The 115,343-nt window shown below is 40.8% G+C and carries 78 protein-coding genes (1 of these 78 running past the window's edge); 22 read left to right on the top strand and 56 right to left on the bottom strand.

Annotated features, from left to right (window positions below; genetic code table 11):
• The 5 genes from J4N25_RS18240 to J4N25_RS18220 form a co-directional block, all read right to left on the bottom strand.
• A protein-coding gene (locus J4N25_RS18240) for a glycoside hydrolase family 125 protein (protein WP_207423237.1) crosses the window boundary here: on the bottom strand, positions 1-1,145 show its 5' portion. Its footprint begins 277 nt before the window's first position; 1,145 of the gene's 1,422 nt are visible here — the first part of the coding sequence; it begins with the start codon at positions 1,143-1,145; its stop codon lies beyond the left edge, outside the window.
• Between the two features lie 288 nt (positions 1,146-1,433).
• Positions 1,434-2,714 (bottom strand): L-fucose:H+ symporter permease, encoded by a 1,281-nt coding sequence (gene fucP / locus J4N25_RS18235; RefSeq protein ID WP_207423236.1) that lies wholly within the window; start codon positions 2,712-2,714, stop codon positions 1,434-1,436.
• Positions 2,715-2,914: 200 nt separating this feature from the next.
• Positions 2,915-3,640: a 3-keto-disaccharide hydrolase gene (locus J4N25_RS18230; protein WP_207423235.1), complete on the bottom strand. Its 726-nt coding sequence runs from the start codon at positions 3,638-3,640 to the stop codon at positions 2,915-2,917.
• Positions 3,641-3,783: 143 nt separating this feature from the next.
• Positions 3,784-4,773, bottom strand: coding sequence for a hypothetical protein (locus J4N25_RS18225; protein WP_207423234.1), 990 nt, complete (start codon positions 4,771-4,773; stop codon positions 3,784-3,786).
• Between the two features lie 105 nt (positions 4,774-4,878).
• Positions 4,879-7,905: a PAS domain-containing protein gene (locus tag J4N25_RS18220; RefSeq protein WP_207423233.1), complete on the bottom strand. Its 3,027-nt coding sequence runs from the start codon at positions 7,903-7,905 to the stop codon at positions 4,879-4,881.
• Between the two features lie 193 nt (positions 7,906-8,098).
• Between J4N25_RS18220 and J4N25_RS18215 the strand changes: the two genes are divergently transcribed.
• The gene (locus J4N25_RS18215; RefSeq protein WP_207423232.1) at positions 8,099-8,458 is read left to right on the top strand and encodes a response regulator; all 360 of its coding nucleotides are present in this window, start codon (positions 8,099-8,101) and stop codon (positions 8,456-8,458) included.
• Between the two features lie 52 nt (positions 8,459-8,510).
• On the opposite strand, the gene J4N25_RS18210 is transcribed toward J4N25_RS18215, so the two are convergent.
• Positions 8,511-8,900, bottom strand: a complete 390-nt coding sequence (locus tag J4N25_RS18210) for a response regulator (protein WP_207423231.1) — start codon at positions 8,898-8,900, stop codon at positions 8,511-8,513.
• 202 nt (positions 8,901-9,102) lie between these two features.
• Here J4N25_RS18210 and J4N25_RS18205 point away from each other — a divergent pair, with 202 nt between their 5' ends.
• From J4N25_RS18205 to J4N25_RS18195, 3 genes are all read left to right on the top strand, one after another.
• Complete coding sequence (locus J4N25_RS18205; RefSeq protein ID WP_207423230.1) at positions 9,103-9,534, top strand: response regulator; 432 nt, start codon at positions 9,103-9,105, stop codon at positions 9,532-9,534.
• 99 nt (positions 9,535-9,633) lie between these two features.
• On the top strand, positions 9,634-10,929 hold the full coding sequence (locus J4N25_RS18200) for an alginate export family protein (protein WP_207423229.1): 1,296 nt from the start codon (positions 9,634-9,636) through the stop codon (positions 10,927-10,929).
• 152 nt (positions 10,930-11,081) lie between these two features.
• On the top strand, positions 11,082-11,945 hold the full coding sequence (locus J4N25_RS18195) for a DUF808 domain-containing protein (RefSeq protein WP_207423228.1): 864 nt from the start codon (positions 11,082-11,084) through the stop codon (positions 11,943-11,945).
• A gap of 63 nt (positions 11,946-12,008) precedes the next feature.
• Here J4N25_RS18195 and J4N25_RS18190 read toward each other — a convergent pair whose 3' ends face one another.
• The 6 genes from J4N25_RS18190 to J4N25_RS18165 all read right to left on the bottom strand — a co-directional run bounded on the left by J4N25_RS18190 (position 12,009) and on the right by J4N25_RS18165 (position 18,173).
• Positions 12,009-12,212 carry a winged helix DNA-binding protein gene (locus J4N25_RS18190; protein WP_207423227.1) on the bottom strand — a complete coding sequence of 68 codons (204 nt, stop codon included), beginning with the start codon at positions 12,210-12,212 and terminating at the stop codon, positions 12,009-12,011.
• Between the two features lie 213 nt (positions 12,213-12,425).
• Positions 12,426-12,908 (bottom strand): glutathione peroxidase, encoded by a 483-nt coding sequence (locus J4N25_RS18185; RefSeq protein ID WP_207423226.1) that lies wholly within the window; start codon positions 12,906-12,908, stop codon positions 12,426-12,428.
• Positions 12,909-13,068: 160 nt separating this feature from the next.
• Positions 13,069-14,055: a bile acid:sodium symporter family protein gene (locus J4N25_RS18180; protein WP_369410871.1), complete on the bottom strand. Its 987-nt coding sequence runs from the start codon at positions 14,053-14,055 to the stop codon at positions 13,069-13,071.
• Between the two features lie 81 nt (positions 14,056-14,136).
• Positions 14,137-14,985: an endonuclease/exonuclease/phosphatase family protein gene (locus J4N25_RS18175; protein WP_207423225.1), complete on the bottom strand. Its 849-nt coding sequence runs from the start codon at positions 14,983-14,985 to the stop codon at positions 14,137-14,139.
• 119 nt (positions 14,986-15,104) lie between these two features.
• Positions 15,105-17,081: a glycoside hydrolase family 97 protein gene (locus J4N25_RS18170; RefSeq protein ID WP_207423224.1), complete on the bottom strand. Its 1,977-nt coding sequence runs from the start codon at positions 17,079-17,081 to the stop codon at positions 15,105-15,107.
• A gap of 36 nt (positions 17,082-17,117) precedes the next feature.
• Positions 17,118-18,173, bottom strand: a complete 1,056-nt coding sequence (locus tag J4N25_RS18165; RefSeq protein WP_207423223.1) for a glycoside hydrolase family 43 protein — start codon at positions 18,171-18,173, stop codon at positions 17,118-17,120.
• Between the two features lie 138 nt (positions 18,174-18,311).
• Between J4N25_RS18165 and J4N25_RS18160 the strand changes: the two genes are divergently transcribed.
• Positions 18,312-19,514 (top strand): MFS transporter, encoded by a 1,203-nt coding sequence (locus J4N25_RS18160; protein WP_207423222.1) that lies wholly within the window; start codon positions 18,312-18,314, stop codon positions 19,512-19,514.
• 104 nt (positions 19,515-19,618) lie between these two features.
• Positions 19,619-20,734, top strand: coding sequence for an acyltransferase family protein (locus tag J4N25_RS18155; RefSeq protein ID WP_207423221.1), 1,116 nt, complete (start codon positions 19,619-19,621; stop codon positions 20,732-20,734).
• A gap of 141 nt (positions 20,735-20,875) precedes the next feature.
• On the opposite strand, the gene J4N25_RS18150 is transcribed toward J4N25_RS18155, so the two are convergent.
• Positions 20,876-23,266 carry a PAS domain S-box protein gene (locus J4N25_RS18150; protein WP_207423220.1) on the bottom strand — a complete coding sequence of 797 codons (2,391 nt, stop codon included), beginning with the start codon at positions 23,264-23,266 and terminating at the stop codon, positions 20,876-20,878.
• An 89-nt stretch (positions 23,267-23,355) separates the two neighbouring features.
• Complete coding sequence (locus J4N25_RS18145) at positions 23,356-23,526, bottom strand: hypothetical protein (RefSeq protein ID WP_207423219.1); 171 nt, start codon at positions 23,524-23,526, stop codon at positions 23,356-23,358.
• 479 nt (positions 23,527-24,005) lie between these two features.
• On the opposite strand from J4N25_RS18145, the gene J4N25_RS18140 reads away from it, so the two are divergent.
• A complete protein-coding gene (locus J4N25_RS18140) occupies positions 24,006-24,257 on the top strand; it encodes a hypothetical protein (protein WP_207423218.1) in 252 nt (83 codons plus the stop codon).
• 365 nt (positions 24,258-24,622) lie between these two features.
• Here J4N25_RS18140 and J4N25_RS18135 read toward each other — a convergent pair whose 3' ends face one another.
• From J4N25_RS18135 to J4N25_RS18125, 3 genes are all read right to left on the bottom strand, one after another.
• Entirely contained in the window at positions 24,623-24,829 is a 207-nt protein-coding gene (locus J4N25_RS18135; protein WP_207423217.1) for a hypothetical protein, read from the bottom strand.
• A gap of 107 nt (positions 24,830-24,936) precedes the next feature.
• Positions 24,937-26,661 (bottom strand): sensor histidine kinase, encoded by a 1,725-nt coding sequence (locus J4N25_RS18130; RefSeq protein WP_207423216.1) that lies wholly within the window; start codon positions 26,659-26,661, stop codon positions 24,937-24,939.
• A 130-nt stretch (positions 26,662-26,791) separates the two neighbouring features.
• Positions 26,792-28,123 (bottom strand): sigma-54-dependent transcriptional regulator, encoded by a 1,332-nt coding sequence (locus J4N25_RS18125; protein ID WP_207423215.1) that lies wholly within the window; start codon positions 28,121-28,123, stop codon positions 26,792-26,794.
• A 144-nt stretch (positions 28,124-28,267) separates the two neighbouring features.
• On the opposite strand from J4N25_RS18125, the gene J4N25_RS18120 reads away from it, so the two are divergent.
• Positions 28,268-29,068: a polysaccharide deacetylase family protein gene (locus J4N25_RS18120; protein ID WP_207423214.1), complete on the top strand. Its 801-nt coding sequence runs from the start codon at positions 28,268-28,270 to the stop codon at positions 29,066-29,068.
• A gap of 87 nt (positions 29,069-29,155) precedes the next feature.
• On the opposite strand, the gene J4N25_RS18115 is transcribed toward J4N25_RS18120, so the two are convergent.
• From J4N25_RS18115 to J4N25_RS18060, 12 genes are all read right to left on the bottom strand, one after another.
• Entirely contained in the window at positions 29,156-29,554 is a 399-nt protein-coding gene (locus J4N25_RS18115; RefSeq protein WP_242695937.1) for an SRPBCC family protein, read from the bottom strand.
• A gap of 9 nt (positions 29,555-29,563) precedes the next feature.
• The gene (locus tag J4N25_RS18110) at positions 29,564-30,382 is read right to left on the bottom strand and encodes an MBL fold metallo-hydrolase (protein WP_207423213.1); all 819 of its coding nucleotides are present in this window, start codon (positions 30,380-30,382) and stop codon (positions 29,564-29,566) included.
• A gap of 62 nt (positions 30,383-30,444) precedes the next feature.
• Complete coding sequence (locus J4N25_RS18105) at positions 30,445-32,310, bottom strand: glycoside hydrolase family 35 protein (RefSeq protein WP_207423212.1); 1,866 nt, start codon at positions 32,308-32,310, stop codon at positions 30,445-30,447.
• A 23-nt stretch (positions 32,311-32,333) separates the two neighbouring features.
• A complete protein-coding gene (locus J4N25_RS18100; protein ID WP_207423211.1) occupies positions 32,334-34,745 on the bottom strand; it encodes a glycoside hydrolase family 2 TIM barrel-domain containing protein in 2,412 nt (803 codons plus the stop codon).
• A gap of 20 nt (positions 34,746-34,765) precedes the next feature.
• The gene (locus tag J4N25_RS18095; RefSeq protein ID WP_207423210.1) at positions 34,766-36,325 is read right to left on the bottom strand and encodes a glycoside hydrolase family 30 protein; all 1,560 of its coding nucleotides are present in this window, start codon (positions 36,323-36,325) and stop codon (positions 34,766-34,768) included.
• Between the two features lie 113 nt (positions 36,326-36,438).
• Positions 36,439-38,136, bottom strand: a complete 1,698-nt coding sequence (locus J4N25_RS18090) for a RagB/SusD family nutrient uptake outer membrane protein (protein WP_207423209.1) — start codon at positions 38,134-38,136, stop codon at positions 36,439-36,441.
• A 5-nt stretch (positions 38,137-38,141) separates the two neighbouring features.
• On the bottom strand, positions 38,142-41,222 hold the full coding sequence (locus J4N25_RS18085) for a SusC/RagA family TonB-linked outer membrane protein (RefSeq protein WP_207423208.1): 3,081 nt from the start codon (positions 41,220-41,222) through the stop codon (positions 38,142-38,144).
• 373 nt (positions 41,223-41,595) lie between these two features.
• Positions 41,596-45,735, bottom strand: a complete 4,140-nt coding sequence (locus J4N25_RS18080; protein WP_207423207.1) for a two-component regulator propeller domain-containing protein — start codon at positions 45,733-45,735, stop codon at positions 41,596-41,598.
• Between the two features lie 61 nt (positions 45,736-45,796).
• Positions 45,797-46,738 (bottom strand): NAD-dependent epimerase/dehydratase family protein, encoded by a 942-nt coding sequence (locus J4N25_RS18075; RefSeq protein ID WP_207423206.1) that lies wholly within the window; start codon positions 46,736-46,738, stop codon positions 45,797-45,799.
• 217 nt (positions 46,739-46,955) lie between these two features.
• Positions 46,956-49,241 carry a GH92 family glycosyl hydrolase gene (locus J4N25_RS18070; RefSeq protein ID WP_207423205.1) on the bottom strand — a complete coding sequence of 762 codons (2,286 nt, stop codon included), beginning with the start codon at positions 49,239-49,241 and terminating at the stop codon, positions 46,956-46,958.
• A 1-nt stretch (position 49,242) separates the two neighbouring features.
• On the bottom strand, positions 49,243-50,715 hold the full coding sequence (locus J4N25_RS18065) for a glycoside hydrolase family 28 protein (RefSeq protein WP_207423204.1): 1,473 nt from the start codon (positions 50,713-50,715) through the stop codon (positions 49,243-49,245).
• Positions 50,716-50,717: 2 nt separating this feature from the next.
• Positions 50,718-53,006, bottom strand: coding sequence for a GH92 family glycosyl hydrolase (locus J4N25_RS18060; RefSeq protein WP_369410870.1), 2,289 nt, complete (start codon positions 53,004-53,006; stop codon positions 50,718-50,720).
• A gap of 315 nt (positions 53,007-53,321) precedes the next feature.
• On the opposite strand from J4N25_RS18060, the gene J4N25_RS18055 reads away from it, so the two are divergent.
• Entirely contained in the window at positions 53,322-54,173 is an 852-nt protein-coding gene (locus J4N25_RS18055; protein WP_207423202.1) for a hypothetical protein, read from the top strand.
• Positions 54,174-54,244: 71 nt separating this feature from the next.
• On the opposite strand, the gene nagB is transcribed toward J4N25_RS18055, so the two are convergent.
• From nagB to J4N25_RS18010, 9 genes are all read right to left on the bottom strand, one after another.
• Positions 54,245-56,164 (bottom strand): glucosamine-6-phosphate deaminase, encoded by a 1,920-nt coding sequence (gene nagB, locus J4N25_RS18050; protein WP_207423201.1) that lies wholly within the window; start codon positions 56,162-56,164, stop codon positions 54,245-54,247.
• Between the two features lie 12 nt (positions 56,165-56,176).
• A complete protein-coding gene (locus tag J4N25_RS18045; protein WP_207423200.1) occupies positions 56,177-59,395 on the bottom strand; it encodes a glycoside hydrolase family 2 TIM barrel-domain containing protein in 3,219 nt (1,072 codons plus the stop codon).
• 75 nt (positions 59,396-59,470) lie between these two features.
• Positions 59,471-61,612: an alpha-N-acetylglucosaminidase gene (locus J4N25_RS18040; protein WP_242695936.1), complete on the bottom strand. Its 2,142-nt coding sequence runs from the start codon at positions 61,610-61,612 to the stop codon at positions 59,471-59,473.
• Positions 61,613-61,691: 79 nt separating this feature from the next.
• Complete coding sequence (locus J4N25_RS18035; RefSeq protein ID WP_207423198.1) at positions 61,692-63,320, bottom strand: sodium/sugar symporter; 1,629 nt, start codon at positions 63,318-63,320, stop codon at positions 61,692-61,694.
• A gap of 44 nt (positions 63,321-63,364) precedes the next feature.
• Positions 63,365-64,612: an acyltransferase family protein gene (locus tag J4N25_RS18030; protein WP_207423197.1), complete on the bottom strand. Its 1,248-nt coding sequence runs from the start codon at positions 64,610-64,612 to the stop codon at positions 63,365-63,367.
• A 27-nt stretch (positions 64,613-64,639) separates the two neighbouring features.
• Positions 64,640-65,629 (bottom strand): purple acid phosphatase family protein, encoded by a 990-nt coding sequence (locus J4N25_RS18025; RefSeq protein ID WP_207423196.1) that lies wholly within the window; start codon positions 65,627-65,629, stop codon positions 64,640-64,642.
• A gap of 73 nt (positions 65,630-65,702) precedes the next feature.
• Entirely contained in the window at positions 65,703-67,376 is a 1,674-nt protein-coding gene (locus J4N25_RS18020; protein ID WP_207423195.1) for a RagB/SusD family nutrient uptake outer membrane protein, read from the bottom strand.
• Positions 67,377-67,394: 18 nt separating this feature from the next.
• Positions 67,395-70,439, bottom strand: coding sequence for a SusC/RagA family TonB-linked outer membrane protein (locus tag J4N25_RS18015; RefSeq protein ID WP_242695935.1), 3,045 nt, complete (start codon positions 70,437-70,439; stop codon positions 67,395-67,397).
• Positions 70,440-70,482: 43 nt separating this feature from the next.
• On the bottom strand, positions 70,483-71,373 hold the full coding sequence (locus J4N25_RS18010; RefSeq protein ID WP_207423194.1) for an inositol oxygenase family protein: 891 nt from the start codon (positions 71,371-71,373) through the stop codon (positions 70,483-70,485).
• 141 nt (positions 71,374-71,514) lie between these two features.
• On the opposite strand from J4N25_RS18010, the gene J4N25_RS18005 reads away from it, so the two are divergent.
• Both J4N25_RS18005 and J4N25_RS18000 read left to right on the top strand, forming a co-directional pair.
• A complete protein-coding gene (locus J4N25_RS18005) occupies positions 71,515-72,525 on the top strand; it encodes a LacI family DNA-binding transcriptional regulator (RefSeq protein ID WP_207423193.1) in 1,011 nt (336 codons plus the stop codon).
• Positions 72,526-73,227: 702 nt separating this feature from the next.
• Positions 73,228-73,656 (top strand): BLUF domain-containing protein, encoded by a 429-nt coding sequence (locus tag J4N25_RS18000; RefSeq protein ID WP_207423192.1) that lies wholly within the window; start codon positions 73,228-73,230, stop codon positions 73,654-73,656.
• 25 nt (positions 73,657-73,681) lie between these two features.
• Here the strand turns inward: J4N25_RS18000 and J4N25_RS17995 are convergent, their stop codons facing one another.
• Positions 73,682-73,921 (bottom strand): 4a-hydroxytetrahydrobiopterin dehydratase, encoded by a 240-nt coding sequence (locus tag J4N25_RS17995; protein WP_207423191.1) that lies wholly within the window; start codon positions 73,919-73,921, stop codon positions 73,682-73,684.
• Positions 73,893-74,267, bottom strand: a complete 375-nt coding sequence (locus J4N25_RS17990) for an MmcQ/YjbR family DNA-binding protein (protein ID WP_207423190.1) — start codon at positions 74,265-74,267, stop codon at positions 73,893-73,895. Before J4N25_RS17990 ends, J4N25_RS17995 begins: the two co-directional genes overlap by 29 nt.
• 115 nt (positions 74,268-74,382) lie before the next feature.
• Here J4N25_RS17990 and J4N25_RS17985 point away from each other — a divergent pair, with 115 nt between their 5' ends.
• Together J4N25_RS17985 and J4N25_RS17980 are read left to right on the top strand one after the other, a co-directional pair.
• Entirely contained in the window at positions 74,383-75,915 is a 1,533-nt protein-coding gene (locus J4N25_RS17985) for a sensor histidine kinase (protein WP_207423189.1), read from the top strand.
• A gap of 85 nt (positions 75,916-76,000) precedes the next feature.
• The gene (locus tag J4N25_RS17980; RefSeq protein WP_207423188.1) at positions 76,001-76,792 is read left to right on the top strand and encodes an N-acetylmuramoyl-L-alanine amidase family protein; all 792 of its coding nucleotides are present in this window, start codon (positions 76,001-76,003) and stop codon (positions 76,790-76,792) included.
• Between the two features lie 344 nt (positions 76,793-77,136).
• Here the strand turns inward: J4N25_RS17980 and J4N25_RS17975 are convergent, their stop codons facing one another.
• The 12 genes from J4N25_RS17975 to J4N25_RS17920 all read right to left on the bottom strand — a co-directional run bounded on the left by J4N25_RS17975 (position 77,137) and on the right by J4N25_RS17920 (position 89,184).
• Positions 77,137-77,421, bottom strand: coding sequence for a Bor family protein (locus J4N25_RS17975; RefSeq protein ID WP_242695934.1), 285 nt, complete (start codon positions 77,419-77,421; stop codon positions 77,137-77,139).
• A gap of 103 nt (positions 77,422-77,524) precedes the next feature.
• A complete protein-coding gene (locus J4N25_RS17970) occupies positions 77,525-78,409 on the bottom strand; it encodes an AraC family transcriptional regulator (protein ID WP_207423186.1) in 885 nt (294 codons plus the stop codon).
• 133 nt (positions 78,410-78,542) lie between these two features.
• A complete protein-coding gene (locus tag J4N25_RS17965; protein WP_207423185.1) occupies positions 78,543-80,990 on the bottom strand; it encodes a glycoside hydrolase family 95 protein in 2,448 nt (815 codons plus the stop codon).
• Positions 80,991-81,648: 658 nt separating this feature from the next.
• Positions 81,649-81,966, bottom strand: coding sequence for a YtxH domain-containing protein (locus tag J4N25_RS17960; protein WP_207423184.1), 318 nt, complete (start codon positions 81,964-81,966; stop codon positions 81,649-81,651).
• Positions 81,967-82,155: 189 nt separating this feature from the next.
• Entirely contained in the window at positions 82,156-82,530 is a 375-nt protein-coding gene (locus J4N25_RS17955; RefSeq protein ID WP_369410873.1) for a response regulator, read from the bottom strand.
• 74 nt (positions 82,531-82,604) lie between these two features.
• Positions 82,605-82,946 carry a hypothetical protein gene (locus J4N25_RS17950; protein ID WP_207423182.1) on the bottom strand — a complete coding sequence of 114 codons (342 nt, stop codon included), beginning with the start codon at positions 82,944-82,946 and terminating at the stop codon, positions 82,605-82,607.
• 112 nt (positions 82,947-83,058) lie between these two features.
• Positions 83,059-83,694, bottom strand: a complete 636-nt coding sequence (locus J4N25_RS17945; protein ID WP_207423181.1) for a LuxR C-terminal-related transcriptional regulator — start codon at positions 83,692-83,694, stop codon at positions 83,059-83,061.
• Between the two features lie 337 nt (positions 83,695-84,031).
• On the bottom strand, positions 84,032-85,654 hold the full coding sequence (locus tag J4N25_RS17940) for a S41 family peptidase (protein WP_207423180.1): 1,623 nt from the start codon (positions 85,652-85,654) through the stop codon (positions 84,032-84,034).
• Positions 85,655-85,835: 181 nt separating this feature from the next.
• Positions 85,836-87,437: a S41 family peptidase gene (locus J4N25_RS17935; RefSeq protein WP_207423179.1), complete on the bottom strand. Its 1,602-nt coding sequence runs from the start codon at positions 87,435-87,437 to the stop codon at positions 85,836-85,838.
• A gap of 32 nt (positions 87,438-87,469) precedes the next feature.
• Positions 87,470-88,081, bottom strand: a complete 612-nt coding sequence (locus tag J4N25_RS17930) for an HAD family hydrolase (RefSeq protein WP_207423178.1) — start codon at positions 88,079-88,081, stop codon at positions 87,470-87,472.
• A complete protein-coding gene (locus tag J4N25_RS17925) occupies positions 88,081-88,524 on the bottom strand; it encodes an ATP-grasp domain-containing protein (protein WP_207423177.1) in 444 nt (147 codons plus the stop codon). Before J4N25_RS17925 ends, J4N25_RS17930 begins: the two co-directional genes overlap by 1 nt.
• Before the next feature lie 3 nt (positions 88,525-88,527).
• Positions 88,528-89,184 (bottom strand): ABC transporter ATP-binding protein, encoded by a 657-nt coding sequence (locus J4N25_RS17920; protein ID WP_207423505.1) that lies wholly within the window; start codon positions 89,182-89,184, stop codon positions 88,528-88,530.
• A gap of 175 nt (positions 89,185-89,359) precedes the next feature.
• Between J4N25_RS17920 and sucC the strand changes: the two genes are divergently transcribed.
• The 8 genes from sucC to J4N25_RS17880 all read left to right on the top strand — a co-directional run bounded on the left by sucC (position 89,360) and on the right by J4N25_RS17880 (position 103,675).
• Positions 89,360-90,553, top strand: coding sequence for an ADP-forming succinate--CoA ligase subunit beta (sucC, locus tag J4N25_RS17915; protein ID WP_207423176.1), 1,194 nt, complete (start codon positions 89,360-89,362; stop codon positions 90,551-90,553).
• 153 nt (positions 90,554-90,706) lie between these two features.
• Positions 90,707-91,285: an RNA polymerase sigma-70 factor gene (locus J4N25_RS17910; RefSeq protein WP_207423175.1), complete on the top strand. Its 579-nt coding sequence runs from the start codon at positions 90,707-90,709 to the stop codon at positions 91,283-91,285.
• Positions 91,286-91,364: 79 nt separating this feature from the next.
• Positions 91,365-92,378 (top strand): FecR family protein, encoded by a 1,014-nt coding sequence (locus tag J4N25_RS17905; protein WP_207423174.1) that lies wholly within the window; start codon positions 91,365-91,367, stop codon positions 92,376-92,378.
• A gap of 185 nt (positions 92,379-92,563) precedes the next feature.
• Entirely contained in the window at positions 92,564-96,061 is a 3,498-nt protein-coding gene (locus tag J4N25_RS17900; protein WP_242695933.1) for a SusC/RagA family TonB-linked outer membrane protein, read from the top strand.
• A gap of 13 nt (positions 96,062-96,074) precedes the next feature.
• Positions 96,075-97,640: a SusD/RagB family nutrient-binding outer membrane lipoprotein gene (locus J4N25_RS17895; protein ID WP_207423173.1), complete on the top strand. Its 1,566-nt coding sequence runs from the start codon at positions 96,075-96,077 to the stop codon at positions 97,638-97,640.
• An 84-nt stretch (positions 97,641-97,724) separates the two neighbouring features.
• Positions 97,725-99,293 carry a DUF5689 domain-containing protein gene (locus tag J4N25_RS17890; RefSeq protein WP_207423172.1) on the top strand — a complete coding sequence of 523 codons (1,569 nt, stop codon included), beginning with the start codon at positions 97,725-97,727 and terminating at the stop codon, positions 99,291-99,293.
• Positions 99,294-99,685: 392 nt separating this feature from the next.
• The gene (locus J4N25_RS17885) at positions 99,686-102,142 is read left to right on the top strand and encodes a bifunctional YncE family protein/alkaline phosphatase family protein (protein WP_207423171.1); all 2,457 of its coding nucleotides are present in this window, start codon (positions 99,686-99,688) and stop codon (positions 102,140-102,142) included.
• A 33-nt stretch (positions 102,143-102,175) separates the two neighbouring features.
• A complete protein-coding gene (locus J4N25_RS17880) occupies positions 102,176-103,675 on the top strand; it encodes a calcineurin-like phosphoesterase C-terminal domain-containing protein (protein ID WP_207423170.1) in 1,500 nt (499 codons plus the stop codon).
• Between the two features lie 98 nt (positions 103,676-103,773).
• Here J4N25_RS17880 and J4N25_RS17875 read toward each other — a convergent pair whose 3' ends face one another.
• The 4 genes from J4N25_RS17875 to J4N25_RS17860 all read right to left on the bottom strand — a co-directional run bounded on the left by J4N25_RS17875 (position 103,774) and on the right by J4N25_RS17860 (position 108,851).
• A complete protein-coding gene (locus J4N25_RS17875; RefSeq protein WP_207423169.1) occupies positions 103,774-105,888 on the bottom strand; it encodes a glycoside hydrolase family 97 protein in 2,115 nt (704 codons plus the stop codon).
• A gap of 515 nt (positions 105,889-106,403) precedes the next feature.
• The gene (locus J4N25_RS17870) at positions 106,404-106,910 is read right to left on the bottom strand and encodes a DinB family protein (protein WP_242695932.1); all 507 of its coding nucleotides are present in this window, start codon (positions 106,908-106,910) and stop codon (positions 106,404-106,406) included.
• A gap of 255 nt (positions 106,911-107,165) precedes the next feature.
• Complete coding sequence (locus J4N25_RS17865; protein WP_207423168.1) at positions 107,166-108,278, bottom strand: acyltransferase family protein; 1,113 nt, start codon at positions 108,276-108,278, stop codon at positions 107,166-107,168.
• 114 nt (positions 108,279-108,392) lie between these two features.
• On the bottom strand, positions 108,393-108,851 hold the full coding sequence (locus J4N25_RS17860) for a Rossmann-fold NAD(P)-binding domain-containing protein (protein WP_207423167.1): 459 nt from the start codon (positions 108,849-108,851) through the stop codon (positions 108,393-108,395).
• Between the two features lie 216 nt (positions 108,852-109,067).
• On the opposite strand from J4N25_RS17860, the gene J4N25_RS17855 reads away from it, so the two are divergent.
• Positions 109,068-115,343, top strand: a 6,276-nt coding sequence (locus J4N25_RS17855; protein ID WP_207423166.1) for a beta strand repeat-containing protein, incomplete at its 3' end; no start/stop codon positions are given.

Below are 115,343 nucleotides of genomic sequence, written 5' to 3'. Positions count from 1 at the left end.
CCTTTAAAGAAAAATGGATTATATTCAGACAATACAAACTTTCGTGTATTTACGTAGATAGGATCGCTTTTGGATACTGAACCGAGATAAGGCATTGCCAGAAGGCTCGGAACATTAGCATCATCCATTAAATTATAACTTCCCAAACCATTTACTTCGTAAGCGTAAATCTTACCATAAACCTTGTGCTCAACTGTTGCATGTTCCTTCAAAGCCTCCTCAACCTCACTGGCAAGAGCATTTAGCTGGTTTGACGTTTCTTTGTCCTTGACAATAGAACCCATCATTTCTGCCGCCTGCCTTAAACTAACAACGGCGAAGAAGTTAGAGGGTATTAAGAAGGAATAGACTGTAGCATCGTCGCTTGGACGGAAAGCAGAACAAATAAGCCCAACAGGCTTAACCGGATAACCAAAGCCATTCATTGGTACCCCATCCGTTGCCCATGCCGTTTTACGCTGGAAGGAATAAGGACCATCGTTCTCTTTCCTCTGTTGCTCTCTGAATGTTTGCAGCGTTAGCTTTATTGCTTTCTGCCAGCTTTCATCGAAGGGAGCAACATCACCAGTTTGCTTCCAGTAGTGGTATGCTAAACGAATTGGGTAACACAGAGAATCGATCTCCCATTTACGTTCATGAATACCTGGTTGCATCTTTGTAATATCATCCTTCCATTCCCCTTGTTTCGCTTCATCATTATAAAAAGCATTTGCATAAGGGTCATTCAGGATGCATTTACTTTGCCTGTTAATCACCCCAGCAACCATGTTCTTCAGAGCTTTGTCTTTATCCATAAAGGGCAGGTAAGGAAATACCTGAGCTGAGCTATCTCTTAACCACATGGCATCAATATCACCTGTGATAACATAAGTGTCGGGCCGGTTGCTTTTCAGCGAATAGGTTACGGTAGTATCTAAAGTGTTCGGAAAACAATTTTCAAATAGCCATCCAAGTTCTGGATGCTTAACTTCCTTTTTAAACTTTGCAATTGCCGCTTCGATAGCCTTGCTGCTAAAGTTTCTGTTGGGAAGGGGAACTCGCACTACCGGAAAGTCCGCCGGTGCTGTAGCGAATGCGAAATTTGTACTTAAAAAATAGGCTGTTCCCAAAACGCCCGTATTTTTTAGAAACTCTCTTCTTTTCATATAAATATCTTTTGTTGTGTTTTGAAATCCAATAAGATCAAGAAAGCAGGATCTGAAGATTCCTGAGTGATTTATAATTTGATAACTGCGACTAAAAATCTATTCAGAAGGATCTTAAGCATCTGTTGAGCGAGGAAAACCTCCCTAAAATGATTTAGCACTAGCATTAAATTTTTTTTGTGATTTTTCTATTAACTACTCCTGCTAAGGTAGTTAATACCTCAGAGGAGTAATCAGTGGAGTATTTTCTCAAATAAGATCCGAAAATTTGCCTTAACAGAAATCTTTCTAATGCTTTACTTTATAGAACTTCCATCCGAACAGGAAGATTACAAAATAACAGATAATTGGAAGATAATAAGAGTGAGCAACCCCTATATTGTCAGCTAGCTTACCCATGAAGAATGGGAATAAGGCTCCTCCAACTACTCCCATAGACAGGAACGAGGAAGCTTGCTGTGTGTGGTGTCCCAGGTTCTTTAATCCCAAACTGAAAATGGTTGGGAACATAATACTGAAAAAGAAGTTAAGAGCTAGTAATGCAATGAAAGATGGCCAGCCCAAGCCTTGTGCCACAATAATACACATCAGGATGTTTCCAGCCGCAAAAGCAGCAAGTAAGGTATGAGGCTTTATAACTCGCATAAGGAAGGTTCCGATAAAACGGCCTGAAAGCATCATTGCCATGAATAACATCATGTATTTCGCTGCTTTCGCCTCAGGAAAGCCCATAACTTCCTCCCCATAATTGATAAAAAACGCCCAGGTTCCTGCTTGTGCAGCGACATTGAAGAATTGTGCCGCCACAGCCCAAGCGAAGTGAGTGTGTTGAAATAGTTTCTTACCAGGGGCTGCGTCTACATTGACCGCCTCCTCATCCGCTACTACTTCCGCATGTGGATCTGTAAGTGCCGGAACCTTAACAAAAGCAAAGCCAACTGCTATCGCTGATATCACACTACCTATAATTATATAAAGCATTTTGACTGAACCTAGATCCGTACTCCCCGGAACATGATTTTTAAAGAGAAAATAGGAACCAATGGCCGGACCTATAATAGCACCTAAAGCATTGAATGACTGGGCGAAATTAATACGCTGGTCACTTGTACGCTGATCTCCTAAAGCAGCAACAAACGGATGCGCAACAGTTTCCAGTGTAGATAAACCACATCCTAAGATGAATAAGGCAACACCAAAGAAAGGGAAAGATGCGGTATTAGCAGCCGGGACAAAAAGAAACGATCCTAAAGCAAACAGAGACAAGCCCAACAAAACGCCATTCTTATATCCAAATCTTTTCATAAATAAGCCTGCGGGTATACCCATAACAAAATAAGCCCCAAAGATTGCAAACTGCACGAAGGCAGATTGAGACCGGCTCAGGCTTAAAGTATTTTGAAAATGTTTATTTAAAACATCTCCCATTGTTATGGCCACTCCCCAGCATAAGAACAATGAAGTAACAAATACTAAAATTGTTAAAAATCTCTTTTCGGTGAATTGAGCTTTGTCAGTTGCTGTGCCTACCTTATTTTGTAAGGTTCTTTCTGTTTCTGTTAGTTGCATTTTCTAATTATTGGGTTTATAACTGATTCTGGCAAAAAATATATTAAGCAAAAATAGGAATGTAAAACGTTTTAGCAAGGGAAACTTTAATTTTCTGTGATCATAAAGATGGCTTATTTTAAACCCCTTTAGAAAAGCAAATTCCCGACGCAAATATTCACGACCCAAGGCGCTTTAGTGATATTGACAATATTTCTGGTTTAAAGCTTCTTAATTGTAACGTTTCGATACCAAACATCATCTCCGTGATCCTGCAAAGCGATCTTTCCTGTTTTGAATGTGCCAAAGCCAGGCATTGAAGCAAACTTACTTCCGGCAATCATGCTTTTCCAGCTTTCATCCCATAAAGTAGTTGCGACCACTTTCGACCCGTTTAAATAAAATTCCAGCTTTCCTTGCTTACTAATAATTTCAGACTCATTCCATTGCCCTGCGGGCTTTACTGTTTCCTTTGCAGAAGGCACAAGATCGTAAAGATCTCCGGCGCGATGTTTATGAATTTTTGCATCAGGATGCCCTTCATTATCCAGTACCTGCATCTCGAGCCCTGTATTGAAAGTGTTCGGATAGCTACTGGGATCCTCATTCACGTAAAAAATGATTCCACTATTACCTTTTGGGGCTATTTTCCATTCCAGCTTTAAGTGAAAGTCTTTATACTCCTCGTTAGTCACCAGGTCCCCTCCTATTGCACCTGAATTTTTACTTGCTGCATCCAAATGAAGAACCCCATCCTCGGCTTTCCATGCACTTCCGGCTTCAGATCGTCCATAGGAATGCCACCCCTTGGTGGTTTTTCCATCAAATAAAGTGATCCACTTATCTTTTTTTTCAATATCAGTCAATTGAATTCGGGTATTTAATTTACTGTAATGTGTAGGTTGAGAAGTTGCTAATGTCAAAAAGGAGAATATCAGTGCTTTCATAAAAGTTAGTTCGCTACTAATATAAAGAAAATGAGAACCTCGGCGCTCTCATTTTTTAGTTCTTTTGTATCAAAATCCCTGGAAGGATTAATTGAATTTAATTTGACAGCGAAATAACTTGCAGGCTTTACAATTAATAGCGTTTAAATTTTAACGAAGGTCAATCCTGGGTGGTTCTTCCTTTCCAACATGATCCATTTACTAAGTTCCTTTAATGCGAGAATTTTCGATGCGGTGTATGGATATCTCGCACGAACTTCTGCCGAGCTCATAGAGGTATGCTGTAGGTGCATCATACCCATTTCCAATCCCTTATTAGGATCCGTTAGCAATTTCTCGAATTTCTTTTCGTCGAATTTTTTTTTCAATCTCTCCTCCAAACAAGTCAAAGCCTCATCTAACATTTCACTTGCAACATCCTCATTACTATAAGAACCAACCGCAAAAGGATCAGAGAACAAAACTTCCTTTCCAGTCTTCAGGAAATAAAATGTGTAATAGGCAGGTTGAGGAGCGTACAGGCAATTGAACGGCCCACTATTTATGACTGGTTTCGAGGGTGCAGCTTTAGGAATTATTTTAGTCTTCCTGGAAGCTTGTCGATTAGCAGGTGCTTTCCAGGTCAAAGCCACTTTCGCAGCTGGCTTTACAGGAAGCTGGACAGAAGCTGGCTTTGAAGAAATCGTAGCCTGAATACTTTTATTTGGCAAGTTTTTACTTTGACCCGTAGTTCTCAAATTTCGCTCTGTTTCTGCGTTCATACTACTCAGCGCGGGAACTCTTTGCGAAAAGTTATTTTCATCGGCCGAATATTTCAAAATGAACTTAACGGCTTTTGCCTGACGCTCATTTTTTACCGGTACTATTACCTTCTGATTTGGTTTGAGCTCCCTCAAGGAACGGCCTCCGTTAACCGAATTGTAATATACAGGTTGACCGCTGCTATTATAAATTGTTACATACTTACCCCCGGGAGCCGGATTGCCCGCCTTATCCGCAAGATAGGTTACTATCCCACCTTTCAGGTACAATTCCGAATTTACATAATGACTTATGGAAGCCGTTGTTATTTTTTGCTGTGAAAAACTAAGCAGGCTGAACATTATCAGCACCTTAGTCAGAAGAACCCTCATTATACTCTTAGTTTCGTTTTCCCAAATCCCTGCCTTCCGGTTATTTGTCCGGTTGCTATTGTATTAACCTAAAAAAAAGAATTGAGTTTTATAATTGTTGTTTTGCTAAAACTTATCCTCAATTCCATTCAACCACTGATTCGCTTCCTCTAAATTATCAAAGAACCGGGTAATTATTCCATCCTTTTTAACCTCGACGCTTTTATCGGCCGACATTTTACTAAAAGAACTTGGCGAATAGACCCAGGCGAAATAACGCAAACCAGCTGCTTCCATCATTGGAAACCATTCTTTGCCAACCCATTCCGCAGCTTCCGACCAGGTACCCCGCACGTGGGTATTATCATTTAGTACTTTATTCACCTTATGATTTTTTAGTATCCGAAGCATTCTTAGACAACCAGCTTGCACACTATCATAGTCCTGAAAACCAGTCCAATCAACATCAACTCTTGTTCCCACCTGATTATAAACTATGGTAATGGAACCGTCGCTGTAATACCGGTCATCATTTGACACGACGATCTCTGCTTTTAGTTCCTCAATTGGCAGCCGGAAATAGAAGATAGTTCCTATGCCGGGTTCACTCTCTATCCAGAAAGAGCCATTATGCCTCTTAAGTATTTCTGATGAAATGAATAAGCCCAGGCCAAGTCCTTCAAAACGCATTGCCGTGTTGTCGACGCGGTAAAATCGATCGAATAATTTATCAAGATGGGATTCGTCTATTCCTATACCAAAATCTTGTATAGAAACCACAATACTATTCCCTTCAATCCTACTGTTAACTATAACTTCGGTTGCCTCTGGGGAATACTTTATCGCATTATTCAGGAAGTTATTGATCACTTGCTCCAGACGCAGCTTATCGCCAGTAAAATTTACAGCCTCGGAATAGCGAAAAAGTATTTGATGTTTCTCGCTATTTAATTGAACACTTTCAACAGCATCTGCAAGCATGGCTGTGAAATCGAAAGGTTTCATGTCGTACTCCATCTTCCCGGCTGTAATTTTTGTAACATCAAGCAGATCATTGATGAGTTTTTCTAAACGGTATATATGATCAGCAGACTTGTTAATAAACACTTTCAATCTATCGGGCGCTTCCATGCGGCGCATAATTTGGTTGAATGCTTTAATGCTGGTTAAGGGAGTCTTCAATTCGTGGCTGGCAATTGAAAGGAACTCGTCTTTCTTTTGTTCGTTATTCTTTTGCAGCTGGATATTCGTATTTGTGCCCAACCATTGAACAACCCGGTCGTCCTGCAAGAAAGGTAATGCCCGGGCGATATGCCACACGTAGCTCCCATCTTTCATAAGTAAACGAAATTCTGTTTCATACTCATGCCCTTCAATAATAGCTGAATTCCAAGCTTTGAGACAAGAAGGAAGATCATCAGGATGAATAAATTTCTGCCATCCATGCCCAACTACTTCCTCAACATTGTATCCAAAATCGCCGGTTACAACTTCGTTCACATAATTAAGTGCTCCATCCGGACTTGCGGTCCACACCTGCTGAGGAATGGCATTAAGCATAAACCGAAATCGTTCTTCACTTTCTATCAATTTTTTTCTTGCTATCACCTGTTCTGTAACGTCATGACAAACTACCATAACGCCTGTTATGCTATTGTCCGGCTCCACGTATGGCTGATATACAAGGTTTAGAAAGCCTTCGATCTTTTCGTTGCCTTTATACACAAAATAGGGATGGTCATTCAAATAAAGGGACTCCCCGGTTAGGCGCACCTTGTCAATAATTGGACGAAAATGTATTTCCGCTTCAGGTATTACCTTAAAAAGGAACTCACCTTCGAGTTCTTCAGCGCTTCGGCCTATCAATTTGCCGTAATCATCGTTCACGATCGCTACTTCCATCTCCTCGCCCATTAACAATATAATTCCAACCTTAACATCACTTACAAGATTCCTGAAACGCTGTTCACTTTTTGTTAATCCATCAAGTATCTTCTTCAGTACCTCCTGTGTTTCATTAAGTTCTTCATTAGTGGCGGCCAGTTCATCATTTAGTGCTTGCTGCTCTTCAAAACTGTCTTTAAGTTGCTTTGTCCGCTCATCAATCCGCAGTTCCAGTTCAGCATTCAAGGTGTTAAGACTTTCCTGGGCAGCCTTGAGTTCTTCGTTAGTGGCACGTAATTCCTCGTTCGAGGTCTGGAGCTCTTCATGAATTGCCTGCAATTCTTCATAAGACTCCTTCAAATCCAGGTGAGCCTCCAACAATCGCGCTTCATTTTCTTCGAGTTTTTTTCTCGCCGCCACTTGCTTTGTAATCTCATATTTGAAACTAAGCAAGCCGTCGATCTGGCCACTTTCGTTTCGCAATGCATGATAAACGGTGTTGAAATAATGTTCTTTGGGAGGTCCTCCTTTGTATTCCGCTAATGGAACCATCATTTCTGTTTCAATATGAGGTTTGCCCGTTCTATAAACCTGTTGCAATACATGCCAGATGGGCTGACCGAAGATTTCAGGCAGAGCAGCTAATAGGGGTAGACCCAACACTTCACGTCCGGGGAACAGCTCCATCTGATACCGGGGATTTATATAAGTATATACCAGATCCTCGCCACTTACTATTGCTATCTGGGCAGGTATGTCATGAAATAAGCGTTCCATTTGCTCACTCAGCTGGTGAGCCTTAGCTGTAGCTTTACGTTCGGTTTGAAGAGCCTCTTGCAAATACTTCTCTTTAAGTATTTCCTCTGTTACATCCTGGGTATGATGAATGATATACTGAATCTCGCCGTCCTCATTTATGACAGGCTTGTTAGTTGTTTTCCAATATTTTTCCTCTAAAACATTTCCGTCAGAAGATGGAATGTCAAAACGCATTGCCGGAATAGAATGCTCTTCATTAGTCTTTAGCACCAGCTCCAAAGATTGCTTAATTCCCCCATCTTGATGTGGTAACCACTCTGGCGATTGAGGAAATACGTCAAAAAGAAATTTTCCAATGACCGTCTCCCTTTCCTTTCCAGTGGTTTGTAAATAGAGGTTACTTGCACCTATAATAACAAGGTCTGATGAAAGTAAAAGGAAATTACCTGGTAGAGACTGAAAAATTCGTAGCTCGCCAGGATGCTTAAAATCAATATTATTAGAGGACATGTAATGTTTTTCAAATAGCCGCAGTACAAGGATACGGATTCATTTTTTTTACTGAAATACCTAAATACATACTTTTAGTTTTATCACCTTTATTAACATTCTAAATGCTCCGTAGTAAACAATATAAATTATTCTTAAATTTCTTGTAACTTCTTATGCAACCTCTCGTAGACAGGCACATCTATCTACTACTATGAAACGAATTTTTGTTCTCGAAAAGGACAGGGATATTCATGGAATTATATCCATGATCCTGCAGGAGGAAGGGTTTATCGTTGAAGGGGTGACTACCATTCAGGAGCTGAGTGAGCTCCTTGAAAAACGAAAGCCTAATGCTATTCTACTTGACGTTATCAGTCCCTACTATGAAGAGGCCGAATACTGCAAAAGCCTGAAAGCTTCAAAACAAGGGCAAGATATTCCAATCATTGTACTTTCAACAAATATTCAGGTTAAAGAAGCTTTATCAAAAGTTTGCGCAGATGAGGTTATATCAAAACCTTTCGATGTTTACGATTTGATTTCAAGCGTTAAAAGCCACCTTGTAAACTAATGTAAAGACTGGGATTGTACTTTTTGATCTCTTTCATCAAGAATATAAATCATCAAGAAGCACGTGGCAGAGAAACAATTTTAGCAGCCAGGAACTTATCTATGGCTGCGATTAAACCGTTAATATCAAAGGGTTTTCGGACTATTCCATCTGCATCATATTTCCCAACTGCTTCAAAGATTCGTTCATCCGAGGAAAGAATAAGCACAGGAATTCCACGGGTATCTTCCAATGATTTCAGTTCTTTACAGATCTCCAGCCCGTTATAATTCCCCATCTGAATGTCAAGCAGGATAAGGTCAGGATTATATTCAGCAATATCTGCCTTGATATTTTCTGGCTCCTCTGAAGTTATCACCGAATAACCCTCCGTCGGCAAAATCAGTTCAAGACAATCCAAAATATCCCTATCGTCGTCAACAGATAGAATTAACTTTCCCATGCTAGATGATTTATGTAGTAACACGTATTTACCGCAAAAACCTGCCCAATTATTAACATTTGAGGAAAATATCTTAGAATTTATTTTGTAGATAAATATTTCCAAAGCGAGTGTTATAAAGCTGAAACAAGGTAATCCGGGAAAATTTTCTTCTATCGACTATTAATAGGATGTTAAAGACAGGATTCCTTTAAGAATTGCTATGTTTGCCTTCCAAAGTAAAATTGAATTAGCGAATCCTAAGGCGGTGTCTAAACGCATATTAATTGTTGACGATAACGAGGACATATTAGATACTCTAATACTGATCCTTACAATAGAGGGATATGAGCTTTATACGGCTCTGTCCCCGGAGAAGATTGAAGAAGACATTAAAGGTTTTCTTCCCGATCTTATCATGCTGGATATCCAAATGGGCGATTATGATGGGTTAGATGTTTGCAGGGATGTAAAGTCAAATGAGAAGACCTGTGAAATTCCAATCATGATTGTTTCCTCTCATGAGAGGATCGAAAAGGCTATACCTGAGTACGGGGCAAATGCTATATTAAGAAAGCCTTTCGAAGTAAACGAACTGTTATGTCAAATAAAAAGCTTTTTTCCTGAAGCCAATGAACAAATGATGGATGCTTAAGCTTCCCATACTCTGAATTCCTAACACATATTACATTACGTAACTTCTTGTAACAAAGCGGAGGAACCTTTCGTTAAAATTTCCTTTCGGACATACTTCATGAGGTACGCTTTCTGCTTAATTTCCTGCTTTTCTTTCCTTATAACAAAATCTCAGGATTTTTCCCTTGGCGGAGAGTTTAAACCGAGGTTTGAATTTCGAAATGGGTATGGGCGACTTCGGCCTTCGAATGATTCTCTTGACCTTCCTGCCAGTTTTATTACTCAGCGATCGAGATTGAACTTCAATTATAACGACGCTAAGCAGAAACTCAAACTAGGAGCTGTGTTACAGGACGTACGCAATTGGGGGTCTACAGAACAACAAAACATCAGTGATAAAAATACATTTGATGTTCACGAATTTTGGATCGAGTTAGGGATCAACCGAAAGTGGAATTTCAAGGCGGGGAGACAGGAATTAAACTATGATAACGCAAGGATTGTAGGTAATTCAGATTGGGCGCAGCAGGCCAGAAGTTTTGATGCCGCATTGCTGAAGTATATGGATCTTCGAAGACAATTTCAAGCCCAATTAGTGTTTGGCCTGAATAGTAAATCTGAGGTACTGAGCCGCGAGATTTATGATGTTAACAATTATAAAATTCTGCAACTCATCTGGCTAAACAAAAAATTCAAAAATCTGAATACAAGCTTTCTCTTTCTGAACAATGGCTTAGAGTACACTGTCAATAAAGATCTTCCAATCAGCGCAGCAAACCGCTCTGTATCTTATTCACAAACTATAGGAGGAAGGATTGAATTTACTCAAAGTAAGTGGGAGCTGAATTCTGAAGGATATTTCCAGGGCGGTCATGACGCCAGCTATAAGAAATTGAATGCCAGGGACGCAGCAATGGATCTGAAGTGGAAGGTTTCTACTACAATAACCCTTGTTGCCGGCGGAGAAATTCTCTCGGGAACAGCCATGAACGAAACGGACGGCAAGAACCATTCCTTTACTCCCCTCTACGGTACGAATCATAAGTTCAACGGAACAATGGACTACTTTTTTGTAGGAGGGCGTCTCACTAACAAAACCGGTCTGAATGATTATTACACTTCTGTACGCTACAAAAACGGCAAGTTCAATATCGACCTTACTCCCCACATGTTTTATAGTATGGCTCCTATCTTCAACCAGGGGCATCAACTGGATTCTTTCCTTGGGGTAGAAACCGACCTCGCGGCGGGCTATAGAATTTCAGAGATTATATTATTGCAGGGAGGAATATCAGCATTAAAAGGAACGTCAACCTTAGGATTCTTAAATGCTGGTGGTGACAAAAATAAATTAAACACCTGGTTTTGGACGCAACTAGTAGTTAAACCGCGTTTTTTCAGCTTTGTTAAATAGGCTGATTTCTGAACTTTTCTCTTACCACCAGGATTATCACTTCAATCCTTCAACTTTCGATTCCTTTAAGTAATATTGGCAAGATTATGGCAAGCTGTAAAGTTTGTAATATTAAATTGTAGAACAAGGATTTTAAGAATTTACCAAAAAATATGGCATCAGGTTTTTTTGCAATTTTAGATGATATAACGGCTTTAATGGACGATGTTGCAGTTGCAACTAAAGTAGCAACTCGTAAAACAGCTGGAATTTTAGGAGATGATCTAGCTGTAAATGCAGAGAAAGCTACAGGCTTCCTTTCATCCAGAGAACTGCCGGTACTTTGGGCTATCACCAAAGGTTCTCTGCTAAATAAAATTATCATTGTACCTATCGCCTTATTGTTAAACGCGTTTTTCCCAGCAGCAATTAAGATCATTCTAATTCTTGGAGGACTTTATTTGGCATATGAGGGCGTAGAAAAAATTATTGAATTTGTATTCCATCGCCAAAAAGAAGGACATGAGGTGATCGAGGAAGTTGTGGAAGACCCAGAGGCGGCGGAAAAAACAAAGATCAAATCGGCAATAACTACCGATTTTATTTTATCGGTTGAAATTGTAATCATAGCATTGGGTAGTGTTATGGATGAAACATTAACAACTCAGATCATGACCGTAGCTGCAGTTGCCCTATTGGCAACTATTGGTGTTTATGGAATTGTCGCCCTTATAGTAAGAATGGACGATACAGGCTATAAGCTGATTAAACACGCTAACGATAAAGGGATATTAGCAATGGTGGGAACCTTGCTGGTAAAATCCCTTCCTATTATTATCAGGATCTTGTCTGTGGTTGGCACGATTGCTTTACTACTTGTGGCAGGCGGAATTTTCGTTCATAATATTGACTATTTACACCACTTGCTTCCCGATTTAAATAGCACCATAAAAGAGTTTGCCATCGGCATAATGGCTGGCCTGCTGGCCGTTTCCGTAATGATGGGAGGAAAAAAGATAGTTTCAGCCTTTAAGTAGTCAGCTTCATTTCAGAAGTTAATAGGTATAAGCATTCTAGAAATAGGATTTTAATGCTTGTACCTATTCCATTGAGTCAATTAGCTTATAAAGAAGATGATAAAGCCGGTTTGCCTCCCCTTCAGGTAAATTGAGCTTCTCTTCCAAATCTTTAGGTGACCGCCCTGCTTCTTCCTTAAACAACCTGCCTTTTATTGTCAGAAATATTAGGATGCCTTGCTCATCTTCAGACGACCTCAATCGTTCTACCTTGTCTATTTCCTTCATCCTTTATTGTGATGAGGATAGCGTAATTTCAAGTAGATATCTCTCAGTCTTAGCCAATCCTCATTTCCCCAGCACGAATAATACAAGATAATGAGGATTCGTAAGTTCTAATGGAGATAAAAAAAAGCTGATAAAATTTAGTTACTAACCTGCTTGCTAAATATCAGGGGAAGCAGAGCAGCTTTACTAATTTTAAAATATCATTTTTGGGGATCATTTTAGCAATTTTTGGATATCCTTTTCTATTGCCTCAGGTTTGGTTATAGGGGAATATCTCTTATATGGCTTACCATTTTTCCCAACCAGGAACTTTGTAAAGTTCCACTTAATTTTACTTCCTAAAAACCCTCCCAATTCATTTTTGAGGTATTTAAATATAGGATGGGTGTTAGCCCCGTTCACATCACACTTCTCGGTAAGCTGAAAGCTCACGCCGTGATTCACCTTACACACTTCCTCCAATGTCTCATTAGATTCTGGCTCCTGCCCCATAAATTGGTCACAAGGAAAGCCAAGAATAACAAGACCGTGATCCTTATATTTTTCATGTAGCAGTTCCAACCCTTCAAACTGAGGAGTTAAACCGCATTGGGTGGCTGTATTTACAACCAGCACTGCTTTCCCCTTAAAATCCGACATAGGAAGCTCTTTACCCCTGGGGGTCCTGGCACTCAAATTATAAAACTGGTTTTCCATCTCTAAATAACTTGATCAAGTATTCCGTCGTTACTTTTAACATCACTGTTCGGCCTACAATAACTTAAATCGGCGATGATGCAAATATCTGAAAGTTTACCATTTCCTATCCAGGCACCTGCTAATATTTAAGTAAACAAATTGAACGAAGTTTCGATTACTAAGACTTATCTCCCGACCATTTCTGAGCAATCATAGCAGCAATAATAAGCTGCATGGCATGATAAAGCATTAGGGGCAGTAAAATGATTCCCATAGCGGTGCTGTTCTGAAAAAGAACTTTCGACAGTACAGTTCCATGTACAAGAGACTTTTTTGAGCCACAAAAAATAGCAGTAATTCGATCCTGACGATTAAAAGCAAGCCAATTTGAAACCAGTGATATTAGATAAAATACCGTAAAGAAAAGGATTGCCATACACAAGGCAAGAATCAGGAGTTCTGGAACTGACAGTCCGTCGAAAAGTTTTTGAGAGAAGGATTCAGCAAAGGAAGTGTAAACAATAATGAGAATAATACTTTGGTCGTATAACTTAAGTGCTTTCTTATTCTGTTCGGCGAATGCCCCCCACTTCTTGTTAAGTAGAAATCCGAGTATAACCGGAATCAGAACCTGAACGGTTAGTTTCAGAATAATATCTGGCAGGTCAGCAGAACCCATCTCTTCTTGTCTCAAAAATATACTCATCCATACGGGGGTCAAAAAAATACCTAATATACCAGAGATACTTGCATTGAAAATGGCCCCGGGAATATTACCACCGGCAACCGAGACCATTACTACCGATGAGGAAACTGTAGAGGGAAGGCTTGCTAAAAAAAACGTTCCCAACCACAGGAATTCTGATTCTTCAAATAAGGGTCTTACAAGGAGGACTAGACCAGGAAACAGTAAGAACGTACTTAATTGCACCAGTACATGAAGTTTCCAGTTGGCCAATCCGCTGAGAAGCTTTTCAGGACTAAGTCGTAATCCATAAAAAAAGAAGATCAGAGTTACACCCCGGCCAGCTAATTTGCCTGGAGAATAAGGAGAGGTATCAAGACCTCCCTCTGGCCAGACCTTTGCTAACAAAATCATCGCAATAATACCTGCAATGAAATAATCAATACCTGCCTTCTTGAAGAAACTGGATAGAGCTACCACGAAGGCAAATTTAACCGATTTATCTTAAATCCTGTATCAACCTTGGCAAATGCAGTAGCTCTCACTACCCCAATACTAGTATTATCGAACAAATTCAACATCCACGACAACCGGAAGGTGATCTGATGGGTAGCGCCGCTCTTTTACATCTGTAAGTGCCGCGTACTTTTTCACTAAGAAATCTTTGCTCAAGAAGACATAGTCTATACGATCCTTCATTGGAGCAGCAAGTTTAAAAGCTGTGAATGTTCCAACAGGGCCATAGGGCGGCATCTGCGTGGTCACATAACTATCCTGCAAGTAGGAAGATAGTGTCTTGATCTGTTCAGTGTCTGGAGTGGAATTGAAATCACCTGTACATATTACAGGAGCGTCTTTAGCAATCTCTTTTATCTTAGATAACATAAGCTTTCCTGATTCACGGCGGGCGACAACTCCCCTGTGGTCAAAATGTACATTAAACACATAGAACTTCTTACCGCTGCTTTTATCACTAAACTTTGCCCACGAACAGATCCTGTTACAGCAATCTGCATCCCATCCTTTTCCTGGCTCTGCAGGAGTTTCCCTTAACCAAAAATTTCCTGAATCGAGCATAGCGAAACGATCCTTTTTATAAAGGATAGCAGAATGCTCTCCAGCCAGTTTTCCATCGTCTCGTCCAGCCCCAAAATAGGCAAAGCCCGGCAGCTCAGCTAATGCCTTCACTTGATGATGGAGGCCCTCCTGAGTACCAATGATGTCAAATCCGTGATATTGAATCAGAGCTTTTACATTTTCTTTGCGATGAGGCCATGCATTTAAACTATCAGCTGGTGTATCATAACGAAGATTATAACTTGCAACCCTAATTCCTGGCTGCTTTTTACTTTGTGCATAACCGTCTATAAAACCAAGAAGGCAAAAGATGAATAAGAATACTTTTTTCATTGAAATACGTGTATGATGTCCGCCCTAAAGTTATAAGATCAGGTTTTAAGGGAATGTTAATAATTTTTAAGGGATTATCAATAGAAAAGGGCTCGCAGGCCCTTTTTATCGTATTCAATTTATTTGCAGATCACTATTCCCCCTTCAGGTTGTATTTCAACGCTTACATCGCCATTTGCCTTGATTCTCTTTTTTTCGAAACGCGGAGTCCTGTCCTTATTATCCAGATAAAAGGAAACTTCAGCATTTGCAAGCATCGGAAGGTTGAGGTTCATTTTAAGCGACTCCTTACCTGCATTTACTCCTGTAACATACCATTTTTCTCCATGACGCCTTGCAAGTATGCAGTACTTTCCAGGGTAACCGTCTATAAAACGTGTTTCATCCCAGGTTGTAGGAACCTCTTTCATAAAGTCGATTTCAAAAGCAGGAACGTCTGTAAGATTGTTAGGCGTTATTGCAAAGTTCTGAACCGGGCTTTGAAACAGCACTGCAGTCGCAAGCTGGAAAATGTCTGTGGTCTTCCGTATGGTTCCACCATCGTTTTTCCGATTATGGCGTTTATTTAATAGAGTACCACCAAAATCCATACTACCTACTGCATTCCTGATGAATGGGTGAAGACAAGCATTAAACGCTTCCTGATCATCAAAGTGCTGGTTGAAGATCAGATTCTCTGAAGCTAAAACGGCTTCACTGCTTACATAATTGGGGTACATGCGCTCCCAGCCTCTTGGAAGAGTACAACCATGAAAAATCACCATCAAGCCGTATTCGTTAGCGTCAGAAAGAATATCTTCATACAACTTCATGGTTTCCTGCTTATCCCCTCCAAAAAAATCGACCTTGAGTCCCTTCACCCCCAGGCTCTTCAACCACTTCATTTCATTCTTACGTACACTTGCATTATTCATGCGATTCTTCGCGCCCTGGGGAGCATCGTTCCAGTAGCCGTTCGAATTGTACCACAAGAAGATGCCCACACCTTTTGATTTTGCGTAGTTGAAAAGCTCAGGCATGCGTTTATAACCAACCTGTGTATCCCACAACGCGTCAACGAGGATATATTCATAATCCAATTTCGCTGCAAGATCAATAAAAGTGATCTGGTCATCATAATTCATGCTGTTATCCTGCCACACGATCCAGCTCCACGTTGCCCGTCCATATTTGTATTCAGTAGAAGGTTCGTAAAGAGGCTCCACTACATCGAAAGGAATAGTCGTTTCAACTATCGGCTTTAGATTATCCCCAACTGTTATAGTTCTCCAGGGAGTTTCGCCGGGTAAAGGAAGCCCCGGTTCTGCACTTCCAATACCGTTGTTCTCTCCCTTTTCGGGAAAGGAAAGAGTAAACAAGCCATCTTTTGTTCCCTCACTTAAACGGGAACCACAATAGGAACTGTTTACCCCGGTTTCAGACACTAAAACCCATCCGTTTTTGCCCACGTGGAAAAGGCCAGGAAATGTATAACCTAATCCATATTTTGAGGGCTTCCCAAGAGGTGCTTCCGCCTCGTATTCTTCCTCGTAACTAGGCTTTGTTCGCATCCATCCGATCATTGGTGTAGCCTGAGGGGTTAGAAAGGTTGTCGTCTCGGAAGGAAAATCAAAGCCTGTAGCCTCTTTCTGAATTATACAGCGCGCCGTTTCCCCTATTTGCGATAAGGCATAACGAAAGGCAATATCATTATTACTTACGCGGAAAATAATCTTTAATTGTTGCTTTTTAGGGTTAATAAAGGTACATGTCACCTCGTTTGCCTGGTAACGTACATTCGACTTTTTGATTTTTGTTTGAGTGTAGCTCTTATCGATGAATGTTTCCTTTTTACCGCTCAGGCTAAGGTTCTGACTTAGATCAGCGATATTACTGACAAGCCCCAAGGGTGATTTTTCAAGCATCGTTTTTCCTTTGTAGAGGACGGTAAAATTAGGCCGTCCATTGTCAACCGAAAGGTCAACCTGTAATAGTTTATCAGGACTACTCACTTTCAAACCCTGGGCGTTGGAAATAACCCAGCTGCTAAAAAAAAGTAGTGTTAAAAACACTTTTTTTGTTGTCTTATAAATTACAGGGTGGGATTTATGGTTCATTGTAATCATTTTTGACCTCGTAAGGAAGCTTGGTGTTTATTTAATTTTATGTTTCCAATGCCTGGCTATCCTTTTTGCCTCTCTGGTGGTTATTTGAATCACGGAAGGATGCTTGGGAGAAGAAAAGTTAGTAGATTTCATTACCCCTTCATTAAAGCGGCCGAGGTTGCTGAAATTTATAAAGTCAGAGGTTTCACTAAAACCGAAATTGTGAGGATTGATACGATAAATGTCATAGATAAGCACCCACTTATTTTCTCCGATCCTCTTATATACTGTGGGAGCCTCACAGCCAACCCGTTCCGGATCCACCTGAGGTTCCTCATAGACATACCCAGAATTTACAGACTCAGACACGGCATGTTTGATACCTGCAGTACCCTCATGAGGCACATAGAACATATGGTATTTATCTCCTACCCTCGTAATATCGGCATCGATATAGGCAGTATTCTGTTTCGGATATTCAAAAAGCACTTTAGGCATAGTTTCCATTGCCGTAAAGTCCTTGTTCATATAGGTATAATATACCTTCTCCTTCTCTTTACCAAAACGCATGGTAAAGTACATCATCGTTTTCTTTTCCTTCTCATCATAGATTAGCTCGGGAGCCCAGGCACATCCGACGTCTCCTAATTCAGGAAAAGCTTCATCTATCCTTAATACCGTGTGAGTCCAGTTGATTAGGTCTGGCGATTTCATCAATACTATACCCCTGTTATTCCCCCAGCCATACTGTTTCCCATCTCTTTCCCACTCGGTGCTCCGGTAACCCGCCTTTTGAGCGTAAATATGAAGATCAGTAAGGGCGAGGTAAAACATTCCATTAGGAGCCCGGTAAATATAGGGATCGCGTATTCCTTTCTGTTCTGCTATTGAATCTCCTGCAATAATAGGCCTGGCACTATTTACATCTGTAAAACTGTAGCCGTCTTTACTTATAGCAAAATACAAACCGTGGGTGTCATCCTTAAAATAAACCATCAGATAAGCTCCCATTTTTTTCTCTTTGGGTATTTTAGTCTTTTCCTGTGCATAATTTGTTCCTGTCAGAAAAACAGACAACATAAGAATCATTAATCTTAGGGTCATTGGTTCAATAATAAGTATAGTGCTTAGCTGTTATTATAATTGTCAGTAACACAATTATAATAAAAATAATATATTGACAGGAATACCTGATGAAAGAAAAATTTTGAACGATTTTTGCCAGCAATAAAATATTAATATATGGAGGTTTCCCAGAAAAATATAGATATAGAAGATAAGCACTCCCAGGAACATCCCATTAGCTTGAAAAGAATGAGGTTTGCTGTTTCGTCCTTTTATTTCGGTCAGGGCATAGCTTTTGCTTCCTGGGCCAGTCGCATTCCTGATATAAAGCACAACTTGGAGCTTTCTGATGCGGCGCTGGGAACTATTCTATTAGCCTTACCAGCAGGGCAACTGTGCACTATGCCCCTCTCAGCACGATTAGTTTCCCTGTGTGGAAGTAGAAAGATAATTGTCATTGCTGCTCCCTTGTATGTATTGGCCCTATGTCTGCTAGGACTAGCATCCAGCTCCTTATTGCTTATGGCTTCTCTTTTTCTATTTGGAATTATTGGCAATATTGCCAACATTTCCATTAATACACAGGGAGTAGAGGCAGAGAAACTATATGGAAAATCAATAATGGCCTCTTTTCATGGTGCCTGGAGTGTGGCAGGATTCACAGGGGCACTAATAGGTTTAGCAATGATAAATCTGGAAATGAACCCTTTTGAGCACTTCTGCTTTATTATACTACTTATTTTCGCGAACACACTTATCAATCATCGCTTTTTAGTGTCAACCAAGCCTTCATCTAATTCAAATTCGCAGGGGAACTTTTTTGTAAAACCAGATGCATCACTGGCATTACTCGGTGTTGTAGGCTTTTGCTGCATGGGTACGGAAGGAGCAATGTTTGACTGGAGTGGTGTATATTTTAAAGAAATAGTCGAAGCTCCGGCACGTTTTGTTGTTGTAGGTTATGCTTCTTTTATGGTAATGATGGCGACAGGAAGATTTATAGGCGACCGGATTATTTCAAGTTTCGGCAGGAAAAGGACAATTCAATATAGCGGACTAACTATATCTACAGGAATGGCAATCTCTGTGTTCTTTCCATCGATAATTCCTGCTACCCTCGGCTTCATGCTTGTTGGTCTTGGCGTCTCGAGTGTGGTTCCAACGCTTTATAGTATTGCAGGAAAAAATAAACGTATCTCGCCAGGGACCGCTCTAGCCATGGTTTCCAGTATAAGCTATTTCGGTTTCCTGTTAGGACCTCCTTTGATTGGCTATATCTCTGCAATATCTAGTCTTCGGTACTCGTACGCCTTAATAGGATGCTTTGGACTATTGATAGCTTTTCTTGTATCGAGAGCCAAAGCATTTGATGAAGTTTAATAGAAAACTGCAACTGGCATTTACTGTACAAAAAGTTGGATGAACATTAATTAAAACAGCCACGGTGAGTTAGCGTTAGTAAACATGACATCCCTTTCTCACCTATGAATCGAACTTTACGTTTTTCTGCCATCGCAAATTTGCGAGTGGTAGCCATTGTAGCTATTATTCTTAATCATGCGCAAATAGGTATATCTGCGAACACGGAATACTCCACCGGATATTTGTTGTACAGCCAATTTTTCAAGTTTGGCTCCCTTCTGTTTATGATTATCGGGGGCTTCCTTTTTCAAAATTCGGTGAATAAGTACAGCTACGCTGAATTAATAAGGCGAAAGGCCCTAACTATCCTTATCCCGACCCTAATTTTTATATTTCCCTGGATAGTGCTTAACTTGTTGGTCCTTCCTCAGCTCGGGGAAAAAAAGCAAGCTATAGATCTTCAGTTTGCAGGAAAGGAACTGTTCAATCTTTTTTTCAGATCAATTTATTGGTTTCCAATTAATCTATTTCTGATACTACTGCTGAATAACTACATAAGGAGTATAAAGCTGGTTAAATTCCTCCTGGTTCCTGCAATTTTAATAACCTTATTTTATAGCATTAATATTTACTTCCACTGGATCCCACGAAAACATAATAGTGCCATTTTAGCCTATTTCAGCTTTTTCTTCCTGGGACGGTTACTTTTTATTTATTTCCAGCCGATCAAGCATTTCCTTGGCTATTTAAAGTCGAGTCTAATGTTACGTTTATCCACTACCTTTGCAACGCTTTCAGCCTTTGGTCTAAGTGTTTACGAAAGCTATAGCATTCAAGAAGCTAACCTTCGTACGGATCCGGGAAATATCCTTCGATTCAGTAATATTATATACACCTTTTTATTGCTTGTTCTGTTATTCAACTATCGTGAACGAATTAAAACCGGAAATTACTTTAAAGAGAAAACCGTATTCCTGATTTACCTCGTTCACCCGTACTGGCTTTATATAGGCAAACATGTAAGTTCGCTTATTTATCAGCAACCCTCTCTCCACACTGCTAAAATCATCCCTTTAGAGATTCTTTATGCTATCTTACTGCTGTTATTCTCTTTAGGAGTATCACGCTTACTGCTTTCAAAAGAGATATTCAATCTAATAATTAATGGAGAAATAAGTGCAGTTTACTTTAGAACAAGTCGGTATTTAGGCAAAAGGCTAAAGTTTGCCAGGGCGTGATATAGAAATATTGAAGATCTAAAAATAGAAAAGCCAGGCATAACACCTGGCATTTCTAATCTAAATTAACGCTCTCGGAAACGTATACGAAACGTTCATAGCAAGGTTTCATAAATCTTTAAATAAATTTATAAATCTCTTCTACTGAATCAGGAACTTCCTTAGCTCCTTATACAAAATTTTGGGATCAAAGGGCTTAAGAATGAAGCCATCCATCCCAGCCTTGCTATAACGTCCCTCGTCGTCCTGTGCGACACTACCGGTAAGTGCGAGGATTGGTAGTCGTTGATATTTTACTTCCGGCAAATCCCTGATTACCTCAACAGCTTCCTCCCCCGACATAACAGGCATGTGAATATCCATTAATACCAGGTCATAGTCTTTTGCCATTACTTTTTCAACAGCTTCTTTTCCGTTTTCTGCAAATTCCACTATCAAACTCCATTTCTCTAAAACTTTTCTCGCCAGCAAACGGTTTATCGCGTTGTCATCAACCACCAAAACCGTAGCATTAATTGCAGTTTCAACAGCGTGTTCCTCAACTTTCAAATTCTCAAGTGCAACAAGCCTTAATTTTAACTCAAAAGAAAAGCACGTTCCCTGCCCCACTACACTCGTCACTGAAATCTTCGATCCAAATAAATCTACTAACTTTTTAGTGATTGACAGGCCAAGGCCTGTACCGCCATACTTACGCGCTGTATCTCTCTCCGCCTGTGAATAGGCATCAAAAATACTCGAAAGCTTTTCCGGTGCAATACCAATCCCGCTGTCCTCTACAGCAAACCTAACGGTAGCAAACTCTTCGTTTGCAACTATAACGCTGGATGATATTTTAACGAATCCTTTTTGCGTGAACTTGACGGCATTGCCAAGCAAGTTCATGAATATCTGATACAATCTTGTTGGATCACTCAGGACACGCTTTGGCGTAAGGGGATCAATGCTTAAAAGGAGATTGACTCCATTATCCTCTGTTTTGAACTTTAACGACTCTATTGTTTTGGACATCAGTTCGACTATATCAACCTTCACCTCTTCCAATTGAAGATTCCCAGTTTCAATCTTGGTGTAATCTAAAACGTCGTTGATAAGTGTAAGAAGGTTTTCTGCAGAGAACTCCAGAATTTTGAGGTTGTCTAGTTGCCTTTCCAAGGGATCTTCTGCCCTAAGTATGCGTGTCATCCCGATTACGGCGTTTAACGGTGTACGCATTTCATGGCTCATCACGGAAAGGAAAACCTCTTTTGATTTACTCAGATCGATTGCGTCCTGCCTGGCCTTTATAAGCTGGTACTCTGTTTTTTTCTTCTCTGTAATATCTAAAGCTATTGAAATCTGACTCTGCAATGTTCCAGTCCCATCAAAAATCGGATTGTTCCTTAGGAGTACCCATACAGCTTTCCCACCTTTCTTATACAGGACTATCTCAATTTCATAGGCCCGTCTTTCCTGGACACAATCTTTTGCGTATTTCAATGTTTCAATATCAGTCTCAGGCCCTACCAGGAGATCGCCAATATCCGTACCTTTCAACTCATCAAGACTAAAATCAATAATGTTCTCGGCGGCCTCGTTCATCCATTGAATCTCGTTTTTCTCATTACGAATAATCACTCCTGCAGGTGACTTTTCTACAGCTACAGTTAGGGTTTTAAGCTGCATCTCATAAGCCTTCCTTTCGGTAATATCTCGTCCATTTACCAGCCAATAACCGTCCATGATTACGTCGGCCCATTCAAACCACTTCAGAGACCCGTCCTTTGTCTGGATCAAGGTTTCCACCTGGAATCGATTTTCTCCTCGTCCTATCGCTTCATAAACGGATGGCATCACTCGTTCTCGTTCACCCTCTACCCCAAATGCCCAAATATTCCGTCCAACTACTTCATCTATTCTATATCCCAGCAGTTCATTAACGGAGGAATTCACAAAAGCAATCGTGCCCTCACTATCTGTAATGCAGTGAAGTTCACTGGAATTATTGAAAAGGTTATGAAACCTTTGAGCCTTCTCCAGCAGATCTTTTAGCACACAGTTATTCTTCCTCGTTTGGAGATTTAGTACCACCTCTTTGGAGAGGATATCCAACGCTTGCCTTTGCTTTTCATCCAGATCCCCGGGCTTAAAATCCATCACGCATATAGTGCCTATTTTGTGACCATCAGGACTAACCAACGAGGTTCCGGCGTAGAACCTGATTCGCGGCTCGCTTTCTACAATGTCAAGATCAGCAAACCGGTGATCAGATAAAAGATCCTTAACTGTAAAAAAGTTTTGCTCCTCTCTAAGGGTATAATCGCAAAAAGATAGAACTCTATGTATTTCATGAGTTTCCATCCCGACTTTAGCTTTTATCCACTGACGATCGTCGTCAATGAAGGTAATAAAGGCCAGCGGGGCATTACATATATAGGATGCTAGCCAGGCTATAGAATCGAATTGAATTTCCTCCCCGGTATCTAATATTTGATAATCCCGTAACGCTTTAACCCTCGCACTTTCCGTTTCACTGATGATTTTAACATCCATAAAACATTATACGAGTAAAAGAAACAAAAGATACTATGTAACAATAAGTTGCGAGAGTAGCGCTGCAGGGTGATTAAAGCCCTACATGGTTAAAAGACTGCCTCTTCTGTGATCAACTCCAGTTCATCTTCGAAAAACTCTCTGTCTTTTCCACCATCCAATGTAACAACAACCTTTTCCCCATAGTTATAGGGAAACGAAATGTAACCAGCCTGATCCGTATTTTTCACCCTTACTTTGTCTAAAACATTAAATTTCATACGTCGAATTTTAGAGCTTCAAAACTGGCAGAAATGAGAAAAAATAGGAAATTAAGTTTTCAACGTGGTATCAAATTAACACAAAGATGATTACCACTTTTTTCCCACGATTGTTCTTTTAATACCAATTGCTGAATTCAGATAATTCTTCCCGGATCCTTTGGTGTAATAAGATTCTTAAAGACCGAGATCATTACAAGAATAAAATGAAAAACCCTGTCGCTATGAGAGCAAACAGGGTAACCTAAACCTTATCACAATTATAAACTATTACGTGATTATTTAGCTTTTGTTATATAGGAAATGTCACCGGAACGTACATAAAATACCATAGTAATTCCCCTTAGTGACAAGCCTGCTTTCTCTTACTAGTGTTGTTGAGAAGACTGCCTTTATTAGTGATCCTAGCAATATAATTTTTCTTAGGAAAATTATATATTGCATGCAAAATCGACGTTATTAGGTTCGTATAAAGGAATATGGAAAATCATTCTAATACATTTACCGTTTGGGTTGCTATTGCAGATAGAAATTATAGGTTAGACGTAATTATAGGTTGTGATGGAAGAGACCTTCCTTCTTACTATACCCTTTGCGAGGGCCCGGTTCCAGTTGGAGTGATCCATTATACCCAAGATGGCGGATGGGAATGGGTCGAAGGAGGTTTTATGCATCAACCTGCCGAATACATTGGAAGATCTATCGAAGAATTGCTTATAAGTAATTCCTAGCTCCAATAAACAAACTCATTGTTTGCAATGGCGATTAGCTCCTTAAAGGATAAGCATCCAAGTATAAGATCCTACGTAATTACCCGTGTTCCAATTATTGATGCGAATACATACAGTGGAGATGTACCTATATCTCTGTAGATAATTCATAAACTGATCAATACTCCTGCTGCGGATAATTTATGTACGTGTTTATGTGATTCCATATTTCAAAAAAAATGTGATAAGGTCAGGTTATTAATCGTGCTTAAGGTTTAAGGTAGCCCCGCTGCTTTTTTTAAAAGCGTGATGTGTATGGAAATAAATCCATCTTTTTTTGTTTCCATTTTATATAGATTAGTTAAAATGTGCGTAATGAAGCTATTTTAATGATTAGCTGTACTATCCAGGAAATCTGAAGCAGGAATTCTAATTCCAAGCGCCTTTTGAATGCCCGGAAAAAAGACAAAATCCAGTTTTACAGGCCTTGAACCCTGTGCTGAAAAAATACCGGCAATAATCGTAAGGAGCACGACCATCAACACTATTATCCCGGCTGCTTTAAAATCTTTAGCTAATTCAATTGGTCTCATAAAGCTTCCCATTAGGGTGTCCTCTTCCTGGGCGGCTTTAAACCCACCATTTTTGTGATATACATATTCATTTGTTACTTGCTAAGGCTGCTTCTCTAAAACCAATGTCAGGTCTCCACTTTAATATCCTGCCTGGTTTTAGGTATGGTAAATCCAAAAGTACTTCCCTTGCCGGGTTTGCTGATAACAAAAATTTGTCCCTTTTGCGCCTCTATAAAGTCCTTTGAAATTGCGAGCCCTAAACCTGTTCCAGTCTTTTTTCCAGTCTCAGAAGGAACCTGAAAATACCTTTCAAAGATCTTCTTCTGGTATTGCAGCTCAATGCCTGGCCCCTCATCGGTCACGGTAAATTCTACCATGTCCCTTTTCAATCGAGCCTGAATTAAAATTTTGCTCCCTGAAGGACTGTATCTTAAAGCATTGGAAAGGAAATTTACTAATACCCATGCAGTCTTCTCTTCATCGGCCGTGATCGTGCTTATCCCCTCTTCGGTAAATACTTCCAGTTCTACAGCTTTCTGATCTGCCTGAAATTGAACTGCTGTACGGGCATAATCCAAAATGGCTCTTGCCTGTGCTTCCTGTATGAAAAGGTGAATGTTACCACTTTCTAATTGGGATAGATCAAGTAGTTCTCCTGTTATCCGTAATAACCTCGTTGCATCGTCCCTGATGTTTTGAATTAAGGATTGCTGTTCATCATTCACCTTCCCGATCCTTTCATCTTCCAAAAGTTTTAAGCTTAATTTGATAGAAGAAATAGGCGTCTTGAGTTCGTGAGAGATAGTAGCAATAAAGTTTGTTTTTGCAGCATCTAGTTCATGAAAGCTTGTGATATTATTTAAAATGATCACTTTTCCGATGGCCTCCTCCTGATTCTTCACCGCGATCGTTTCCTTCGCGAAAAAGCACTCTCCATTCCGAGTACTAAACTCTATTTCTTTATGGTCCTCTTTCAGGAAAACCTTATTGAAAATGGCATTTCCCTTTGCAACCTCCTGAGCGTACTTTCCCTCGTCTGCACTGTTAAGTTTGAGAAGATCAGAAGCTATTGGATTTACGAACAGGATCTTATCGTCTGCATCAAAACCAACTACCCCATCTGTCATACTGTTGATGATCGTCTCGATACGTCTTTTCTCAAAAAGTACTTTGGCAAGATTGCTGCTCTCGTATTCTCCAAGTTTCTGTGCCATACTGTTGTACGCCGTTGCTAACTCACCTAATTCATCATCTGTATAGATCTTCAGCTGCTGATTGTATTGCTTGTTAGCGATAGCCTTAATACCATCGAGTAATTCATGCAGGGGATTAGCAATATATCCAGGGAAGTTCACCATGAAAGAAAAACCGACCAGCAAACAAAAGGCGGTGATCAACCCTAGAACCAGGCTTACATTTTCAGCAATTTGCTGACTCCTGATATTCTTGATATAGATAGCCCTAAGATTTATTTTCTCTATTCTGTCGATCAACTTTTCTATTTGTATCTTCTGAGCGTTACTTATATTTCCTCCACCGCTCTGATTCACCTTATCAATAATTTGACGGATCTGTTGCGTAGCAGCAGTTTCCCCCGCTTCTGTCACATTAGCTTCCTGCAAACTAAGATACTTTTCTACCAATGGCATTTGCTCCCGGCCCAGCCCCTCCGACTTGCTAAGCTGATTATTTAGCTGCCTTACGTATTGCAAACTCTTGTAATTGGATGAAAGGATCGACTGAGAAACTTCCGACAACTGTTGCAGATAATATCCCGCAAGGACACCTACAATGAGGTTGAGGAGAAATAAGAGTCCGATTCCTAACTGAAGTTTGCTTTTTATCTTCATTTGTGTTAATGGTTATACTATTGACGTGCCAGAAATGGGAAACCCCTTTTTATGCACGTATAAACGCCTTTGACCTGTTATTTCGGGTTAAGATTTTTCCGAAATGAAAAAAGGAATTTCATTTTGAAAATTAAGCGAGCTGATACTCCTCAATCTTGCGGTACAAAGTAGTAAGGCCAATATTCAAGATCTTAGCCGCTTCGGCTTTATTTCCCTTTACCAATTGAAGTACTTTTTGAATATGGGCTTTTTCTATACCATTTAAGCTCAAAGAAGATAAATTTTGCCCTGTTTCCAGTTGGTATTCAAATGGAAGATCTGCCTCTGTTAATAATTCTCCCTCTGCCAGAATGATCATTCGCTCCATCACATTCTTTAGTTCTCTTACATTTCCTTTCCAGGGAAGTTGCTTCAATTTGTCTTTCAAACCCTCACTTAAAGCCTTAACTTTCTGATTAGACTTGATGTTGAATTCATCTAAATACGACTCGGCAATAAGTGGGATATCTTCGTTTCTTTCCCGCAAGGCGGGTAGCACAATTCGAAATACCGATATCCTGTAATAAAGGTCTTCTCGGAAATTACCAGATTTGATCTCTTCCGGAAGATCACGATTAGTGGCGGCTATTAGCCGTAAATTTACCTTAGAAACCTTCGTTTCTCCCACTCTTAGGTACTCACCACTCTCCAAAACCCGCAGCAATTTGGCTTGCAGGTCGGCACTCATTTCTCCTATTTCATCGAGGAATAAAGTACCTCCATCAGCTTCTTCTAGTAATCCTTTTTTATTCTTTACGGCACCCGTAAAGGCTCCTGCGGTATGGCCGAATAATTCACTTTCCAATATCTCTCGCGAAAAAGCACTGCAGTTAATAGCTACAAAAGATTTGTTATTACGCTTACTGGCCTGATGGATAGATTGAGCAAAAACCTCCTTTCCTGTACCTGTCTCTCCATTAAGCAGTACGGTCGCATCGGTTTGGGCTACCCTTTGAGCCAGAGCAATTGCCTGTTTTATCGTTGCTGACTGCCCCGTTATCTTATCAAAGCTGTATTTCCTTGAAACCTTACTTTCTAGTTCCCTAATACGGTCCTGCAATTTGATCTTCTCAAAAGCCTTACTGATCAATGGAATGATGCGCTCATTATCATCACCCTTCACAATATAGTCGAAAGCTCCATATTGAATTGCCTTTACGCCATCTGAGATAGTCCCAAAAGCAGTAAGTACAATAATCTCAATAAAAGGGTACTTTTCCTTTACCACCTTTGAAAAGTCGACACCGTTGCCATCCGGTAAACGGACATCGCTAAGCACGATCTGAACATCCTCCCGCAATAAAATCGCTTCCGCTGCTTTTAGGCAGTCGGCTTCAAGTATCCTGTAACCTTCAAGTTTTAAAATCCTTGCCAAAAGTTCCCTTAACTTTTGCTCATCGTCTATAATCAGAATGGATTGCATAATTGATGCTAAGGTTAGAAAGAATTTGGTCTAATACAACGTCTGTCAACGGATTTCTTCTCAAAGCCAAAATTTTCAGATCATCATATATCTTACTATCTTCAAGCCACATTATAGACCTGATTTTTTTTACGAATTACGCTTATGACTATCAGATTTCTCCCGGTAATTGCTCTGTTACTTTTACTCAATAGAACCAGCTCCGCTCAAAATGCTACCAGAAATTGGAATGGTAAGAAATCGGCAGTTGTATTAACGTACGATGACGCACTGAACGTTCATTTGGATAAAGTAATTCCAGCACTGGACTCCCTGAATTTAAAAGGAACTTTTTATTTGATTGCCGCTTCAAATGTGGTTTCAAATAGGATGGACGAATGGAGAAAAGCAGCGAAAACAGGTCATGAATTAGGGAATCATAGTCTAAACCATCCGTGCGACGGAAATCTCCCAGGACGCAGCTTTGTAACTGATGAAGGCGACTTAAGCAAATACAGTGTTGAAAGGGCAGTGAAAGAAATTAGAATTGCCAATACTCTATTAAAAGCTATAGATGGTAAAGACAGAAGAACGTATGCTTATCCCTGCGGTGATCTTAAGATTGGAGACTCCCTCTATTATTCATCCCTCAAAAATGATTTTTCAGGGGCGCGAGGTGTTACTTCAAGATACACACAGATAAAAGAAGTAGACCTTAGCAATATTGATGCGTTCTTTGAGGCTAATACTACCGGAGAAAAAATGATCCAACAAGTAAAAGAAGCTGAAAATACAGGTTCGCTTATTGTTTTTCTATTTCATGGAATTGGAGGTGAACATAATTTGAATGTCGATTTCGAGGAACATAAAAAGCTTATCAACTACCTTAAGCGGAACGAGAAGAACATTTGGATTGCCCCGATGGTAGAAGTTGCCGAGTTTATCAGAAAACAACAGTCAAGGTAAGGGGCACGAGAGCTTAGCTAAACAGTTAGAGTATTTTCTTATCAAAATACGTTTGTAATGCTTTATACCGGTAACTGAAAATCTGCTTTACCTTCTATGTACGAATAACTCGCCTGCAAGCCAACCGATTATCCACTTCCCTATGTCATAGTGAAGGATATCTGTCATCAACACTCCGCCCTCCTGTTCTTTAAAGTGATGTTCATGATGCCAGATATTATAGGGACCCTTCCGTTGTTCGTCAACAAAAAACTCCTTTTCCTTTATGTGCGTGATCTCCGTGCACCAGTCAAGGGGAATATTCATCATAGGCTTAATTTTATAGGTGATGATCAAGCCTTCGTACATTTTGTCTGGAAGGTCAGAGGTGATTTGAAATGTAAGATCGGCCGGAGTGACTTCATTCAGATTACGGGGAGTAGCAAAAAAGTCCCATGCCTCGTCTAACGTAATAGGTAAAAATTGCTCCTGCTTTAGTTTTCTCATAATTTCAAATTAAAGATCTACAACCATTCCATCGGCAGCACAATCCAGGTCTACATCACTAATATTATTTAGCACTTCCGTATCAAGATGTGTAAGCAAGATTTTCTTAAAACTTAATGAGCTCAGATTCTGCTTTAATGTTTCATAATCCAGGTGCCCTTTTATCTTTAACTTGTAAAAATTGCACTCGCAGATAAAAAGATCAGCATCGTGGGAAAGTTGGATAAGATTTGGCGTCCATTCTGTATCTCCAGAGTAGCTGATTATTTTGTTACCAACAGTAATACGCAGACCATGGGGTAAAGCTGCAGGGGTGTGAATAACCGGAAAAGCCTGGACAGTGAGAATATCTGTATGTACCGACTCATAAGGCTTATATTCCTTAAAATCAACTATTAACCTTTCCAAAACTTTTGTAGAGGGATACAAAAGTTCCAATAGATCTTCAATACGTTTCCTTGCTCCGGGAGGACTAATGATCGTTATTGGCTTGGTTCTACTGTAAACCGCGGCCTCCAATAAAAAAAATGGCAAGCCTCCGTAATGATCGCCATGGAAGTGTGTAATAAGGATAGTGTCGATATCCTCCTGTTTAATGCCATTTTGCTTCAAACCAGTTAAGGATGTAACACCGCAGTCGATCAGGAACTGATGGGAGTCAGTTTTTACATGAAAACAAGTAGTTAACCTTCCTCCGCTTCCAAAAGCGTCGCCAGAACCAATAACAGTAAGGGTGATTGGAATATTTGCATTAAGGGTTACATTTTCCATAATGGGATTGTATAGACAAATGTAATCTTCTGCAGCTTTTCCAGCCAGATTATTCATTCACTGAAGCAAAAAAAGCCTCCATAATAGGAGGCTTCTTAAGCAAAAAGGTTCAGCTCTGATTATTTTTTACTTGAAATGGCTTGCGATGCTGGTTGCAAAACATCGAGTATCGGCTTTGCTATACCCTGAAGTTTAGTTTGTGCCGGCTTATTCAGTTCAAGAACAACTATTTCATTCCTTCCTGATTTTAGCCATTCTACCGGTACATAAACGGTCTGTTGAGGACCGATCTCCCAGTACTTACCAAGGTTATGACCATTCACCCATACCACTCCCTTTCCCCAGTTAGAAAAATCAAGATAGGTATCAGCTGCCTTTGATACTGTAAAATAGCCTCTTTTCAACTGAGGAACGCCAGGTTGAATGCTTGCAGAAGTTTTAGCAGGTACAGATTGGATGTTATCAAACGGCAATCTGTACATTTGCCAACCTTTTAGCTCTTTTCCTCCAAGTAAGGCTTGTTCTGTAATACCCTTTTTGTTTTTTAACAAATAAGGACCAAAGTTGATACGTCCCATGTTTTCTACCAGGATATCTAAACGAACCTTCCCTTTTGGAAGTTCAAGCTGAATACTGTCCTGATACAAACGACGGTCCAGTTCCCCTACTCTTGTCCCATTCACAAAGACAACTCCATAATCTCTGAGATCTTTAATCTTCAGCGTTTGCCTTGTACCACCATTTACAGTTGTACGATACATTACATAACCGTAGGCCTGGTTTAGATCCTCAAAAGTTAAAGGCTTTGTGTTTGATACAGGATTAGACAGAAGGTCGAAGATACTTGTGCTTCCTGTGAAAGTAACCGCCGAAGTAGAGGTAACAGGCTTAGCCGCAGGAACAGCAGGCAATACGGTTCCCGGAGGAAGATTACGTTGAATAGCCTCCCTGAACTTCATGAATTTATGTGTTGCATTTCCTGCTTCATCTAAGGGTGCATCATAATCGTAGCTGCTGATCTGCGGCTCGTAAGGATTCTTATCATTAAAATTAGCACCATTCATGAAATCACGGGTAGTTCCTCCGTGGAACATATACATATTTATTGATATACCAGCTCTGAGTGCAGTATCTAGTTTACCTGCATATTGTTCTGCAGGCACAGTATGATGCTTGGTTCCCCACCAGTCAAACCAGGCAGGATACCATTCAGCAATATAATAAGGTCCTTTACCTCCATGATTCTCATTAATAAGGGACTTTACTTTCTTAGGATCATCCACTCCATTAATTGCAGGAAGCAAGCCTGGTAGATGCCCGTCTTTGATTGCAGCCTGAGGGTCACACGTGTAAAGAATTCCATCAAAACCAGCTTCAATAAACATCTTGCGGTTGATATCCAGGTATTCCTTATCCGCACCATAAGAACCATATTCGTTCTCAATCTGCACCATAAGGATATTCCCACCATGGTTCACTTGTAAGGGAGCCAGCTGCTTTCCAACTTCTTTTATATAGTTGCGGTATGCCTGAAGATATTGAGGTTCTTTACCACGCACCTCCAATCCTTTAATGTTCTGCAGCCAGTACGGATAGCCTCCAAACTCCCACTCTGCACAAACGTAGGGACTAGGTCTGAGCACTACCCATAAACCTTCTTCTTTTGCAATCCTTACAAACTCGGCAATATCATTATTCCCTGAAAAATTGTACTTCCCCTTTTCCGGCTCGTGGACGTTCCAGAAAACGTAGGTACCAATAGAATTCAACCCCATCGCCTTGGCCATTTTCATTCGAGCTCGCCAGGCTTCCCTTGGAACACGCGGATAATGGATCTCCCCCGAGATCATTTGAAAAGGTTTTCCATCTAAAAGGAAAACAGAATCTGCTAATGCAAAAGTGTGTGATGAAGTTTGAGCCTGCAGACCTTGTCCTGCCGACCACAGCAAACCAAGAAGTGCAAGTTTGCGAGCAATTTTATTCATAATTATGTGTTTATCTTGATTTTTTATCGACCTGATTTTAATGTTAGGAATACTGATTTCAGGGCCACCGAACTAATTTTAATCTTTATATCGCCAGGCCTTCCGGTTGATTGAACATAGGCCAGCAGCTTTCCGTTGTATACTTTTCGTTTATTTGATTTATAATCTTCGTGACTGGCAAGATCTCCGCTTTCTAAGCCTAGTAATACAGCAGGCCCCTCTACCTGCACATCTACCTCATTATCAGCTTCGAATATCGCATTTCCTTCCTTATCCTGTATTTGTATTTCAACATGGGCTACCCCCTTTTTACTAGCGATTAGTTGCCTTTTATCTACTGTTACTCCGATATGTGAAGGTTCTGAAGATGTCTTCAGCGAAAAAGAAGCAGCTGCTTTTCCTGTTTTCTCAAGGCTTTTAACCATCAACTCCCCCGGCTCATAGCTAAGCTCCCAAAACAGCCCTCTTATATTGTCAGACTTTGTCTTCACACCAAGCGACTTTCCATTGAGAAAAAGCTCCGCTTTGTTGGCGTTGGTGATACAATTAACACGGATTTTATCTCCTTTTTCCCAGTTCCAGGATGGCTTATTATTTCTCCAGGATCGTTCTTCTGATCCTTCTGTAATTTTAGATACTGTTAAAAAGGCCATAGGTTTATCAAGCCATAATGCCTGACGTGCATAAAAATCAGTCTTAGGAAAACCTGCAAGATCAAGCAGTCCTGCACCACTGCTCCGTACTGGCCAAATGCGTGCTTCTCCCATGAAGTCAAAGCCAGTCCAAAGAAATTGTCCGAAAACATTCTTACTTGTATCTACAGCTCTCCAGGCCTCCGCATTTTTTCCGTTCTCACTTCCATATATAATTCTGCCAGGATAGGTCTTGTGATCCTCTTCGTAGCGGTATTCCTGATAATTGTAACCAACAATATCCAGGTTTTGAGGATAACTGGTGGTATTCGACATCACCACACCGGCCAATGCCGCTGTAACGGGACGTGTGGTATCAACCTGTTTTACGATCTCTACCAGTCGCTTCGATATTTCTGCTAGTCGACTCGCAGGAGGATTACCTGGCTGATATCCCTTACCATAGATCTGAGGATTACGACCAGTGCTCAAGACTTCGTGAGTATAAGGGTCGTTAGGGTAGTCGATTTCATTTCCTATGCTCCACATAATAATAGAAGGATGGTTGCGGGTTCTCAATACCATGTCTCTCAAATCCCGTTCAGCCCATTCTTTGAAATTTTCGTGATATCCGTCCCGGCCAGGTTTGCCTACATTCCAGCCTTCAATCCATTTGTTCTTTCCCTCTTCCCACTCATCAAAAGCTTCGTCCATCACCAGGAATCCAAGCTGATCACATAGATCGTACATATAATCCTGATGAGGATAGTGACTCATTCTTATGGCGTTGCATCCCACCTCCTTCAACTTCATCAACCTCCTCAACCAAACTTCTTCCGGAACAGCCGCCCCTAAAGCTCCGGCATCATGGTGTACGCAGACGCCTTTTAGCTTCATGTTCTTACCATTAAGGAAAAATCCATCATTGGCATCAAAGCGAATATTTCTGAAGCCCACCTGCTTTTTATATTCGTCTATTAGCTTTCCATCTTTTAGAACTCTGACGTTTAAGGTGTAGAGATCATGATTTTCCGGCGTCCATAATTTAGGATGATTCACGGGCAGGGAAAACTTCAAATCTTGGTTTGATGATGCTGAAATAGAAACAGATTTGCTGGTACTTGCTAAAGTTTTGTTACCAGAAATAAGGTTCGCTTCAACCCTGAGGGATGCATTTGACGCGGAACTGTTTGCAAGCGAAACACCAATCTGAGCAATAGCATTTTTCTCAGAAACCTGAGGCGTGCAGAAACTAACGCCCCAGGTAGGAATATAAACCAGATTTTTCTTAATAAGATACACATTACGGTAAATGCCGGAACCAGGATACCATCGAGAATCTGCGAACTTTGAATGGTCAACCTTAACCGCAATAGTGTTTTTTCCCTTTTTTAAATAAGCACTAAGTTCGTATTGAAAGGAGATATAACCATTTGGCCTTTTTCCTAAATAATGGCCATTGATCCAAACCTCGCTGTTTTTGTAAACACCGTCAAAATAGATGAAAGTCTTGATAGCAGGATCAGGCTTTTCGAGGTTAAATGACTTACGATACCATCCTATTCCTCCCGGAAGATAACCAGTGCCACTCGCCCACTCTTTGCTGAACGGGCCTTCAATACTGAAGTCGTGTGGAAGATTAACCGCTCGCCAACCACTGTCGTTGATGCTTTCATTTTGAGCATTGCTGAACTCGCCCTTATGAAATTTCCAATCCTCATTGAACAAAGACTTGCCATACTCCTGTGCGTAGCCAAGCTTAAGCTGCAGGATTAAAATCAGAAAGAGAATGCATCTATTCATATTCTAAGTGTGTGTATTTTTTAATCAAAATCAGAAATAAACGTTGTAATACTGTTTGCTTCGAGGATAACGCTGCTTCCTGCAGGCAAACCTTGTTTTACAGTTAGATCTTTTGATGCATTAGTAGTATAAGAAGTCAAATTTTTCATTTTCCCGCTACTGGTATTGAGTGTTAATTCGGCTTGCTGAGCATTTGAATTTATAGCTACTGTTACCAATCTGTTATCCGGTGTTTTATAAGATGAAATCAAAACTTCCGGCTCGCCCATAGCGGAAGTATTTAAGCGCACTGAACCTGGAACAATAAAACGGCTGTAATTGCCTAAAGCCCACAACATCTTACTGCTATAAAAATTTCCATCTGTTTTATTCTTATCAATATAAACAAGTCCGTCTTTATAATCATAGGGAGAAACTGCAGTCCACCATTGCCATGCTGAGGCCCCTGCGTTTACAAGGTCATTATGAATTACTCTGGCCAGATAAAGAGCTGATGCCATTCCAAGATCCCGGCCCTCTCCTTTTATTTCATTTTCATTATCACCAAGAATACAATACTCGGATTGCCACAGCTTTAAGTTGTTGGTTGAAGCTAGTTTTGAAGCCATTTCTTTTCTTATAGAAACCGCTTTTGCATAGGTAGATGTAGTGAAATAACTGTGTGCAGCAATTAATTTTTCAACCTTGGTTAAATTGCCGATGTAATCTGCTGATGAAGGATTGAAAAAGGCATCAATTTGATTCCCCTTATCGGCCTTACCATGAGCGGAGTATAAAAACTCGTATTGTCCGGCTTCCGAAACCAGGATTTTGGTTTGTAAACCGGTTGTTTTTAAAGAGGCGTCCAACGCTTTTACAATTCCTGAAATATTATTATTAGTAAAAGGTGTACCCTCCTGGCCTCCATTACTCCAGTCCCACTGAGGCTCATTAACCGGACTAACGTAATTGAACGCGACGCCAGTTTTATCATAAATCCCTTTTATAGCAGTAGCCAGATAATTGGCAAATGATGGATAATTTTCTGCAGAAAGGTTAGGCATCGATGAATTTGCAAAAGCCTTTTTAGTAATTGTAAATTGAACAGGGGGACTATTAGTAAAGGCAAGGAACTGGTTTACGCCACGTTCTTTTGCCGCTTTCAAAAACCACATTTGGCCCGCCTGCAAATTCCAGTTGTAATTTCCGTTATCATCCAGAAAAGACTCTGCTCGTCTCCATTCATCTGCAATGCCACTTTTACTTCCCTGTTGAGCACTACCTGCCCCTAAATTAAATCTCCACATAGAAAGACCAATCCCTTCGGGCGATCCATCGGCTTTCAGTTTCTTGCTGAATAAAAGGTCAGCAATGGCGTTTTTCTTCGTATCGGGCCAATTACCAACAAATTGACAAGCCCAGGCATCTGAAGCGCCAAAATTGTCAATAGTTTGGTAAGTTTTGTTCAAATCAATCGTTACACTGATTTTTCTTATTTCGGTACTAGTCCCTGCCTTTCCCGAGTCTTTATCTTTCCCGCAGGCAACAATACCGGCAAAAATCAAAAAGGGAATAATAGCGGTTATATGTTTTATTTTCATCTTCTTAAATTGATCAGAGATGCTAACTAACAATTAGCGCATCTCCGATCTATTATTAACATTCTAATCCTATTCCTTACAATCCCCAGCTATAGTGAACTTTGAAAAGCTACCTAGTATTTAGAATTTTGAGGTAGTTTATTGCCAGAAGCCTGGATTTCAGCTCTTGGAATTGGTAACCAATAATGTTGTTCCATGAACTTCCTTCCTTCCAGAGCCACCTTCTTTTGGTAAGATAAAGTATTCCCTGTTTTAGTAATAGTTATTCCTTCCGCAGGGGCATTTTCTGTTTGCTCAGCAATTTTCCAGCGACGCACATCATAGAAGCGATGCTCTTCAAATGCCAGTTCCACCCTGCGTTCTCTACGTATAGCTTCCCGCATTTGATCTTTCGTCATTCCTGCTGTAAGGGCAGGCATATTTACACCATTTCTTGCCCTTATCTGATCAATTGCAGCTTTAGCTGAAAGTGCTGCTCCTGCGGGAACAACCTCAGGACCATATACTTCATTTGCAGCTTCAGCGTAGTTAAGCAAGATTTCCGCATATCTGAAATAGATCCAAGGCTGCAATCCTGCAATGTTCCAAGGATTATTGATAGGCATACTCTCATCCACGAATTTTCTCAGGTAATACCCAGTTTTTGAAGTATTCCAGTTGGATGGTCCATCTTTACTATCCCTGCCTCCAGGAATGAAGGTTTCAACTGTCCTTCCTCGGTAGGGAGATCCATTATATAAAACAGTATAACTTAAGCGGGGATCACGATTAAAATATGGATTCTGAGGATCATAACCAGACGAAGGGTCATCAATCAATTTACCGTTAGTCATTTCATAGGAGTCTACCAAATTTTGCAAAGGCAGATTACCTCCCCATGCATCATAACCGTTAGGTCCGTTTGCAATTTCCATTGGAACGTGACGGGCACCTACTGTATAATAGCGCGCAAAAATAACCTCACTATTTTCACTTGAACTTATAAACATATTCTGGTAGTTGGAACTGAGGCCGTATTTGTTCAAATCAATTACGGATTTGGCAGCATCAAATGCAGCTTGCCAGGTACCAGCATTGTAAAGAGGACTAGCGGCATAAAGAAGTAATCTTGATTTTAGAGCGAGCGCTGCACCCTTTGTTGCCCTACCTTTCAACCAACTTGAATTATTATTTGAGGGAAGATCAGCGGCAGCTGCGTTCAACTCGTTTACTGCATAGTTTATGCACTCTGCAAGGCTCTTTCTTTCAAATAGAGATGCATCAGTATAATCAGTTCCGAGTTCATAAACATTGTCACCTAATAGCGGCACTCCACCATAATTTCTAATTAAGTCATGATATCTGAAAGCTCTGATAAACTTTAGCTCTGCCCGCAACCATTTTTTGTGATTTTCACTAATAGTTACTTTATCAATATTTGCTAAAGCATAGTTGCACTCTCTGATACTTCGGTAGCTCCGGCCCCAGAAAGTTCCTGCAATCCCCAGGTTATCCGGAGATAGCTCCCCCTTCTGGACTAACCATGTGTTATCATCATTATTGTAGATACTCTCATCTGTAAGAGAGCTCCACATTGCATATTCAAATCCACGACCAAAGCCTGGTAAAGTTCCTTCGGCCTCTTTGTTAGTAAGCCGGATTCCCAAATAACGGTTGATAACATAGGCCTCAAATGTTACGGAGTCTCCCGTAATAGCGGCATCAGAAACTCTGTCGGTAGGAGTTACATCAAGCATATCATTCTTACAAGAAGAAACAAGTGATACCGAGGCAGCCAAATAAATTATATTAAGAATTTTTTTCGCTTTCATGATCATTAAAATTTAACGTTAAGGCCCAGATTAACAATTTTTTGTTGTGGATAGAATTGACCGCTTTCGTTGTTCAGCTCAGGATCAAAGTCTTTCACTTTAGTAATAGTAAAGACGTTGAATGCATTCGTATAAACTCTTACACTTTGCAGCTTGATGCCTGAAAGCAACCGTTTTGGTAAGGTGTAACCTAGTTCAACATTTTTAAGTCGGAAAAAGGCAGTATTGAAAAGCCAGAAATCATTTTGATAAAGGCCGCCACTGATTGCCGAGGATGCACGAGTGTCTACCCTTGGAAAGGTTCCGTTTGGATTAGTTGGACTCCAGCGGTTATCCGCCCATGAGCTATAATAATTGCCAATCGTTCCTGCTTCTCCTAACACATATTGTCTTACCCTTCCCTGTCCCGAAAACACAGAGGAGAAATCAAATCCTTTCCATGAGGCATTAAATGTAAAACCATAAGTAAGCTGAGGTATATTACCGAGTTCTGTTCTGGTCCTGTCATTGGCATCTATCTTACCGTCTTTATTATAGTCTTCAAAAATCAAGTCTCCAAGCTTAGCTCCGGTAACATGTGGGGTATTGTCTAATTCCTGCTGAGTTCTGAAAATTCCGGTAGTGCGGTAAAGCAAATAGGAATTAAGAGGATTTCCTGTTTGACGCTGATATTCTAAAACACTTGGAGCTTCATCCACAAAAACTTGTTTATTTTTAGCCAAAGTGATATTTCCAGAAATACCGTAACTGAAGTTTCCGCGGTGGTTATAACCGAGGGTTGACTCGAAACCCTTATTGTCTATTCTTCCAATGTTCTCATTTGGAACTAAAGCACCCTCATACTGGTTCACAATTCCTGTCACTGCGGGAATAGATGCGTTTCGCTGTAAAAGAAGTCTGTCGCGGTTTTCCCGGAAGTAGATAAATTCGAAGTTGAAATTATTAAGGAAGGTTGTATTGAATCCAAGGTCAGTCTTCTTTGAAACTTCCCATGTAATATTAGGATTAGCCAGCTTTACCAAATCTATACCTGGCACAACTGCGCTTCCTAATGTGTACTGGTTATTGAACACATAATTATTGATAAACTGATTAGCATCAACCCTATCACCGCCCAGCTCTCCATAAGTAGCTCTAAGTTTCAAATCATTAATGAAAGGAACGTTATTCTTGAACCATCCTTCGTTTGAAACTCTCCAGCCTAACAACACACCCGGAAAATAGCCGAAACGATCTGATTTGGGAAATATCGAAGACCCATCAGCACGGAACTGCACCTCCGCTAAATACTTCTCGTTGAAGTTGTAATTAATCCTTCCAAGATAGCTTATACGGCTTTCTTTACCACTCCAGCCGCGGATTCCCCTGTCGGTTGGATCCGTTCCTCCTTGTGATAATTCAGGAGTTTGGGCTGTTGGAAAATTCCGGCTTGTTGCTTCAAGGAAATCCCAAGACCGCGTACTTTGTTCGTAAGCAACAAACGCGTCCAAATTGTGCAAGCCTACCTTTTTCTGGAAGTTTAACTTAATGTTCGCATTAGAAAGCGTATTATTTTCAGCCGACTGAGTTAAAGAAGCTTTTGACTCACCTACAGTTTTGGGATCATATACTGACGTAGTTGTGTTATACAGATACACCAGATATGGCTGCCTGAAATTACGAACATTTGCCTGTGTTTTGTCCAAAGAATAGAACCCGTCGAGGGATAGGCCTTTTACCTGAGGTATAGTATATGAAGCCCTTAGAATTCCGTTAAAGGTTAGTCTTGGATTTTTGTTCAGACCTCCCATTCCAGTTACCATCGTTGCCGGGTTATTATTTTCAATTCCGCTGGTCGGATACCCGTTGGGATAATAGGCAGAAATTGTTGGATAGGCACGATAGATAGATCTGAAGATATCTCCTGCTCCTGAAGTTGGAAATTGCCTGTTTTCTTGCCTTCCAGCTAAGGACAGACCGATTTTAAAATTATTTGACACCGTGCCATCTACATTTGACCTGAAATTGTACTGGTCGTACTTAGTTGCACTGTTTTTGTATAAAGCATCCTGACTTAAAGCGCCTAGGGAGACGTAATATTTTACAGCTTCACTACCGCCGGTAAGAGAAAGACTATGCTGGCTTTGAGGTGCTGATTTACGTAGTACCTGATCAGCCCAATTCGTATTGGGATAGTTTAATGGATCAGAGCCGTTTCTGAACTTCTCAATCTGCTCTTCAGTATAAACCTGATTCATGCCACCAGCAGGAGTGGCGTAATACTGAATTTCATTCCTGATAGTTGCATAGGTTGCTGCGTCTGCCATTTCAGGTAACCTGGTCGGCGATGAAAATCCTTGATTAAAGCTATATGAAATGCTTGGTTTACCATTCGCGCCCCTCTTCGTAGTCACCAGGATAACCCCGTTTGCCGCCCTACTTCCATAAACTGCAGCAGAGGCATCTTTAAGGATGGACCAGGACTCTATATCATTAGGATCAAGCCTTTCCATACCACCTAGCTGACCCGGTACTCCATCTACAACAACCAGAACATCTCTGTTACCGGTAGTTGATATACCCCTTATAGTAATTTGAGAACCATCGTATCCCGGTTCTCCACTTCTATTCGTAGCAATAACACCGGAAACACGTCCGGCTAACGAGTTTGAAAGATTAGGCTGAGGGCTCTTTGCTACGTCGGACCCCTTAATAGTTGAAATAGATCCTGTAACTGTGGCTCTTTTCTGAGTACCATAACCCACTACAACAACTTCATCCAATGCTTTGGCATCGGTTGCTAAATTAATGTTAATAGTACTGCGGCCGTTTACCGGAACCTCCTGAGACTTAAACCCGATAAAACTAAAAACAAGGACAGCATTATTGTCTGAAACAGAAATAGAATAATTTCCATTAACATCCGTGCTTGAACCCGTACCTGTATTTTTAACTTTTACACTCACCCCTGGTAATGGGGCATTTGTATTGTCTGAAACTTTACCTCTAACAGTAACCTGAGCGGTCGCGGTAAAGACAGAGAATATCAATGAAGGCAGAATTAAGCCAAGCTTAATCCACCAGTTTGTGGCATATTTACTACGCATACTTTAAAGATGATTTGTTTAATAATTGGCTTGAAATAATTGGCTTGATTCACTATCGTAATCGTTTTTTCATACTGCAAAATTTTAAACCCTGACTTCGTGAATTAATTTAAGCCGGCTTTTCACGAGCTAAGGACAGGAGCTAAAGTCGGGGTAAAACGCGTTAGGGCGTGAGGGGTAAATGACTAAAAGAAAGAGGGGTATTAGACTAAAATCTAGTTCTAAAGCATAAATAGTGCGGTTTATACACAAGCAGGTCTTAAAACTTAAAAATAATCAGCGATAGCAAGTGAAGGTTCGCTGAACCAATTATTACATTTTGGGGCAAAGCAAAAAGGAGCAAACTGTTTCGGGGCGGTATTTGATAAAACTGCTACCCGCCCTTACTCACAATTTCCTTCTTTATCGTATGGGTCGAATTAAAATTCCTTCTGTATTTGCGTATATATTCGGAAGGGTTCATTCCGAATAGCTTGTTAAACTGTTCACGAAAATACTTCACGTCTTTGATTCCAACCATATAAGCAATTTCCGAAACTGTAGCGCCGGTACTAATAAACATTTCGGCAGCTTTTCGAAGGCGGATGGAACGAATAAAAGCATTAGCCGACTGCCCTGAAACAGACTTTATCCTTAAGTACAGCGTAGACTTGCTCATTGCAATTTTATCAGCCAGCATTTTAATACCAAATTCCTGATCCGTTAAATGCTCTTCTATAATTTGAATACACTTATCTAAAAATTCCTTGTATTCAGCAGATATCTTTGAATTATCACTCTGCAGCGTTACCTGGTTATAGAAGTAGTTCTGAAGATTATTCCGACTTTTTAATATTCCTGACACACGAGCTAACAGGATTTCCTTCTCAAATGGTTTGCTTATAAAATCATCTGCACCGCATTCAATTCCTTTTAGTTTCACTTCAACTGAGGAACTAGCCGTTAACAAAATTATCGGAATATGATTCAAGGAAGGATCTTCTTTAACTTTACTGCAAAGATCAATTCCGCTTAACTCCTGCATCATTACATCACTGATCACCACATCCGGAATGTGCTTCTTAACCATCTCAAAGCCTTCAGCCCCATTATCCGATTCAAGCACCTCAAACTCCTGCTGGAATAGCTGGCGTATGTACTGGCGTATCTGTATGTTATCATCAATGATCAGGATTGTTTTAACCTCCGTAAAAAGTTCCGAGCCTTTCTCTCCTTCCTCTGGTTCGATGGCCGGAAGTTCTACCGGCTTGAGGTCCTCAATCAGTTCATCAAGAAACACTGAAGCTTCCGGTACCTCTTCAAAAATTATATTGGAATTGAAATGGTTTTTCCCTTTCAGCAAGTTAATAGTAAAAGTTGTACCGAGCCCTTCTTTACTGCAATAGTTCACGGAACCATTATGGGCATCAATAAAGTTCTTGACAAGAAATAACCCAATACCGAAGCCACTCTTAGCGGGCCCCTTGCTTCCGCTCACCTGGTAGAATTGGTCAAATAGATTGGCTCCAACACTCTCAGGGATTCCCACTCCTGTATCTGATACCATAATTTCTATTTGCTCCTCTTTCTCCATTAACCTTATTCGCACAGCTCCATTTTCGCTTGTAAACTTCAATGCGTTTGAGATCAAGTTAAACAGGACTATCTCTACCTTCTCCCTGTCAGCATATATCTCTATTTCCTCGTTCTCTGTCTCAAAGCTCAGATCAACTTTCTGCACTTTGGCCTGATTGGTAAAGCAAAGTACAACTTCACGGCAAACGCTTGTGATGTTTAACTTTACGATCTTTAGCTTTCCACTCTCACTTTCAGACTTCCTGAACAGAAGAAGCTGATCAACCAGGCTCAAGAGTCTTCGGGCATTTCGATATACCACATTCAATTTTGCAGGGGTGATTTCTTTCCCCTCCTCATATAACATTTCTTTTAGAGGATTAATGATCAGGGTTAGCGGCGTACGGAATTCATGAGAAATATTAGTGAAGAAATCTGCTTTTTTCCGATGCAGTTCCTTCTCCTTTTCTGCCTCAAAATGGGCGGTCTTTACTTCATATTTTAGCTTTGCCTGCTCTGTGCGATAACGTATATAAGCATAAACAGCTCCGACTGCGGAGCAGAGATAGAATAAATAAGCCCACCAGGTTTTATACCAGGGGGGCAATACTTGAACCCTGATACTTGAAAATTTATCAGACCACACTCCATCATGGTTGGCAGCCTTTACCTTGAAAGTATAAGTGCCTGGGTCAAGGTAACGGTATGTGGCCGACTGCTGGTCTTTCACATATGTCCATTCCTTATCAAGCCCTTCCATTTTATAAGCAAACTCTCCTTCGCCGGGAAATGCATAATCAAGCATTACATAACTTAGCGAGAAGACAGGTTGGTCTGGCCTTAATACAATCTTAGCTGCTTCGGTAATATCAGTGGACTCTTCTTTTTGTCCTTCTGCTGTTTCCTTCCCGAATAACCTTAAGCCTGTTATCAAAACATCAGGATGGTAGGAACTTTCCCGTACGCCAGAAGGATTAAAGATATTCCATCCCTCAGTTCCTCCAAACACCATGAACTTCTTTTCTCTACTGTAAACAGCTGATCCTTCATGGAACTGTCCCTGCTGTAGTCCGTCACTGGCATCGTAATTAATCAACTTGCCGGTCTTAGCATCCAGCCGACTTAAACCTTTGTTCGTGCTGAGCCATAATACTCTGCCGTCCTCCGACCTAATGGCATTTACAGTATTGTTACCCAGCCCGTTCTTCTCATCAAAAACCTTCAGCTCTTTTGTGATCGTATTATACTTTATAAGGCCGTCTCCCTCTGTTCCTATCCAAAGCTGCTCTTCTGGGTCAAGGTAAAGAGCAAAGACTACATTATTGGATATAAAGCGCTTTTCTTTTCCGGTTCGGAACACCGGGTAGAATTGTTTTTTAGAGACGTCGAAATAGTTAAGGCCTCCTCCGTAAGTCCCAACCCAAAGATTTCCTTTTCGGTCTTCTACAATAGACCTGACGTCGTTGGAACTGATATTGCTATTTCCGTTATTATAGCGGACAAAGTTATCACCAGGTTCCTTAAAAAGATTTAATCCTCCGCCGTTTGCGCCTACCCATAGCCGCTTCTTAGTATCTTCGAAAATTACTCTTACGTCATTCGCGCCTAAACTTCTATCGTTATCTGTTGCCCGTTTATAATTCTTAAATTTATCAGTAGAAGGATTGTACAAGAAAAGTCCTTTTTGATAACTTCCAAACCAAAGGCGATTCCTGCTGTCTTTAAAAGCCGAAAGAATGGCGTTATCTGTAATGCTTCCTGCAGTACCACCCGCAGTATAATGTTTCAGGATCTTACCTTCGGCAGTTGATTTATAAATTCCACTCCCGTCTGTGCCCAGCCACAAGTTCCCCTGATCATCGAGGCACATCCCGTAATACCTTACAAAGCTCTCGTCGGGCTGTTTGATCTGGAATTTTCGGAATTTCTCAGCCAGGCTACTTATAAAATACAAACCATTACCATAAGTCCCTAACCATATATTTTTATCCTTATCCCGGAAGAGACATTGTACGGTACGATGGGTTAATGGGGTACCATTTTCGCCTTTAACTGTTTCAAAGGCATAAGTATCCTTATTTGCCTTAATCTTATATAAGCCACCCTCCTGCAAACCAACGAGCAATTCTCCCTGTTGATTTTCGATCAAGGATAAGAATATATTACTGGGCAGACCACAAGCAGGGCCATCTATAAATTCAAACCTATTCGCAGCTCTTTTATAAACTGCAAGTCCGTTTGAAGTTGCAATCCAAACATCACTATTTTTATCTTCGTAAATCCGGTTAACGCGTGTTTCTTTCACGGAATTAGAAAACTTTGCAGGCGATAAGACCTGGCTGCCTTTAACCCAGAAAGCAGACACTCCTTTGTCACTGGTGCCTACCCAAAGCATTCCCTTTGAATCCTCAAACAAGGACAAAATAGAATTCGAATTCGCGGGTAAGCCTTCCAGGTTCTTACTATTATAACTTTTTATCTTTTTGATCTTTACATCAAAATATATAAAGCCATTACTGGTACCCACCCATAAATTCCCGTTCCTGCTTCCGGTGATTGAACTTATATCATTTTGAAAAGCAGAGGTAGCTCCCGAATTAAAACGGTGGTGAATAAAATCAGAAGACTTAGGATCGTATTGATTTAAACCATCTCTGGATGATACCCAAACAGAACCAGAGGGATCAGCGTAAACAGAATGCACAAAATTACTGCTAAGACTTCGGGGATTGTCCTTTTCATTTTTAAAGATCTTGAATGCATTCCCATCAAACCTGTTCAGTCCGTCGGCTGTTGCAAACCACATGAAGCCTCGCTGATCCTGACAGATACTGTTAACAATACCAAAGGAAAGTCCCTTTTGTGGCCCAAAATGCAAAGTCCTACTGCCTGTAAATCCCTGAGGATAAACGTTACAGCACAGGAAAAGTAAAAAAAACAGAAATAAAAACCTTCTCATCCTCAGCCCGTGGTTAGTACTTAAATTGGTTAAAACATAGATAACATTTTTTTTGCTAAGCTCAAGAATGATTTGATAAATGTTCCAGCATATCTCTAACTACCTCATCTAACCCAAATTTCGGTTGCCATCCCCAATCCTTTTGCGCCACACTATCATCTATACTTTCGGGCCAGCTGTGCGCTATCGTTTGTCTGAAGTCCGGAATGTAAGTGATCTGAAAATCAGGGATGTACTTACGTATTGCCGTTCCCAATTCTTCAGGAGTAAAACTAAGCGATTGAACATTGTACGCCATGTCAACACTAAGATTTTCAGGAGAAGCCTGCATCAATTCCAATGTAGCTCTAATTGCATCATCCATATAGATCATCGGCAGTCGCGTGTCTTTTTCGAGGAAACAAGTGTATTGCTCTCCCTTAACAGCCTTGTAAAAAATATCTACAGCATAATCGGTTGTCCCACCCCCTGGCATCGATTGATACCCTAAAACTCCCGGATAACGAATGGATCGTACATCAAGGTTATATTTACGACGGTAGTAAGCTATCCAGGTCTCTGTGGCTACTTTACTGATTCCATAAGCAGTAGAAGGATCCAAATACGTATTTTGAGGAACCTTAGTGCGCGGAGCGGAAGGACCAAAAACAGCAATTGAACTTGGAATAAAGAGCTTACTCACTTTACACTCCCGCCCTGTCTCAAGGACATTCAACAATGTCCTGGTATTTATTTCCCAGCTGCTCAAGGGGTTCTCCTCAGCCTTCGCAGAAAGGATAGCAGCCAAATGATAAAGCTGAGTGATCTTATGTCGGGATAGCAACACCGATATTGCTTTAGGATCAGTAGCATCTAAAACTTCAAAGATCCCCTCCCCATCAAATACAGGCCGTATATCTGCCGCAATTACGTTGCCTTTCCCCCATAATTCCTGCAAAGCGGGAAAAAGTACTTTACCTATCTGACCGTTGGCGCCTATTACTAAAATACGTTCTGTGCTCATTCTGTTCTACCTGAATTATTGAAAGGGCTTTCTGAGAAATTAATTTCTCAGGAAGAGAACAACAAAATCACGTAGTTTGCTTACCGATCAAAAATAATTCCTAAGGCTAAACCTCAATTAACCGTTTTCGGCTCGTGTGCGTCGATCAAAACTCATGATTGATAGACAGATAGGATTAAACAGTAGTTCATAAGATTGCTATTTGCACGTTTAAAAATTAGGGAGACAAAGATGGAGGAGCCTTCAGACTTCCCCAACCAGAAGCTTGAGAGCCCATCTCCAACACCAGCTCACCCCCTTTAATAATATCTTCATGTTCGATCCAAGCCTGATTAAAAAGCTTACCATTCAACCATGCTTGCCGAATGAATTCATTTTTATCTGATAGATTTTTTGCGATCACCTTAAAGTCTTTGCCTCCCGGAAGGTGCAGCACTGTTTCTTTCACCGCGGGAGAATTAATCAGATAATAAGATTGTCCGGCATTAGGAAATAAACCTATCATGTGAAAAGCCAGCCAGGACGACATAGCTCCAGAATCGTCGTTCCCTGGAAGCCCGGCGGCCGAACTATTATAGTTTTCAGCGATTATTTGCTTGATCTGCTGGCTGCTTAGATCTGGCCTTCCAACCCAATGGTACAAGTTCGGAGTCAGGAATGCAGGCTCATTGCTGACAGTATAATACCCCCTTTTAAAAAAAGTATCCAGCCTTTCTTTAAAAGCTTTCGGTCCCCCCGATGCTTTTACCAGCTCAGCAATATTGTGCGGCACGTAAAAAGAATATTCCCATGAATTTCCTTCATAGAAAAAGCCGCACCACCAGCAAACGCAAATGGGCCACTCCTGCGCTAATGGGGTGTAAGGTAGGTAGGTGATCCTACCATTGCTTTCAACACATTGCACGCTGTCAATCCATTTTCCGGAAGGATCTCTGGGCATTATAAAGCCTGTAGCACCGTGATCGGTGACCGGCCTCCAAAGGTTTTTCCAATTATCAGACTGTTTGATAAACCGCTGGTACTCTCCATTTCTCCCTAACCCTTTTGCTACTATTGCCAGGCAATAGTCGTTATATGCATACTCAAGTGTACGATTACCTGCACGAACGAACCGGTTAGAAACATAACCAAGAGTATTATAGTCCGTTAAACCTCCACGTCCTTCTTTTTCTTCGTTTCCTCCTGGCGGCACCGTAGCGTCTTTTAACATTGCCTCCAGCCCAAGGTTGTAGTTAATGCCTTTTAACTTCTTCACATAGGCGTCGGCAATTAGAACTTCTGCATTTGAGCCTCCCTGCGTGCGCCCATTACTATTACCGCTTCTTGCATCGGGCATGTAACCATCGCGCTGATAAATATTAAGCAGAGAATTCACAATTGCGACTTCCCGCTCCGGATCTAACAGTGTAATTAAGGGGTTCGAAGACCGGAAGGTATCCCAAATAGCATAGAAGTCGTCATAATAAGGGACCGTCTGCCACAATGGATTTTCCCCTGAGCGGTCAACCGGCATCAACATGGTATGATACAGTGCCGTGTAGAACATTTTCTTTTGTTCTAAAGAAGTTGACTTATCAAATTCTACTCGTTTCAGAAGTTTTTCCCATTTGCCCTGCGTCTCAGAAAGTAGTTTCTCGAAATTCCAGTAAGGTACTTCTGCTACAATGTTCTGACGAGCCTTTAGGCTGCTCACAAAGGATATACCGACTTTTACCTGTATAACATTAGTAGGATCCTGACCAAAGCTAAGGAGCACCCCGGTTTTGTTTCCGTCATCGGCCTGGGCTTTAATACCCTTGTACAAATTACCGTTCTTGTAAGTGGAAAACTCTGAAAAAGGCTTGTCTGTAATAGCGTAAAAGTATACTGTATATGCTGCGCCATTATTCCAACCTCCCCTTATGCGACTATAACCTCTTATTTCAGTGTCTGAAACAACCTCAATCTCCGACCCTACGAATTGCTGTGCTTCCCTTGAATCTGGAATGGGCCGTTCTCCTAAAAACTCTCCCGCATCAATTTTAATTAACTTGGCTTTATCCGGTTGATAAGTATAACGGTGAAACGCTACTTTCTCTGAAGCACTTAGCTCAGCCTTGATCCCATAGTCTTTAAGCAATACGCTATAGTAACCAGCACCCGCCTTTTCCTGATCTCTAAACGACTCTTGCCTGATCTGATCAGATTTCCCAGAAAAGGGCATCAATAAAATATTACCGTATTTAGGCCCTCCCCCGGTTCCGCTTACGTGTACCTGACTGAAACCATACAGCGGAATATCCTTGTCTGGTGAATAACCACTATTTGAAGCTTTACTGACATCAGGACCAGGCTTAACCATGCCATAAGGACAGGAAGGGCCGACGAAGACATTTCCAAGTCCTTCAGAACCTATAAATGGATCCACATACTTCACAAATCTGTAATCCTGACACTTGGCCTCTTTCGAGAAAGAAAGAAGGTAAAGAAAAGCAACAACGATATGGAAAATAGTCCTGAACATCCTAGTACTTTTTAACGGCCTCTGCTTTTCCCGCGAAAGCGGCATCACCTTCGAGGTTTATTGTCTTCAGGTTATTAACTCCATGGCTTTCCAGGACGTGCTTGAAATATTCCGGCTTATTCTCACCCCATTTCACGGAACTGTTACGAATAGTGATATTGCTGGCATTATCCAAATAAAAACCTGAAGTGCTTCCCATAAGTAGGCCTTCAACTTTTGAGGGCCGACGATCATAAACCCCACCTTTTATATCTGTAGTTTTGTTTATATGAAGATCTACCTGATCAAAAACAATATCTGAAATCTTATCTGAAGACTCTGCTCCAACATAAATACCATTTTCGCTTACCCCCTTAATATTACTAAAGTAAATGCGGCTCACATTACCCACGCTACCTTCTGTTTTCCCCTTGGGGAAGCGCCAGTTTGCGTCCTTATGATTGCCATTCGCTCTGCGAAAAGCAGTTACATAAATAGGTTCAGCCTTACCCCACCATACATCTGAAAACAAATGAGAGTCAATAACTATATCAGAAAAGATTACGTCTGTCACTGTCCCTTCGTCCCTGTTTTGGATCCCAATACCCCTGTTACTTTTTTTGATGATGCAGTTATTAATAACTACATGACTGATCCTGTCCATATTCTCCGAACCAATTTTAATGGCGCAGGAGCGAGACGTCATTGTACAATTACTTACGGTGATATTTTCACATGGCCCGAACTCTTCATACTCCCGGCGATTTTTCAGGCATATACAGTCGTCTCCCGATTCTATATAACAATTGGTGATACGAACATTCTTGCAGTGATCCAGGTCAATGCCATCACTATTACGCACTTTCAAACTGTTTAATAAGGTGATGTTATCGATAGCCACATCATCGCATCCAATGAGGTGAACTGTCCAATAGGCTGAGTTTCGAATGATAAGATCGTGAATACGGATATTCTGACCACCTATTATCGTTAATAAATGAGGACGAGGGTCAATGATGTCAAAAGGCTTCAGCACGTAAGAATCTTCCAATTCAGCTCCCATAAATGAGATCCCATTTCCATCGAGGAAGCCTGATCCAGAAATGGTCACATTTTTTAAATTCTCACCACCGATCCAAATAGTACCCTCTCCTTTATTGTCCCGGAAGGCACTCCTCTTATAAACACTTTCGTCAGGATTAGCCAAAATACCAGCATTCACTTCCACAACCAGTTCTATATTTGACTTCAGATCAAACGGTCCGGCCATGAACACTTTTCCAGCCGGAACTATAACTTTTCCGCCCCCTGCCGACGAGCAGGCGTCGATTGCTTTCTGAATAGCTCTGGCATTATCCTTTTTCGGTTCAGCCACAGCACCGTAGTCGGTGAGGTTGAACTCACGTGATTTTATTTGGTTCTTCTGAGCAGATAAAGGGTTGCTCACAATTAACAGAAGCAGGAATAAATAATTTTTAAATAGTGTGTTTGTCATTTTTACTTGCTAAGGGATTTGGCTTGGTCACTTACTTTTGTTGCCCAATTCTTATTTGGTTTATCACTAAGAAATATTTCGAGCAGACCACCGTCGGTGATCATTCTATGGCTAAGATAGTTCTTGAAATAAGGCTTTCCATTAAATTTCACAGAGGATATAAATCCCGACTCCGGGGAGCTGCGCCGTGCCACTACTTTGAAACTTTTAGCACCAGGTAATATGATGTTATAACTGTCGAACAAGGGAGAGGTTAACATATATTGATCTGAAACCGGATTTAATGGATAGAAGCCAAGGGCTGAAAATACATACCAGGCCGACATCTGCCCGGCATCATCGTTTCCACTTAAGCCACCCGGCCCATCTCCGTATTCATCTTCCAGGATCTGCTTCACTCTCAACTGAGCTTTCCAGGGCGATGGAGTATAGTTGTACATAAAGGGAATCTGATGCCCTGGTTCATTACCATGCCAATACTCTCCACCATTAAAAAGCTTATCAAGAGAACTCTCTAATATATTCGCTCCTCCCATTAGTGAGGCAAGACCTTTCACATCATGCGGAGCATAAAAAGTATATTGTTGTGGGGTACCCTCGGTAATATAGGGTTCCTTATGGCTGGCATTGAACGGTTGATACCAAGACTTATCTATAAAGCGCCCCCGCACCATATTTACGGCCGGATCAAAAACATTCCGGTAATTTAAGCTGCGCCGTATCAGCGCTTTGTGATCTTTCTTTTTATTCAATCCTTCTGCTACTTTAGCCAATGCATAGTCGTCAAAGGCGTATTCAAGGGTACGGCTTACCTGTTCTTTCTTATGAAATGCTTCCTGCACAGAGTCCTCCATTGGAATGTAACCATATCTTAAATACGACTCCAGAGCCCTTCGCCCCTTGCCGTCTTTATAATCCTGCGTAGATGACTGGGCGAAAGCGTTTTGCCGCATCAATCTATAAGCTTCCTGCTGATCGTAGTCGCGAATGCCTTTCACAAAAGCGGAAGCTATGAATGCTGTAACATGATCTCCTATCATCGCTGCGGTATAGCTGTTCCAGCAGGGAAAGATGGGTAACCAACCGCCTTGTTGTCCCTTTAGCACCATCGAACGGACACTACTATTGATCAACTCTGGCTGCAGGATCTCAAATAAAGGCAGGTGAGCGCGATAAATGTCCCACATAGAAAAATCATCATAATAACTGCCCTTGGCAATCTTGTTCAGCTTGTAATTACCAGAAAATTCAGGATAAGTTCCATCTACATCATTAAACAATCTCGGATGCTGCATAGTATGGTACACCGAAGTGTAGAATATTTTTTTACTTTTCACATCCTTTCCTTCCACCTTGATCTGTCCGAGAGCCTGCAGCCATACCTTTTTGTTGCGTTGAGTGAGCGCTTCAAAATCCCAGTCTTTAACTTCAGCCTGAAGGTTCCTCAAAGCACCTTCAATGCTGCTGAAAGAAGTTCCCACTCTAACCCTAAGCTTCTCTCCTGCTTTTAATGTAAATCCAACAAAAGCGCCTATATTTTTCCCATTCCTGAGGCTATCAAGTTCGAATACATCCTTTCCCCTGTATGTTCCTGCGCGACTAAAGCCGCGGTCTATTTGTAGCACAAAATAACCACTGAACCCTGCCGGTTTCCCCCAGCCCTGATAAATCCGGTGAGCGGGGTTATATCCCCAGATCAGGCCCTTTTTCTGATCCACTTTAACAAAGCCTTTCTCCTGGTCACTGTTAGGAGTAATCAGCAGATAAACACTATCAGCCTTTTGGGCTGTAATTTGAAAAAAGCCGCAGCGAAGAGTACCGGTCATCTCTACAAGCAGATTATACCCAGGTAAACTTGCCCGGTAGTAATGAGGCGCCGCAACCTCTTCTTTATGGGAAAAGGGGGTCTGATATTCCTGGGAAAGGGTTCTAAGAGTTCCACTTATAGGCATGATAGTAAAACTGCCATAATCCTGCGTACAGGAACCACTCAACCAATGAGTTCCTCTGAAACCGGAAAGCAAGGAATCTTTATAAAAGTAAGGCGGCTGACACTTTACTTCGGTTTGCCGGGTTTGTGCTGTCCATTGAGTCATAGCAAAAGGCAATCCTACTGCCGGAATAGTATTAGCATTTAATTCTGTTCCATTGCCATGCTTTAATGCAGCCTTAGTAGTGGCGGGTGCGGTGCCCGACAGGGGCTGAACATAAGAGACAATATCCTGAGCCTGTACCTTCATACAGGTCAGAATTGCAAACGAAACGATTATGAGGAGCCTTTTCTTATTCACTTTTCGATTTTATCAAAGAATATATAGATCTTTTCAGCTTCCGATAAACATTACTATTGTTGATTTAAAGGAAGCTCAAAGAGGAGCTTAATTGATTAAAAAAGTTTTTTCCTACTAAAGGTTCACCAAACCTAAAGCTTATAATTGATGCTGCTAAAATATAAATATGCCAGCTTTGAAGATCCAGCAAGGCAGTAATTAATTACGAAACCGATTAAGTAAACCCTTCAAGAGCTGAACTTACAAACAGAGTATGAAGGCTGATTGGAGAAAGCCTGAATGTATCATTAGCGTCCAACTTCCCGTAAGGGGACAATGAAAACGATCCTGCCTCTTCTCTTATACTTCTTTTGCCTCGTTATCTCCTGTACTGAAACAACCACAGGCGAACCTGCGAACAATATAACTGATCAGCAAAAAGATAGCATCAGCAGCGAGAACGACGTATGGCCCATGGTGAAATCTGTAAGCTGGAACGTTGGTATTACCCACAAGCTCGAATTCTTTTATAATCCTGACAGTTCTTTAAACTACTACTTATCGGGTAGCAGTAACTTGCCGTCTAAATATAAAACCCAGTTTATTTTCAAAAACAGAAAGCTTGATGAAGCTGTGTTCGAAAATACATCAGTAAGCAGGTTTCTGTATAACGACTCAGGCAAGGTGAAGGAGTTAAAGAATATCAATAACGGGGTTGAAACTTCCAGAAGAAGTTACATCTATGACCCGGAAGGAAGAATCCAACATCTGGAATCAGAAGTTCTGATGCACGGAGTACTAACGACTACCTGGGAGAGTTCTTTTAATTATGACGCCGAAGGAAATATTATTAAAACAACAACGATCAATTATGATGAAAATGGAGAGGCTTTAGACACAATCCAACGTAACATTCAGCAGACATCGCCACCCCTTGACTTGAATCCCTACAGTTTGCTGCACCCCCTTTATCAACATCAGGCTCAAGAGATATTTGACCTTGTGGTTCTGAACCAGATTAAAAAACTTCCTGTTAAAATCTCGGAGAGTGGCAGAAGCTCTACCGGTCCGATCAATTACAAGTATTTCTATACGATTTCAGATAAGCTTCTGATGAAGGTCAAGTGCAGAATTGCTATTGGTAACAATCCTGCATATGACACTGCTGAAGCGCTATTTCAATATTAACCTTGCGATAAGAACGCCCAAATACCTGAGTAATCCTTTTTATTAGGAGAGGAATTTGGGCCAGCCATTTCTTAGAAACGCCATCTCGAAAAACCTTCTATCGCTTCATACTCTGCCAGCCCAAGCTGATTGTAGGCATTTGCAGTTTCTCGCGTACGATCTTCTGCCCTTACCCAAAACTCTCTTGAGTCATCACCCGGGAATACGGGCCGGTCTTTCTGGGACTGGTGTTTAAAAATAGCAAAGCGCTTTCGCTCCACTTCTTGGGGAGACAAAGGAACAGCCATCTCAATCTCATGTATCGCATACTCATGCCATGCTCCGCGGTATAACCATAACCAACAATCTTTCACCCAGTCTTCCGTCTGCTTAAGCCGCTTCAAAGCAGTTAGAACAATATCAAAGCAGACTTTATGAGTGCCATGGGGGTCGGCGAAGTCGCCCGCAGCAAATACCTGATGAGGTTTTATCTCCTTTAACAAATTCATAGTTTGCTGAATATCATCCTCATGATCCTTTACTTTCGAAACTTTACCGCGATCGTAGAATGGAAGATCCATAAAATGAATATTTTCATCAGGTAGACCTACAAATCTAGCTGCAGCGGTAGCTTCTCCCTTTCTTATCAGTCCCTTTATCTCAAGGATCTCTTTAAGGTCAGGTTGGTTTGGTTTTTTAGCACTCAGAAAGTCCTTCATCTTCCGATAAAGCTCTTCCTGACAATTAAGATCGAGATTTTGTTTGCGACAGAAGTCGATCGAGAACTCAACGAACCGCAAGGCATCGTCGTCCCATACTGCAGTATTTCCTGAAGTCTGATAGGCTACATGAACATCATGACCATGGTCGGCCAATCGAATAAAGGTGCCGCCCATTGAGATTACATCATCATCAGGATGCGGAGAAAATACTACCACCCTTTTTTTTGCCGGCAAGGCTCGTTCCGGTCTGCGGGAGTCATCTGCGTTGGGCTTCCCTCCGGGCCAGCCGGTAATAGTTTGTTGTATTTTGTTAAAGATATCAATATTCAGATCATATACCGGCCCCTTCTCCGTAGCGAGTTGGGCCATACCGTTATTATTGTAGTCTTCAACCGTTAACTTGAGTATTGGCTTATCGACTTTTTCTGAAAGCCAGCTAACCGCCTTTTTAATCAATGCCGCATCCCAGACGCAATCCTTTACTAACCAGGGGGCATTAAAGCGGGTTAGGTCTGATGCTGCATCCTTGTCGAGGATAAACTCAACATTCTCTGAAAGCTGGAGGTAGGTTGCCGGAACGTCAGAAGAAATTTCTCCTTCTACAGCCTTTCGAATAATAGGGGCCTTTTTCGAGTTCCAGGCCATGAGAATAATCTCTCTGGCTTTAAAAATTGTGCCTATTCCCATAGTAATGGCCTTGGTAGGTACGTTTTGCTTTCCACCAAAGTCACGGGCTGCATCCCTTCTCGTCAAGTCGTTCAAGGTGACCAAACGAGTACCTGAATTGGGTGCAGAACCGGGCTCATTAAAACCGATATGACCAGTCCTTCCAATTCCTAAAATTTGCAGGTCTAGTCCGCCGAGGTCACTGATCTGCTGTTCATAGTTCAGGCAGAAGGCTTCAATCTCGTTCCGGTCAAGAGTGCCATCCGGGATATGGATATTGGCGGGGTCGACATCAATATGCTTGAAAAGGTTCTCATGCATAAAGGTGACGTAACTCTGTTCTGCATCTGGCTTCATTGGATAATATTCATCCAAATTAAAAGTAACCACATTCCTGAAGCTTAATCCTTCCTCTTTATGCAATCGTACCAGCTCTGCATAAACCTTAATTGGCGTTACCCCGGTAGCAAGCCCTAACACAGCCATTTTATCCTGTTGCTGTCTGGTTAGAATCAAATCGCTAATTCTCCTTGCAACAACTTTTGAAGCCTCTGCTTCATTTTCAAAAATCCTTACCGGTAATTTTTCAAACCGAGTCTCTTCTAATAAATTTAATCGTAACATTCAGATCAGATATTACTTAACAGATAAGCTTAATATATAGGAAAAGGATGCAGGAGCAGCGGTAACGGTGTATTGAGGCATAGGTTTGGGGCCACACGCGTTTGAGCCTACTCCAAGTGTTTTATAGCCGATGCATAATGCAGTAGTATTACTCTCGGGCAGGTCGATCCGGTACTCTACCGGCGCCATTTGCTCGTCAGTATAGGGCAGGGCGGCAACTTGCAGAAGCGAGTTATCAGACAAAACCTTCAAAGTTGTTCCGGTATTATTTGCTAACGTCGCCCAGCGTACATCCTCGTGATTACCACACTCCATGGGTTTCTCGTAAGGAGTTAATTGTTGCATTACAGTACTTTTATAGATGCCTATTTCAGAACCACTCTTACGGTCGGAGTAATTCTCCATTGGGCCCCTGCCAAAATAACTGAACTGTTCATACCTTTTATCCAGAAGCATTCTTACACCCATTCTGGCTAATACCAGTTCAGGTTTAGTAGAATTAACTTCATTTTCAACCCTAATACTTCCGTCTGCAGTTATGGTATATATTACTTTATGGCTAACAGTAAAGTCCTTTTTTCCTAAACCCTTAAGCAGCACAGTAACCTTTACAGATCCTGCAGGAAGCTTATTAACAACCAAAGACTCTTTCTTCCAGTTAAGTTCTTTCAATCCATACTCATTCCATCCTTTATCTGCATAGATGTCATCCTCCTGGTGTGGAGCTCTCCATAAATGCAATACCGGTCCCCCTCCTTCTTTGAGCAATTTATTATTGTTGCTTACCAGGTCAATGATCGTCCCCTTTGCTTTATCAAACACCACTTGGAACATACTACCATTAACAGAAATAAGATCTTTTTTTTCTTCAACGGTTAGTTTGGGACCTTTAGCAGCTCCTCCCAGATCCTTCTTTGCAGCAACTCGAGTACTTGCCGGAAGCTCTAATTGTTCTGAGGCCAATTCGATTCCTTTCTTTGCCCAGAGTTCATCTTGCTTTAGCTTAAAAGAAATCCTTATGTGGTAAATACTCCCGGAGTTGGTTGCAGATTCAGAATAAGGAATGGAAATTTGCTTTTCAGACCTGGGGCCAATGTTACTGATATCAATCTTTCCTGAATCCCGCTTAACACCGTTTTCACTTAACTCCCAGATGGCCTCAAATCCATCCAGGTTTACAAACTGATACTTGTTACGGATGGAAACCAAGCCTTTCTGAAGATCGATAGGTTTAACGCGTATCCATTGGAAAACATATTTCATTTCCGGGTAGTGGGGTTTTGCCTCCCGCTCTGAGTTGACTACTCCTTTATGGATAAAATAATGATCATTCGGAAACTCACCAAATCCTCCTCCATAGGCTAGAATTGGATGTTTAGGATCCCTTCTGTTATAAATTCCCTGATCCTGAAACTCCCAGATTGCACCACCAAGAATGGAAGGATACTTATCGAACAGATCTCCATATTCCTTTAATGAACCCATAGAATTAAACATAGCATGGGCAAACTCACATAAGTAGAAAGGTTTCTTTAAACTCGTGTCAGCGGCGATTAATTCTACCGATGACAGTAACTTCTGCTTCCAACTTGGATTCTCGTAAGGAATTATAGGTGAATACATCTTACTATCAAGATCAGCTGGATTAGTTTTGTCGCGAGAAAAACCCTCATAATGAGTTGGACGTGAACTATCCAATCTTTTAACTATATCTAAAGCTGTCCTGAAATTTCCTCCTCCTGTTCCGCACTCATTTCCCAAAGACCAAATGATCACCGAGGGATGATTTTTAAAACTTTCAACATTGGCCACATTACGATCGATGATCGCTTGCTTCATTAAAGGTTCGTCATTAAAACGATCCATCAATCCATGACATTCCACATTTGCCTCTGCTACCAGGTATAGACCATATTGGTCACAGAGCTCATACCAGCGTGGATCATCAGAATAATGACTCGTACGAACGTGATTACAGTTACCCTGCTTTATAACCTCAATATCGCGGATCATCTGGGCCTCTGTAATGGCATGTCCAACTTCAGGCCAGTTCTCGTGGCGGTTAACCCCCTTTAATTTTATAGGAACACCATTCACCATGAATACCCTCCCCTTGATCTCAATTTCTCGATAGCCTATCTTTTGCGATAAGATTTCCGATACTCCATTTTTATCAACTAATTGAAGCACACAGGTATATAAAGATGGAGTTTCAGCTGTCCATTTATCAGGATTTGTAACAGGAATGCTTAAGTTAACCTCACGCTCCTGCCCTTTTCCAAGTTCCGGTACCTGGACTTCGGCAGACTTTATTACATCCTGCCCCTTGTAGATAGTTGCAAGCAATTTTTTACCGCTTATCTTCTTTGAAGAATAATTGGTCACTTTGGTGGAAATCAAAGTAGTGGCGTTTTTATAATTCTCATCAAGATCGGTCTTTATAAAAAAGTCACGGATATGGGTTTCAGGTGCCCGCCACAGGGTAACGTTTCTGAAGATCCCACTCAGCCGCCACATATCCTGATCCTCCAGATAGCTACCGCTTGTGTATTGGTATACCTCCACAGCAATAACGTTTTCCCCCGATCTCAAATAAGCGCTGATATCAAACTCCGCAGCATTGCGGCTATTAACACTATAGCCAACTTTTTTTCCGTTGATCCATAGGAAGAACCCTGCATCTACCCCATCAAATGTTATAAATGTTCTCCCTCCCTTCCAGGATGCAGGAACAGTAAAAGTGCGACGATAGCTTCCAACGGGATTCCGTTCCTTATAAGCAGTATAATTTTCAGGGGGAGTACTCATCACCCGGGGAAAATCCTTTTGAAAGGTATACCCTATGTTGCGGTAAAAGGGAGTTCCATAGCCCTTGATCTGCCAGTTGGAAGGTACTTCTATATCCTTCCAGCCAGAAACATCAAATTCTACTTTATAGAAATCCTGTGGGCGCTTTTGAGGCCAGGAGACCCAATTGAACTTCCACTTTCCATTTAAACTTTTAGCGAAGGTAGATGCATAGCGCTTTCCTGCCATTGCCTCGTCTAAATTTGCATAAGGCATTAAAGTGGCATGTGCCCGGCTTTTATTGATGCCTAAGATTTGAGGGTTCTCAATCTCGGCAGGCACGGTAGCCTCTCCAGCACTATCTACCGTGGCTTTTACCTGTGCCAAACTTTGCAGGGAAAAATTAATTACTGCTGATAATAACAGCCCGTAGAACTTCATCATGAATTAAAAACATTTTATTTGCGACGTATTCCTATTAACTTTCCGGAAGAAAGTCACTAAAGATTCAATCTGTATTTAAAACAGGGTTGCCACCTGTTTCCTATATTTTTGGTAAAGCTTTTTCGATTCCTCAACAGGATTTCCGCTAGGTTTAACAGGATAATCCTTCCTCGCATTCACCCAATCCCATTCCCATTGTTTTATTTCCTTAGCAAATTCCTCTTTATTCAAAGGCTTTTTACCATCCAGGTCCATTTGAACTGCCGCAAAAAATTTTTGCCATCTTGGCTTATAGAAGTCATTTAAAAGGCCACTCCACTGCCTGCATGCATATTCATTAAGAGGACAATCTTTATCTCCCCAAAGGGTAATAAGATCTTTGGCGTTCATCTCATAGATTGCCTTTTCCTTATCTGTTCTGCCCCAGGCCCGCGCATCAGCAACCCATGGTCCAAGCATGAAATCTTTTTGGGTAGCCAAAAGTCTATCCATATCAGAAATCAGTTCTAAAAATTGCACACTATATTTCTTGAAGGTTAGCTTATCCCGCTTCTCATAAGCTGTTACAAATTTTCTTTGTAGAGGTAAAGCGTGGTTTGCTAGAACCTGTCTGCTCAAATCCACCAAATCATACTGGAAACCATTGCTATTCTTACAAGAGCCGGAAGCTTTTATTAAAGCATCCCAAGCCGGAAGGATCTCCTTAGCTTCATAATTTAACTTTGTTTTTGCCCATCTACTTGAGCTATCAGTGGTTGGCCGGGCTTGTATAATAGATTCTGCACCGTCCCTGATGTACTTATCCGCCGGGACTGTATACACAGTCTTTCTTAATATATTCCAGGCATCTATAGCATCTTTATTTTTGGTACCGTAACGGTTGTACACAAACTTTGGAAGCCATTTATTAAGGTCGATTGCATCCTTTCTCCAGGTGTTATCCATCATCAATTCGTACATCACAGGATTCTGCTCAATTCCTTCCATGCTCAGCCCTATTCCTTTTAAATTTCCACTTTTGGCATCGTTAAGAGCTTCTGCCGGCGCCTCTGCAACCACATCCATACGACCAAAAAGATTTGTGTTTCCGCCAAAGTTATGTAGCATGTTCCAAATCCAGGGCTTGCCATAAAACGCACTCGTACGTTTCCATACCGGTTCAATTTCAGTCGCAAGATCTAACAATATCATTTTGTCATTTGGTACAGCTTTCAACAAAGCTTCGGTTTGAGGTTCTTTCCAAAACTTCCTGTCGCTATAAAACAACCAGCCCTGCATTACCCAAACAGCTTCGGGATCAGCCTGGCGCATTCCTTCATATACTCTTGCACTTAGTTTAGACAAAAACTCTGGTTCATCAGAAGGAGGCTCATTCTCATTAAAGGTATCAGCAGAATACAAATGGTCTGTACCTAATAAAGCTGTTTGTTTCTCGAGGAACATCTTCCCGATACGGGCAAACATCGGATCCTCAGAATCAAGGATATAAGTATCTGCAAAACCGTTTGTCCAGTTAGTTGCCTTCAGCTTGGCTTTAGGGAACTTTTGTTTAAAAGAAGCAGGAACGTGGCCTGTAAAAGCAGGTAATACAGGCTTCATACCTAAAGAGCGTTGCCGCTCCAGGATCTTCTTCTGCAAGTCGAAATGTTCCTTCATCCAATTCAGTGGAAGCGGGCCGCCCCAGCCATCTATGTTTCCCATCCAAAACCATGAAAAATAAGCAGGACCTGTAAAAAAGCCCTTCAGATCTTCATCGCTGAAGCCCATCTCCTTATATACCAAATACCAGGTATACTCCTCGCCGGTGATGGCCAGAGGCATGTTGATACCATGCAACGCCATCCAGTCGATCTCTTTTTCCCATCTGCTCCAATCCCACCAGCTCATGCTATAGTTGAAAGTGCAATAGTTGAGATAATACCTGTATTCATATGGGGTTTCCTTTCTAACCTTGCCTGGTATTGCGGGTAATACCTTTGGCAACTTAAGGTTACTGCCGTTCCAGGTTATCTGGCAATGCCCATATTCTGTGAGGTAATAATACAAACCAGAGGCCAGCGCTACGCCATTATTTCCCCGTATAATTATTTTTTTATCACGGCTCTCCAGTTCAAAAACGTCTTTCCCGCTTGTTCCAGGGATTGTTTCCAATATAAAAGAATTAGCCCGGGCTGGAAGGATACGGCTTATCAGGTCCTTTCCGGCTTGATTGTTCATTTGAGCCTTGCTTAACAATGCAGGCAGCAGTAGGATGAAACAGAAAATAGTTTTTTTTAATCGCATAAAAAGAATTCAACTACCAATAAATTGTATAAAGAGCTGTGAGTATTCCTGTAATCAGAACCGACCCAAAGGCAAAGCTCGGATGAATGCGGAACATGGAAGTATCAACTTCAATTACAGTTTCATTGCTTTCCTTAGGCTGACTAAGCAGGCTTATTGCTACCATTACAATACAAATGATCACAAAGTCAATAGTCATCCGGTCAAGGAAAGGGTAATCAGGAAATGCTCCCTTTGTCCATACTGGTAAAAACTTAAGAATAGTAGACAAAGGAATCGTTAGTAAGGCTCCCGCCATAGCAGCACTCGCGGTTGTACGCTTCCAGAAAAAACCCAAAAGGAAAATTGCCAATACGCCGGGAGAAATAAATCCTACATATTCCTGAATGAATTGATAGGCTTGATCGAGTGATTTTAGTGCAGGAGTAACAATTGCTGCAATGGTCATAGCTACTACAACTGCCCATCGTCCGATCCGGACCATCTTCCTTTCGTCAGCTTCCTTGTTAAAGTACTTCTTATAAATATCCAATGAAAATATTGTCGAAATACTATTTGCCTTTCCTGCAAGAGAAGCAACTATTGCAGCAGTAAGGGCAGCAAAAGCAATTCCTTTTAAGCCCGGAGGTAATAAGTTCATAAGGGTTGGATAAGCATGGTCCGGTTTTAACACACCATTGACTGTCATTTCAGCCTGGAACATCCCCTTGTTGTGCAATACATACATTACGATACCCGGGAGTACAGCAATCAGGGGAACCAATAACTTAAGGAAGGCTGCAAAAAGGATACCTTTACGCGCAGTCTTAAGGTCTGCTCCGAGAGCCCTTTGAACGATATATTGATTACAGCCCCAATATGCAAGATTATTGATAAGCATCCCGCCGATAATAACGGAGGTACCCGGCAGCTCGTTATAGTATTTGTTCGATGAATCAAATATCATATGAAAATGTCCAGGCGCCTCTCTTCTAAGAATTGCCAGGCCGCTTAAAATATCTTTACCAAAACCATATTGCTGTGCCAGTAATGTAAGGGCCAGGTAGGTGGTTACCAAACCACCAATAATTAGTACGCAAACCTGAATAACGTCTGTGTAACCGATTACTTTCATTCCCCCCAATGTTACTATCATAGAGAAAATGCAAAGAGCAATAATGCAAAATTCGAAGCTTACTGATGAGATAGATGAAATAGCGAGTGCCCCCAGGTAAATGATTGACGTAAGGTTCACAAATACATAAACCAGCAGCCAGAAAATAGCCATTACGGTACTTACACTATCATTATACCTCATTGATAGAAACTGAGGCATGGTGAAGATCTTATTCTTCAAGTAAACAGGAATAATGAAAACTGCTACGAGAATTAAAGTAGCGGCAGACATCCATTCATAAGAGGAAATGGCGAGTCCGAGAGCAAATCCAGAACCTGACATTCCAATAAAATGTTCGGCAGAAATATTTGATGCAATAAGTGAAGCGCCAATTGCCCACCAGGTAAGAGAGCCTTCTGCCAGGAAAAAATCTTTTGAGCTGACTTCCTTTGTCTTCTTTTTCTGATAAACATAGTAGCCGTAAAAAGCAACAACGACGAAGTAGATGAAGAAGACGATATAGTCTGCGGTTTGTAATTGGTTCATTGTTGATTGATGATTAATTATTTAATTATTTAATTGCACGCCCCCTACAGCTTCAGGAACATTTTTCTTTTATATAAAAACCTTAATAGGAATAGCTGAATTACAAATACACCTATCCAAATAAGAGCATGATGAAACACTTCGGGAGTTCGGTTGATCAAACCGCCAAAAATAAACTCAGAGCTAGCCTGAAAATTAACCAGTCCATGAGCTGCCATATAAATAAGAATTGAATTGGTACCGATCCAGATCAGCGGCTTGCTCCACTTTTTCAATTCCCATACGTCTATCGCAAGATAAAAGATCGAAAAAACTAACAGGCTTAAGCCACCGGCAAAAAGCACAAATGAGCTCGTCCACATGATCTTGTTAATCGGAAATAGTAGATCCCACATCAAGCCGGCACCTACCATTACTATTCCTCCAAGAATCATTGTTGCTCCCTTTCGGCCGGGAGTAAACTCTAAGTTAATCAAAACATTTGTTCTTAAGAACTGCCCCGTAAATACACCAAGTAATGCAGTTCCCACAGCTGGGACGGTTGATAACAAGCCTTCAGGATCATACACCTGACGATGGAGTTTTCCAGGAAGCAATAAGCGATCTATAAATGCAGCCAGATTTCCGGCCGGAGTAAATATTCCATTGCCATAAACAGGAACCGGAATTAAAGTCATCATTGCCCAGTACCCTAACAAAATTACCCCGAACCAGATAACCTGCTTTTTCAAAGAACAATTTAAATAAATCAGAGCTGCAAAAAAACAAGCGAGAGCTATCCTGCCCAACACACTGGCAAAACGTGTACTTTCGTATCCCTGAAACTTGAGCAATCCATTAACTACCATTCCCAATACGATCAATAAAACTGTACGTTTAACCAGAGAAATATAAATCTGGCGTTTTGTTCCCCTACCTTTAATTTCATTGCCATCCAGGTATCGTGCATATGAGAAGGGCATAGAAACACCGGCAATAAAAATAAATAAGGGAAATATCAGATCGTAAAATGTAAAGCCATTCCAAACCGAATGGTGCAATTGATTACTGATTCCGACCATTATTTTTTCTAACACAGATAATCTTGAATCTATAGCTATCTGCCAGCTTTCGGGGTCCTGCACCAAAGTGTACTTTTGCTTGATGGCAGCTGCAAAACCATGAAAAATTTCTTCTCCACTAATGATCCAAAACATATCGAAACCACGTAGCGCATCAAGAGATAATAGCCTTGAATTAACTTTTACCGCAGAAGGGTTATTAACAGGAACAGCTGAAGCCAGTTCGATCATATGGATCTTTTAATGGAAGAAAAATATTTATTTCTTAATAAGTGTGTGATACAGAATTTTCCCCTCATAATTGATGGCCTGCACGCGTAATTGGTTAGTACTTACTGAAAATAGCATAAAGCCATAGTCAGAAGCAGAAAGCTTGCTGTGATCTACTAAACGGGCTGGAGTAGCTTCCGAAGCTGAGCCTGAAATAAAGTGATGAGTAGCTCCGGGTGGTTTTATGTATTGCAAGCTATGTTCGTGCCCGGTAAGATAAACGTCTACCTTATACTTATCTAATACAGGCTTGAGAGAATTACGAATGGCTTTTGTATCGTAGCCCTCAGTCCTGCTACCTCCTGTAAACATAGGGTGATGACCTACAACAATCTTCCATTTAACGTCAGTCCCTGCGTTCTGCAACATTTTCTCCAGCCAGCGTTTTTGTTTGGTAGTATCCTGCCCCTTAACATTCGGCCCATATTCGGGATTTTTATAAAATTCAGGAATTAAGGGATTTGTGTCAATAAAAAGCATAAGCACCTTTTGTGAAGGATCATTATTGATATTAAAAGTCTTTGAATAATATCTTGCAGGCATCTTCCATCTTCTGCTGATGGATGAATACTCGACCTGAGCGTCAGGATTTGACTTGTAATCATGGTTCCCAAGTATCACATACCAATCCCACTGCAATGAAAAATCGGTATAAATATCTTCGAAGGAATACTTAAAAAGTGGGTCAGATTTGCTGATCACCCCACTGGGATAAAAATTATCACCTGTTGCTACTACGAACTGAGCTTTCGTATCGCGGGCAGTCTTTCCCATTTGCCTGGCCACTTCTTTCTGATGATCATCTCCGTTCCGGCCCCAGTCGCCCATAGCAATAAAATTAAGAGCCAGGGGATCTCTAACCAATGCTTTGGATGGAGAAGCTACAAAAGCACTATCCCGGATGAGCACTTGAGCAGTGGCAGGAAATACAGACCTTAAGAAGAATATAACAGGAACAAGAAGGAAAAGCTTTCGCATTTTTTGAACAAGATAAACAAAGCCTCCGGACATTTCGCCCGGAGGCAGACTTAGTTTTAGTAATTAATAGTTCTTAATTATAACCTGGATTTTGCACCAGATTAGGATTAGTAGCCATTGCTGTTGTTGGGATAGGATAAATACGGCGATAAAGATCCGAATTCGTTTTGGCCAAGCCCCAGGTTCCTTCAAATTTTCCAAAACGGATCATATCATTACGATGCCAGTTTTCCCAGGCAAACTCCCTGCTTCTCTCTTTATACAGCTCTTCAAGATTAATACTGGTGTAAGCACCAGAAGTTGTACGGTTAGTTTTAACCTGATTTACCAGGGATAAAGCCGTTGCCCCTAAAGTAGGAGTTCCACCACGTAAAATTGCTTCAGCTTTCATAAGCAGAATATCTGAATACCGGAACACCGGAACATCATTACTTTGATTTCTACCTACTGTGTTTGTGTAATCCGGATAGAACTTAATGTTCCTCACACCTGTATTCCAGGCAATCTCATCCTTTCCTAAATCATAAGAATTAGCACCAAACCTTGAACCGGTAAGTGGAGTTAAATTAAGATGGTACACGTAAGACTTTTTGGCTTCATCCCCTGTTACTGTTTGGTCGTAGCCGCCCTTTGTAGTACTCACCATAATAGGACTTCCATCCTGCCAGTATTGTAATCCGCTTAACCATTGCTTGTTTCTTACGTCATTAGGATCATTAAAGTTAGCATAGAATTCTGCTGTTGTCATCCTTGGACCGCTCGGTCTGGCATTTAACAATCCATTACCGGTATTTAAATTCATTACAGGGTTCGTATAAGTCCCTGGTGTTGATCCCGAATAAGAATATCGAATACCTAAATTCCTGTTAAGGTCATAACGGGCATGTAACATATAACCGTTTGATGTTGACGCATCATAAGGGATCGCAAAAATAAATTCCTTCTGGCTTGGACCATTTGTAGGATAAAACTGTTGCAAGTAGCTGGAGGCGGGTTCTACTGCATATAAACCAGAACTTATAATTTGATCACAGGCCGCGATACACTCGTTATATCTTGCAGTCCCTGTATAAACTTCCGAGTTTAAGTACATTTTGGCCAACATCGCATAAGCCATATATTTCGTTGGCTTGCCATAGGTACTAGCTCCGGTTATACCCTTTAAATAAGGGATAGCATTTTTCAGCTCCTTTTCAACAAAACTGAATACTTCAGCCCTGGGTGCTTTTGCTTTTAATTCTTTGCTTCCATAAACTGTATCAAGAGGTACTCCTCCATACAGGTCCATCATCATGAAGTAAGACAGGGCTCTGATCGTTCTTAATTCAGAAAGTGTTGTACTCTTGTCGTTACCCGCTGGAGCAGACTGGTCTATAATGGAAAGAGCTTGGTTGGATGTTCCAATTATATTACTCAGATAACTCCATACAGCCGAAACGGATCCATTATCTTTTGTCCAGGTATGACGATGCGTCTCCAGATAACGGTTTCCATCCACCCAGTCTGAACCAAAGAATGGCAGTACTGCTTCATCAGTTGAAAGACTTTGCAAAAACCAATAGGCTACTGAATAGTCGCTTCTTAAATTTATGTAAACCGGGCCAGTGGCTGCAGTAAGCTGAGCAGCAGTTTTAGGGAAAACCTCCGGAGTAAGCTCAGATGTTACTTCGACTTCCACTTTTTGGCAGGAAGAAAACAATACTGCCGTTGTTAAAAGACTGGCAATTCCATTAAATATCTTTTTCATCTTGAATCTTCTTCTTTTTTAAAATGATACGTTAGCTCCCAATAGGAATGTACGGGTTTTAGGATAGAAGTTGTTATAATCAATACCCGGAGCAGCTCCTCCCTGATTTATTTCCGGGTCTATTCCAGAATATTTGGTTATGGTGAACAGATTATTTACCGAGAAATACAGCCTGACGTTATTTACGTTTTTTACAGATTTCTTGATATTATAACCAAGGGTAGCATTGTCTAAACGAACATATGATCCATCTTCGATATAACGATCTGAGTAGAAGGAGTTTTTATTATCGTTGATCTTATCATCCGCTGCACTATTTAATAAGTTGTTGCTGGTGGCTGCTGTTACAAACGATAGGTCAGCTCTTGTTGCGTTAAATATTTTATTTCCAAAGGTGCCGCGAAGAAATACATTCAGATCCCAGTTATTATATCTCACGGTATTGCTCCAACCCATCATCAATTTGGGCTGAGGGCTCCCCACATAAAAGTAGTTCGTACCACTAACAGGAGTTGAAGTGATAGATCCATCTCTATTGTAGAATTGAGATACGCCGTTAGCATCCTTTCCAGCATATTTCAGAGAATAGAACTGACCGATTGGATAACCAACTTTCAGGATTTGAAGACTTGAACCCGACTGCCCAGGACCTTCAGGACGAGTGTATACAATAGAATCTCCGTTTGCAAAAGGACTAGTAAGGTTAGTGATCTTATTCTTGTTGGTCGCAAGATTAATGCTGGTTGACCAATTAACTTTCTTGCTTGCTACTGGCGTAGCGCTTAAGCTAAATTCGATACCCCTGTTATTGATACTTCCACCATTTGACCAGATAGCACCTCCTGGTACCAATGCATTAGATACATTATATCTGAAAAGCATTCCTTTAGTATCTTTTTCATAAACATCAAAGGTACCTGTGACCTTGTTGTTAAAGATTCCAAAATCAAAGCCTAAATTTTTTGAAGTAGTTTTCTCCCATTTCAAATCCGGATTGGCTCCCTGAGTTGGACCGTACGCTGCTTCCATAACCCCATTGTTATAGTAAGTACCATAAATGCCGTAAAGCAATTTTGCATTATAGGCACCTATTCCCTGGGAATTACCTGTAACACCGTAGCTCGCTCTTAATTTTAATTCAGATATAACTGGTAGTTGCTTCATGAACTCTTCCTGGCTAATTCTCCAGGCCAAGCCCACTGAAGGGAAATATCCCCAATAATTGTTTTCCCCAAAAGCAGAACTACCGTCTTTACGAATAGATCCCTGGAACAAGTATTTGTCTTTGTAATTATAGTTCAAACGGGCAAAGTCAGATATCATCCTGATTTGTCCGTATGTAAGATCATCTCCGGCATTTATCCTGTAAGTTGGAATTGCGTAAGGGTTACCTAAGCTAAGGTTAGAATAACCAATATTATCTGCCGGGAAGTTTGTGCTAGACGTTTGAAAACCTTCGCCGTAAACGTTCTCCTGATAAGAATAACCTAATACTGCAGTAAGTGAATGGTCACCGAACTTTTTATTCCAGGTCAAAAACGTCTCTAACGTTTTATTCGTGTTCTGGAATGTATTCCTTAAAGCTGAGCCATTGGTTCCAAATAAATTGCCGATGAGGGTTTTTTGAATACCGATTCCAGGATCTGGATTGTTATAAAAGCCAGCAGTAGGATATTGAGAAAAATACCGATTGTAAAATTCGCCATGCAGGGAAGTTGTTCTTTGGTAGGATAAATTAACGTTGTATGTTAGATCGAATGGAAGTTTTACTTCAGTATTAAAACCACCAATTAGCACATTATATTTAGTTTCATCTTTAGCGTTATCAATCAATGAAACTGGATTATAATACCCGGTTGTATTGAAATTTTCGAAATAAGTGCCATTATTACGCATCACCGGAGAGATTGGAAGGTGTTTCGCTGCCTGTTGCAAGACAATATTCTGTAACGGTGTATAACTTGAATTGCTGCTGGAGTTTGACAGATTTAAACTGAATTTCACCTTATCTTTCAAAGCATACTGATCAATATTCAAGCGACCGATAATACGCTCTAATGAGGATTTAGAGAGGATACCATCCTTCTTGAAATAATTGATGCTCGCACTATAAGTACTATGTTCAGATCCACCGCTAAAAGAAAGGTTATGATTATGGGCTACAGCAGACGAGCGCTGAATTGCAGCCATCCAGTTTGTATTTGAACCAGAACTGTCATTGGGTGAAAATGATGCATTGTTTGCTGCTACATATGCGCTTAACTGATCTGCACTCATCAGATCCAGCTCATTGCTAACTTTCTCGTTGGAAACATACCCACTATAAGTTACCTGTGACTGCCCTTTTTTACCTCTTTTGGTGGTTACCATAATTACACCACTTGCTGCTCTGTTTCCATAGATTGCGGTAGCAGCAGCATCCTTTAGTACGTCAATTGAAGCAATATCGTTCGGAGCAATCGCCGATATGTCAGCTCCGGGAACTCCATCAATTACATAGAATGGAGCGCCAGGACTGTTAACCGTAGAAGCTCCGCGTAGAATAACAGCAGCTGGTTTATTCGGGTCGCCGCTTGCACTCACATTTAGTCCCGGTACCTTTCCTTGTAACAACTGCCCTACGTCAGCAATGGCACCTCTATTCAGCTCTTCTGGTTTTACCGTAGTTACAGAACTCGACAATGTTTTACGGCTGCTTGTTCCGTATCCTACTACCACAACTTCTTTCAATGCTTTATTTTCGTCATTTAATACTACTTTATAGCTTGTTTGGCTGGTTACAGCCAGCTCCTTTGTAGAATATGAAACTGCAGTAAACACTAGTACATCTCCTTGTTTGGCACTAATATTAAAGGCACCGGTAACGCTAGTTGACGTTATTTTCTTTGTTCCTTTTACGGTAACATTTACTCCTGGTACTCCTAGCCCGTCCTTATCTACCACTGTACCGCTAATACGTTGGTCGGCCTGCGCGAATGCAGTTTCCGATAATGCAAAGAATAAAAACAAAAGCAGAAAATTCATCCATCTGCCCTTACTACATCTAAGGTCGATTCTCATCATCTTAAAATATTTGAATTAAATTGGTTAACAATGCTATGGAAGCTTAAAATTTCAACGTGGCTGGCAGATACTTGGCTACTAGATCTTCATAATACGGTTTTAACTCCGCCCAGCTTTTCTGGTTCGGATTTTTGGAGTACAAGTCGTATGGGTTGAACAGGTTAACCCACTTAAACATTTCATGATCATGCTCGTTCATCAAATGATTATAGGCATGCTCTCTATGTTGAGAATAAAATGAGTGATAACGAAGCATATATAATCCCGGTTCCGGGATGTAATCCTTCATCATGTGATACACATATTCGTCGTGTCCCCATGACATATGAACATTATCCAAACCACAGTTCTCCTGATAGATCCCCAACTTTGTATTGTATCTTTCATCGTTATAATCCGGATTATGCTCAAAAAATTCTGAATAAACGATCTTATCAGAGAAAGCACAACCTACCGGGAAAGTATCGCCTACAACGGCCCACTGAGGCTCTCCAAACAGGCAGAGAACTTTTCCCATATCATGGATCAGTCCTACAAGCACCATCCAGTCAGGGTGACCATCATTCCGGATAGCTTCAGAAGTCTGAAGCAAATGCTGCATCTGATCCAGGTCCGTATCGGGATCTGAATCGTCTACCAATTGGTTTAGAAATGTGAAAGCGTCCCATATAGGCATTTCCTTCTTATCGAACTTAAGGAAGTCTGCCTTTTTCTGCATCACAAAGTCGTAGCTCTGGTACAGGTGATTTAGACGGTAAAATTCTTTTACCCCATCCTTCTCCGTCTCCTGGTAGTTTCTGAACTCCTCGGCTTTTTTATCCTGATTGATAACAGATGGATCAGGATACCTGTTTAACACATCCTCTTCCCACTCGTCGAGGCTAGATAGTGGCCTTAAGTCTCCGGCCGATAAAGCGTTTTTGTCTGGATTCATAAACTATAATTGGTGTTACTGCCATTAAAGTTCAGTAAATTCAGTCTCAGATTTTTCAAATAAACCGTTTAAATTTACTTAAACGATTAAGTAAAAAATGATATTTTGCACCTTATTATTTGATTTTAAGCACTCGAGAACATGAGCAATGTCACTATTAAGTTACTTGCAGAACGATTAAATCTATCAACAGCAACTATATCTAAAGCGCTGTGTGACAGCCATGAAATAAGCGTGGCGACCAAAGAAAGAGTGCTTGCCCTGGCAAAAGAATTAGACTATGTGCCCAACCCTTATGCAGGCAGCTTACGCAGGAATAAGAGCAAGACAATCGCGGTATTGATACCAGAGGTGGCAGATAGTTTTTTTTCATTAGCACTAAATGGTATAGAAGAAGTTGCCCTCGAGAAGGGTTACCATACTCTTATTTATCTTACACACGAAAAACTTGAGAGGGAAAAATCAATTTTAAAATCCTTGTCCGGAGGACGGGTAGACGGAGTCATCATGTCGGTAACTGTAGAAACAGCCTCATTTGAACATATCAAAGAGTTCCGCCGCCACTACCCCATAGTATTCTTCGACCGTGTTTGCAAAGAAATAGATACTGCCAAAATTACAACGAACGATTTCGAGTGCGGATATATGGCCACAAAACACCTGATTGAAGCAGGCTGCCGCAAAATTGCTTTGATATCTATTTCCAATAGTTTATCCATAATCTCCGAGAGAACTGAAGGCTATAAAAAAGCCATTGAAGAATTTGGATTAAACGAAGACTGTTGCCCAATCATCGATTTCCCTGATGAGCCAGGACTAGAATATGGAATTATCAGAAAAATGATGAGCAGTGCTAACCGGCCAGATGGGATTGTAGCTACCGGAGAAAAACTCACCACTCCAATTTACCTTGTTTGTCAGCAAATGGACATCAATATTCCTAAGGACATAAAAGTAATTTGTTTTTCTAATCAATCCTCAGCAATCATCCTCAACCCTACCCTAACTACTATTACACAGCCAGCTATTGAGATGGGAAGAACAGCAGCAAGTGCTTTGCTTAAATCGCTTAAGTATAACAGTCTTACTTTAACAGAAGAAAGCGCGATCATTCCTTCAACATTAATAACAAGGGGTTCTACTGCAGGATAAGCAACGGTAAAAGTTAGCTTTGTACAAAAAGGTGAGATAAAAGTAAATGACGAAGCTCACCTTTCTTAATCAGTCCCTTAATACAGAAATTTTCCAAATTAACATTCCCTCTATAAAGTCTAAACCTTTCTCATTCAGATTCGTAGTTTAGAAAAAGGAAAAATGAGTGTGATGCACTTCCTTAGCTGTAATTGGGTTTTCGAATGGCTAATACAAAAGATCATAGTAAAAAGAAGTGCAGCAAATGTGGGAAGCGATTGAACCTCCTTATCAAATAAAAAAATGAAGGATAGTGTAAATTTTATTCTATTTATACTCTTGATGTGTTTACTACTGCTTTTATTTCATTTTCAATAGCCTTCAGTAGTATAAAAAAGGTATAAAATAGAAAAGCCAGGAACCAGGTCCCTAGCCATTCTGTATCTAATTAACGCTCTCACTTATTAATACAAAGAATCCGTAATTGTTGTTTCGTTTTAGGAAAGCAATAGGTTTCCAATCTCTTCTGCAGCATTGGAAAAACCAGAGATGAATACTCAAGCTCTCTAACACAGTAATAACTCGTATTGTATTTTCCAGTAAATGGTCCTCTAAAAGAAAAATTACACCAAATACCCTGAGGTTATAAATAATTTTTTTTTACACAAGTATTAAAACATTGCATTGCACCTTTTCGTATCCTTGCCTACTTAACACATCAAAATGCAAGTAACACCACTTACCAGGATTGTTTACGTAAGTACCGCAAGTGAGCAGATATCGGAAACTGAGTTGCAATCCATCTTAACAAAAAGCAGAAGTAATAATGAAAAGAAAAATATTACTGGCTTATTGATCTATAGTTCGGGTAACATTATGCAGGTCCTTGAAGGGGACAAGCAAGAACTGGAGAACCTTTACAAGGTGATCAATAAGGATCCTCGTCACTTTGGAGTGATCAAACTTCAGGAGGTAACAGTAAATACCCGAATATTTTCTGAATGGTCAATGGGCTTTAAAACGGTATCACCCGAAGAATTTAAAAAAGTAGAAGGCTATCTGGATATCAGAGATTCAAATACGATGCAGGTAGCAAAATCAGATGATACAGTTAAAGAGATCTTTGAAATGTTTATCAACAATAATCAATAAGATGTTCAATTGCTTTAGTGTCGTTCTAAAGCAATTGCTCTATTGCTTCTGCCAATTGCCAGTCCTTAGCAGTAACTATGTTTCCTGCAGAATGGGTTGTTAAACGAATCTCTACTTTATTATAGGAATTCTGCCAATCTGGGTGATGATCTAATTTTTCGGCTACCAGTGCAACTTTAGTTAGGAAAGCCCAAGCTTCCTTAAAATCTTTAAATTCAAAACGTTTGTATAAAGAGTTATCTCTCTCCTCCCAGCTCGTTTTCATGGCCTATTTCCTCCTTTAGCTTCTTGGGAAGACTCTTAAACACCAGGTCATAGGAATGATCTATTAACTCCTTCAGCTGTTGGAAACTTAGCCTTCCCTGCATATTAACAGTGTTCCAATGCACTTTGTTCATATGATAACCGGGTTGCACTTCATCAAACTCTTCACGTAATTGCACAGCTTTCTCAGGATCACATTTAACGTTAAAACTGACCGGATTATTCAACCCGATCAATAGGAAGACTTTTCCACCTACTTTAAATACCAAGGTGTTCTCGTCAAAGGGAAATGATTCCGTCACCCCCTTCTTTTTAAGACATATTTCTCTTAATACTTCAATATCCATGAATATATACGTATAGGGAGCGCAGGTATAAACCGCAAAAGCAGCTGGCTCCTGTTGACAATAAAACAATATTACGGTTTAGACCTTATTCAATTATAAATCTCCTAAAATATTAATGAAAGGATCTTTTATCAAAAACCTTCACAGGGCATTCGCCATAGGGCTGTTTTTGCTGGTCCTAAGTTCCGTTGCCTCCTTTTTTGCTATTCGCGAATCTTATCGTCGAGCAGAATGGGTGCAGCACACAGAACAGGTAAAGGGACAGCTTGAAACATTATCTTCTAATCTGAAAGATGCTGAAACAGGTGTAAGGGGATATTTGCTTACAGGAGACTCGGTAACCTTGGCACCTTTCAAAGGTTCTTACGAACGAGTATCTGAATCATTTACTTCTATTGCTAAACTTACTAGTGATAATAAAAACCAGCAGGCTATCCTTCCCGAACTCCAATCACTCATCAAAACAAGATACGAGATTCTTAATCAACACATTGATGACAAGAAATTCCGTAATAGAGTAGATAGTATAAGAGTTTTTCGCGGCAAAACTGTAATGGACAGCATTAGAGCTACGATCAAAAGGATGCAGGAGCATGAAGACCACCTTTTGAAACGAAGAGAAAGTATTTGGAGCTCATATAAGAACATAAGTCCCCTGCTTATTATAGTGATAGCCATAATAGGAGCAATCACTGCCTATTATTTTTGCAAGCAACTTAAAACTACTTATTACCGAAATGTTCAACTACAAAAGATCCTTCAACAGGAGAAAATTGAAACAGACAAAAGGATCAAACTAATTGAAGATATTGCTCATCAGGTATCGCTGGGTAATTATCAACTGAGACTGGATGAAAAAGAATCCGACATATTGGGCAGCCTTGCTGCGAGTCTCAACCGCATGACATCCTCACTGGAGTATTCTTTTAATGCTATTAACGAGCTAATGGCAAAAAAAGATGATTTCATAAGTATAGCAGCCCACGAATTGAAGACTCCTCTCACCAGTATCAAAGCCTATTTACAGTTTATAGGTAGAGTTAAACTTGGACCAGATGAAGGTCGCAGAATTTACCCATTTGTAAGTAAGGCTAATATTCAGGTGAATAAACTTACAACTATTATCAGGGATCTCCTGGATGTAACCAGGATCAACGAGGGCGCCCTCCCTCTACAGGAATCTGAATTTTCTATTCGGGAAGCTATTCTGGAGGTATTTGAAGAGCTCTTTAATTCCATAAAAACTCATGAATTAATTATCGAGGGAGAGCCTGATATCTGCGTTAAAGCTGATAAATTCAGAATAGAGCAAGTGCTTATCAACTTAATAACGAATGCGGTAAAGTATTCGCCCGACAAAAATAAAGTCATAGCCCAAGTCATTCAACTCGATGGCTTTGTAAAGGTATCTATCCGCGACTTTGGAATCGGTATCGCAAAAGAACAGCTTCCCTTTATCTTCGAGCGGTATTTCAGGGTTGAACAAACCTCTCAGAACTTCTCAGGCTTAGGTTTGGGGTTATATATTTCCAAAGGGATAATCAGCAAGCATGGAGGGGAAATGGGAGTGAATAGTACAATTGGAGAAGGATCATTTTTTTGGTTTACACTTCCAACATTATGTGCTAGTGATAGGGCTGCAACCTAAATTTCTGACCGAATTAAACCTATTTAAATATACTGGTTCTATTTGTTAAATACTATAAATTTTGTAACCTTCGCAAACTCTAAAAATGTCCGCAAATTTTTACAAAAAAATCATATTCAACGCGCTCTTTCTTACAACCATTTATTTTGTAAGCGTTTCTTTTAAAAATACACTCCCCTTAAAAACTATTGTTATTGATGCTGGCCATGGCGGTATTGATGCAGGCTCAAAAGGAAAAATTTCATCCGAAAAATATGTGACTCTTCAAGTTGCTCTAAGACTTGGCAAGGCTATTCGTGAACGTTATCCCGATACCAGGGTAATCTATACCCGTTCTACAGATGTCTTTATTCCATTATACCGGCGAATAGAAATTGCTAATCAATCGAAGGCCGACTTGTTTATTTCAATTCACTGTAATTCCATGCCTACCAACTCACCAAGCCGTACAACAACTAATGGTACAGAAACATTCGTATCTGGATTTGGGCGGACCAAAGAACAGGATGTAGCTGTTAGGGAAAACGCCTCTATCCTTTTAGAGAAGAATTATCAAAAGAACTATGATGGCTACGATCCGCGTGACCCTGAGAGTATTATCATTTTTTCGCTTATAAAAAACACCAATCGAACACAGAGCATTCGTTTTGCTAAGCTTCTGCAAACAGAATATGTGAAGAGCGGCCGTCAAAGCAGGGGCTTCAAAGAACAAAGCTTAGCTGTTCTGGCTAAAGCTGGGATGCCAGCTGTCCTCACAGAAATTGGTTTTATCAGTAATCCAGCTGAAGAGCGATATCTCAACTCAGATGAAGGCCAGGATGAGCTTGTAGCAAGTCAGGTTAAAGCCATAGAGGCTTATGGAAGAGCAGTAGATTAAGGAAGAGCAAAATCTTTTAGCTTACGACTAGGTCAGATCAAAACTTTCCCGACTAATTAACAGAGATTTTTTTGGGAAATATAATATCCCTAAACGGTTAGGAAGGCAAGATATCCTAACGGGAACGATTTTTGGTGTTAGAAAAAGCTCCACGACAAATAAAGGCAACATAACCAAATACCAGCAATATAATTATTTGTCCTAGCAACAACCCGAGGTTGAAGTCAGATGTATTCACGGGAAGTTGTTGTGTAAGGCGGAGGACGCCAATCAGACATAGTGAAAGGCTCACCAGAAATATTATTTTCTTCATAAAAAAAGGAGAGATAAAATCTCTCCAAAGCTTATTTAGTAACAATTGTTGTTGTGGGTGTGTAAATTCCGAAAGTGATACCAGAAATTAAGCCGTTAACAAATGATTGTTTAGTTGTTACTGTATAGTCTGTAGCACCACCTGCTAATGCTTTTGCATCAGAAACGCCAACAGGAGCTAGACCATAGATCACATAATGGTTCCATTTAGTAACAGATTGACTTCCCTGAGCACCTTTACCCACAACAGTTGAATAAGTGTAACAAGAACTAAGGAACATAACTGCCATTGCAAGGCCAGCTAATTTGATAGACATTTTTTTAATCATGAGAATAACTATTTTTAGTTTAGTCCGCGAATATACTCTTTTTATTAACTCTTGAAATAATAAAATTAACTAATGATATCCAAAGATTTTTTTAGGCTGGCTGTTTGCTCTTGTGCAGATACTTCCGTTTATATTCTAAAGGAGTGAGGCGAGTCACCTTTTTAAAGTGACGGTAGAAGTTAGATACGTTATTGAAGCCGCAATCGAAGCATATCATCTCAGTAGGTAGCTTATCTTCAACTAAAGCTCTACAGGCGTGACTTATTCGGATCTCGATCAGGAAATCATAGTAGGTTTTCCGCGTCATTAATTTAAAGTAACGGCAGAAAGATGTAACACTCAAATTGCCGATAGACGCGATCTCCTCAAGGGTTATATCTTTGTTATAGTTGGACAGTGTGTAATTATATACCCTGTTCAATCGCACCACGTCCATTTCGTTCGACTGATACACGTTTTGTTGCGTCACTATTTGTTTGAACTCGGTAGTCTCAGAAAGGATCTGTAGTATGGAAAGAAAAATCACGATCCTTTCAAGGTTTGTTGCATTCAAAGCAGCACGCATTAATTCTGCAATCTTAGCTCTCGTTTCTCCTTTAATATCCATCCCACTTTTTGCCTTCTCAAACAGCTTTGGTAGAAGATAAGCTTCAGGTAAACTCAAAATATGTTTACCAAGGCAGTCAGGAAGAAAGTGGATCACTATCACCTCGATCTCTAGTTCCGGGTTGTTCTGATAATACTCGTCACTTGATCTCCAGGTATGAGGAAGATTTTCTCCCAGCAGAACTATCTCTCCGGGAGAAAAATTACTAATTTTATCCCCTATAAACTTCACCCCTTCTCCCTTTATTATATAATGCAATTCCAGCTCAGGATGGTAATGCCATATACCTACAAAATTAGATTTAACGTCATGCCTGACACTAAATGTACTTTCTGGCTTTACAGGTACTTTATGAAATAAAGGTTTCATAGCAGGAATTTGGCTTCTATGTGCTTGTGTTTCTTGATTCCGGTTACACTCCGGGAAATGGTTTACACTCAAAAGTAAATAAAGAAAACAAACGATGCTAATATCCTTTGCTTTCTTTATTCCTTATCAATATTTACCTGGCAACAATTCTGTAGGTCTGTCCTTTCTTTGTATTGATTGTAGTGATGTATCTATCGCCCGATCTGCTGCTGGACACAGCCATCCCTTTTACTTCCACTGCCGTTTCTGTTCTTATTGTGCATTTTCCTCCGTTTGCTGAACGAATAATGGCTGTCTGTAATTTCCCCTGCTTCCATTGAAGATCGACTGTAAAGGCCCCCCGAGCTTTCAGTCCCGAAACGCTTCCCTCCTGCCATGCATCCGGCAGGGCAGGCAGAAGGTGCAGCTCGTCTAAATGACTTTGCAAGAGCATTTCAGTCATACCTGACGTAGCTCCGAAGTTTCCGTCAATCTGGAAAGGAGGATGAGCATCAAATAGATTAGCATAGAGCCCTCCACCTTTTGAAACGCTTATGTCGCGCATCAGATCTCTAATTAATTTATAAGCATGATTTCCATCAAGTAATCTTGCCCAAAAATTGATCTTCCAGGCCAAGCTCCAGCCGGTTCCATCATCTCCGCGCAATTCAAGCGTTTTTTTACTTGCGGTGGCAATCCTTAAATCGATTAGTGGAGAAATTTCGCGACCAGGATGCAGTCCGTAAAGATGACTAACATGACGGTGATGAGGCTCTACATCTTCCCAATCCTTATACCATTCCTGCAAGTTTCCTTTCTTCCCAATATGCATCGGATATAGCTTGGCAAGCTTTGACTTAAGTATATCTCTAAATGCTGGGTCAATATTCAGTGCTTCTGCCGCTTCTATACAATTTCTGAAATGATCCCTGATTATTGACATATCCATGGTTGTAGCAATAGATGTATTAGCCGGGTTTCCTTTGTCGTCGAAATACTCATTCTCAGGAGAAAAAGAAGGAGCAGTAATTAGATAACCATTCTTATCCTCCACGAGAAAGTCTACCAAAAACTCCGCTGCTCCCTTTAAAACAGGGTAAACATCCTTCAAAAAGCGTTTATCTTTAGTGAAGCGGTAATGTTCAAATAAATGGCGACTTAGCCAAGGAGCTCCCATATACCAGTTAGCCCATTTTGGATCTCCCTTACCCAGATCTCCTACAGGATTACTAATAGCCCAGATATCGCTATTATGATGAGCAACCCAGCCCCTCAACTTATAAAACTCCTTCGCTGTTGCTTTACCAGTGATAGACAGGTCTTTTATAAAACCAAACAAGGGATATTCCATTTCCTCCAGATTACTGATGGCTGCAGGCCAGTAGTTCATTTGAGTATTAATATTGATCGTATAATTGGAACTCCAAGGGGCCCTCAGCAAATTATTCCAAATACCTTGCAGATTGGCGGGTGGCCCTCCGGGTCTTGAAGAACTTATGAGCAAGTAACGCCCGTACTGATAAAGCAGCGTTTCAAAAGCAAGATCCTTTTCTCCCTGACTAAATGCAATTAAGCGCTTTTCCGTGGGTAATTTTGAAATAGCACTTTCCTGACCTGTTCCAAGCCTGAAGTTGACACGATTGAAATATTTGGAATAATCCTTTAAATGTTCTGATTGAAGCTCAGTCCAGGACTTTCGTACTGCTGCCTTAAGATTTTCGCTGCAGATCTTCAATTCATTTTTCCCCGCGCTGACCGGGCATTTATCAAATCCATTGAAGCTTGTAGCCGCGCAAATAAATAAAAGGACCTCATCCGCATTCCGGACAGTAATTCCAGAAGAGTCTGCATGTGCTTCCCCTCCACTTAATACCGCCCTTACCTGCAAAGCTACCCGCATTCCGTCGCAGCCATTTTCTGCATACTTAACTGGCTCCACGTTATAATCTACATAGTTGGGATCTACCTGCGATGGAGCTTTTCCCTTCAGAATAATTCCATCAGGTCCATCCGCAGCTACACTATATTTAATTAGACTGGTAAGACCGGCTTTGAAGCTAATCATTCCCGGCTTGCTTGAACTAAACCGGACAATAATTGCTTTTCCAGGAGCGGTAGCTATTATTTCACGCTTAAAATTCACATTATTAGCATTGAAGCTAACAGTTGCAAGGCTTTTGCTTATATCTAAATCTCTTCTAAACTGGTTGTAGTTAGCAGAACCAATCTCTTGTTTCAGCTTCAGATCTGCTAAAGGAAGATAAGATTGAGAGTAAAGACCCTGAATGCCCTTCGCTTGTTTATTAGCCTCCTGATAATCTTCCCTTTCAAGCAGTGACTTCCTGGTACTGGCAAGGTAGTCCGCCGCTTTGGGATTAACGTTTGCTTTAACAGGTCCGCCGCTCCACAAGGTCGCCTCGTTAAGCTGAAGTAATTCCTCCCTGGGATTTCCGAAAATCATGGCTCCTAGCAATCCATTTCCTACAGGAAGCGCTTCTGTCCACTTAGTAGCTGGCTTGTCATACCATAACATCAGGTCTTTGTCTTGAGCAAATGAAGCTTTAAGCAAGCCTAGCAATAGGCATAAAAATAATAGGCGCATTGGTTATTGTAAATTTAGTTGGTTGAGCATCGATATTCCTTGTTGGAAATCGATTTCCAAAAATATAAAAATTCGGCCTTCTAACCACAATATTAATAACAAGAAGAAAATCTTCATGAGCAGAAATTCTCAAGCGAAGGATTATAGTAGCTTGCAGGTTTTTTCTGATAATTAATAACTTAGCGAAGCGATTTACTTGAGCTATATAAGGAAGATTTAGACACTCAATAACACCAATTAGGCTCTCAAAAAAGAAAAGTAAAAGCAATTAGCCCGGATTTTAAATCGAGTACTTTGTGATAAGCAAGCAAATAAAAGGAAAGTTACACTTACTTCAGAAAGAAATATCAATTTTTTCTCACTGTAAATCAACCCTTTGAAAGAAACGCTATTTAAATACGTAACCTTGAGTAATATTTTCAGTAAAACAACGTGTCCTTCCCATAAGGACATGTTTTTCATAGGTAGATGTGGGGTTGAACGCAAGTTCAACCCTTTTTTATTTTGACATGGAAACTTGCTGCTAAACTAAAAAAACGGAGGATTCAGGCGGAGTTAAAGGGATGTGAGGTATTTAAACACGAATTAAGGCAAATAAAAAAACCGGCACGCTATGCTTGCGTACCGGTATCCTATCAATTAAAAATGTACTTATACTTTATACTGCGGGCGCTGTATCAGCTACGCCAGTTCCCTGAACTTTTGACTTAACAGAGCTTACTGCCTGAGAACTAAGATCTGAAATTTTGTCAAATCCTTGTTTCGCTTTATCTTTAATAGTACCACCTGCTCCCGCTAAGGAATCAGTAATATTACTGCGTGTTTCAGAACCGCTTGCAGGAGCCAACAGGATTCCCAAAACAGCTCCAGCGGCTAAACCGATGGCTGCTGCAGCAATGATCTTTCCATTGCTAGGTCCTGAAACATCCTTGATTAATGATTCTGCATCATTTAATATGTCTTTATAGTTTTTCATAGATATAGAATTAGATTTCGGGTTATTAGTATTATTGTTGTTATTTCTCAACAGCATACTTAAAGAATAGTTCTTAAAAATTCTATTTAATGATACTACTACTAAAATAAGTTTTTACCTTTTCCATTGTTGGTAGCAACTCGAGTGGTCTAAACCTTTTTAGATAGGTTTTATAGTAACAGCGACCTACTAATCTTTAAATGATTCCTGGTGTTTGTTGTTGAAGCATTGTTCTACTTTTTCCAAAAGTTCGTCTAGGCCAAAAGGCTTAGAAATAGTATCATCGCAGCCGTATAAAGAGATAAAATCGTGCTGACTAGCATAAGCAGATACTATAATCACTGGAACTTTTTTTGTGGTGTGAAGGCTTTTAATTCGCTGGCATACTTCACCTCCATTGATGCCATTAAGCAGATAATCTACTAGCAAAATATCCGGAGGATCTCGTTTTATAATATGAAAAAACTCCTCCGAACTTTGGGTTGTCACAACCGAATAATTCGAGTAACTCAAAACTTCTTTCATCATCTCAAGAATGCTTTGGTCATCGTCCAAAATGAGCACTTTTTTCAAAGTATACCAGTTTATGTGATAAGCCTTTTAGGGCTTTAATTTTTGTTATGGGAGGCAAGACGGTATCAAACTGCTCTTTTGCTTCCCTGGGTCCCTTGCTGCTCTGGTTTTAACACTTCCTCATTTGCAAGGTAGCAGCTAAATCCGATCAAGTCCTGTTGATCTAAGCGAACATAAAAAGTTTTTCCTGCAATTCCCTCAGCCATTTGCCGTGGTTCGGCATCAAGGTAGAAGCATGAACTACTCCCCGAGTAGTAATGACTTATATTTTGAAAAGTCTTTACTGGAATAAATTCAAACCTCTCTGTAGCTTCAGGACAAGATTGAGACTTCAGCTGGAACAATAGATACTGATACCCCTGCTCCACAAGGAAATCTAGTAGATGGGCTGTTAATTCGACGTTCATAGGCACTAGCATTTAACAGATAACACAAAAATACTAATTGAATAAAGCCACTTATAGAGGACAAATACCCCTTTTATATGGAACAAATACCTGTTTGCGGCTTACTAGATGGTTATACTAATCCGTTTTTTACTGCATACCTAATAAGCGCGGCAGTATTACGGGTATTGGTTTTATCAAGCAGGTTTTGCCTGTGTCCTTCAACAGTCCTGCGGCTGGTAAACAACTTGTTGGCAATTTCATTATTCGTGTAACCCTCAGCAATTAATGCCAACACTTCAGATTCCCTCCTGCTAAGTTCTACCTGAAGATTATTAGAATAAGGCGCGTTAATAAGATGTTGAACAAGTTTTATAGATAGTTCGGAACAAATATACTTCTCGCCAGCAGCAATATGTTTTACAGCAAATATCATTTCGTCCTGACTTACAGATTTCAGGAGATAACCTGAGGCGCCAGCTTTAAATACCTTGCTGATATATTTCTGATCTACTGCTGTGGTTAAACACACAACCTTAGTGTCAGGAAATCGTTCCTTAATTGACTCTACGAGCGCCAACTTATCCTGATCAATTTGATCTAAACCAGTAAGAAATACCTCAGCTCTGTCAACTTCGGACAATTTATTTATAGCTTCTATATCGCTCTTCGTTTCCCCAATAACTCTAAACCCGGGCTCTTTTTCCATTAAGGTCTTAATTCCATCCCGGGCAATACTTTGATCTTCTACTATAAATATATTTACCAATTTCTACCTAAACTTATTTGAGTTTCACGATAACGAGTTCAAATATCTCTTTTTTATAATATCATGAGCACCCGCATAAATACCTGATTTTTTTCCAGTATAAATCCTTGCTTTCCACTAATAAAGAAGTTATTCATCAAAACTTTACTCTAAATACTATAAAATCAAGTCGTTGTAAAATCTGGACAAAATAATTTTCTAGAGTTCCTTCTCGGAGCATTTATCTTTTTAGCTCTCAGAGGCAAAAAAACAGGTATATCTAACGAGAATAATAGAAAAAGCCCCAAACACATTGCCTGGGGCCGAAAGTATTTATACAGCAAGAATAAAGCGGCGTCTACTTAATTTTCAATCTGGACGGAACTTCAATCATCCCCTTAAATGAATTATCTTTACTTACATCTTTGATAGTTGAAGAGGATAAGGGAACATTACGCCCCATGATTTTTGCTGTAGCCTGGGTACTGGCTGTAAGTGTTCCTGCAGTTAGGTACCGAACTGCCGCCGCAAGTGATGCTTCCCGGGGATCTCCGAAATCACGTGTAACATCATCAGCAGAAGAAGCATCTGGTACAAATCCTTGATAATATCCCCCTTCTCCTTTCGCGTTTCTACTCTCGAACATCGAATAGTACACATCATACTTATCGATATTAATTGGAAAAAAACCTACTGGTTTACCATAGCTTGTGGAGCCTACTATTTTTACATTCAGGTATGGCTTTAACACGTTAATAAGAAGCTCGCTAGCTGAAGCTGTATTGCCAGTTACTATGAACACCACGTTCTTAACTGTATTTAGCGATCCTTCTTTCCTGAACCTGTAAGTATTTTCTGCTATGGAATAATCAATATCATGATAAGTTATCAAGCGTCCATTCTGAAACTGAGAACGTCCACTAGCATCTAACAAGGGCTGATTTTTCAAAATCGTTGCCTCTCCTTTTTGCATAGTCTGGTTGTAATATTCAGTGAACATAACCTGGCCGTTAAGAGATGAAGGTGCGATTAAATTGGCCAAATGTTCAGCTGTAGAAACATAGCCACCTCCGTTATACCTAAGGTCTACTACCAAATCCTGAACACCCTCTGCACTTAGATTACGGAACACAGCATTTAAAGGCCCGAGAGCATTCGATGGATTGGCAAAACGTGCAAAGGCAAGGTACCCGATTTTTTTACCGCCAGAGGTAAAAACAGTATCCTTATAAACTGGACTGCTATTATAAGTTTGCTTAGTCAAAGACCTTGTGAAGGTTGCTCCATTACTTTTCCTTCCACTTAAACGAATGGTCGACTGGTCAAAGGCCCGATCAACTACGTCCTGATCAATAGAAAAATTTGAACCCAACTTATGATCATTGATTTGAGTTAAGACATCTCCACGATTTAAAGAACCTTTAGCTGCCGGAGAACCCGGGTTTACCAATCTAATGTAAATTTGATAGGAGGACTGGTTACCTACAGCAGACAAAGCAATACCAAAATCCGTTCCTACCCCTTCAAGGGTTACCTCGCTAACCGTCGGTACTGACGCTGTGGCAGTTCTGGGTGGATTGTTTGATTCTTCGTCCGTGATATAGGAATATTTGGGATAATTGGCCGAGGCCGATACATATTCGAATGGTCTGGATGTAGCAGGATTGGTCTTGTACTGCGTAATAGCAAACAACTCTGAATAGTAATTATCAAGAGGATCAGCTGATTGAGTATACCTTCTGGGATTGAAGGCTTCGTAGGATGGCAGCGCGTCGTTCCAAAGGTATACTTGTTTTGCATAAAGAAAAATAGAATCTTTAGTCAGTTCCTCACGTGTTCCATTTGCGGGTGGCGTATTGCCTACCTCGGAGTTATCCTCTTCAAGTTCGTCATCCTTAGAACAAGAATTTAAAGAAATGGTCAGGATAAGAGCTGGGAGAAGTGATCGTAATAAACTACGTATATAAAGTCTCGTTTTCATAGGTTCCATAATATAGACGATCAAAGTCTATACAATAAGCAGACCATATAAAACGGAATTGTGATTGATTGCCCGAAAATGACAAGCAATTAAATTAACAGCTTGATACAGAACATTGTGAACACAATTTCGGACAAAATAGCGATCATATTGAAGGAGCTTCTGTAGGAAAAAGAGCCTTTTACTTCAACCTAACCCGGTCTTCAATCATGCCTTTAAATTCTGAATCCTTAAGTTGTTTTCCTCCTTGTACTTCTAAGGGAAGAATACCTTTGCTGAGAATGGAAGAAGTTGTATTTCCAGAACCAGTAAACGCTCCTGTGGTAATATAATTATAGGCAGCTTTAATAGCATCCTCATTCAAATCTCCAAAGTCGTTACGAGGAGCAGCACGCTGTATGGGGTAGTCTGGTGAAATACCAGAGTAATACCCTCCCTCCCCTTTTGAATTCTTAGACTCAAACATGGACAGGTAGACGTCGTATTTATCAATTCGGATAGGGAAGAATCCTACAGGTTTCCCATACGAAGTTTGGCCCACTACCTTAACGTTCATGTGTGGCTTCAAACAGTTAATTACCAATTCGCTTGCTGAGGCTGTGCTGCTTGATGTAATGAACACGACGTTATTTATAGTATTGAGAGACCCTACTTTTGAGAAATAGCGTGTATTGGAAGCGACGGTGTAAGAGGCGTCGGCATAAGTATCTAACTTACCATCATTATTAGAATCCTGAGGGCGGTTTGAAGCATCAAGAATAAGCTGATTTTTAAGGATGGTGGCCTTACCATCCTGCATTAATTTGTTAAAATGCTCTGCATACATCATCTCTCGATTTAATGAAGCGGGAGCAATTAAATTCATCAAATATTCAGCTGTAGAAACATAGCCTCCGCCATTGTATCTCAGGTCTATTATCAGATCCGTAACTCCGCTATTAGTGAATCTAGTAAAGATCCTGTTAAACTCGCTTTGAGAATTGCTAAGATTGGTGAATCTGGCATAGGCCATATAACCTACTTTTCTGGCACCAGAGGTGTAAACCGAATCCTTATAAATTGGCGAGCTCCTATATGACTTCCTGGTAAGATTAAGTGTTACGTTTGAGCCATTCCTTTTAGTCACCTTAACAGCAATTGCACTGTACTTATCTCTAAAGAATACATCATTAATAAGCTCTATTTCGTCATTATACTTTGTTCCAATATCCTTATTTTCTATCGAGGTAATATAATCCCCCCTGCCTAAACCTTTTGATGCTGCATCAGAACCGGGGTAAACTGCCTCTATATATAGTCTATAATTACTGGTATTTCCATACAAGTCCAGTTTTAGACCAAAATCATAGCCGTTGCCCTGCAAGTCGACATTAGCCTTTTTACCAGGAACATAAGCAACCGGATTTTGGTCGGTAATGTTATCTATATAGGAATATTTAGGGCTGCCTTCATTACTGCCCTGCTCATAAGGAACATTGGAAGAATTTTTAGCATACCTGGTAAGCGCATAGAGCTCATCATCCAGGTTTTCGATCTCCTCGCTGGAGCGATTATATGTACGAGGATTAAAGGTATTGTATTCAGGTAGCTGATTATACCATAAGTAGGTTTGTTTGGCGTATAAGAATATAGAGTCTTTAGTCAGCTCAGTTCTTGAGGCATTATCAGGCACACTAGTTTTGGTATCTTTCTTACATCCAAGAATTAAACTCAAAGCCCCGCAAACCACAAAGAAATATCTTTTTTCAATGGATAGAAAAGATCTAGTAATACCTTTAAACATAAACAATTATGAATTTTAAATTTGGGTTTAAGTTACGAATATTTTACGTTTATAAAATCCACAATGGCATTTTTTGCGAACTGCGCGTCCAGCTCAGTTGTACCAAAGAACAACACATCCTCGGTTTTTAATCCATGTTTATCCAGAACATACAGTAAGGCTTCAGCAGAGGGTTTTGGAGCGATTTCATCTGTAAAATAAACGCGGAGGTACTTTTCTAAACCATTCCACTCGGTTTGCCTGATCTTGTTCAACTGTTGCAATGGATCACCACTGGACACAATCAGTATTTCTTTCCTGTCGACCACCGCTTCCTGCAGGAAGTTAAGCGATTCTTTATAGAGCAGAAGCTTCAGCGGTAACTTGGCTTCACGATGAAGACGATCAAAGTTCTCCCGGTACTTTTCATCAAAACCGAATACCTCTCTGGCCTTGTCAAAGATCAAAGGAGATCCGTGGTTCTCGTAAACTTTTTTAAAAAAGTTAATAACGTCTGTTGCAGGAGGAAATGCTTCTACATATTCAAGGAAGTTTGCAAAAAGGTAATAAACCTGTAGCAAATAATCCTTCTCAGGAAGCAGGACATTATCCAGTTCAAATATAAAAGCCTTCTTTTGGGGATCTATCTCGCTATAGGTGATCATTAGTCTGCTGTTAAAATTTGAAGGTTATCTAATGATCCTTCCTCAATTAAATAAACTCCGCGACCCGCAAATTCATCGTCTTCTTCTTTAATAAGGATCTCTCCTGTCTTAGAATTTCCCCAATAGGATGAAAGATCAGAAAATAAAGGCACCATTACTGCTATTCCGTATTCATCGAATAGTTGCCTTGATTCTGACAATGCTTCAATCTCAGCCCTCCTTAAAGGGAAAACCCGTTCAATTCCTTCGTCAAGACAAAGGCTCAATAGTTGATGGGTGAAACTGGAAGAATTACCAGGAGGAATTTTTATAAAGCGTTTATCTTTAATTAAAACAGAAGGCAGATCAACAGAATCAGCAAGGATCAGACTGTTCGAACCTGCGAGTTCCTTTTCCAATTTATAGGCAGTAGCAGTAGAAGCTGCGGTAATTAGAATATTCAATGTTTAGCTACTTATTATTTGTCCATCTTTCATAACTACTTTCCGGTCTGACATTCCCGCCAGGTCTTCATTATGCGTAACGATTATAAAAGTTTGATTAAACTTATCCCTCAAATCGAGAAATAAGCGATGAAGTGCTGTAGCGTTTTCAGAATCAAGATTACCTGAAGGTTCATCGGCCATAACCAGATCAGGATGATTGACCAAAGCCCGGGCCACGGCCACCCTTTGTTGTTCTCCTCCAGAAAGCTCTGTAGGCTTGTGATCTGCGCGACCGGCCAGTCCCAACATATCTAAAAGTTCCCTTGCACGCAGTTCGGCCTCCTTTTTACTTTTTTTAGCAATAAAAGCAGGAATGCATATATTTTCAAGTGAGGTAAATTCTGGAAGCAGATGATGAAATTGAAAGATAAAACCGATATGCTGATTTCTAAAAGCACTAAGTTTTTTCGAGGATAGTTTTAAGATATTAACCTCATTAATAAAAAGCTCACCATTATCGGGCTTGTCAAGGGTACCAAGAATATGCAGTAGAGTGCTCTTCCCGGCACCTGAGGCGCCTACAACCGTAACAATTTCTCCCTTTTGCACTTCAAAATCAACTCCTTTAAGAATTTGCAGTTTGCCGTATGATTTCTTTATCTGATGTGCCTTAAGCATAGTGGCGAAGATAGGTTTTATTATGATATTCATCAATTAAGTAGTTTCGCCGTCATTTTATCGTATAAATTTATTCTTTTTTCAGATAACACATCTTTTACATACTCAGTTTGCATAAATTCTTTTCGTAAGTTAAACCAAAGTATTAGTTTTACGCCTCGAAACTTTCTAAACAATGAATATTCACGAGTATCAAGGTAAAGCAATATTAAAAAGCTTTGGCGTACGGGTTCAGGAAGGCATTGTTGCCGACACTCCAGAACAAGCAGTAGAGGCAGCAAAGAAGCTGAAAGAAGATTACAACTCTGATTGGGTTGTTGTAAAAGCTCAAATCCACGCAGGTGGCCGCGGTAAAGGTGGCGGTGTTAAGCTTGCTAAAAACCTGGACGAAGTAAAAGAGAAATCAGAGCAAATCATTGGTATGCAACTGATTACTCCTCAAACAGGTCCTGAAGGCAAAAAGGTTAACAAAGTACTTATTGCTCAGGATGTTTATTACCCTGGCGAAAGTGAAACTAAAGAGTTTTACGTAAGTGTTCTTCTTGATCGCGCTAGAGGCCGTAACATCATCATGTACTCTACAGAAGGTGGAATGGATATCGAGGAAGTTGCTGAACATACTCCTCACCTGATCTTCAAAGAAGAGATAGATCCTAAGGTAGGTTTACAAGGCTTCCAAGCTCGTAAAATTGCATTCAACCTAGGATTAGGTGGTGAAGCTTTTAAAGACATGACGAAGTTTATCGCTGCTCTTTACAAAGCGTATGAAGCTACAGACTCTTCAATGTTTGAGATCAACCCTGTTCTTAAAACTTCTGATAATAAAATTTTAGCTGTAGATGCTAAGGTAAATCTTGACGATAACGGTTTATTCCGTCATGCTGACTACGCTGCTTTACGCGACGAGTCTGAAGAAGATCCAACCGAAGTTGAAGCAAGCAAATCAAACCTTAACTATGTAAAACTTGACGGAAACGTAGGTTGTATGGTTAATGGAGCGGGTTTAGCCATGGCAACAATGGACATTATTAAATTAGCTGGTGGTGAGCCTGCAAACTTCCTTGACGTAGGTGGTACTGCAAATGCACAAACTGTAAAAGCTGGTTTCAATATCATCCTTTCTGATCCAAACGTAAAAGCGATCCTTATCAACATCTTCGGTGGTATCGTTCGTTGTGACCGTGTTGCTCAAGGTGTTATTGATGCTTATCAGGAACTAGGTAACGTTCGCGTTCCAATCATTGTTCGTCTTCAAGGTACAAACGCTGAAGAAGCAAAACAATTGATCGACAATTCTGGCCTTCAAGTTTACTCTGCTATCTTGTTAAAAGAAGCTGCAGATCTTGTAACTAAAGTTTTAGCTGACTAAGCTATACGAAATACATTTGGAAAGGGTGGCCGAGAGGCTGCCCTTTTTTGGTTGCTTTTAACTTATTTTAATTATAGCCTAGCTCATATTCACTTAAAAACAACTTCACACCCTCTTAATATTATCCTAACCTTACAATTATAGCTTTGTGGCATGGTCCGACAAGACTACAATTCCCTTTCAGACGATGAGTTATTGGTATTAATTAGGACAGATGATACCTTAGCGTTCAAAGCACTTTTTAGTCGTTACTATAATTCCTTATGTAAATTCACGAGTATATATGTCAATGACAATTCCCTTGTTGAGGAGGTCATAGCCGATATATTTATCAAGTTTTGGGAAGCACGAAGAAAGGCTAACATCAATAAAGTAAAAAGCTATTTATTTACCTCCGCCCGGAATCAAGCTTTTACCCAGATAAGGAAAAAGCCACTCAAGTTGACCTACTGCGAACACCTGGAGGTTTACAGTGATATTCTCAGCGACGAACGTTCCCCTCTTGCTATCATTAAAAGTCGCGAGACCCACCAGGAGATAATCGCCTTGATAGACGCCTTGCCTTTCAGGCAGCGTGAAGTTTTATTAATGAGTCGTATTTCGGATGTAAGCAACGAAGAAATTGCTCTTGTTCTCAGTATCTCTTTAAAAACCGTGCAATCCACCTTGTACGAGGCAGTGCGCGAGCTAAGATCAAAGCTTTTCAGACAAGAACGATCTTCCGATACTTAACATTTTTTTAATCGATTCTTAACTAAACTTGCTAAGTAGCAGGGCTCAAAATACAGTCTTTATTAGCGAAGACACAAGTATGAATGAGCATTACCAGGAGTTGACCAGGCAGTATTTCGATCGTTGCATAAGTGACGAGGGTTTAAATGAATTGCGTGACTGGATGGATCAAAACCCTGAGCACGAGCGTGAGTTTCGTGAGACCATTAAAGTTTTAGAAGAAGGCAGGAACTGGTTTAAAACCTTTGGTGACAAGGAGAAGGTGTGGAGTAAAATTGAATCCGGGTTAAAATGTTCGGAAGATACTGAAATTAAGACGGCAAGGAAAGGCTTGAAGGTCTTTTACTATGCAGCCGCCTCAATCGCAGTTATACTGACAGGTCTTCACTTCTCGAAAAATCCTTTCAAAACTTCTGAAAAGCCACCTAGAGAATACGTCTATTTCCATAATGGCGCGGGCAGGAGGAGCAAGCTTGTTTTGCCGGATAGTTCCATTCTTCACCTTAATTCAGAAAGCTCTGTTCGCTTCTCGAAGAGTTTTAAAGAAGATATCAGGGAAATTGAGCTAAGTGGTGAAGCCTACTTTGAAGTTGTTCATAATCAGGAGAAACCTTTTATAGTAAGCAGCGGGGCCATTAAAACTACCGTACTTGGGACAAGTTTTAACATCAAGGCTTTCCCCGACGATCGTAAGGTTGCAGTTACAGTTGCCTCAGGAAAAGTTGGTGTAAGTATGGCTTCAACCGGTGGCCAAAAGTTTCTTCAATTTTTGTTACCAGGCCAACAATTGGACATTAATACAATTACAGGCGACTACTCATTCAATACAATTAACACGACAAATGCCACAGCGTGGAAAAACAGCAAGCTTGTTTTAGAGAACCAATCATTAGATGAAATCGCCACTACTTTAAGTCGGTGGTATAACATTAAGACTGTTCTTGCTGACCCTGAAAATACACATTCAAAATATACCGCTAAGTTCGACAATATGCCTCTACGTGAGGTTATGGACATCCTTGTTCAACTAACGGGCTGCAGCTATACTATTCAGGCAAACAGATTAATCATTAACAATAAGAACTGCAAATAGGAGGATTATGCACTAGAAAAAACGCTTCTCAATTACAAAAAAGCCGCAAGCTGCTGGTCACAGTTACGGCATTTAATTAGTTTTTAACTCGGTCTTAAAAAATTAAAAACAAGGTAAATATAGAAAAATGTAAGTAGCTCCATATTATAAAAGCTGCACAACTGTATTACCAAAATCAAAAAGCAATGAAACACTGTATTCGACGGAAAAAGATCCAGCCGAATTTTAAAATGCTACTTGTTTCTGTAGCGTTCGTCATCTCTCAATTTACTACAATGCTGCCGTCAGCACATGCCCAACCTCTCTCAACAAAGAGAATTTATTGGGGCGCAAGCAAGATGACTTTAAAAAATGCCTTTGAAGAAATTGAAAGGCTAACCGGAGCATCAATCAACTATAATAACGCTCAGTTAAACCTGCAAAAGGTTGTGCAGATTGAAAAAAGCGAACGCAGCGTTGCAGAGATTATGAGCATATTACTTAATGGAAGTGCTCTTACTTACAAACTTGCAGGAGAAAAAAATATCCTGATTGTTCCAAAGGCTCAGCCTTCAGGAAAAATAACAGGTAAGGTGACTGATGAACAAGGAGAAACTCTTCCAGGAGCATCTGTTAAAGTTGTGGAACTAAACAGATCAGCTACCACAGATATCTACGGCAGATATTCTATAGCTGTACCTCCCGGTACTTATACTCTTGAAGTAAATTTCATTTCTTTTGGGAAGGTAACTGTGAGCGGGGTTAAAGTTAACGATCGTGGCGAGGTGACACAAAACTTCAAGTTGAAGCAAACCTCCAATGCTCTTACTGAGGTAGTTGTAACGGCTTTGGGTATTAAAAGGGAAGAAAAATCGTTAGGATATTCATCCACTACGGTAGACAGTACTCAGCTTACCAATGCAGTTTCCACTAACTGGACCGATGGTTTATCGGGGAAAGTAGCGGGATTAAATCTGGTAAGGAACAGCGGCCCGGCGGGATCCAATAAAATCATTTTGCGGGGTGAAAACAATCTTACTGGTGATAATGAAGCTTTAATCGTAATTGACGGGGTAGTTGCATCAAGTAGTTCTCGCCGCACTGCTGCCACAGGTGGAGGTGTGTATGGAACTTCAGGGGATATTATGCCGGCAGATTATGGCAATGCCCTAGCCGACTTAAACCCAGAAGATATAGAAACAGTAACGGTGCTAAAAGGCCCTGCAGCCTCCGCCCTATACGGTCAACGCGGAGCAAACGGAGCTGTTGTAATTACAACCAAATCTGCCACGAAGGGTAGAAATAAAATTGGAATTACAATAACCTCAAACAACTCATGGGAAAATGTAAATCGGGGACCTGATCGTCAACAGGAATTTGGAGCAGGAACATTTGGGGTTCCTTACTTTTCTTTCGGAACTACCGTTGATGGACCTAGTACCAATGCAACCAGTGCCACCTGGGGACCTTCATTTAAAACTGGCGGGATGTTCTATCAGTTCGACCCAGTAACAAAGGCAAGAGGAGTTGACAGAACTCCCTGGATCGCTCATGAAGATCCAATTAGTGCCTATTTCAAAACAGGAACCGAGTCTACAAATTCGGTAAGCTTGGATGGAACTTATAAAAAAATTGGATTACGTTTTTCTGCCAGTCACGGTAACAATGAATGGATTGCTCCCAATACGGGATTAGAACGAACCAATGTTTCCCTAAATGCAAATACAGACATTACAAAAAAGTTCAGTTTAAATGTAAAAGCTCAGTATAGCAACAGACATAGCGATAACTTGCCTGCAACAGGTTATGGAAACCAATCTTTGATGTATTGGTTTATGTTCGCGCAACCAAATGTTAACGTAGATTGGTATAGAGATTATTGGGTAACAGGAAGAGAATATCAACAGCTTGTTAATATCACAACAACTAACCCGGAAAGTCCTTACGCCATTGCCGAGCAGTTTATAAATTCACAAAAGCGAAACGGGCTTCTCGGTAACATTCAAGGTACTTACAAATTTACAAAGGAGCTAAGCTTAATGGGCCGGGCTTCTGTAGACTTTAACCGGGAACGCAGAGGAACACAACGTCCATGGGATGCCGCAGGAAACAAGTTTGCTCACGGCTCTTATCGAGTTGGAAACATTCGTTCTTACGAAATTAACGCAGATTTCTTATTCAGGTACACAAAGCAGTTTAATAAGGACTTGCAAATGACAGCGAACGTTGGTGGTAGTCGTATGCGTAATGTGTATAATGCTCTTGAAACACGTGCAGACGGATTAGTAATCCCAAATCTTTACAGTCTCGCTAATAACGAAAGTCCTTTAGTTCTCGTTCCTGACACTGCCAGGTATAGGATCAATAGCTTCTATGGAGCAGCCTCGTTTGGATATAAGAATTACTTATACTTGGACATCACAGGTCGTCAGGACTGGAATAGTACTTTAGCTACGGCAAACAGGACGGATAATGTAGGGTTCTTCTATCCTTCTGCCAGTCTTGCTTTCATCGCTTCGGATTTTTGGAAGCTGCCAACAACTTTCAGTTTCTTAAAATTCAGAGCTTCTCTTGCACAAGTAGGTAGTGGAAGTACAACTCCTTACAGGACAGCCTATAATTATCAATATGCAAGTTCAGGAATTTATCCTGACAGCGCGACAAATAATCCAAGGATACTGCCTAATCCTAACCTAAAGCCATTAATCACTACAACCACAGAGCTTGGACTGGACTTAAGATTGTTCCGGAACCGTTTGAACTTCGACGTGGCAGTTTATCAAGGCAACACAAAGAATCAGATATTGAATCGTATTGTTGACAGATCGACAGGTTACAATGTTCAAGTTGTTAACATAGGACGCGTAGATAATAAAGGGATCGAGCTAGCTGTGAACGGTACTCCATTACAAGCAAAGAACTTTAAATGGACCACCTACGCTACATTTTCTGCCAATAGAAACAAAATAAAAGAGTTAGCAGACAGCTCGCTTGTACTCCGTACTGGAGCATTAGGAGGCGGACAGGTGGTAGCAAATGTTGGTGGAAGTATGGGCGACCTCTATGGCAGAGGATACTTGCGTTCTCCGGACGGACAGATTGTTTATAACGCCCGGACGGGAGTAGCACTAGAAAATCCAGACCTGCTTTATTTGGGTAACACTATACCTAAATTCAAGATGAGTTTTGGTACGGGCTTTACCTACAAAAGAATAAATGTTAATGCTTTATTCGATGCTCAACTAGGTGGTGTTGGCCATTCCCTTACTTTCTCAAGGATGGCTTCTTTAGGTAAACACGCTGTTACATTACCAGGACGATATAATGGAATGATTGGAGAGGGTGTGGTACAAGATGCTGATGGAAAATACCGTAAGAATGACGTGATTGCCACTGATATTGCTGCTTACTACGAGTCCATTTATGGAAGTGGTCAGGCTGAAGGAAGTATTTTCAGAACTGATTTCTTAAAATTCCGTGAAGCAAGTATCGGCTATTCCCTTAATAAAAGAATGTTGAATGCGATCGGAATCAGCAGGGCTACTTTTAGTGTCTATGGCAGAAATCTCTTTATCTGGTCGCCTTGGCCAGCTTTCGATCCTGAATTTGGTACACTAGCAGGTTCTGATATACAGCAAGGATTCGAAACAGGTCAATTACCGTCTACCCGGACCATGGGCTTACGTGTGGTTGTAGGTATTTAATCTTAAAGAAATAATGAAAAAGAATAAAAATTTAGTTTTCTATATACTATCAGCACTATTAAGCTTTTCGACATTGTCGTGTACGAAGGGCTTTATTGAAGAAAACACAGACCCTATTGGACAAAGAAGCACTCAAGCGAATCAATTGTTAGCTCCGGCGTTGGTAAATATTCTGAGTACGAATATGATCCGCAACTGGAACTTCAATAACCAGTTGATGCAGGTGACAGTGGAAATAAATGACTCTGAAGGCCGGGTATTTCGTTACGATATAAGAAGGAATCAGGCGGACTATACCTGGAACAACTGGTATTTGAATCTGACAGATTTGAAAAATATTTACACGATTGCTAGTCAGCCCGAGAGCCTTAATAAGTCATACCAAGCTATATCTCTTATTACTCAAACCTGGGCGTATTCACTTTTAACTGACACCTATGGTGATGTTCCCTATTTCGAAGCTAACAACGGGAAGGATGGCAATATTCAGCCAGCTTTTGACAGGCAACAGGACATCTATGCCGACATGTTCAAAAAGCTTGAAGAAGCCAACAACCTTTTGAAAGAAAGTCCTCCAATTGTTGCGACTAGTGATCCGGTTTATCAAGGTGATCTTTCAAGATGGAGGAGATTCGGAAATTCCCTTTATTTGAGATTGTTACTTAGGGCATCGGGAAAAACAGAGGTAGCACCAGCTGTTATTGCAAAAATCAAAGAAATTGTTGACACAAAGCCAGCAGAATACCCTATTATGGAAAACAATAACCATACTGCGCGTATCCTGTGGAATGGCACTAATACTAGTACAGCCGTTTTTTCTTCGCCCTATATGGTTAATATTCGCCCAGTTGATTTCAGAGGAATGCCCATTGCCGATTTCTTTCTGGGCAAACTGGTTGCATGGGACGACCCAAGGGTAGACCCCGATTTGGGTACTGCAGGAGTTCCAAGATTAGGAATTGACAGGGGGGCCGACGGATGGGTAGGTATACCCAGTGGTTATGAACCCGGATTAGGGCTTACAACTCAGGCGCATTTCAATTCTGATGCAGAAAGCAAACTAACATTACAGACGGATAAAAACACCGGTATAATTCTGAACACGGCAGAAGTTAGCTTTATACTAGCTGAGGCAGCGGCCAAGGGCTGGATTAGCGGATCTGCAGAAGATTATTATTACAAAGGAATGGCAGATGCAATTAATTACTGGATGCCTACTTACATTACTAGCCCTTCAGATCAGAAGTTTAAGGATTATGTGAATGCGGCATCTAATTTAAAATGGGATGCGAATCTGCCCCTCGAATCTAGTACTAGCAATAGAAGTAAAATGGAAATGATCCACCTGCAAAAGTACTATGCCATGTTCCTGGTTGATTTGCAGCAATGGTTTGAGTATCGTCGTACTGGGCACCCAATTTTACCAAAGGGAACTGGCCTGGTCAACGGACAAAAGATGCCAGCAAGATTGTACTATCCACAAATCATACAATCAACGAACCCAACAAGTTACAAAAATGCTGTAGCGGCGCAAGGGCCAGATGACATTAATACACTTGTTTGGTGGCAAAAACCTTAGGATTACTGCTTAATTAGGATTCTGCATTTGGTAAAACAAGGGTTAAATGCAGGATTTTGGGACAAAAAAATCATGACAGATTCAATGAAAAAGTTTTTAAAAATACACCTACTAATAATTGGAGCTCTGGTAGGTATTCTTTCCTCTTGCGAACGTGACACTGATTTCGTTCAAGGTACACCTAGCCCCTATATTTCTAATTTGGACATCAGGAAGCTTTATAAGGGAACTGAGGTAGTTTTAACCAAAGAAGTAACCAGGGAGGCGAGTTTTGTAACGGGACAAGTTACCTCAGATCACTCCGGTCACAACCTTCCAGCTGGACTATTAATCATCCAGAATCTACGGCGAGCAGGTAACGGAATAGATTCGTTAAGAGGAATTGCCATTAACATCGGTGAAGCGGCAGCGACATACGTACCCGGTGATTCAGTAACTGTTAAAATAGAAGGCGGTGTACTAAAGAGAGTTGATGGTATATTACAAATTACAGGAATTTCAGCTTCTAATGTTCAGAAGATAACTTCTGGCGTCAAGTTGCTTAGAACACCTCTTTCTGCTGCCACCATCCTAGCAAAACCAGACAACTTTGAAGGATGCTACGGAATGCTTAACAACTGCAACTTTGAACCGAATATTGGAATTGAAACAATCGAAGGCACAAAATTACTAAATGATGGCTCTGGAGAAGTTGAAATGCATGTGAGTAGTTCTGCAGATTTTAAATTAGAGAAACTGCCATGGACAGCGAGGGTAACAGGTATCATACTCCCTTCGGCTACTACTAAAATTCCTCAAATATGGCCGCGTGTAAAGAGTGATTTTTTTGCTACTAGTATTATTGTAGACCCTACAATCCCATTGGGTCCTCACCCGGCAATTATCACAGGCTACTTTGCTAATCCTACTAGTACAGATGCCAATTATGAGTACATCCAGTTCATGGCGACCCAAGATCTGGACTTCAGACAGAAGAAATTTACTGTTTACACGACAAATAACGCTGGAGCCTCAACACCAACTGGCTTTCCACTAGAAGGTTGGAATACAGGAGGTCTTAGAACTTATAGATTTGATCTAACACAAGGAACCGTTGCTAAAGGGACGTTCTTCTATGTTGGTGGATTTAAACAGATTGGTGGTATCGGTTCGACTGATATCAGTGACGCTAACTGGATTGTAAGTAAGCTTTATAATAATGTTCCGGGCGACAAATATCATAACGAAAAAGGGCCGCAAGAAAGGAACATTGGAGATAGAACATCAAATTTACTGGCAAACAGCGGTAATGCTGCCGGGATCGCCATTTTTCCAACTCTCGTTGTTGATAAAACCACCGAACCGTCTGATGTTATATTTTTCGCAGGAACAGGCAACAACATTTTTGGTGATGGTGTGGGTTATTCAATTACTAACAATGATCTTTACACTACCATGTCAGGCCAAACACCACAACCATTCTTTTTGCAAGGAACTAATACCAGCCGATTCGCAGTTCCGATAGATAGCGAATTCAGCTATCTCGGTGGGACATACGACGCTTCGTTAAAAAGATGGACTACCAAACGTACGCATAAAACAGCACCAGTTACAAGCAAATCGCCGTTATCGGTTATTGAGAAAATGACTGGGGCAACTAAAGTTGTTAACTAATTGCAGCTGTAGTATCACAGTATATTTGGATTTAAATACTGTAATTCATTGACTATAAACTATCCGGAGACAAAGACACAACATAGGTTGCTACTTGCCTACCGGATAGTTTATTTACTCACCTTCTGGATCATTAAGATTTTCAAAGGTAATCGATGATGTATTACATTAATTATACAGGGATTGTTATACAAGATCAAAGGAACGTGTTTATTCGAATTCCTTTGGTTTGAGAGTTCTCCTAAAGTAGACGACTAAAGAAAGATTTTATCTCTACCTTGAAAGACCCCTCCTACCATCTGCCGGCCCAAAGTTCCCTTAGCAAGAGTGAAGTTTAAAAAGATTACTTAACTCCAAAACATTTTTTTTACAAGAAACCCTTCAATCGAAATATGAATCTAACAGTAAAAAAAGTAGGAAAAGCCCTGGCTTTTAGCTCCCTTTCCCTACTCCTACCACTGATTTCCCAGGCACAGCTTCCGACCAATAATCCGAAAGCGGGGAAAGTGCTACTTCCAAATGGATGGTCCTTGAGTCCCGCTGGCCGTTCTCTGCCTCTTGGCGACCTTCCATTGAATACTGCTCTATCTTCCAACAAGAAATATCTGGCGGTGACGAATAACGGACAGGGAGATCAGAGTATCTTGCTTATCGACCCGAAATCAGAAAAACGCTTAGACTCTGTTTCCATCAAAAAAGCTTGGTACGGGCTAAAATTCAATGAGAAAAGTGATCAGCTTTATGTGTCAGGAGGGAACGATAATATTATCCTCTCCTACCCTATTACTGCCGGCAAATTTGGAAAGGCCGATACTATCCGGCTGGGAAAAGCATGGCCAAATAAGATAAGTCCGGCCGGCCTTGACGTTGACACTAAAAGTGCCCGGTTGTATACCGTTACCAAGGAAGACAGTTGCTTATATGTTATTGATCTGAACATCAAAAAAAGAGTCAATAAAATAAAGCTTAAATCTGAGGCCTACAGTTGCGTTCTGAATCCGGCAAAAACTGAGTTGTATATATCACTATGGGGAGATGAAAAACTTGCGGTCTACGACATCAAACAAGAGAAGATCGTCGCAGAAATTCAAACGGAGAATCACCCAAATGAGATATTGGTTTCCAATAAAGGGAAGTACATTTATGTTGCTAATGCCAGCGATAATTCTGTATCTGTAATAAATGCGGCTCAACGTAAAGTAATTGAGACCATTTCAGCAACCTTATATCCTACTAAGCTGACAGGGTCTACTACTAACGGACTTGCCCTGTCGGAGGATGAAAAGACTCTATTTATCGCAAACGCGGACAATAATTGTTTGGCGGTGTTCAATGTATCAGAGCCTGGAAAAAGTCGTTCTATGGGATTCATTCCAACGGGTTGGTATCCTACTTCAGTAAAAACGGTTGGAAAAAAGATCTTGGTAAGTAATGGTAAAGGATTTTCATCTTTGCCCAACCCAAAGGGACCACAACCAGTAAAGAAAACTGATAATAGTGCTTCGCACAAAGGGATTACCCCTAATCAGAAAGTGCAATATATAGCCGCTCTTTTCAAAGGTACACTTTCGATTATCGACAAGCCTACTGAGGCACAGCTAAAAGCCTATACTGCACAGGTGTATACAAATACTCCTTACAATAAGGAGAAGGAACAAAATGCGAAGATCGAAGCAGGAAACCCTGTTCCTTCAGGTCCCAACACCAAGTCGCCTATAAAACATGTTTTCTATATTATAAAAGAAAACCGTACTTACGATCAGGTTTTTGGTGATATGCCTCAAGGAAATGGAGATCCTTCACTTTGCATTTTCCCCGAAAAGGTTACCCCTAATCATCACGCACTGGCAAGGCAGTTTGTGTTACTGGATAATTTTTACGTAGATGCAGAAGTGAGTGCTGACGGTCATAACTGGAGTATGGCAGCTTACGCAACAGATTATACTGAGAAGACCTGGCCGATCAGCTATGGTGGCCGTGGTGGAACTTATGATTACGAAGGGAGCCGTAAAATTGCCTATCCACGGGATGGTTTCATTTGGGATTACTGCAAGCGAGCGGGGATAAGCTACCGCAGTTACGGAGAGTTTGGAGCAAATGGGAAGGCTAATATCAAAGCTCTGGAGGGCCGCGTTTGCCCTGGTTATGAAGGTTTCAATATGGACGTTAAAGATATTGACCGTGTGGAGGTGTTCAAGAAAGACTTTGACTCATTGCTTGCGGTGAATCAGGTCCCTCAATTCAGTAGTATCAGGATCGGTAATGATCACACCAGCGGACAGAAGAAAGGAAAGATGAGTCCTATCGCCGCAATGGGCGATAATGATCTTGCACTGGGTAGGCTGGTTGAACATATTTCAAAAAGCCCGATCTGGAAAGAGTCTGCAATTTTTGTACTGGAGGACGACGCGCAAAACGGATCAGACCATATCGATGCTCACAGGTCGCCGGCATTTGTGATAAGTCCCTACACAAAAATGGGTTCAGTCAATCATACTATGTACTCAACATCTGGTATGCTGCGCACAATGGAGCTTATCCTTGGCTTACCACCAATGAGCCAGTACGATGCAGCTGCCAAACCGCTTTCTGAATGCTTCACATCAGTTCCGGACACAAAGCCTTATACTGCCAAAAGTGCCCAGGTTAACCTTGAAGAACGGAATGTTGCCTGGAACAAGAGTGCAGAACGCTCTGAACAGTTCAACTTCGCCAAAGAAGATGCCGCGCCAGACCTTGATTTGAATGAGGTGGTTTGGAAATATGTAAAAGGCGAAGATTCCGTGATGCCGGCTCCCCGCCGCAGTGCTTTTGTACTGATGGAGAATAAAAAAGACGACGATGATTAAAATAAAACATACACTGAGAATTAACACACAATTATGTCTAACAGAAGAAACTTTTTAAAACAGGTAGGATTAACCGGAACTTTGCTTGCTGCACCGGGAACCTTACTTAAAAGCTTTGCCAATCCTTTTAAAGGAGCTGTTGATCTTACTAATATCACTTTAAAAGGAAAGGTACATAGCAACGGAAAAGGGATTGAGGGCGTAGCTGTTACAGATGGTATAAATATTACCACAACAGGCAAAAACGGTAGTTACGAATTAGTAAGTAATAACACCGCTGAGTTTGTGTACATCAGCATTCCCTCGGGATACGAAATACCTAACGAGAAAGGTATTGCAAGTTTCTATAGTCCGATTAAGCGTGACAGCAATATTTTTACTACCGACTTTGCGTTGCAGAAATTGAAACAGGATGATACGAACCATAATTTCGTTGTATGGGCTGATCCGCAGATAAAGACTAAAGAGGATGCGCGCTTACTTAAAACGCAATCTGCACCAGATCTTCGGGATCTTGTTAAGTCTTATCCTGCCGGAACTCTTTTTCATGGAGTTGGTTGCGGCGACCTTGTTTGGGATGAATTTGATCTTTTTGCCGACTATCGTGAAGCTATTCACACAGCCAATATTCCGTTCTTCAACGTGATCGGGAATCATGACCTGGATATGAATGCCAGGTCAGACGAAGGTTCAGCAGATACATTCAAGAAGAACTTTGGTCCTGCCTATTATTCTTTCAACAGAGGTAAAATCCACTATGTAGTTCTTGATGATGTGTTCTTCATGGGATTGGAAAAGCACTATATGGGATATATTACCGAAAAGCAGTTTCAATGGCTCGAGCAGGATTTGAAGTTTGTTAAGCCCGGCTCTACACTTGTTATCAATCTTCACATTCCAACTTTTACCAATCAGTCTAAGCGAGACAAAAAAACTGAACCGGAAGTTGGAGCCGTGGTGATGAACCGTAAGCGTTTATATGATATGCTAAAGGCTTATACTGTTCATTTTATGTCTGGTCATACCCACTTTAACGAGGTATGGATTGAAGGCAATTTGACAGAACATAATCATGGTACTGTGTGTGGAGCCTGGTGGTCAGGACCAATTTGTGGCGATGGAACTCCTTCTGGTTATGGGGTCTATGAGGTAAAAGGCAATGAGCTAAGCTGGTACTATAAAGCAACCGGGCAACCTAAAGAACATCAGATAAGAATTTATGCGCCAGGCAGACATAAAGACTTCCCGGATGAGGCCAGCATTAATGTGTGGAATTACGACAAAAATTGGAAGCTGGAATGGTTTGCCGATGGTAAAGCAATGGGACGACCAGAACAACGTACTGCTTATGATCCCTGGGCTTATGAGTTGTATTTGGGAAGTGCAAAACCTAATATAAGGAAGTGGGTTGAACCCAACCTAACGGATCATATATTCTTTATTAAACCGGCATCAACAGTTAAGACCATTAAGGTGGTAGCTACGGATCCCTTTGGCAAGACCTATACAGAAACATTGAATCTTTCTGCATAAGGGCGAATGGAACACATTGGGTCTTACTGATTGTAGACTAAAGTAAAAAAGACTGATAGCAATTCGCTGTCGGTCTTTTTTACTTTAGAATTATCCATCTATTTTATTTCCACAAAGCTTATTGCATAGCCTCCACCTGCCGCGACGAACTGACTTAGCTTGCTTTTGCTGGTCACGTTCACTTTACTTATCGTATATGCTTTCTTATTCGTTTTATAGTGTGCGTCCTTAGCATCAGCATAAATTGTAGCAGAATATTTCCTGCCTGGGTTGAGGAAACTTAAACTGATATTAGACATTCGCGCTGTATTGCCTCCAACACTTCCGAGAAACCATTGACCTGTGCCTTTTGCTTTCCTTGCGACGGTAATATATTCTCCGGGTTCTGCTTCCAGATACTTTGAATCGTCCCAGTCTACCGCCACATCCTTAATAAATTGAAACGCATCCGCATACTTCATGTAATTCTCCGGCAGATCCGCAGCCATTTGAAGAGGGCTATACATGGTTAAATAAAGAGCAAGCTGATTGGCAATAGTACTGTTAAAAGGAGAATTATTATTAGGATTAACTTTGGTGAGATCTAGCTCTAGTATTCCGGGAGTATAATCCATTGGACCACCAATCAACCTGGTAAAAGGCAGTATGGTAACATGATTAGGATTGTTTCCTCCCATTGCCTGATATTCTGTTCCCCTCGCAGCTTCGTTACCGATAAGGTTAGGAAAAGTCCGGGCAATACCTGTAGGTCGAACTGCTTCATGCCCATTAAGCATGATCTTGTATTGCGCTGCTTTTTCTACTGTATATTGATAGTGGTTGATCAGGTGCTGACTGTAATGAAATTCTCCTCTTGGCAATACGCTTCCAACATAACCAGTTTTCACAGCATTGTAGCCATTAGCATTCATAAATTTAAAAGCAGTATCAATATGCCGTTCATAGTTCCGTGAAGAACCGCTGGTCTCGTGATGCATAACCAGCCTTACTCCTTTAGATTTTGCATAGTCATTAAGTTCTGAAACTTTAAAATCAGGATAAGGAGTAACAAAGTCAAAAACGTAATCTTTGAAGTTACCAAACCAGTCTTCCCAACCGACATTCCAACCTTCCACCAAGACAGCATCAAAGCCGTTAGTTGCTGCAAAATCGATGTACTTTCTCACGTTCTTTGTAGTTGCGCCGTGTGTACCGTTTGGTTTCGCCTTTGCAAAGTCGGTGGTACCAAGTAAAACTGAAGGATAATCGTTAGTATAAGACCATGTGCTTTTTCCGGTGATCATTTCCCACCAAACTCCAATGTACTTTACCGGCTTAATCCAGGAGGTATCCTCAATTTTAGCAGGATCATTAAGGTTGTAAGTGATTTTTGAAGCGAGGATTTCCCTGGCATCATCACTTACAATAATAGTACGCCATGGGGTTGTTCTCGGAGACTGCATGTAACCTTTATCACCCAATGCATCTGGCGTTAGCCATGATTCGAAAACCAGATTTTTATCATCAAGATTAAGGTGCATACAAGGATAATTGATCAGAGCTGCTTCATGCAGATTAATGTAGAGGCCATCGGTGGACTTCATCATTAAAGAAGTTTGGACACCGGTAGGGGAAAAAGTTGTCTGAGATACGTTAGGAGTGATTGCCTTTTTCATCAAACCTCTGATCTCCGAAAGTTTAGAGGTTGTGTAATCGTACTCTTGAGTGTCATAATCACCAGGAATCCAAAAAGCGGTATGATCTCCTGCCATGGCAAATTGAGTCTTTTCTTCTTTTATGATGAAATAGATGAGGTTCTTCTGACTCGGGAATTCATAGCGGAAACCCAATCCATCATCAAACAAGCGGAACCGGATCAGAATGCTTCTGTTGGTTTCCTTTTGATTCAAGGTAACCGCAAGTTCGTTATACTTATTCCTTATAGATCTCACCTCACCCCATACTGGCTTCCATGTCTGATCAAAGGAAGTAGATTTAGTATCGGTAAGACTAAAGCCATCAAGTAGAGACTTCTGATCATTCTTCAATTCAAAACCCAATCTGCTTGGTTTTATCACAGTTTTTCCTTTGTAAGTAAGGGCATACATGGGTGAACCAGCAGACGATAATGAAAAATTCATAGTAAATTCTCCGTCAGGAGACTTAAGGATCTGTGCTATTGCAGTTGGTATAAGCAGAAGCACAAAAAACGCGAGGACTAATAGTCGTTTCATATATTAATTCAGTGTGTTTAATGTTTGGTATGAACCCTGCGAAACGGGTTGACCCTGGCTATTTTACAATGGTTAGTTCTTCTCTGTCATTTTATATTTGGCAGTTTCGAACGACAAGACAAATTTCACTGGAGCGTTGCTGAAAAGCTATTTCTTTAATAATTATTTAAACAAAAAAGGCCCACAAAAAACACAACAACCTAATTATCAGACAATTACAATTTAGGCAATAAGAAAAAATTGAAAGTAATTTAAGGTGATTTTAGAGGTATCAGAAGGTTTAAAAACATAACTCTGTTAAAAAAAGGAAGGTTATTTGAAGTAAATGAAGGCTGAAATTTTGACTTAGGTAATTGGTCCCTGAGGTTGGATTTCTTTTAGGTGCAACCTAATGACTTGTATCTACGTACACAAAGATATATCGCAAAGAGATTTTCATAGGTTAGATAAAGGGTGAATTTTTAGAAGGGAGTGCGTTCTGCAACTCCCTTTTTTTATGAAATGACAAACGTTATTTATCTTTCCCAGAAGAACGGCGGATTAATCCCTAATGAGCGTAAGTAAACATACGCCTGGCCCCTATGATGGATTTCATTATCGATAAAGTAGAATAAGGTGGATGATACGGTACCCTCATACTGGCCAAAAGCCAGAACATGCTCCTGAAATCTATCTTCAGCGATTTGTGGAAAGAATAGATTTATCTTTTCGGTTACTTCATCCCATTTGGACAGAAGTTCTTCCTTACTTTGGGGAACATTACCTGTAACGTGTGCCATTTCTTCGCTTGGTTTCCAGTTACCTGTGGCTAATCCTTCCACTCCACCATCTGCCAAGTCTATCAATTCAACCATCAAACCAACAAAAGGTCTCATTCCACCTATTGAGTAATCAAACATTTTGTCTTCAGGGAAAGCCTCAATTACGCGACGCGTAAGAGCGCGGTGTCCCTGCCAGTGGGCTAGTAACTGTTCGGAAGTCATTACCTGATTTAATTTTTCTGTCATTTGAGTAGTTTCCATGATTTTTAGATTTTGTCTAGCAAAGAAACCGGGGACAGATGACAACCCTATGTCAGCAGGATTTGGAAAAAAATTAATTTATACTTTCTTCTGAAAGTTTAATTGGTTTTAAGAGGACAGAAAGTACCTCCGTAAAACTTTCATCTTTCGTTTGTGAGTTTCTGCTCATTGAGGTTTTTCTTCAAAGTCTAATTGTTTTTTATTGGACAAAAAAAACCTTCAAGCTACTTTCGTCCTCTGTTTGAGAGCTTCTGCTTATGAAGATTTCTTCTTCAACCAGGCTCTCACTGGTTCGTCGTAAAGCTTCAAACTAGAATAGCCAATTATAATGGCAGCGATAAAAGTAGCACCAGCACGAAGTAGAATTTCGGGTAATTCTGCATTCTTGTGTTCACTAACCCATCCAAAATAAATATAGATAAGAGGATAATGAGTGATATAAAGAGGGTATGAAAGGTCGCCCAGCCATTTACAGAGTTTTGATTCCCTTTCGGTATGCAATTTACCACTCGCCCCGAGGTAAACGATAAGCGGAAAAATCAGAATGATACTTAAAGAATCATAAAGGCCGTTCATCCAGAGGTGATCCTTACCTCCGACCCTTGGGAAGGCTAATATGATAAAAAGCAGTAAACTGCACATAAGAAATGCGTTCTTTACCTGGGTAAGCTTAGAAACACGAAACAGCAATAATCCTCCGAAAAAAGGAAAGAGCATACGGGTGAAACCAACACGTAATTGCTCTGGAGTAAGGGACCATCCACCCACTACGTCTCCGTTTTTGCTTGTCACAGCGTAATGAACCAGTAAAGCAGCTGTGATAGTTACTAATAACCAGAGGGCCATTTTTGAAAGTTTACGTAAGCCCAGTGCATAAAAAATATTAGCTAGATATTCAAAGAAGAGCGACCATCCCGGCCCATTCAACGGGTGCATTTCCTGCCAACCCCTGATATCCCTTGAGACCGGAAGAGGTAAAAGAGTAAAGCCAATAAACATGGTAAGAATAACTTTCCATAGAGGGACGGCATGAATTTCGGGAAATACTGGTGACGCAGAGAAATAAAAACATATAGCGCCAATAATCATGCCCAAGACAACCATAGGCTGAAGACGGACTAAACGGCGTTTGAAAAAATCCCCAATTGTCATTTTCTCCCAGCGATCATCATAGGCGTAGCCGATCACAAACCCTGAGAGCAGGAAAAAGAAATCGACAGCAAGGTAACCGTGATTTACGATTTGATCAAGGTGACTGGTAGCATGGGCTTCGAAAATATGAAAGATAACAACTGTAATTGCAGCAACGCCCCGGAGACCATCTAAAATGGGATAGTGCGGCTTAGAGGCGGATAGATTTTCGTTCATAAGTGGTGTGTTTGAGGCGGGAAAATTGCTAAAAAAATCCAATAATTCCCCAGCCAATTACACACATTATCAGAAATGCTTTTACACAAATAAATGCTGATAATTTTACTACTATTAAGCTGATCTTCGAATTTCGTTCGAGGTGTGTGAATAGGCTGCCGGATAAGATATTTCCTCGCACTTCCCTTCTTCCCAACGGTTAAGGCTATAAACGATGTGTAGGGCCACCTGCTCGTCGATCAAATCTTCCTTCAAATTATTCTGATGAAACAGAAAGCTCAGATCAATAACTTGCAGTGGTTTGTCTGTCCGGGAAAGTATCGGCGAAGCTGTGCTATAAGCCTTGGAACCCTTAATTAATATATATCTTACTCCTAAATCAACAAGTCTGTCCACAACTTCTCCAGTAAGCTCATCACATGAAGAAACTATAACAGCCTCTTTGCCCTCTGCAAAATCAGCCGTTGCGAGAGTCAGAGGGTTTGTAATTAGTGTAATAAGATGCCTCCTCACATTGGCAAGTGCCAGCGGCTCTTTCTCGCTCGATCTTATACTATATGCTATGGCTCTCATTTCATTAGGATTTAGTACAAAAGTAGATAGTTGCATGATATTACAACATGAGTATAGTCAAGGGGTAAAGTGATGATTATCAAATTTGTTAAAAAAAAGTATCAGCAAGGTAACATAATTGTCCTAATAGCGTAGACGAATGCATTTCAGCTACTACCTTTTCTGGTAGCTGAATAGAGTTTGGACTAAGGAGAAGATCCTTTCAATTTTTATTAGATGTTTAAAAAAGCTTTGTTAGCCAAGGCCGGCGCTCTTTTTTGCCTTAACTTTGGAGTCTTTTTTGCTGTTTTATTATTTCTTTTAGGGCTTAGCAACAGCGAGTTAAGAGCCCAAGCCCCTGGTTTAATCTTCAAACCCGTATCCGATACAACCTACCGTTCCGTGATGGATCCTAATGGAGATGGGTATACATCGTTAACTTCCTCCGGTTTTGCTAGTAAAGATTATGGCACATCAAGTGAACTGCAGATGGTGTCCATTCCTCTTTTAGTTACAGAGCCTTCAGCCGACCTTTCTACAGGTGCCTCCGGTGGTCATACCGAGATCGTGAGTTTAGATGGCTCAAATTCTGTTTTTGTACTTAAAAGGACAGTAAAAGGAATAGACTATTTCATCGTACGCTTTCGGATTGGGAAGACCTCCACTGCCAGAAAGGGGTACTCCCTATTGATAGATACCGACAATCAGTTTTCTGGAAACGGATCGAATCCGGGCTTTGAAAAGGAAGTAATACTTGAAACGGGCTTTGGAGTAAAAATCTACACTCATAATGTAGCTACAGGATCAATTTCTGACACCAAAACTTACGATCTGGATTCACATTATCAGAAATCAATTGCCTACAGTACGAATGACGGGGATCCTGATTATTTTTATGACTATTATGTTCCATTCAATGATCTAGGAATAAGCACTAACGTCCGATTTGGCGCAACTACAATAACAAGCGCTCAAAGTGGAATAACAGGTACTTATTCTGATATCAATGGTATCAACGATCAGTTATATGGAGCAGATAAATCAAAGATCTGGAAAACCATTATTACAACATTTCCTCCGACCAATCTCAACAACTTAACTGCAGGTGGGTCCTTCTCGGCTTTAATAAGTTATGCTCCTACAATTACCAGCAATATATCTATAAATAGCACTAGTATATCCGGAGTAAGTCAGGAAGTTGATGGAACCCAAATAAACCTTTACAGAAAAGTAGGCACGGGAAGTTATACTTTGCTTACATCTTCGCCGACTGTTATCTCTGGAGGCTGGTCTTGGACAATACCTGCAGGAGTTACTTTAAATAAAACAGACCTGATCTACGCAACAGCTGTTGCTTCTGGCAAGTCCGAATCAGCAGCCTCTAATATTGTTGAGGTAACAGGTTCTCCTTGCTATACAGTAGCGCCAATAATAACCGCGAGAAACAATGGTCAGAAAACAATACAAGGTACCTGGAACTCGGGGACAACAAATAACGGACAGGTTAGGATTCGACTGTTTGAACAACTTCCTAATAAAACTTTTTCTGAGATCAACCCAGGTACGACTACTTATGCAGCTACCGATGGAACATGGACATTTTCTATAGGTGGAACAGGAAACATTAACTCGGGCGTTTTTTATGCAACGGCAACTGTTGGTAGCTGCCAGTCTGCCTACTCCGGCGGCTCCGTTGGTTCAGAAGTTATAACCCCTGCCCCAATAATAACTACATCTAGCATTTCTCCTTCTTCTGGTTCTACAGGTGTAGTAGTTCAAAGTAACTTCTCGAATTCAACTCTATATTTATATGTAAACGGATCTCTTGTTGCAACATCAGCAAGTACAATTGCTTCGCCCAATACAACTACACTAAGTTACACAGGATTTGCTGAAGGCGACAGAGTAACAGCAAGAGCCCTTGGGAATTTAAGCAACTATTTCCTTTCAGATCTATCTAACACTGTAATTGTAACTTCTGCAAGTGCTGCTCAATCAGCTGCGCCGGCGATAACGGGAACGTATATAGAAGGAGCAGGAAAAACTGTGAGCGGAACCTCAAGTGAACAGGCTGGAACAACTATTACACTGTATAAAGGGGGGACCACTGTTCTTGGATCCACTACTGTCACAGTATATGGTACATGGTCAATAGCCAATTTAACATTAACTGGTAATGATATCCTATCCGCAAAAGCCCTGGCTATGGGGAAAGGCCTTAGTAATGCTTCCAATACGGTCACTGTTACTTCCTTAGCTAACGTTCCTGGAGCTCCTGTAGTTACTACAGGGATTCAGGAGAAACAAAGTCCGATTACTGGAAGCTCTGGAGACACGCAGGTAAAGGTTTATGTGGATGGAACGGTACTATCCAACACGGGAACATCAGGAGCATGGTCGATCGGTGTTCTGGAAGACGAAAGATTCAACCTTTATAAGGGCGCCAAAGTAAGAGCGACTAATACCAAAAGTTCTGTTGAAAGTGCCTATTCTAATGAAGTTATTGTAACAGGGGCCGAATCTTTCATGATAGAAGCTATTGGAGGTGGAAATATAGGACAACAGGTAGCGGGCGTTCCTTTTAACGTCTATATTACTTCAAGAAATAGTTCTAACAGTTTATACACTGGCTATACTGGGAAAAATAGTTTAACATCCAATCTTGGCATATATTATGGAGCTGGTCCGACAGCTGCTTTTACGGCCGGAACGCTAAGCCACAGTCTTACGCTCACAAAAGCTGGATCTCACACCCTAACAACTTATGGCGCTGATGATCCTTACACAAAAGGAACATCCAACACCTTCACAGTAGTGCCAGGTCCTGTAAAATCTATTCAAGTTTCACAACAGCCTTCTTCTACAGCGAGTTCAGGAGTGGCCTTTTCTACCCAGCCGAAAATTACGTTATATGATGGTTATGGGAATATTGCTACTAACGATAATAATACAACCATAAATGTTTCAATTGCCTCCGGAACTGGAACCCTGGCGGGTACCAAAACGGTTACAGCAGTTAATGGTGTGGCCGTGTTTAGTGATTTATTGATTTCCGGAAATGGCAATCATACTCTATCCTTCTCAGCATCAAATGTCACAGGTATTACCGCAACAAATTCTAACTCAATAACTGTAACCGGAACAGCACCGGCGACGCATTTAGTTATAGCAACCCAACCTAGTTCAGCTGCAAATAGCGGTAGTGCTTTTGCTCAGCAACCAACTGTTCAACTTCAGGATGTTGCAGGAGTAAATGTGGCACAATCAGGAGTGCTTATTACTGCATCTATTGTTAGTGGATCCGGAATTTTAGGAGGAACATTAACAGCTACTACTGATGCTGCCGGACAAGCTACTTTTACGGACCTTAAGATTACCGGTGTTACAGGCGACAGGACTTTAGGCTTTACGGCTGCAGGTTTAACTGCTGCCACTTCCAATACGATTACTGTTAATGCTGGATCTGCAACTGCACTTGTTATTGCTACGCAGCCTTCAGCTACTGCTGTTAGTGGTTCTGCTTTTGCTCAGCAACCAGCAGTACAACTAAAAGATGCTTCTGGTAATAATGTGGCTCAATCAGGTGTTGTTATCACAGCTTCTGTTGCAACTGGTTCTGGAAACTTAGCAGGTACCCTAACGGCTACCACCAATGCTTCTGGTCTGGCTACTTTCTCTGATCTGGCTATCACAGGTGTTGCTGGCGACAGAACCTTAAGCTTTACTGCTGCAGGTTTAACCGCTGCTACATCTAATACCATTACTGTTAACGCAGGTGCAGCAACTGCACTTGCTATCGCAACGCAACCTTCAGCTACTGCTGTTAGCGGTTCTGCATTTGTTCAGCAACCAGCAGTACAACTAAAAGATGCTTCTGGTAATAATGTGGCTCAATCAGGTGTTGTTATCACAGCTTCTGTTGCAACTGGTTCTGGAAACTTAGGAGGCACCTTAACGGCTACCACTAATGCCTCTGGTCTGGCTACTTTCTCTGATCTTGTTATTACAGGTGTTGCTGGTGACAGAACATTAAGCTTTTCTGCAACAGGTATAACTGCTGCTACGTCTAATACCATCACTGTTAATGCTGGATCTGCAACTGCACTTGTTATTGCTACGCAGCCTTCAGCTACTGCTGTTAGCGGTTCTGCATTTGTTCAGCAACCAGCAGTACAACTAAAAGATGCTTCTGGTAATAATGTGGCTCAATCAGGTGTTGTTATCACAGCTTCTGTTGCAACTGGTTCTGGAAACTTAGGAAGTACCTTAACGGCTACCACTAATGCCTCTGGTCTGGCAACCTTCTCTAACCTAGCTATTACAGGTGTTGCTGGTGACAGAACTTTAAGCTTTACGGCTGCAAGTTTAACTGCTGCCACGTCAAATACCATCACTGTTAATGCTGGTGCAGCAACTCAACTGGCTATTGCTACGCAGCCTTCAGCTACTGCAACCAGTGGTTCGGCATTTGCTCGGCAACCGGCAATACAACTAAAAGATGCTTCTGGTAATAATGTGGCTCAATCAAGTGTTGTTATCACAGCTTCTGTTGCAACTGGTTCTGGAAACTTAGCAGGTACCCTAACGGCTACCACTAATGCCTCTGGTCTGGCTACTTTCTCTGATCTTGTTATTACAGGTGTTGCTGGTGACAGAACATTAAGCTTTTCTGCTGCAGGTTTAACTGCTGCTACGTCTAATACGATTACTGTTAACGCAGGTGCAGCAACTGCTCTTGCTATTACCACTCAGCCAAGCACAACCGCTGTTAGCGGTTCTGCATTTGCTCAACAACCGGCAGTACAACTAAAAGATGCTTCTGGTAATAATGTTGCCCAATCAGGTGTTGTTATCACAGCTTCTGTTGCAACTGGTTCTGGAAACTTAGGAGGCACCTTAACGGCTACCACTAATGCTTCTGGTCTGGCTACTTTCTCTGATCTTGTTATCACAGGTGTTGCTGGTGACAGGACCTTAAGCTTTACCGCTGCAGGTTTAACTGCTGCTACATCGAATACCATCACTATTAATGCTGGTGCAGCAACTCAATTGGCTATTGCTACGCAGCCTTCAGCTACTGCAACCAGTGGTTCGGCATTTGCTCAGCAACCGGCAGTACAACTAAAAGATGTTTCTGGTAATAATGTGGCTCAGGAGAATGTGGAAGTTACTGTTGCCATTGCAAGTGGAAACGGAACAATAGGTGGAACACTTAAAGCATTAACTAACGCTTCTGGTCTGGCTACCTTCTCTAACCTGGCTATTACAGGTGTTGCTGGCGACAGAACTTTAAGCTTTTCTGCAACAGGTATAACTGCTGCTACGTCTAATACGATTACTGTTAACGCAGGTGCAGCAACTGCACTTGTTATTGCTACGCAGCCTTCAGCAACTGCTGTTAGTGGTTCTGCTTTTGCTCAGCAACCAGCAGTACAACTGAAAGATGCTTCTGGTAATAATGTGGCTCAATCAGGTGTTGTTATCACAGCTTCTGTTGCAACTGGTTCTGGAAACTTAGCAGGTACCCTAACGGCTACCACCAATGCTTCTGGTCTGGCTACTTTCTCTGATCTGGCTATCACAGGTGTTGCTGGCGACAGAACCTTAAGCTTTACTGCTGCAGGTTTAACCGCTGCTACATCTAATACCATTACTGTTAACGCAGGTGCAGCAACTGCACTTGCTATCGCAACGCAACCTTCAGCTACTGCTGTTAGCGGTTCAGCTTTTGCTCAACAACCGGCAGTACAACTAAAAGATGTTTCTGGTAATAATGTGGCTCAATCAGGTGTTGTTATCACAGCTTCTGTTGCAACTAGTTCTGGAAACTTAGGAGGTACACTTACTGCTACCACCAACGCTTCTGGTCAGGCTACCTTCTCTGATCTTGTAATTACAGGTGTTGCTGGCGACAGAACCTTAAGCTTCACTGCTGCAGGTTTAACTGCTGCTACTTCAAATACCATCACTGTTAATGCTGGATCTGCAACTGCACTTGTTATTGCTACGCAGCCTTCAACTACTGCTGTTAGCGGTTCTGCATTTGTTCAGCAACCAGCAGTACAACTAAAAGATGCTTCTGGTAATAATGTGGCTCAATCAGGTGTTGTTATCACAGCTTCTGTTGCAACTGGTTCTGGAAACTTAGGAGGCACCTTAACGGCTACCACTAATGCCTCTGGTCTGGCTACTTTCTCTGATCTTGTTATTACAGGTGTTGCTGGTGACAGAACATTAAGCTTTTCTGCAACAGGTATAACTGCTGCTACGTCTAATACCATCACTGTTAATGCTGGATCTGCAACTGCACTTGTTATTGCTACGCAGCCTTCAGCTACTGCTGTTAGCGGTTCTGCATTTGTTCAGCAACCAGCAGTACAACTAAAAGATGCTTCTGGTAATAATGTGGCTCAATCAGGTGTTGTTATCACAGCTTCTGTTGCAACTGGTTCTGGAAACTTAGGAAGTACCTTAACGGCTACCACTAATGCCTCTGGTCTGGCAACCTTCTCT

The sequence above is a fragment of the Desertivirga brevis genome (assembly GCF_017355835.1).
Note: the sequence above shows the minus strand (reverse complement) of the source record. Positions and strands in the feature narration are given on the sequence as shown.

Coding starts and splice junctions, on each gene's coding strand:
- J4N25_RS18065 (WP_207423204.1), bottom strand. CDS start 50,715: ATGACAAACACACTATTTAAAAATTATTTATTCCTGCTTCTGTTAATT.
- J4N25_RS17940 (WP_207423180.1), bottom strand. CDS start 85,654: ATGAAAACGAGACTTTATATACGTAGTTTATTACGATCACTTCTCCCA.
- J4N25_RS18000 (WP_207423192.1), top strand. CDS start 73,228: ATGCAAGTAACACCACTTACCAGGATTGTTTACGTAAGTACCGCAAGT.
- J4N25_RS17960 (WP_207423184.1), bottom strand. CDS start 81,966: ATGAAAAACTATAAAGACATATTAAATGATGCAGAATCATTAATCAAG.
- J4N25_RS17980 (WP_207423188.1), top strand. CDS start 76,001: ATGTCCGCAAATTTTTACAAAAAAATCATATTCAACGCGCTCTTTCTT.
- J4N25_RS17900 (WP_242695933.1), top strand. CDS start 92,564: ATGAAACACTGTATTCGACGGAAAAAGATCCAGCCGAATTTTAAAATG.
- J4N25_RS18230 (WP_207423235.1), bottom strand. CDS start 3,640: ATGAAAGCACTGATATTCTCCTTTTTGACATTAGCAACTTCTCAACCT.
- J4N25_RS18010 (WP_207423194.1), bottom strand. CDS start 71,373: ATGAATCCAGACAAAAACGCTTTATCGGCCGGAGACTTAAGGCCACTA.
- J4N25_RS18190 (WP_207423227.1), bottom strand. CDS start 12,212: ATGAAGGAAATAGACAAGGTAGAACGATTGAGGTCGTCTGAAGATGAG.
- J4N25_RS17930 (WP_207423178.1), bottom strand. CDS start 88,081: ATGATCACCTATAGCGAGATAGATCCCCAAAAGAAGGCTTTTATATTT.
- J4N25_RS18145 (WP_207423219.1), bottom strand. CDS start 23,526: ATGAAATTTAATGTTTTAGACAAAGTAAGGGTGAAAAATACGGATCAG.
- J4N25_RS18015 (WP_242695935.1), bottom strand. CDS start 70,439: ATGATGAGAATCGACCTTAGATGTAGTAAGGGCAGATGGATGAATTTT.
- J4N25_RS17865 (WP_207423168.1), bottom strand. CDS start 108,278: ATGAACGAAAATCTATCCGCCTCTAAGCCGCACTATCCCATTTTAGAT.
- J4N25_RS17890 (WP_207423172.1), top strand. CDS start 97,725: ATGAAAAAGTTTTTAAAAATACACCTACTAATAATTGGAGCTCTGGTA.
- J4N25_RS17965 (WP_207423185.1), bottom strand. CDS start 80,990: ATGCGCCTATTATTTTTATGCCTATTGCTAGGCTTGCTTAAAGCTTCA.
- J4N25_RS18070 (WP_207423205.1), bottom strand. CDS start 49,241: ATGTTCAGGACTATTTTCCATATCGTTGTTGCTTTTCTTTACCTTCTT.
- J4N25_RS18160 (WP_207423222.1), top strand. CDS start 18,312: ATGGAGGTTTCCCAGAAAAATATAGATATAGAAGATAAGCACTCCCAG.
- J4N25_RS18150 (WP_207423220.1), bottom strand. CDS start 23,266: ATGGATGTTAAAATCATCAGTGAAACGGAAAGTGCGAGGGTTAAAGCG.
- J4N25_RS18025 (WP_207423196.1), bottom strand. CDS start 65,629: ATGCGAAAGCTTTTCCTTCTTGTTCCTGTTATATTCTTCTTAAGGTCT.
- J4N25_RS17995 (WP_207423191.1), bottom strand. CDS start 73,921: ATGAAAACGAGCTGGGAGGAGAGAGATAACTCTTTATACAAACGTTTT.
- J4N25_RS17975 (WP_242695934.1), bottom strand. CDS start 77,421: ATGTCTATCAAATTAGCTGGCCTTGCAATGGCAGTTATGTTCCTTAGT.
- J4N25_RS18170 (WP_207423224.1), bottom strand. CDS start 17,081: ATGAACCATAAATCCCACCCTGTAATTTATAAGACAACAAAAAAAGTG.
- J4N25_RS18175 (WP_207423225.1), bottom strand. CDS start 14,985: ATGAAAAAAGTATTCTTATTCATCTTTTGCCTTCTTGGTTTTATAGAC.
- J4N25_RS17860 (WP_207423167.1), bottom strand. CDS start 108,851: ATGAGAGCCATAGCATATAGTATAAGATCGAGCGAGAAAGAGCCGCTG.
- sucC (WP_207423176.1), top strand. CDS start 89,360: ATGAATATTCACGAGTATCAAGGTAAAGCAATATTAAAAAGCTTTGGC.
- J4N25_RS17870 (WP_242695932.1), bottom strand. CDS start 106,910: ATGGAAACTACTCAAATGACAGAAAAATTAAATCAGGTAATGACTTCC.
- J4N25_RS18080 (WP_207423207.1), bottom strand. CDS start 45,735: ATGAGAAGGTTTTTATTTCTGTTTTTTTTACTTTTCCTGTGCTGTAAC.
- J4N25_RS18030 (WP_207423197.1), bottom strand. CDS start 64,612: ATGATCGAACTGGCTTCAGCTGTTCCTGTTAATAACCCTTCTGCGGTA.
- J4N25_RS18040 (WP_242695936.1), bottom strand. CDS start 61,612: ATGAACAATCAAGCCGGAAAGGACCTGATAAGCCGTATCCTTCCAGCC.
- J4N25_RS18225 (WP_207423234.1), bottom strand. CDS start 4,773: ATGAGGGTTCTTCTGACTAAGGTGCTGATAATGTTCAGCCTGCTTAGT.
- J4N25_RS18140 (WP_207423218.1), top strand. CDS start 24,006: ATGGAAAATCATTCTAATACATTTACCGTTTGGGTTGCTATTGCAGAT.
- J4N25_RS18125 (WP_207423215.1), bottom strand. CDS start 28,123: ATGCAATCCATTCTGATTATAGACGATGAGCAAAAGTTAAGGGAACTT.
- J4N25_RS18105 (WP_207423212.1), bottom strand. CDS start 32,310: ATGAATAAAATTGCTCGCAAACTTGCACTTCTTGGTTTGCTGTGGTCG.
- J4N25_RS18115 (WP_242695937.1), bottom strand. CDS start 29,554: ATGAGAAAACTAAAGCAGGAGCAATTTTTACCTATTACGTTAGACGAG.
- J4N25_RS17880 (WP_207423170.1), top strand. CDS start 102,176: ATGTCTAACAGAAGAAACTTTTTAAAACAGGTAGGATTAACCGGAACT.
- J4N25_RS18215 (WP_207423232.1), top strand. CDS start 8,099: ATGAAACGAATTTTTGTTCTCGAAAAGGACAGGGATATTCATGGAATT.
- J4N25_RS18110 (WP_207423213.1), bottom strand. CDS start 30,382: ATGAATAATCTGGCTGGAAAAGCTGCAGAAGATTACATTTGTCTATAC.
- J4N25_RS17885 (WP_207423171.1), top strand. CDS start 99,686: ATGAATCTAACAGTAAAAAAAGTAGGAAAAGCCCTGGCTTTTAGCTCC.
- J4N25_RS18095 (WP_207423210.1), bottom strand. CDS start 36,325: ATGAAAATAAAACATATAACCGCTATTATTCCCTTTTTGATTTTTGCC.
- J4N25_RS18220 (WP_207423233.1), bottom strand. CDS start 7,905: ATGTCCTCTAATAATATTGATTTTAAGCATCCTGGCGAGCTACGAATT.
- J4N25_RS18185 (WP_207423226.1), bottom strand. CDS start 12,908: ATGGAAAACCAGTTTTATAATTTGAGTGCCAGGACCCCCAGGGGTAAA.
- J4N25_RS18205 (WP_207423230.1), top strand. CDS start 9,103: ATGTTTGCCTTCCAAAGTAAAATTGAATTAGCGAATCCTAAGGCGGTG.
- J4N25_RS17875 (WP_207423169.1), bottom strand. CDS start 105,888: ATGAAACGACTATTAGTCCTCGCGTTTTTTGTGCTTCTGCTTATACCA.
- J4N25_RS18210 (WP_207423231.1), bottom strand. CDS start 8,900: ATGGGAAAGTTAATTCTATCTGTTGACGACGATAGGGATATTTTGGAT.
- J4N25_RS18020 (WP_207423195.1), bottom strand. CDS start 67,376: ATGAAAAAGATATTTAATGGAATTGCCAGTCTTTTAACAACGGCAGTA.
- J4N25_RS18085 (WP_207423208.1), bottom strand. CDS start 41,222: ATGCGTAGTAAATATGCCACAAACTGGTGGATTAAGCTTGGCTTAATT.
- J4N25_RS17895 (WP_207423173.1), top strand. CDS start 96,075: ATGAAAAAGAATAAAAATTTAGTTTTCTATATACTATCAGCACTATTA.
- J4N25_RS18165 (WP_207423223.1), bottom strand. CDS start 18,173: ATGACCCTAAGATTAATGATTCTTATGTTGTCTGTTTTTCTGACAGGA.
- J4N25_RS18045 (WP_207423200.1), bottom strand. CDS start 59,395: ATGATGAAGTTCTACGGGCTGTTATTATCAGCAGTAATTAATTTTTCC.
- J4N25_RS18055 (WP_207423202.1), top strand. CDS start 53,322: ATGAAAACGATCCTGCCTCTTCTCTTATACTTCTTTTGCCTCGTTATC.
- J4N25_RS18130 (WP_207423216.1), bottom strand. CDS start 26,661: ATGAAGATAAAAAGCAAACTTCAGTTAGGAATCGGACTCTTATTTCTC.
- J4N25_RS18005 (WP_207423193.1), top strand. CDS start 71,515: ATGAGCAATGTCACTATTAAGTTACTTGCAGAACGATTAAATCTATCA.
- J4N25_RS17905 (WP_207423174.1), top strand. CDS start 91,365: ATGAATGAGCATTACCAGGAGTTGACCAGGCAGTATTTCGATCGTTGC.
- J4N25_RS18035 (WP_207423198.1), bottom strand. CDS start 63,320: ATGAACCAATTACAAACCGCAGACTATATCGTCTTCTTCATCTACTTC.
- nagB (WP_207423201.1), bottom strand. CDS start 56,164: ATGTTACGATTAAATTTATTAGAAGAGACTCGGTTTGAAAAATTACCG.
- J4N25_RS18090 (WP_207423209.1), bottom strand. CDS start 38,136: ATGAAAGCGAAAAAAATTCTTAATATAATTTATTTGGCTGCCTCGGTA.
- J4N25_RS18075 (WP_207423206.1), bottom strand. CDS start 46,738: ATGAGCACAGAACGTATTTTAGTAATAGGCGCCAACGGTCAGATAGGT.
- J4N25_RS18100 (WP_207423211.1), bottom strand. CDS start 34,745: ATGAATAGATGCATTCTCTTTCTGATTTTAATCCTGCAGCTTAAGCTT.
- J4N25_RS17910 (WP_207423175.1), top strand. CDS start 90,707: ATGGTCCGACAAGACTACAATTCCCTTTCAGACGATGAGTTATTGGTA.
- J4N25_RS18200 (WP_207423229.1), top strand. CDS start 9,634: ATGAGGTACGCTTTCTGCTTAATTTCCTGCTTTTCTTTCCTTATAACA.
- J4N25_RS18155 (WP_207423221.1), top strand. CDS start 19,619: ATGAATCGAACTTTACGTTTTTCTGCCATCGCAAATTTGCGAGTGGTA.
- J4N25_RS18195 (WP_207423228.1), top strand. CDS start 11,082: ATGGCATCAGGTTTTTTTGCAATTTTAGATGATATAACGGCTTTAATG.
- J4N25_RS17950 (WP_207423182.1), bottom strand. CDS start 82,946: ATGAACGTCGAATTAACAGCCCATCTACTAGATTTCCTTGTGGAGCAG.
- J4N25_RS18120 (WP_207423214.1), top strand. CDS start 28,268: ATGACTATCAGATTTCTCCCGGTAATTGCTCTGTTACTTTTACTCAAT.
- J4N25_RS17920 (WP_207423505.1), bottom strand. CDS start 89,184: ATGCTTAAGGCACATCAGATAAAGAAATCATACGGCAAACTGCAAATT.
- fucP (WP_207423236.1), bottom strand. CDS start 2,714: ATGCAACTAACAGAAACAGAAAGAACCTTACAAAATAAGGTAGGCACA.
- J4N25_RS18135 (WP_207423217.1), bottom strand. CDS start 24,829: ATGAGACCAATTGAATTAGCTAAAGATTTTAAAGCAGCCGGGATAATA.
- J4N25_RS17985 (WP_207423189.1), top strand. CDS start 74,383: ATGAAAGGATCTTTTATCAAAAACCTTCACAGGGCATTCGCCATAGGG.
- J4N25_RS17970 (WP_207423186.1), bottom strand. CDS start 78,409: ATGAAACCTTTATTTCATAAAGTACCTGTAAAGCCAGAAAGTACATTT.
- J4N25_RS17935 (WP_207423179.1), bottom strand. CDS start 87,437: ATGTTTAAAGGTATTACTAGATCTTTTCTATCCATTGAAAAAAGATAT.
- J4N25_RS17990 (WP_207423190.1), bottom strand. CDS start 74,267: ATGGATATTGAAGTATTAAGAGAAATATGTCTTAAAAAGAAGGGGGTG.